Raw genomic sequence first — 115,343 nt, 5'->3', positions numbered from 1 at the left:
CGGATCGTCTGTACTTCGAGCCGCTCACGTTCGAGGACGTGCTCGAGGTATACCTGGCGGAGAAGGAGTCGGGCGAGGGCGGACCCGGTGTCGTCGGTGTCCTCTGCCAGCTCGGTGGGCAGACGCCGCTCGGTCTCGCGCAGCGACTGCAGGACGCCGGTGTGCCGATCGTCGGCACGTCGCCCGAGGCGATCGACCTGGCGGAGGACCGCAAGGAGTTCGGTGAGGTGCTCGTCGCCGCCGGTCTGCCCGCGCCGAAGTTCGGCACGGCCACCACGTTCGACGGCGCGAAGCGCATCGCGAGCGAGATCGGCTACCCCGTGCTCGTGCGTCCGTCGTACGTGCTGGGCGGACGCGGCATGGAGATCGTCTACGACGAGGCGTCGCTGGACGACTACATCTCCCGCGCCACCGAGCTCACGCCGGAGCACCCCGTGCTGGTGGACCGGTTCCTCGAGGACGCGATCGAGATCGACGTCGACGCCCTGTGCGACGGCACCGAGGTCTACCTCGGCGGCGTCATGGAGCACATCGAGGAGGCGGGCATCCACTCCGGCGACTCCGCGTGCGCGCTGCCCCCGATCACGCTCGGCCGCACCGACATCGACGCGGTCCGCCGATCGACGGAGGCGCTCGCGTTCGGGATCGGGGTCCGCGGGCTGCTCAACGTGCAGTACGCCCTCAAGGACGACGTGCTCTACGTGCTCGAGGCCAACCCTCGTGCGAGCCGCACGGTGCCCTTCGTCTCCAAGGCCACGGCGGTGCCGCTCGCGAAGGCCGCGGCCCGGATCGCTCTGGGCGCCACCATCGCGGAGTTGCGGGCGGACGGCGTGTTGCCGCCCACCGGTGACGGCGGGCACGCTGCCTTCGATGCACCGGTCGCGGTCAAGGAGGCCGTGCTGCCCTTCAACCGGTTCCGCAAGGCGGACGGCAGTGGCGTCGACACCCTCCTGAGCCCCGAGATGAAGTCGACCGGCGAGGTCATGGGAATCGACGCGGACTTCGGTACCGCGTTCGCGAAGAGCCAGACCGCCGCGTACGGCTCGCTGCCGACGACGGGGTCGATCTTCGTGTCCATCGCGAACCGCGACAAGCGGTCGATGGTGTTCCCGGTCAAGCGGCTCGCCGATCTGGGCTTCCGCATCCTCGCGACCGAGGGAACGGCGGAGATGCTGCGCCGCAACGGCATCAGCAGCGACGTGGTGCGCAAGCACTCCGACGTGCTCGAGGACGGTGAGCGGACCATCGTGGACCTGATCCGCGAGGGGGAGGTCGACATGGTGTTCAACACACCGTTCGGCAACTCCGGCCCGCGGGTCGACGGGTACGAGATCCGCAGCGCCGCGGTGGCGCGCAACATCCCGTGCATCACCACCGTGCAGGGTGCCGCGGCCGCGGTGCAGGGGATCGAGGCGAGCATCCGCGGCGACATCGGGGTGCAGTCGCTCCAGGATCTGCACAGCTCGCTGACGACGTACCTGCGAGCGGGCACCGGGCCGACGGCCACGACCGACCCGGTCACCCCTCGGTGACCGGTAGTCCGGAGGCCGGGGTGTGGCGCAGGAAGCTGACCGCGGCCGTCCGGTCGCGGGGACGCCTGTGTGTCGGCATCGATCCGCACTCCGCGATCCTCGCGTCGTGGGGCCTCGACGACACCGTGGCGGGCCTCGACCGCTTCGCGCGGCTCTGCGTCGAGGCGTTCGCGTCGGACATCGGGGTGGTCAAGCCGCAGGTGGCGTTCTTCGAGCGCTTCGGGTCCGGTGGACTCGCCGTGCTCGAGCGGACCATCGTCGATCTGCGTGCGGCGGGCGTGCTCGTCGTCGCGGACGCGAAGCGTGGGGACATCGGGTCCACGTCGGAGGCGTACGCCCGGGCGTGGCTGGACCCGTCCTCACCACTCGCCTCGGACGCCGTGACGGTCTCGCCCTACCTCGGGGTGGGTGCGCTGACGCCGTTCGTCGAGCAGGCGACTGAGCACGGTTGCGGCCTGTTCGTGCTCGCACGCACGTCGAATCCCGAGGGCGCGGCGCTGCAACAGGCGGTCACCGCCACCGGTGCGAGTGTCGCGCAGGCCGTGGTCGACGAGGCCGCGGCGGTCAACGCGCGGGCGAACGACGACGTCATGGGTCTCGTGGTGGGTGCGACACGCGGACACGGGCTCGATCTGCGGACGTTCTCGGGGCCGATCCTCGCGCCCGGACTCGGCGCCCAGGGTGCCACCGCGCAGGACCTGCCCTCCCTGTTCCAGGGTTCGTCAGAGTTGTTGCTGCCCAACTCTTCCCGCGACGTCCTACGACACGGACCGGACGTGGCCGCTCTACGGGAGGCGGCGATCGTCGCTCGCGACACCGTCGAGAACGCCCTCGCATAGACCACCATCGCGGCGACACGGCGGCGGGGGGCAAGTTCGCAATCGGCGCCCTGCCCGGGTACGGTCGCTATCGCCGCTGGTCAATCCGGTGGCAGTGACTGGATGTACCAGAACGGCCGGCTCGCGCACATCGCGTGACGCGGGTACGGAATGCACTTCTCGACAGAGATTCACCGATGAGACGGAGGAACCGTGGCCCTTCCCCAGTTGACCGATGAGCAGCGCGCTGCTGCCTTGGAGAAGGCGGCACAAGCTCGTCGTGTCCGGGCTGAGCTCAAGGAACGCCTCAAGCGCGGCGGCACCGACCTCAAGCAGGTCCTCAAGGACGCCGAAGAGGACGAGATCCTCGGCAAGATGAAGGTGTCCGCACTGCTCGAGGCTCTGCCCAAGGTCGGCAAGGTCAAGGCTCAGGAGATCATGACCGAGCTGGAGATCGCACCCACCCGCCGCCTGCGCGGACTGGGCGATCGTCAGCGCAAGGCGCTTCTCGCCAGGTTCGACTTCGAGGCCTGACAGCGACGTGTCGACCGACAACGAGTCGACGGCAGTGTCGAGCGAGGACTCCTCGCTCAGGAAGGGCCGGCTGGTGGTACTGGCCGGCCCTTCCGCCGTCGGTAAGTCCAGTGTGGTCGCGAAGGTGCGTCAGCAGCTTCCCGATCTGTACTTCAGCGTGTCGGCGACGACGCGCGATCCCCGCCCCGGCGAGGTGCACGGACAGGACTACCGGTTCGTGGACGCAGCGGAGTTCGATCGCATGATCGAGGCCGGTGATCTCCTCGAATGGGCGGAGATCCACCGTGGCCTGCACCGCAGCGGTACGCCCGCCGAGCCCGTGCGTCGCGCGCTCGCCTCCGGTGAGCCGGTACTCCTCGAGGTGGATCTGCAGGGTGCGCGCGCGGTCCGTGCCGCCGCCCCGGAGGCTCTGCTCGTGTTTCTCGCGCCGCCCTCCTGGGACGTGCTGGTGGGTCGGCTCACCGGCCGCGGCACCGAACCGCAAGACGTCATCGAGCGTCGGCTCGAGACCGCGCGCGAGGAACTGGCGGCCTCCGACGAGTTCGACACGGTCATCGTGAACGACGATGTCGACCGAGCGTGCGCGGAGTTGGTATCCTTGTTGGTCGGTGGCGTCCCGAACGGTGAGTTCGGGACCGCGTGACCGCACAGGTAACACCAGTTTTCTCTTCCGAGGCATCCGCCCCGGTGAATCTTCAGGAGCATTTGTGAGTAGTCCCTTGGCGAACGTGTCCGATTCCTTCTCCCGTATCGACGTGGCGACGTACGACACCCCGCTGGGCATCACCAACCCGCCCATCGACGAGCTGCTGGACCGGACGTCGTCGAAGTACGCGCTGGTCATCTACGCCGCCAAGCGCGCGCGTCAGATCAACGACTACTACAACCAGCTCGGTGACGGCATCCTCGAGTACGTCGGCCCCCTCGTCGAACCGGGTCTGCAGGAGAAGCCGCTGTCCATCGCCATGCGCGAGATCCACGCCGACCTTCTCGAGCACGTCGAAGGGGAGTGAGTTCCCTGTCTCCCTCGGACACGACGACACGGCGTCACGTCGTGGTCGGTGTCGGGGGAGGGATCGCCGCGTACAAGGCGTGCGGGCTGATCCGCCACTTCACCGAGGCGGGTGACGACGTCCGCGTCGTCCCCACCGAGTCGGCGCTGCAGTTCGTCGGCCGGGCGACCTTCGAGGCGTTGTCGGGCAACCCGGTGCACACCGGAGTGTTCGCCGACGTGCCGGAGGTACCGCACGTCCGCCTCGGTCAGAACGCCGATCTCGTCGTCGTCGCCCCGGCCACGGCCGACCTGCTGTCGCGGGCCGCTGCCGGACGCGCCGACGACCTGTTGACGGCGACGTTGCTCACCGCGCGGTGCCCGATCGTGTTCGCGCCGGCCATGCACACCGAGATGTGGGACCACCCCGCGACCGTCGAGAACGTCGCGACGTTGCGTCGGCGCGGTGTCACGGTGATCGAGCCGGCCTCGGGTCGGCTCACCGGCAAGGACACCGGAGCGGGCCGTCTGCCCGAGCCGGACGAGATCGCCGGCATCGCCGAGCTGCTGCTCGAGCGACCCGATGCGCTGCCTCGTGACCTCGAGGGGCGGCGCGTCGTCGTCTCCGCCGGCGGCACGCGCGAGCCGTTGGACCCGGTGCGGTTCCTCGGCAACCGCAGCTCCGGCAAGCAGGGTTATGCGCTCGCGCGGGTCGCCGCCCAGCGCGGTGCCGACGTGCTGCTGATCTCCGGCTACACCAGCGACCTGTCCGCTCCTGCCGGTGTCCGCGTCGAGACGGTCCGCACCGCCGAGGACATGCGCACCGCGGTCACGGCCGCCGCCGTCGGTGCCGACGCCGTGATCATGGCCGCCGCCGTCGCCGATTTCCGGCCGACGACGCTCGCCACCAGCAAGATCAAGAAGGGTGCCGACGAGCCGGACACCATCCCGCTCACGCGCAACGCCGACATCCTGGCCGGCCTCGTCGCGGCACGCGATGCCGGTGACCTGGCCGCCGACGCCGCGATCGTCGGCTTCGCGGCCGAGACCGGCGACCAGCACGGCGACGTGCTGACGCACGCCCGCGCCAAGCTGGCACGCAAGAAGTGCGACCTCCTGGTTGTGAATGCGGTCGGTGAGGGTAAAGCATTCGAGATGGACGACAACGACGGCTGGATCCTGTCCGCGGACGGGACCGAGCTGGCGCTCGAACACGGATCGAAGGCGCTCATGTCGTCTCGTGTGATCGATGCGTTGGTGCCCCTGTTGCGCGTGCGTCAACCGTCACCGACGTCGCAGGAGTGTACGAGCGCCGACGACTCGCGGTGACCCGCAGTACTCGAGACGTCGGTGGCTCCGTCTATCGTCGACTGGCGTCTCGGGGAGCGGTTCGATCATGTCGACACATTCATGCGTGTACGAGAGGAAACATCTGTGAGCACGTCCGCCAGTCGGCTCTTCACCAGCGAGTCCGTCACCGAGGGTCATCCCGACAAGATCTGTGACGCCATCAGCGACTCCATCCTGGATGCGCTCCTGACCGACGATCCGCGCGCACGCGTCGCCGTCGAGACCCTGGTGACCACCGGGCAGGTTCACGTCGCCGGTGAGGTCAACACCACCGCGTACGCCGACATCCCGCACATCGTGCGCGAGAAGGTACTCGAGATCGGCTACGACTCGTCGGCCAAGGGCTTCGACGGCAACTCCTGTGGGGTCAACGTCGCCATTGGCGCGCAGTCGCCCGAGATCGCCCAGGGCGTCGACAACTCGCACGAGTCCCGCGTCGAGGGTCTGACCGACGACGAGATCGACCGTCAGGGTGCGGGCGACCAGGGCCTGATGTTCGGCTACGCCATCAAGGACACGCCCGAGCTCATGCCGCTGCCGATCGCACTGGCGCACCGGCTGTCGCGTCGCCTCACCGAGGTGCGCAAGACCGAGGTGCTGCCGTACCTGCGTCCCGACGGCAAGACCCAGGTCACCATCGAGTACGAGGGCAACAAGGCCGTTCGCCTCGACACCGTGGTCATCTCCACCCAGCACGCGGCCGACATCGATCTCGACAACATGCTGACCCCGGACATCCGGACCCATGTCCTCGAGGCCGTACTGGCCGAGCTCGGGCACGACTCGCTCGACACCTCGTCGGTACGCCTGCTCGTCAACCCCACCGGCAAGTTCGTCCTCGGCGGGCCGATGGGCGACGCCGGCCTGACCGGTCGCAAGATCATCGTCGACACCTACGGCGGCTGGGCCCGCCACGGCGGCGGCGCGTTCTCGGGCAAGGATCCGTCGAAGGTCGACCGCAGCGCTGCGTACGCGATGCGGTGGGTGGCCAAGAACGTCGTGGCCGCAGACCTCGCAGAACGAGTCGAGGTGCAGGTCGCCTACGCCATCGGCAAGGCCGCTCCCGTCGGTCTCTTCGTCGAGACGTTCGGATCCGAGAACGTGGATCCGCTCAAGATCCAGTCCGCCATCACCGACGTGTTCGACCTGCGTCCCGGCGCGATCATCCGTGATCTGGACCTGCTGCGTCCGATCTACGCGCCCACCGCGGCGTACGGCCACTTCGGCCGCACGGACATCGATCTGCCGTGGGAGAACACCGACCGTGCCGAGAAGTTGCGGTCCGCCGCAGGTCTGTGACGTCTCGCTCCACTTCGTGATCATCGTCTGAAAGGGGTCGGTCGGTGAGTGCCACCGCATCCGGTGTGCGCTCACCGGCCCCCACCCGGCCCATTGCCCGCGTGCTTCCCATGCTCGCGTTGTCCCACCTCGATCGCGATTTCGACTACGTCGTCCCCGCCGAACTCGATGCCGTGGCGCAACCCGGTGTGCGTGTGCGCGTCCGCTTCGCCGGGCGTCTGGTCGACGGGTTCCTGCTCGCCCGCCTCGACACCAGCGACCATCCGGGGAAGCTCGGCTTCCTCGACAAGGTGGTCTCCGCCGAGCCGGTGCTCGGTCCCGAACTGCTCGGTCTCGTCGACGCCGTCGCCACGCGCTACGCCGGCACCCGTCCGGACGTTCTTCGTCTCGCGGTTCCACCCCGACACGCGCGGGTGGAGAACGAATCTCTCGCCTCCGGTGCGCAGTCGATCCCCGTCCTTCGCCGCGACGAGTGGTCCGCGTACCGGCACGGCGCCGAGTTCCTCGACGCGCTCGGCGGCGGTCGGGCGCCGCGGGCGGTCTGGCAGGCGTTGCCGGGGGAGGACTGGGCGGCCCGGCTCGCCGACCTGGCAGCCGTGGCCGTGTCGTCGGGACGGGGAGCCGTTCTCGTCGTCCCGGACCAGCGCGATCTCGATCGCGTGGACACGGCCTGCCGAGCCGTCCTCGACGACGACGCGGTGGTCGCGCTCGCCGCGGGGCTCGGTCCCGCAGAACGCTACCGACGGTGGCTCGCCGCCGCTCGTGGCCGCGCTCGCGTCGTGATCGGCACGCGCAGCGCCGTCTTCGCCCCGGTGCACGACCCGGGACTGATGGTGGTCTGGGACGACGGCGACGACTCGTTGTCGGAGCCGCGTGCGCCGTACCCCCACGCCCGCGAGGTCGCGTTGCTGCGTGCACACCGAGCCGGGTGCGCCGCCGTGGTGGGCGGTTTCTCCCGGACGGCGGAGGCACAGGCTCTGGTCGAGACGGGGTGGGCACACGATCTCGTGGCCACCCGTGACACCGTCCGCGGGCGCGTTCCACGGGTCACCGCTCTCGCGGACAGCGACCACGCGCTCGCCCGCGACCCCGGAGCGCGCGCGGCGCGACTTCCGGCGATCGCCTTCGCGGCGGCCCGAGCGTCGCTCACCGCCGGGCACCCCGTGCTGGTGCAGGTCCCGCGGCGCGGGTACGTGCCCTCCCTCGCCTGCTCCAAGTGCAGGACGCCCGCCCGGTGCCGACGGTGCCACGGACCCCTGGCGCTGCCGTCCGCGCCCGGTGCCGACGGCGCGGGCAGCCCCACGTGCAAGTGGTGCGGCACCGCCGACCCGTCGTACTCGTGCCCCACGTGCGGTTCACGAGCGCTGCGCGCCGTCGTGGTCGGCGCAGGACGGACCGCCGAGGAGCTGGGCCGGGCGTTCAGCGGCGTCCCCGTGCGACAGTCCGGCGGCACCTCGGTGCTCGACACGGTGCCGGCCGGCCCGGCCATCGTCGTGTCCACCGTGGGCGCCGAACCCGTCGCGGACGGCGGCTACGGTGCCGCGCTGCTGCTGGACGGGTGGGCGCTGCTGGGTCGAGCGGATCTGCGCGCCGCAGAGCAGACCCTTCGCCGCTGGATGGCCGCCGCCACCCTCGTGCGCCCGTCGGCCGAGGGCGGTGAGGTGGTCGTGGTCGCCGATTCGGGACTTCCCACCGTGCAGGCATTGGTGCGGTGGGACCCCGTCGGTCACGCGCGCACCGAACTCTCCGAACGCACCGAGGTCGGGTTTCCACCCGCAGTGCACATCGCCGCCGTGGACGGCACCACCGAATCGCTGCGCGCCCTGCTGGACTCGGCGCGGCTCCCGGACGACGCCGTCACGCTGGGACCCGTGGACCTGCCACCCGGCGAGCGGCTGCCGTTCGGCAGCGAGATCGACGCCGACTCGTCCGCGCCCGTCGAGCGGATGCTGGTCCGCGTCCCGCGATCGTCCGGTGCCGCCCTCTCACGCGCACTCGGTGAGGCACGGGCCGTGGTGGGGGCGAAGAAGACCGCGTCGGCGCTGCGAATCCAGGTCGACCCGCTCCGCATAGGGTGAACGGCGTGCGCCTCGTCTTCGCCGGTACTCCCGACCCCGCTCTCCCGTCGCTGCGGCGACTGCTCGACTCCTCCCGTCACGAGGTGGTCGGTGTGCTCACCCGACCCGACACGGTGGCCGGTCGAGGGCGCAAGGTCGTGCGATCGCCCGTTGCGATGCTGGCCGACGAGCACGGCATCCCGGTGCTGCAGCCCGCGAAGCCGTCCGACCCCGAGGCGATGGCCGCGCTCCGCGATCTGGAACCGGACTGCTGTCCCGTCGTCGCCTACGGCGCGCTGCTGCCACAGCCCGTGCTCGACATTCCGCGACACGGCTGGATCAATCTGCACTTCTCCCTGCTGCCGGCCTGGCGTGGGGCCGCGCCGGTGCAGGCCGCGATCGCCGCGGGTGACGAGGTCACCGGCGCGTCGACGTTCCTCCTCGAGCAGGGGCTGGACACCGGTCCGGTGTACGGCGTCGTGACCGAGAGGGTGCGCCCCACGGACACCGCCGGGGATCTGTTGACCCGGCTCGCGGACAGCGGGAGCCAGTTGCTCGCGTCCACCCTCGACGGGATCGACGACGGTGCACTGCAGGCGGTTCCCCAGTCGGGCGACGGCGTGTCACACGCGCCCAAGGTGACCGTGGAATCGGCCCGCATCGACTTCGGTCGCCCGGCGCACCTGATCGACCGGCACGTCCGGAGTGTGACACCGGCACCCGGAGCGTGGACCGAGATCGGCGACGTCCGCGTCAAGATCGGTCCGGTGACGATCACCGACGAGGAGCTCGAACCCGGGCGCGTCGAGGTACGGAAGAAGGCGGTCCTGGTGGGTACCGCGACGGCGGCCGTGTCGCTCGGGCTCGTGCAGCCGCACGGCAAGAAGCAGATGGCAGCGACCGACTGGGCGCGCGGCGCCCGCGATGTGAACGGAGCGACTGCACGATGAGCGGTGAGCAGACACCGGGGTCCGGCGGTCCTCGTAAGCGTGGCGGGAAGGCCGGCGGGAAGGCCGGAGGCCGGCCGAGTGAGAGCGGGAAGGCCGGCGGCCGGCCGGATGGCGGGAAGGCCGGAGGCCGGCCGGCAGTGGCCGGGGGTTCGAGCAAGGCCGGTGGTCGGTCCGGGAATTCGCGTCCGAAGCAGCCGGGTCGCCCCGATCCCGCCGAGGCGGGGTCGGACCCCGCACGGATCGCGGCACGGGACGTCCTGCGCGCGGTGCGGGAACGTGACGCGTACGCGAACCTGGTGCTTCCGGGTCTGCTCCGGGATCGCCGGTTGAACGAGCGTGATGCCGCCCTCGCGACGGAGTTGGCCTACGGCGCGGCCCGCGCGCAGGGGGTGCTGGACGCGGTCGTCGAGCACGCGGCCTCGCGTCCGGTGTCGGACATCGACGGTCGACTGCTGGACGTCATCCGGCTCGGTGCGTACCAGTTGCTGCGCACGCGGGTCGCCCCGCACGCGGCGGTGGCGACGTCGGTCGACCTGGTGCGCAGCGAGGCCGGGCAGGGGCAGGCAGGGTTCGTCAACGCCGTGTTGCGCCGGGTCTCCGAGCGCACGGAAGCAGAGTGGATCGAGTTGCTGGCTCCCGACGCGGAGCGAGATCCGGTGGGTCACTCGGCGTTCCGGCACGCACATCCCGCCTGGATCGCACAGGCGTTCAACGACGCGTTGGGAGCGGATGCTGCGGAGCTGGACGAGGCGCTCGCCGCCGACGACGCCCGCCCGCTGGTGCACCTGGTGGCGCGGCCCGGCGAGATCTCGGCAGACGAGCTCGCGTCGATCACCGGCGGTGAGCCCGGACCGTGGTCGCCCTATGCGGTGCATCTGGACAGTGGCGGCGATCCGGGTCGTCTCGACGCCGTGCGTGAGGGGCTGGCCGGCGTCCAGGACGAGGGCAGTCAGCTGGTCGCTCGGGCTCTCACGCTCGCGGAGCTCGACGGGCCGGACGCAGGTCGGTGGCTGGATCTGTGCGCCGGCCCCGGCGGCAAGGCTGCGCTGCTCGGCGCCATCGCGGCGATCGACGGTGCGACGGTCGATGCCGTGGAACCGTCCGAGCATCGAGCCGACCTGGTGCGCAAGACGGTGCGGGATCTCCCGGTCACCGTGCACGCGGTGGACGGTCGCGCGAGCGGACTGGACGCGGGATACGACCGCGTCCTCGTCGACGCACCCTGCACCGGTCTGGGTGCACTCCGTCGTCGACCCGAGGCGCGGTGGCGTCGTCAGGCGAGCGACGTGGCGGGTCTGGTGACGTTGCAACGCGAGTTGCTCGCGGCAGCAGTGGAGCTGGTGCGGCCGGGCGGAGTCGTCGTCTACTCGACGTGTTCGCCGCATCTGTCCGAGACGGTCGGCGTCGTGGCCGATGCGGTCCGACGTCACGGTCTGACCGCGCTCGACACCGCGACGCTCGCGCCCGGCGTGCCGCGGGCGGCCTCGGGAACGTCTGTGCAGCTGTGGCCGCACCGGCACGGAACGGACGCGATGTTCTTCGCTGCGCTGCGCAAGGATGCCTCCTGACCGCGCTCGTTACCGGTCGGCAACGACTCGCGGGTACAACAGGAACGTGACTCCGCGACTCCTTCGACACCGCACGGCCGGGGCAGCGGTGGCCGCCCTCGCCTCGGTCGCGGTGCTGGGTGGCTGCTCGCTGTCCCCGTCGGTGACGGCAGGGACGGCCTCGGCGCGGACCGCCGACGCGGAGCGGGTGGTCGCGGCAGAGTCGGAGTGGAGCGCGGTCCGTGTGTCGGTGATCGGCGACTCGTTCTCCGCCGGCTCCATGAACGACGTGGTCTGGCCGGACGTCCTGGCGGAGGAACACGGATTCGAGGTGACCAACGCGAGCCTGGGCGGCGCCGGCTACGAGGCGGGCGACGACTATCTCGGCACCTTCGCGGACCAGGTCGCCTATGCCACCGAGGAGAACCCGACGGTCATCCTCGTGGTCGGCAGCGAGAACGACGTCGACGCGGATCCGGCGGACGTGCTCGCCGACGCCACCGACCTGTACGCGTCGCTGCGCGAGCGCTCACCCGAGGCCCGCATCGTCGTCATCGGACCGATCTGGAGCGGGGAGCCGGTGAGCGAGGAGATGTGGGACGTGGACGCCGCGGTCTCCGCTGCCGCGGTGTCGGCCGGGCTGGACTACGTCGACGCGCTGCCGCAGGAGTGGCTGGCCGACCCGCTGATCATCCAGGACGACGGTGATCACCCGACCGACGAGGGTCAGTACCTCCTCGCCGGCCACATCGACGACGCTCTGATGCAGGTGGATCCGGACCTACTAGGCTGATCGCCCGTGGCCCCGACTCCGCAGCACCCGATGATCGCACCGTCTATCCTGTCCGCCGATTTCGCGCGGCTCGCCGACGAGGCCGCGGCCGTCGCGGGCAGCGACTGGCTGCACGTCGACGTGATGGACGCGCACTTCGTCCCGAATCTCACCCTGGGTCTGCCCGTGGTGGAGAGCCTGCTGAAGGCGACCGACATCCCGCTCGACTGCCACCTCATGATCGAGGACCCCGCCCGCTGGGCGCCGCCCTACGCCGAGGCCGGCGCGTACAACGTGACGTTCCACGCCGAGGCCACCGACGATCCGCGCGCCGTCGCCCGCGACATCCGGGCGGCGGGCGCGAAGGCCGGGCTGTCGGTCAAGCCCGGTACCCCGATCGAGCCGTACCTGGAGGTCCTGAAGGACTTCGACACGCTGTTGATCATGAGCGTCGAACCGGGATTCGGCGGCCAGAGCTTCATGCCGGAGGTGCTGGACAAGGCTCGCGCCGTCCGCCGGCTGGTCGATTCGGGTGAACTGACGCTGGTGATCGAGATCGACGGCGGCATCAACGCCGACACCGTGGAGCAGGCCGCTGCCGCGGGCATCGACTGCTTCGTCGCGGGCTCGGCGGTGTACTCGACCAGTGACCCCGCGGGTGCCGTGCGTTCGCTGCGTGAGTCCGCCGCGAGCGCGTCGCCCCACCTGTCCGGCCGGTGACCGGGAGCCTCGACCCGATCGATGCCGCGATGCGGCGGGCGATCGAGGCATCGGTCGCGGCGCGCGGTGTCAGCACTCCCAATCCTCCCGTCGGCGCCGTCGTCCTGGACCGGGACGGGCTGGTGGTCGGAGTCGGCGCCACCGCGGCACCGGGCGGCCCCCACGCGGAGATCGCCGCGCTAGCGCAGGCGGGCGAGCGAGCGCGCGGCGGCACCGCCGTGGTGACGCTGGAGCCGTGCGACCACACGGGACGCACGGGTCCGTGCTCGCAGGCGCTGCTGCGCGCGGGTGTCGTCCGCGTCGTGCACGCGCTCGGCGATCCGAACCCGCTGGCGGCAGGCGGCGCGGAGACTCTGCGCGGTGCCGGCGTCGAGGTACGGTCCGGCGTTCTCGCCGATCTCGCCGAGGCCGGGCCGATGCGTGCCTGGCTGCATCGGCAGCGCACCGGGCGCCCGATGCTCACGTGGAAGTACGCCGCCACGCTCGACGGCCGCACCGCGGCGCCGGACGGCACCAGCCGCTGGATCACGGGGGAGATCGCTCGCGCACACGTCCACGCCGAGCGCGCGCGGATCGATGCGGTGGTGGTCGGTACCGGGACCGTGCTCGCCGACGATCCGGTGTTGACGGCGCGACTGCCCGACGGGTCGCTCGCTGCGCACCAGCCGGTGCGCGTGGTCGTCGGGCTGCGCGACATCCCTGCCGGGTCTCGGATCCTCGACGACTCCGCCCCCACCCGCGTCGTGCGGACCCGCGACCCGTTCGCGGTGATGGAGGCCCTCGCGGATCTGACCGACGTGGTGCTGGAGGGCGGATCGACGCTCACCGGAGCGTTCCTGTCGGCGGGCCTGGTCGACCGCGTCACGGCGTACCTCGCCCCTGTCGCGCTGGGCGAGGGTCCGACCGCCGTGCGGGGGACGGGTGTCGGAACAATTGCCGATGCGATGAGGTTTCGACGAGAGTCGGTGGAGACGCTGGGCGACGATCTGCTCGTCCGACTCGCTCCGCTACGGTCGTCCGACCACTGAGCCGAACAGAGATCACTGCACCAGCTGGTGCCGAGAGGATGACGAGCATGTTCACCGGAATCGTCGAGGAACTGGGCAGCGTCACCGCCAAGGAGGATCTGGCGGACGCGGCTCGCTTCACCGTGCGTGGCCCGCTGGTCACCTCCGATGCGTCGCACGGGGACTCGATCGCCGTGAACGGTGTGTGCCTCACCGTCGTCGAGGTCGCGGACGGCGCGTTCACGGCCGACGTGATGCAGGAGACACTGAACCGTTCGTCACTGCAGTCCCTGGCCGTGGGGTCACCGGTCAACCTCGAGCGTGCCGCCTCGCTCGCGTCGCGGCTCGGTGGGCATCTCGTCCAGGGCCACGTCGACGGGACCGGGGTGGTGCTCTCGCGCACCCCGTCGGACAACTGGACCGTGGTACGCATCTCGCTGCCCCGTGACATCGCGCGATACGTCGTGCACAAGGGGTCCATCACGGTCGACGGAGTGTCGCTGACGGTGTCCGCACTGGGCGGCGAGAAGGACGATCAGTACTTCGAGATCTCCCTGATTCCTACCACCCTGTCGCTCACCACACTGGGCGAGGCGGAGGCGGGAACGCAGGTCAACCTCGAGGTCGACGTGATCGCCAAGTACGTCGAGCGGCTGCAGAAGGTCGACTGAACATCGGCCCCCGCAGCGGGGGTCGTAGTCTTGAGAACACAGGATCTGCCCGACACTGCGGGCAGCAGACGTGGGGAGCGCACGGCGTGACCAGGTTCGACACCATCGAGCGCGCTGTCGCCGACATCGCCGCCGGCAAGGCCGTCGTCGTCGTCGACGACGAGGACCGCGAGAACGAGGGCGATCTCATCTTCGCCGCAGAGAAGGCCACACCCGAGCTGGTGGCCTTCATGGTGCGGTACACCTCGGGATACCTCTGCGTTCCGCTGTCGGGTGAGGACTGCGATCGCCTCGGACTGCCTCCCATGTACTCCACGAACCAGGACAAGCACGGCACCGCGTACACCGTGACCGTCGACGCTCGCGTCGGTATCGGTACGGGCATCTCGGCATCGGACCGCGCGGCGACCATGCGTCTGCTCGCGGACCCCGACACCGGTGCGAACGACTTCACCCGTCCCGGTCACGTCGTCCCGTTGCGGGCGAAGGAAGGTGGCGTGCTGCGCCGCCCCGGCCACACCGAGGCCGCGGTCGACCTCGCCCGGATGGCGGATCTACGCCCGGCCGGCGTCATCTGCGAGATCGTGTCGCAGAAGGACGAGGGCGAGATGGCCCGCACGGACGAGCTCCGTGTCTTCGCCGACGACCACGACCTCGCGCTCATCTCCATCGCCGACCTGATCGCGTGGCGACGCAAGCACGAGAAGCACGTGGTGCGCATCGCCGAAGCGCGCATCCCGACGGCGCACGGCGAGTTCCGTGCGGTGGGCTACCAGAGCGTCTACGAGGACGTCGAACACGTGGCGCTGGTGCGCGGCGACATCGCCGGGCCCGACGGCGACGGCAGCGACGTACTGGTCCGCGTCCACTCCGAGTGTCTGACCGGGGACGTGTTCGGCTCGCTGCGCTGCGACTGCGGTCCGCAGCTGGACGCGGCGCTCGACATGGTGGCGCAGGAGGGTCGCGGAGTGGTGCTCTACATGCGCGGTCACGAGGGCCGTGGCATCGGCCTGCTGCACAAGTTGCAGGCCTACCAGCTGCAGGACGCCGGCACCGACACCGTCGACGCCAACCTCGCGCTCGGCCTGCCCGCCGACGCGCGGGACTACGGCATCGGAGCGCAGATCCTCGTCGACCTGGGCATCTCGTCGATGCGTCTGCTGACCAACAACCCGGCCAAGCGGGTCGGCCTCGACGGCTACGGCCTGCACATCACCGAGCGGGTGCCGATGCCGCTGCGTGCCAACGCAGAGAACCTCACCTACCTGCGTACCAAGCGTGACCGGATGGGCCACGACCTCGTCGGACTGGACGATTTCGAGACGCCGGTGGTCACCCCCGACGCGGGCGGCCTCTGATGAGCGGCGAGGGCGAACCGGTCCTGCAGCTCTCGGGCGCCGAGGACCTCGAGGTCGCGATCGTCGCGGGCCAGTGGCACGAGAAGGTCAGCACGGCACTCGTGGACGGCGCACTCCGCAAGGCCGACGAGGTGGGACTGCGGAACGTGACTCTCGTGCGTGTCGCCGGAGCCATCGAGATCCCCGTGGTCGCACAGCAGCTCGCCCGAACCCACGACGCGGTGGTCGCTCTGGGCGTCGTGATCCGGGGCGGGACACCGCACTTCGAGTACGTGTGCGACGCCGTGACCGCCGGGCTGACCCGAGTGTCGCTGGACGAGTCCACCCCGGTCACCAACGGAGTACTCACCGTGAACGACGAGCAGCAGGCACTCGATCGCGCAGGTCTTCCCGGGTCCAAGGAGGACAAGGGTGCGCAGGCCGTCGCGGCGGCCGTCGACACGGCGCTGACGCTGAAGGGCCTGCGTCACGGGAGTCCGTCGTGACCGACACAGCGAGTCAGCAGTGGGAACTCGAGGCGCGGCCGCGCAAGAGCGCGAAATACGCCGTCGGTGTCGCCGCTCTCCTCGTCATCGTGCACACCACCCTGGGGATTCTGCTGCGGACCGGCAACACCGGCGTGTTCTTCCAGCGCGTGGACCAGTTCGCCATGATCGCCATCGGGTGTGGCATGGCGGCGGGCGTGCTGTTGCTGACTCGTCCGCGGATCAAGGTCGGTGCGCAGGGCGTGCTGGTGCGCAACCTCGTCACCGAGAAACTGATTCCGTGGGACCTCGTGCGCGGCTTGTCCTTCTCGCCCGGATCGAGCTGGGCTCGCGTGGAACTGCCGGACGACGAGTACGTTCCGGTCATGGCGATCCAGTCCAACGATCGCGAGTACGCGGTGCACGCCGCGCGTACGTTCCGGTCTCTCGAGCAGAAGTACGCCGCAGCGAGCTGACCGAGGTCACTCGATCCCGTCTCCCATGACGACACCCTCGCGTCGAGGATCGGCACCGCCGATCCAGCCGTCGGCCGTTCGGACCAGGGCGCTCGAGCCGCTGGACTGATCGGCCACCGACACCTGGTGGCCCATCGCCCGCAGAGCCGACACCAGCAGATCCGCGGCACCGTCGTTCTGCGCGTCGATGTTCGGATGCTCGCCGCCCACGTTCGTCGTCGGCGCGTTGGCCGCACCCACGTTGACGGCGGACACGGCCTGCTGCGGATCGAGACCCCAGTCGAGCATGCCGACGAGGTTCTTCACGACGAACTGGATGATGACCGAACCGCCGGGTGATCCGGTCACCAGCCGCACGTCACCCCGCGCACCGTCGTCCCCACGGTCGAACACGATCGTCGGCGCCATGGAACTGCGGGGACGCTTGCCGGGCTCCACGCGGTTGGCCACGGGTACCCCGTCGGGCCCCTCGGGTGCGGCCGAGAAGTCGGTCAGCTGGTTGTTGAGGAGGAAGCCGTTCGTCATGTGGAAGGAGCCGAACGCCGACTCCACCGTGGTGGTCATCGACGCGACGTTCCCCGCGCTGTCCACGATGCTGAGGTGACTGGTCCCTGCCTCCGGTCCGGCGTAGCTGCTCAGGGGTATCGGACCGAAGTCGCCCGGCTGAGCCGTGCCCATGCTGCGGGCGGGATCGATCACGCGGGCGCGCTGCTCGAGGTAGTCCGGATCGAGTAGCTCGGCGGGGCTGCCACCGGGCAGGGGGATGTAGTCGGGATCGGCGACGTACTTGTCGCGGTCGGCGTACGCGAGGCGCTCCGCCTCGGCGATGAGATGGACGCCCTCCGCGTCGGGGACTCCACCGTCGGCATCGGGGGAGGCGGGTGCGTACTGCCCCATGTCGAAGTGGGACAGGATGCCCATCGTGGACGCGACCGCGATACCGCCCGACGACGGGCCCGGCATGCCGCACACGTCCGTGTCGCGGTACGGCACGCACACCGCGTCCCGCTCCTTCGCCTCGTATCCGGCGAGGTCGTCGAGTGTCAGCCGGCCGGGGGTGCGCCCGCCCGTCGTGTCCGCCGTCGCGTCGACGATGGACTGCGCCAGCGCACCGGTGTAGAACGCGTCGGCACCCTCGGTGGCGATCGCGCCGAGCGTCTTGGCCATCGCGGGGTTCGTCAGCGTCGTCCCCGCCGCCTTCGGGCTGCCGTCCGGCTCGAGGAAGTAGTCACGCGAGGCGGGGTCCAAAGCGAGTTTCGGCGCCGAGTCCGCGATGGACGACGCCATCCGCGGACTGATCTCGAAGCCGTCGTCGGACAGCGCGATGGCCGGATCGAACAGTGACCGCCACTCCTTGCTCCCGTGATCGCGGTGGACGTCGTCCAGCATGCGCACGACGCCGGGAACGCCGATCGCGCGGCCGCTCGATCGGGCATCGGGCTTCGGCACGGACAGATCGGCGGGCGCACCGGGGGCAGCCGTGTCGTCCACGAAGCGCAGATAATTCGCGGAGGCAGAGGCGGGAGCCGTCTCACGGCCGTCGTAGGCACGCAGAGTCCTCGACTCGGCGTCGTAGTAGAGGAGGAAGGCGCCGCCGCCGATACCGGAGCTCTGCGGCTCGACCAGTCCGAGCACCGTCTGCGCCGCGACCAGCGCGTCGGCCGCGGTCCCGCCGTCGCGCAGCACCTCGCACGCCGCCTCCGTCGACACCGGGTTGGCGGTCGACACCGCGTACGTGGCGGTGCGCACCGCGGTCATTCCGGTGCGGTAGCCGGTGGCGACCTCCGGCGCTCCGTCCGGTCCCGTGCCCGCGTCCGCGGTGACGGGGGTGCCGCCTCCGCCCGCGACGCACGAGGGGGTCGAGCCGGAAGCGTCGTCACCGCTGCCCGAGGAGCAGGACACGGCGGTGAGGGCGACGACGGCCGCGAGGGCGAGAGGACGAGTCAGTGATCGGCGGGAAGTCACCGATCCATGACACCGCGTCCTGGCGTGGTTCGCAGCCCGAACGGCGGATTTCGACTGTCGGTCACGACGACTACCGTGGAGCTGTGTCCGACCCCGCTACGTACCGCCCGGCCACCGGAACCATTCCGGTCGAGCCAGGGGTCTACAAATTTCGTGATCCGCACGGCCGCGTCATCTACGTCGGCAAGGCGAAGAGCCTGCGCAGCCGTCTCAATTCCTACTTCGCCGACATCGCCGGCCTGCATCCTCGCACGCGTCAGATGGTCACCACGGCTGCCAGCGTCGAATGGACCGTCGTCACCACCGAGGTGGAGGCGCTCCAACTCGAGTACAACTGGATCAAGGAGTTCGATCCTCGATTCAACGTCCGGTACCGGGACGACAAGAGCTACCCGATGCTCGCGGTCACGCTCAACGAGGAGTACCCGCGGTTGTTCGTCTACCGCGGGCCCCGGCGCAAGGGTGTGCGTTACTTCGGCCCGTACGCGCACGCGTGGGCGATTCGCGAGACGTTGGACCTGCTGTTGCGGGTGTTCCCGGCGCGGACGTGCTCCGCTGGAGTGTTCAAGCGGCACAACCAGATCGGTCGGCCCTGTCTGCTCGGGTACATCGACAAGTGCTCGGCGCCGTGCGTCGGACGCGTGTCGGCGGCCGAACACCGTGCGACCGTCGAGAACTTCTGCGACTTCCTGTCCGGCAAGACCGACAAGCTCGTCCGCGAGCTCGAGAACCGGATGCAGAAGGCGTCGGAGGACCTGGACTTCGAGACGGCGGCCCGGCTGCGCGACGATGTGGGGGCTCTGCGGCGCGCGCTCGAGAAGCAGGCCGTGGTGCTCGGCGACGGCACCGACGCGGACCTCGTCGCCTTCGCGAGCGACGACCTCGAAGCGGCGGTCCAGGTGTTCCACGTCCGGGGCGGTCGCGTGCGCGGCCAGCGCGGGTGGGTCGTGGAGAAGGCAGGCGAGGTGATCGACGCCGCGGTCGCGGCCGAGGCGACGTCCGCCGGGGCCGACGACCGTACCGAGGCGCAGGACGCTCCGGTGGACGCGGAGGCGGCGTCCGATCTGCCGGCGCTCGTCGAGCAGTTCCTCACCCAGTTCTACGGCGAGCAGGCCTCGCTCTCGTCGTCCACCGAGGACGCCGCTGCCAACGCCGTACCCCGCGAGGTGCTCGTCCCGGTGCTGCCGCCGAACGCCGACGAGGTGCAGGCGTGGCTCAGTTCGCTGCGCGGGTCCGCGGTGCAGCTGCGGGTGCCTCGTCGCGGCGACAAGAAGGAGCTCGCGAAGACGGTGTATCGCAACGCCGTCGAAGCGCTTCAGCAGCACAAGATGAAGCGTGCGGGCGACTTCACGTCGCGCTCCGCAGCGTTGCAGGGCATCCAGGAAGCGCTCGACCTCGACAGTGCACCGTTGCGTATCGAGTGCATCGACATCTCGCACGTCCAGGGCACCGACGTGGTCGCGTCGCTGGTGGTGTTCGAGGACGGGTTGCCGCGCAAGAGCGACTACCGCCACTACTCCATCAAGGAGGCTGCGGGAGACGGTCACTCGGACGACGTCGCGAGCATCGCCGAGGTCACACGGCGACGGTTCCTGCGTCACGGCAAGGACTCCGGCGGCGATCTGGCTCCCGAGGCCTCGCTCGACCCGCAGACGGGTCGGCCCCGCCGCTTCGCCTATCCGCCGAACCTCTTCGTCGTCGACGGCGGCGCACCGCAGGTGGCCGCGGCGGCCGAGGTGCTCGACGAGCTGGGTGTCACCGACGTCGCGGTGGTGGGTCTCGCGAAACGGCTCGAGGAGGTGTGGGTGCCGGGGGAGAGCGACCCCGTGATCCTGCCGCGCACCAGCGAGTCGCTGTACCTCCTCCAGCGGGTTCGCGACGAGGCGCACCGCTTCGCCATCACGTTCCACCGCAGCAAGCGGTCCAAGCGCATGACGGCGTCCGCGCTGGACTCGGTGCGCGGGCTCGGTGAGGCGCGTCGCACGGCGTTGGTGACGCACTTCGGCTCGGTGGCCAAGCTCAAGCAGGCCGAGGTGTCCGAGATCGTGAAGGTGCCGGGTATCGGCGAGACGACGGCACGCGCCGTCCTCGAGGCACTGGGAGTTCCACAGGACCAGGACGCGTCGGCTGCCGCGGCCGCGTCGGAACCGACCGCGGTCCCCGACAACGAAGCGGACAGCGCCCCGGTACGACATGATGAACGCACCGACGGCAGCGACCGTGACGAGCTGCCGGCACCGTCCGGTGAGCCGCTGTCGGTGGCCGCGCATCGAGGAACAGGACACCGGGACGAGTGAACGTGCAGCGAGAGCAGGTGGGTGACCCCGTTCGACCGCACTCCGACATCGACGTCGCTCTGGTCACAGGGCTGTCCGGTGCCGGGCTCGGCACGGCGGCGAAGGTCCTCGAGGACCTGGGCTGGTACGTCGCCGACAACATGCCGCCCGAGCTGATCACTCGCATGATCGAGATCGGTCGCACCTCGGACCCCGGCATCGAGCGGCTCGCCCTGGTGGTCGACGTGCGCAGCCGATTGTTCAACGGCGACGTCGGCACCCTGCTCGCCGACCTGGCAGCGGACGGGGTGCGCCCGCGCGTGCTGTTCCTGGACGCGTCCGACGACGTGCTGATCCGGCGATTCGAATCGGTGCGCCGCAGCCACCCGCTGCAGAACTACGGTGTGGACGGCACGCTCACGGAAGGCATCTCGGACGAGCGGGCCCGGTTGGCCACCGTCAAGGAGGCCGCGGACATCGTCATCGACACGAGCTCGCTCTCCGTGCACGGTCTGCGCGATCGTGTCGCCGCGGCGTTCGGCGACGACGTGGTGGGCACCGTGGCCGTCACCGTCGAGTCCTTCGGCTTCAAGTACGGGGTACCGCTCGACGCGGACGTGCTGTGTGACATGCGTTTCCTCCCGAACCCGCACTGGATCCCCGAGCTGCGCCCGCTCACCGGCAAGGACGCCGGCGTGCGGGACTACGTGCTGGGGCAGCCGGACGCGGAGGAGTACCTCGAGCTGTATCACCGCCTGCTGACGATGACGCTCGCCGGCTACCGGCGCGAGGGCAAGCGGTACATGACCGTCGCCGTCGGCTGCACCGGCGGCAAGCATCGCAGCGTCGCCATGACCGAGGCGCTCGCCGAACGGCTGCGTGCCGATGCCGACACCAGTGTCCGCGTCGTGCACCGCGACCTGGGTCGAGAGTGAGCGCGGACGGCGGACGCGGCGGCGACGACGCTCCGCACATCGTCGCGCTCGGCGGCGGGCACGGCCTCTACGCGACCCTGTCCGCCGTACGGTCGCTCTCCACCCGGGTGACGGCGGTGGTCACCGTGGCCGACGACGGCGGGTCGTCCGGCCGATTACGCGCGGAGCTCGGCATGATCCCGCCCGGCGATCTGCGCATGGCGCTCGCGGCGCTGGCCGCGGAGACGCCGCAGGGCAGGCTCTGGGCCGACATCCTGCAGCACCGCTTCGGCGGCAGCGGCGCGCTCGCCGGACACTCCGTGGGCAATCTTCTGCTCGCCGGACTGTCCGAGGTGCTCGGTGACCCGGTGGCCGCACTCGACGAGGCCGCGCGGCTGCTCGGTGTCGACGGGCGGGTGCTGCCGATGTCGCCCATCGCCCTGGACATCGAGGCGGACGTGTCGGGACTCGAGTCCGACCCGCGCGTGAGCCGCGTCATCCGTGGGCAGGTCGCCGTCGCCACCACTCCCGGCAAGGTGCGGCGCGTCCGACTGCGCCCGTCGGATCCGCCGGCCACCGAGCAGGCCGTCACCGCTGTGGGCGCCGCCGATCTGGTCGTTCTCGGACCCGGGTCGTGGTTCTCCAGTGTGTTGCCGCACGTCCTCGTGCCCGAGCTCGCCTCGGCGCTGCGCGCCACCGAGGCCCGCAAGGTGCTGGTGCTCAATCTCGGGCCGGAGCCGGGGGAGACCACGGGATTCTCGGCGGAGCGTCATCTCCACGTACTGTCCCAACACGCGCCGGGTTTTCGGGTGCATCACGTGGTGGTCGACTCGACGTCGGTGCCGCCGGGGTCCGAGCGTGATCACCTCGCGCGGGCCGCCGCGGTGTTCGGCGCCGACGTGATCCACGCCGACGTCGCGGGGGCGACACCACACGCACACGACCCGAGCAAGCTCGCGGCCGTGTTCGCCGCTGTTCTCGAGGGCGCCGACCGGGCCGACCTCGACAGCAGCACCGACAGCAGGAAGGGATCGACGTCGTGGCCATGACAGCCGATGTCAAGGACGAACTGAGCCGCCTCACCATCACGGCGGTCAGCTGCCGCAAGGCGGAGGTCGCCGCGTTGCTGCGCTTCGCCGGGGGGCTGCACATCGTGGCCGGTCGCGTCGTCGTCGAGGCGGAGGTGGACCAGCTGTCCATCGCCCGGCGGCTCAAGCGCGAGGTGTTCGATCTGTTCGGCTACAACGCGGACGTGCACTCCATCGGCGCGGGCGGGTTGCGCAAGTCGACCCGCTACATCGTCCGGGTGGCCAAGGACGGCGAGGCCCTGGCGCGCCAGACCGGGCTCCTCGACATGCGTGGTCGGCCGGTGCGCGGACTTCCCGCCCAGGTGGTGGGCGGCACCGTCGCCGATTCCGAGGCGGCGTGGCGCGGTGCGTTCCTCGCGCACGGCTCGCTCACCGAACCCGGTCGATCGTCGGCGCTCGAGGTCAGCTGCCCCGGACCCGAGGCAGCACTCGCGCTGGTCGGCGCCGCCCGCCGGCTCGGTGTGGCGGCCAAGGCCCGAGAGGTGCGCGGCGCCGATCGCGTGGTCGTACGCGACGGCGAGGCCATCGGTGTCCTCCTCACGAGGATGGGCGCCCAGGACACTCGACTGACGTGGGAGGAGCGCCGGATGCGCCGCGAGGTGCGGGCCACGGCGAACCGTCTCGCGAACTTCGACGACGCCAACCTGCGACGCTCCGCGCGGGCGGCCGTCGCGGCCGCGGCGCGGGTCGAGAGGGCGCTCGCGATTCTCGGCGAGGACGTCCCGGACCATCTCGCCGCGGCGGGTCACCTGCGCGTGCAGCACCGCCAGGCGTCGCTCGAGGAGCTCGGGCAGCTCGCCGATCCGCCCATGACGAAGGACGCGGTGGCGGGCCGGATCCGCCGACTGCTGTCCATGGCCGACCGCAAGGCGAAGGACTCGGGCATCCCGGACACGGAGTCGGCCGTCACGGCCGACCTGCTCGACGAGGCATGAGCGCGGGTGCCTGACCGAGAACTGCACCACCCCGAACCATTAGGGTGATCACAGGTCACGGAGCGGCTCGGTCGCCCGTGACGGACACGTCCGCACCATCACGTGCGGTGGAGGAAACCGATGCACGACCCGTGCATCGACGAGGAACACGAGTTTCAACACAAAGGAGCGAACAGTGACGGTTCGGGTTGGCGTGAACGGCTTCGGTCGTATCGGACGTAACTTCTTCCGGGCGGTCGATGCGCAGAAGGCGCTCGGCACCACCGACATCGAGATCGTTGCGGTGAACGACCTCACCGACAACGCAACTCTCGCTCACCTGCTCAAGTACGACTCCATCCTCGGCCGCCTCCCGCACGACGTCTCGCTCGAGGGCGACGACACCATCGTCGTCGGCGACCGCAAGATCAAGGCTCTCTCGCTGCGCGAGGGTCCCTCCGCCCTGCCGTGGGGAGACCTGGGCGTCGACGTCGTCGTCGAGTCCACCGGCATCTTCACCGACGCGTCGAAGGCTCAGGGCCACATCGACGCCGGTGCCAAGAAGGTCATCATCTCCGCGCCGGCCAAGGGCGAGGACATCACCATCGTCATGGGCGTCAACGACGACAAGTACGACGGCAGCCAGAACATCATCTCGAACGCCTCGTGCACCACCAACTGCCTCGGCCCCATCGCCAAGGTGCTCGACGACGAGTTCGGCATCGTCAAGGGCCTAATGACCACGATCCACGCCTACACGCAGGATCAGAACCTGCAGGACGGTCCGCACTCGGACCTGCGTCGCGCCCGCGCCGCCGCGCTCAACGTCGTGCCCACGGGCACCGGCGCCGCGAAGGCCATCGGCCTGGTGCTCCCGCAGCTGCTCGGCAAGCTCGACGGCTACGCGCTGCGCGTCCCGATCCCCACGGGTTCGGTCACCGACCTCACCGCCCAGGTGCGCAAGACCGCCTCGGTCGAGGAGATCAACGCGGCCATGAAGGCTGCGGCCGAGGGCCCGCTGAAGGGCATCCTGAAGTACACCGACGCACCGATCGTCTCCTCCGACATCGTCACCGACCCGGCGTCGTCGATCTTCGACTCGGGCCTGACCAAGGTCATCGAGGACCAGGTCAAGATCGTCTCCTGGTACGACAACGAGTGGGGTTACTCCAACCGTCTCGTCGACCTCATCGGACTCGTCGGAAAGTCGCTCTGACCCGATGGCCGTCAAGACACTGCAGGATCTCATCGACGAGGGCGTCGACGGACGCGGCGTCCTCGTCCGTGCCGATTTCAACGTTCCGCTCGACGACGGGCAGATCACGGACGCCGGCCGTATCGAGGCGTCGCTCCCGACGCTGACGACGTTGCTCGAGGCGGGTGCCAAGCTCATCGTGACCGCGCACCTCGGCCGGCCGGAGGGCAAGCCGGACGCCGCGTTCTCGTTGGCTCCGGTCGCGGCGAGGCTCGGCGAACTGCTGGGACGCCACGTCCAGCTCGCCGGTGACGTCGTCGGTCAGGACGCCGAGGCTCGCGCCGAGGGTCTGACCGACGGAGACGTTCTCCTGCTCGAGAACATCCGCTTCGATCCGCGCGAGACCAGCAAGGACGACGCCGAGCGGCTGGCGCTGGCGAAGGAACTGGCCACGCTGGCCGGCGACGACGCCGCGTTCGTGTCCGACGGTTTCGGTGTCGTGCATCGCAAGCAGGCGTCGGTCTACGACGTCGCGACGCTGCTCCCGCACTACGCGGGCACGCTGGTCGCGACCGAGGTCGACGTCCTGACGAAGCTGACCGAGACCCCCGAGCGTCCCTACGCCGTGGTGCTCGGCGGCTCCAAGGTGTCCGACAAGATCGGTGTCATCGAGGCGCTGGCGCCGAAGGTCGACACGCTGGTCATCGGCGGCGGCATGGCTTTCACCTTCCTTGCGGCGCAAGGGTATTCCGTGGGCACGTCGCTGCTGCAGGAAGATCGCATCGAGACGTGCAAGGACCTGCTCGAGCGTTTCGGTGACGTCATCCACCTTCCGACGGACTTCGTCGTCGCCGACAGCTTCTCCGCCGACGCGGAGTCGAAGACGGTGAAGGCGTCGGAGATCCCCGACGGCTGGATGGGTCTGGACGTGGGACCCGACTCGGTGGATCGGTTCGAGGCGGTGCTGAGCAACGCCAAGACCATCTTCTGGAACGGTCCCGCCGGAGTCTTCGAGTTCGAGAAGTTCTCGAAGGGCACCGAAGGTATCGCTCGGGCGATCATCGCGGCGACCACGAAGGGCGCGTTCAGTGTCGTGGGCGGTGGCGACTCCGCCGCGGCGGTGCGCACGCTGGGTCTCCCGGACGCCGGTTTCTCGCACATCTCCACCGGTGGCGGTGCCTCCCTCGAGTACCTCGAGGGCAAGCAGCTCCCCGGCCTGTCGGTACTGGAGGGCTGAACCATGACATCTCCACGAGCTTCGCTCGACCGTAAGGCCAGGACCCCGTTCATCGCCGGTAACTGGAAGATGAATCTGAACCACCTCGAGGCCATCGCGCTGGTGCAGAAGATCGCGTTCTCACTGCCCGCGAAGTATTTCGAGAAGGTCGACGTCGCGGTCATCCCGCCGTTCACGGACATCCGCAGCGTCCAGACGCTGATCGAGGGCGACAAGCTCCTGCTCACGTTCGGCGCGCAGGATCTCTCGCCCCACGACTCCGGCGCCTACACCGGCGACATCAGCGGTGCCTTTCTGGCCAAGCTGGGCTGCACGTACGTCGTGGTCGGGCACTCGGAGCGTCGCGCCGGACACGGCGAGACCGACGAGGCGGTGCTCGCCAAGACCAAGGCCGCGCTGAAGCACGGACTCGTGCCGATCGTCTGCATCGGTGAGGGTCTCGAGGTGCGGGAGGCCGGCGAGCACGTGGCGTTCAACGTCGAGCAGCTCCGCGGGTCCCTCGCGGGTCTGAGTGCCGAGGAGATCGGGAAGATCGTCGTTGCCTACGAGCCGGTGTGGGCCATCGGTACCGGCCGCGTGGCCAGTGCCGCGGACGCGCAGGAAGTCTGCGGAGCCATCCGTCAGGAGCTGGCGTCGCTCGCCGACGTCGACACCGCGGCGGCGGTCCGTGTGCTGTACGGCGGATCGGTCAGCTCGAAGAACGTGGGCGAGATCGTCGGCCAGACCGACGTCGACGGTGCACTGGTGGGCGGAGCGTCGCTGAAGGCGGACGAGTTCGCCACCCTGTGTGCCATCGCCGCCGGGGGACCGCTTCCCTGACCCACCGCGCATCACCGATCGAAGGGCACGTCGCACACGCGACGTGCCCTTCGTCGTTCGGCGGCGCGCGGCCTGTAACATTGGCCATCATGCGCACGTTCCTGGACATCCTGCTGGTGGTCACCAGCATCGGCCTGCTCGTCTTCGTCCTGCTGCACCGCGGCAAGGGCGGCGGCCTGTCGAGCCTGTTCGGTGGTGGCGTGCAGTCGTCTCTGTCCGGGTCCAGCGTCGTCGAGAAGAACCTCGACCGTGTCACCGTCTTCACCGGTGTCGTGTGGCTCATCTGCATCCTGGGTATCGGCCTGGAGATCAAGTTCGCCTGATCGGGTGACGTGACCCCTGCCGTGAGCCCCGCGCTGCGGTCCGGGGGTGCGCCGACGATACTGTCCTCATGACAGTCGTGGATCCAGGTCTGCCCGCCACCGAACCTCTGCGAGAGGACATTCGGCTCCTCGGTGGAATACTCGGTTCCGTCGTCCGGGACCACGAGGGCGAGGAGATCTTCGACCTCGTCGAGCAGGCCCGAGTGGAGTCGTTCCGCGTGCGGCGGTCGGAGATCGATCGCGGCGAACTCGCCCGGCTCTTCGACGGCATCGACATCACGCGTGCCATCCCGGTGATCCGGGCGTTCAGTCACTTCTCGCTTCTCGCCAACCTGGCGGAGGACATTCACCGCGAGCGCCGCCGCGCCGTGCACGTGCGTGCCGGGGAGCCGCCCCAGGACAGCAGTCTCGCCTCCACCTACAGCAAGCTCGATGCGGCGCGCCTCGACGCCGCCACGGTGGAGGACCTGCTCCGTGACGCCCTGGTGTCGCCCGTCATCACCGCGCATCCCACCGAGACGCGTCGCCGCACCGTGTCGGAGATCCAGAGCCGCATCACCGATCTGATGCGCTTCCGTGAGCGCACGGAACTGGACGACACCGAGATCGCGGAGACCGACGCGAAGATCGAGCGGCAGATCCTCGCACTGTGGCAGACGGCGCTGATCCGGCTGTCCCGCTTGCGGATCCAGGACGAGATCGAGGTGGGTCTGCGCTACTACGACATGTCGCTCTTCGACGTGATCCCGCGCATCAACACCGAGCTGCGGGCAGCGCTCCGCAGCCGTTGGCCGGATGCCGACCTGCTGACGCAGCCGATGCTGCGACCCGGATCGTGGATCGGCGGCGACCGGGACGGCAACCCCTTCGTCACCGGGGAGATCGTGCACCGCGCGACCAACCGTGCCGCGCAGGTCGCGTTCACCCGGTATCTCGCAGATCTCGTCGGTCTCGAGCACGAGCTGTCCATGTCGGCTCGGTTGATCGACGTGGACGCGGACCTGCAGGCCCTGGCCGATGCGTCGAAGGACGAGTCGGCGTTCCGTGCGGACGAGCCCTTCCGCCGAGCTGTGCGCGGTATCCGCGGGCGACTGTCGGCGACGGCACGCCGCATGCTGGACGTGGTTCCGGACAACACCCTCGACTCGCCGGAACTCGAGCCGTACGGCGCCCCGCAGGAGATGCTCGACGATCTGGACCTGCTGGACCGCTCGTTGCGGCGCACGGCCAACGGCGTCATCGCCGACGACCGACTCGCGACGCTCCGGCAGGCGCTCGAGACCTTCGGGTTCCACCTGTCCGGGCTCGACATGCGGCAGAACTCCGAGATCCACGAACAGGTCGTGGCGGAGTTGCTGGCCTGGGCGGGCGTCCACGCGGACTACGCGTCACTGTCGGAGGACGAGCGCGTCGCGATCCTCGCCGCCGAGCTCGAGACGCGGCGACCCCTCATCGGGCCCCGCGCGGAGTTCAGCGAGCAGACGGCCAAGGAGCTGGCGATCGTCGAGTCCGCCGCGGACGCCGTGCGCACCTTCGGCGGCGGCGCGGTGCCGAACTACATCATCAGCATGTGCACCTCGGTCAGCGACATGCTCGAGGCCGCGGTGCTGCTCAAGGAGGCGGGCATCCTCGATCCCGGCGACGCCGAGACGGGTCCGTCCTCGCCCGTCGGTGTGGTGCCGCTGTTCGAGACGATCGACGATCTCCAGCAGGGCGCGGCGACCCTCACCGCGACGTTGTCCATCCCCGTCTACCGCGCGCTGGTGACGTCCCGCGGGGACAACCAGGAAGTGATGCTGGGGTACTCCGACTCCAACAAGGACGGCGGGTACCTGGCCGCGAACTGGGCGCTCTACCGTGCCGAACTCGACCTCGTCGAGGCTGCACGCGCCGCCGGGATCCGGCTACGACTGTTCCACGGCCGCGGTGGCACCGTGGGCCGCGGCGGTGGCCCGAGCTACGACGCCATCCTCGCTCAGCCGACCGGTGCGGTCACCGGCTCGCTGCGGATCACCGAGCAGGGCGAGGTGATCGCGGCGAAGTACGCGGAACCCCGCCTGGCTCGCCGCAACCTCGAGACGCTGTTGGCGGCGACCATCGAGAGCACGTTGCTCGACGTCGAGGGGCTCGGGGACGACGCCGAGCCGGCCTACGCGCTGCTCGACGATCTGGCGGCACGCGCCCAGGCCGCGTACGGGGCACTGGTCCACGAGACGCCGGGCTTCGTCGAGTACTTCCGGATGTCCACACCGGTCGCCGAGATCGGGGAGCTCAACATCGGCAGCCGGCCGGCGTCGCGGAAGCCCACCAACTCGGTGTACGACCTGCGGGCGATCCCGTGGGTGATGTCGTGGAGTCAGTCGCGGGTGATGTTGCCCGGCTGGTACGGAGTGGGTACCGCGTTCGAGGACTGGGTCGGGGGCGACGCGGACAAGCTGGCCACGTTGACCGATCTGTACCGGCGGTGGCCGTTCTTCCGGACGGTGCTGTCCAACATGGCGCAGGTCATGGCCAAGTCGGATCTGGGGCTCGCCGCCCGGTACTCCGAACTGGTGCCGGACGAGCAGCTCCGCAAGACCGTGTTCGACATGATCTCGACAGAGCATGCCAAGACCGTGTCGATGTACCTGAAGATCACCGGGCACGACGGGCTGCTCGACGACAACCCGGCGCTGGCGCGGTCGGTGTTCAACCGCTTCCCGTACCTCGAGCCGCTGAACCACCTGCAGGTGGAACTACTCGCACAGCTGCGGGCGGGAGACGATCGCGAGCAGGTCAAGCGCGGCATCCTGCTGACCATGAACGGGCTCGCGACCGCGTTGCGCAACAGCGGATAGAGGGAACCGCGAGGACCCTCCCGGCGTCGAACAGAACAGACCCATTCGACGCCGGGAGGACCTCCGTCATGACTCCGCAGAACGAACACCGTTGCACCGCAACCGCATCCGCGTGGCGCAGGGGAGTGCCCCGGCGTCGACCAGCGGCCTCGACACCCGTCCGACCGAAGGACGATCAGCCCGGACGGCCGCCGGCCTGACCGTCGCTCAGAGGCGGGACGCCGACCCCGCGTCGCTCAGAGGCGGGACGCCGACCCCGCGTCCAGGAACCACACGGTCGACTCGAGGCCGTGTGCCCCGGCGGCCGGATGCTCGACCGGGTCCGCGCCCCCGACACAGGCGGCGACGGCATCGGCCTTGCCCTCGCCCGAGACGAGGAACCACACGTGCCGAGACCTGTTCACCGCCGGGAGCGTCAGCGTGATGCGCACGGGAGGCGGCTTGGGGGAGTCGGTCACGGCCACGACCCAGCGTGACTTCTCCTGCACCGCGTCACCGTGGGCGAAGAGGGAGTTGACGTGAGAATCCGGGCCCATGCCGAGCAGGTGGATGTCGAAGGCGGGTCCGTCCTCCGGTGCGAAGGCTGCCACCGACTGCAGGTAGGTCACCGCCGCGGCCTCGACGTCGTCGCCCAGCGGCGAGTCGGACGGGGCCATGACGTGCACGCGGTCGGGATCGACGCCGACGTGATCGAGCAGGGCGTCCCTGGCCTGCACGTAGTTGCGTTCCGGGTCGCCCTCGGGGAGGAAGCGTTCGTCACCGAAGAAGACGTCGACGGCGGACCAGTCGATGTCGCCGCCGAGGTCGCGGACAGCGGCCAGGGTCGCGACGCCGGTGCCGCCACCGGTCAGCACGACGGATGCGGTACCGCGTGCTCGCTGGGCGTCGACGACCACCGACACGAATCGCTCGGCCGCGGCGCGGGCGAGAGCCGCCGTGTCGTCGGAACGGTGGATCTCCGATCGTGTCTCACTCATAGGTCACCTTCGTCAGGCCGGCGAGGGCCTCTTCGTAGATCTCGTCACGGTCGAGTCGACGCAGCTCCTCCGCGAGGCAGTCGCGGGTCTCCCTCCGGGCGAGTGAGACCAGCGTGTCCGGTTGTCCGGTGCGGATGAGCGTGGCCGTGGTGCCGGTCTGCGGCCTGCTGATGGACACGGTGCTGTCGGCCAGCACCATCTCCACACGCAGGTCGCCGACCTTGCGCACCACGGGGACGTCGAGGCGGGCGGCGAACCACCCGGCGAGAATGTCCAGTGCGGGCTCCTCGCGCAGACCCGACACGGTCACCGATCGCACCGGCTCGGCCTGCTGATCGAGCGCCGTGGTGAGCAGCGCACGCCAATAGGTGATGCGCGACCAGGCGAGGTCGGAATCGCCCTCGGCATACGACTCGAGTCGCGACGAGATGGCGGCGCGTGGGTCGGGCGAATTGGTCGCGTCGGTGATCCGTCGGATGGCGAGCCGACCCACCGGGTCCTCCTTCGGGACCGCCGGTGCTCCGCTCGGCCACCAGGCCACCACGGGGGTGTCCGGCAGCAGGAAGGGCAGGACGACGCTCTGCTCGTGTTCCGACAGCTCGCCCCGCAGTCGCAGGAAGACCACCTCGGACGCGCCCGCGTCGCCGCCGACGCGGATCTGCGCATCCAGCACGTCGTCGTCGTCGCGTTCGCCGCGGGCCAACACGATGACGCGACACGGATGCTCCCGGCTGGCCTCGTTGGCCGCCTCGATCGCGGCTTCGAACTTCGCCGGATCACGGATGACGACGACCAGGGTGAGCACCCGACCGAGCGTGACGGCGCCGCCCGATTCGCGGAGCTCCACCAACTTCTTCGAGACGGCACCGGTGGTGGTGGCGGGCAGATCGACGATCACGGCCTTCTCCATTCGCGTCCGGTGCGCTGCATCATCTCGTTGGCCGAGTCGGGGCCCCACGTGCCGGCCTCGTACGGATCGGCCGCGCCGCCGGACGCCCAGTACTCGAGAATGGGATCGAGGATCTTCCACGACAGCTCGACCTCGGCATTGACCGGGAAGAGCGACGGCTCGCCGAGCAGCACGTCGAGGATGAGACGTTCGTACGCCTCGGGCGACGACTCGGTGAAGGCCTGGCCGTAACTGAAGTCCATGCTGACGTCCCGCACCTGCATGCTGGACCCCGGCACCTTCGATCCGAAGCGCAGCGTGACGCCCTCGTCGGGCTGCACGCGGATGACGAGTGCGTTCTGGCCCAGTTCCTCGGTCATCGTGGCGTCGAACGGCAGATGCGGTGCGCGTTTGAAGATCATCGCGATCTCGGTCACGCGCCGTCCGAGCGACTTACCGGTACGGAGGTAGAACGGGACACCGCCCCATCTCCGGGTGTCCACCTCGAGGGTGATGGCCGCGTAGGTCTCGGTGTTCGACTCCGCGTCGAACCCCTCCTCCTCCTTGAGCCCCTTCACCTTCTGGCTGCCCTGCCACCCCGAGGTGTACTGCCCCCGGGCGGCGGTCTGCGCGAAGGGCTCCGCCAACCGCGTCGACGAGAGGACCTTGATCTTCTCGCTCTGCAGCTCGCTGGGGCTGAAGCTGACCGGCTCCTCCATCGCGGTGATGGCGAGTAACTGGAGCAGGTGGTTCTGGATCACGTCGCGCGCGGCGCCGATGCCGTCGTAGTACCCGGCTCGACCCCCCAGGCCGATGTCCTCGGCCATCGTGATCTGCACGTGGTCCACGTAGTGGGCGTTCCAGATCGGATCGAACAGCTGGTTGGCGAAGCGCAGCGCCAGGATGTTCTGGACCGTCTCCTTGCCGAGATAGTGGTCGATGCGGAAGACACGATCCTCCGGGAACACCCGGTTGACGATCGCGTTGAGCTCCTTCGCGCTCTCGAGATCGTGGCCGAAGGGCTTCTCGATCACCACTCGACGCCAGTGCCGCGGCGCCTCGTCCTCGGACTCCGGTCCGGTGGCGAGGCCGGACGCCGACAACTGTTCGAGCACCGTCGGGAACGCGCCCGGCGGGATGGACAGGTAGAACGCGTGATTCCCACCGGTTCCACGCTCGACGTCGAGTTCCGCCAGCGTCGTCGTGAGCTGATCGAACGCAGCGGCATCGTCGAAGGATCCCTGTACGAAGCGGATGCCTTCCGACAACCGTTCCCACACGTCCTCACGGAACGGCGTCCGGGAGTGCTCCCGCACAGCGTCGTGCACGATGGTGCCGAAGTCCTGGTCCGACCAGTCACGCCGGGCGAACCCGACCAGCGCGAACCCTGGCGGCAGGAGCCCCCGGTTCGCGAGGTCGTACACCGCCGGCATCAACTTCTTGCGCGCCAGGTCGCCGGTGACACCGAAGATCACCAGGCTGCAGGGCCCGGCGATCCTCGGGAGACGCTTGTCTCTGCTGTCACGGAGCGGATTCACCCAGGGTGTGGCTGACTCCGTCGCCACGGTTCAGCTCTTCGACGCGGCGGAGAGTTGCTCGGAGGTGGCGTCGAGCAGTTCGCCCCACGACGCCTCGAACTTCTGGACGCCCTCGTTCTCGAGCACGAGGAAGACGTCGGTCAGATCGATGCCCAGTGCGCTGATGGCGTCGAAGACGGCCTGCGACTCCTGGCCCTTGCCCGTGATGGTGTCGCCGGCGACCTCGCCGTGGTCGGCGAAGGCGTCCATCGTCTTCTCGGGCATGGTGTTGACGGTGTTCGGTGCGACCAGCTCGGACACGTACAGCGTGTCGGGCAGGGTCGGGTCCTTCACACCGGTGGAGGCCCAGAGCGGGCGCTGCGGCCGCGCGTTGTCGGTCAGCATGCCCTGGAAGCGCGACCCGATCTCGAACACCTGCTGGTAGGCGACGTACGCGAGACGTGCGTTGGCCAGTGCGGCCTTGCCCTTCAGGTCGGTCGCCTCCGGCGTGCCGATGGCGTCGAGACGCTTGTCGATCTCGGTGTCGACGCGCGAGACGAAGAACGACGCGACCGAGTGGATCGACGACAGATCGTGGCCCGCGGCCTTCGCCGACTCGAGTCCCTCGAGGTAGGCGTTCATGACGGCCTCGTAGCGCTCGACCGAGAAGATGAGCGTGACGTTGACGCTGATGCCCTCGCCGATGACCTTGGCGATCGCGGGGATGCCGGCCTCGGTGGCGGGGATCTTGATCAGCACGTTGGGCCGGTCGACGATCTTCCACAGCTCGACGGCCTGCGCGACCGTCTTGTCGGTGTCGTGGGCCAGGCGGGGATCGACCTCGATGGACACCCGTCCGTCGACTCCGTTGGTCGCCTTGTACACCGGTGCGAGCACGTCGCACGCGTTGCGCACGTCGTCGGTGGTGACCGTGCGGATGACGGAATCGACGTCGGCGCCGCGGGCGGCGAGTTCGTTCACCTGCTCGTCGTACGAGGTGCCCTTCGACAGGGCGGCCTGGAAGATCGACGGGTTCGTGGTGACGCCGACGACCGACTTGGAGTCGATCAGGTCCTTCAGGTTGCCCGAGGAGATCCGGTCACGGGAGAGATCGTCCAGCCAGACCGACACTCCGGCGGCGGACAGGTCTGCGAGATTCTGGTTCTGAGTCATGCTGTCATCCCTTCACGTTGGTGATGGAGCGCTGAGCTGCGGCCACGACGGCCTCGGCCGTGAAGCCGTACTCGCGGAAGAGCGTGGCCGCGTCCGCGGACTCGCCGAAGTGCTCGAGCGAGATGATCTCGCCGTAGCCGCCGACGATCTTGTACCAGGGCATCGCGATGCCGGCCTCGATGGAGACACGGGCCTTCACGGTGGGCGGAAGGACCTGGTCGCGGTAGTTCTGGTCCTGGCTCTCGAACCACTCGACACACGGCATCGAGACGACGCGCGCCGCGATGTCCTGCGCCTCGAGGAGCTTCTGCGCCTCCACGGCGTACTGCACCTCGGAACCGGTCGCGACGATGATCACGTCGGGTGCGGCCTTGGACGACTCGACCAGGACGTACCCGCCCTTGGAGACACCCTCGTAGCTGGTGCCGTCGAGAATCGGGATGCCCTGACGGGTGAGCGCGAGGCCGACGGGGCCGCTGCTCGACGAGCGCGCGAGCACCGCGCGCCAGGCGTGGGCGGTCTCGTTCGCGTCGCCGGGGCGCACGACCGAGAGGTTCGGGATCGCGCGCAGTGCCGCGAGGTGCTCGACAGGCTGGTGCGTCGGGCCGTCCTCGCCGAGACCGACGGAGTCGTGGGTCCAGACGTAGATGGGATCGATGTCCATCAGCGACGCGAGGCGCACCGCGGGGCGCATGTAGTCACTGAACTGCATGAAGGTGCCGCCGTACGCACGGGTCGGTCCGTGCATGACGATGCCGGACAGGATCGCACCCATCGCGTGCTCGCGGATACCGAAGTGCAGTGTGCGGCCGTAGGGCTCGGCGTCCCAGTCGTCGGTGGAGATCGACGTCGGGCCGAAGGACTTGGCGCCCTTCATGGTGGTGTTGTTGCTGCCGGCGAGGTCGGCGGAGCCGCCCCACAGCTCCGGCAGGACCGGGCCGACGACACTGAGGACCTCACCGGACGCGGCGCGCGTCGCGATGGCCTTGCCGCCCGGCTCCCAGATGGGGAGGACGTCGGTCCAACCGTCGGGCAGCGTGCCCTCGGTCAGACGGTCCAGCAGTCGGCGACGGTCGGGCTCGCGCTCGCTCCACGCGTCGAAGTCCTTGCTCCACGCCTCGTGCGCCGCGCGGCCACGCGCCTGCAGACCGCGGGTGTGCTCGATGACCTCGTCGGTGACCTCGAACGTCTTCTCGGGATCGAAGCCGAGCGCCTTCTTCACGGCGGCGACCTCGTCGTCGCCCAGAGCGGCACCGTGGACGGCGCCGGTGTTCATCATCGTGGGGGCAGGGAAGCCGATGATGGTGCGCAGCACGATGATGGAGGGCTTGTCGGTGACGGCCTTGGCCGCCTCGACCGCCTCCTCGATGGCGGTGACGTTCTCGCCGCCCTCGACGACCTGCACGTGCCAGCCGTACGCCTCGTAGCGCTTGGCGGTGTCCTCGGACAGCGCGATGTCGGTGGAGTGCTCGATGGAGATCTTGTTGTCGTCGTAGAACAGGATCAGGTTGCCGAGCTGCTGTGTGCCGGCGAGCGAGGACGCCTCGGAGGTGATGCCCTCCTCGATGTCGCCGTCGGACGCGATGACGTAGATGTAGTGGTCGAACGGGCTGTCGCCCCACGCGGGCTCGGGATCGAAGAGTCCACGCTCACGGCGCGACGCCATGGCCATGCCGACGGCCGAGGCCAGGCCCTGACCGAGCGGGCCGGTGGTGATCTCGACGCCCTTGGTGTGGCGGAACTCCGGGTGGCCGGGGGTCTTCGACTTGAACGTGCGCAGCGCTTCGAGATCGGCGAGCTCGAGGCCGAAGCCGCCCAGGTAGAGCTGGATGTACAGCGTGAGGCTCGAGTGGCCGCACGAGAGCACGAAGCGATCGCGGCCGATCCACGTGGTGTCCGTGGGATCGTGGCGCATCGTGCGCTGGAAGAGCGAGTACGCCAGGGGAGCGAGGCTCATGGCGGTTCCGGGGTGGCCGTTGCCGACCTTCTGCACCGCGTCGGCAGCGAGAACACGCACAGTGTCCACCGCCCGTGTGTCCAGATCGGTCCAGTCGCTCGGATGGTGAGCGCTGGTGAGAACGGTGATGTCGTCTGTGATCGACACGGGTGGAGATCTCCTGACACTGTCGGGGTGGGGTGGCCAGTAGTGCACGGGCGCGGCGCACTCGTCGACGCTCCGCGCGTGATGAGCCTAGTTCCCCGGCGGATCGGTCGGGGATACCCGGTTCACCGGTAGAGCCTAGTTCCGTCGGGGACGCCTCGCTGGTTCCGTGGCGGGTGGTCCGCCGCCGATCCGTCACGCGACGCCCGCACCATCCGACTACCCGCCGATTGGGGTGATGACACAGGCGGCGTCTACCATCGCTTGTAGTAGCACCATTCCGCTCGGTAACTGGGCCGGGTGGTGGAGCGGACGGTGCGAGAGGGAGATTCGAGTGGGTATGCGGCAGAGCCCGAGCGGACACGGGTTCACCGACAGTCCGACCCGGGACGTGTCGACCGCTCCCACGTCGCGACTCGGCCGGCTGACGGCCAAGCCCGCCGCCTACATAGCGCTGACGAAGCCGCGCGTGATCGAGCTCCTCCTGGTCGCGACGATCCCCACGATGCTTCTCGCGGACCGCGGCACGGTGAACCTCCCGCTCCTGTTCGCCACGCTGTTCGGCGGGTGGATGGGTGCTGCCAGCGCCAACACCCTCAACTGCGTGGTCGACGCGGACATCGACAAGGTCATGAAGCGCACGGCGCGGCGGCCACTGGCCCGCGAGGCCGTGCCGACGTCGCACGCCTTCGTCTTCGGCGCGCTCCTCGGAGTCGGATCCTTCCTCTGGCTCTGGTGGGCGGCGAATCTCCTCAGCGGAATCCTGGTCGTCGCGACGATTCTGTTCTACGTCCTCGTCTACACGATGGTGCTCAAGCGCCGGACCTCGCAGAACGTGGTCTGGGGCGGTGCCGCGGGATGCATGCCCGCACTCGTCGGATGGTCCGCCGTGACCGGGACCATCGGGTGGCAGGCGATCGTCCTGTTCCTCGTCATCTTCTTCTGGACTCCGCCCCACACGTGGGCCCTGGCCATGCGGTACAAGGACGACTACAAGGCGGCAGGCGTGCCCATGCTGCCCGTCGTTGCCACCGAGCAGGTCGTCACCCGGCAGATCGTCCTCTACACGTGGGCCACGGTCGCGGCCACGGCTGCGCTGATCCCGGCGGCCGGTGTCGTCTACGCCGCGGTCGCCCTGGCGGCGGGTGCCTGGTTCCTGCTCATGGCGCATCAGCTGTACTCCGGCGTGCGACGCGGTGAGGCCGTGAAGCCGCTGCGCCTGTTCCTGCAGTCGAACAACTACCTCGCGGTGGTGTTCATCGGTCTCGCCGTCGATTCCGTGCTCGGGATGTCCACGGTCTCCGACTTCTTCTCCTGACACCCGCTCCGAGTCAGGGCTCCAGCACGATCGATCCCGCCGTCTTCCGGCTCTCGAGGTCGGTGTGCGCCTGCCGGGCCTGCTCGAGCGGATAGCGATGCTCGACTCTGACCGTCAGGGTTCCGTCCGCCAGCGCGCGCACCACGTCGCCGCCGCGCCATTCCAGCTCTGCCCGGTCGCGGATGTGGTGCGCGAGAGTGGGACGGGTCAGGAACACCGAGCCGGCCTTGTTGAGGCGCTGTGGGTCCACCGGCGGTACCGGCCCGCTCGCGGCACCGAACAGGGCCACGGTCCCGCGGATGCGCACGCTCTCGAGACTCGCGTCGAATGTCGAGGCACCGACGCCGTCGTACACCGCCGCGACGCCGACACCGTCGGTGATGTCGCGCACGCGTGCCGGGATGTCGTCGTCGTAACGGAGAACGTGAGCCGCGCCTGCCTCGCGTGACAACGCCTCCTTCTCGTCGGTGGACACGGTGGTGATCACCGACGCGCCCTTCGCCGTGACGAGCTGCGTGAGGATCAGCCCGACTCCGCCCGCGCCGGCGTGCACCAACACCACGTCGCCGGACTGCACGGGGTACGTCGACTCGATCAGATAGTGCGCCGTCATGCCCTGGAGCAGCACGGACGCTGCCTGTGGGGGATCCACACCCGCCGGCACCGCGATGGCCGAGGCTGCCGGGACCCGCACGAGTTCGGCGTAGCTCCCGGGCGCCGCGGCCCAGGCGACGCGATCACCGACCGAGAACTCGGACACCTCCGAGCCCACCTGCTCGACGACACCGGTGCCCTCGTCGCCCGGGACGTACGGCAGCTCCCGCGGGTAGGACCCGCTACGGAAGTACGTGTCGATGTAGTTGATTCCGGAGGCCTGGACCCGCACCAGCAGATCGGCCGGGCCGGCCACCGGATCGGGGACCTCGGTCACGTCGAGGACGTCGGGTCCGCCGGTTCGGGTCACGAGTACAGCGCGCATGGGAAAAGTCTGCCACTGTGCGCGTGGCAGCGGGGGCAGGACCGACCCGCCGCGGCGTTACCGGCCAGTAGGCCGCGCGAGACGCACCGGGTATTCTCACGACCATGAGCACCGAGAGCATCGAGAACGCACCCAAGGGTGACTCCGGGCAGAGCACCGAGACGGCGGCCCCGCCATCGAACCTGGTGTCCTCGATCGAGTCGTTCGTCGCAGCGCACGGCGGGTCCGCGACGGTGGTGTTGCAGCCGCTCGGCCGCGCCGGTGTCCGCATGACGCTGGTCGGTGCCGACGGGATCCTGGGGGACCGGGTCGCCGGCAATCTCCGCATCGCGCACGCAGTGGTGGACTCGCTCGACTCCGTGACCCTCGGTGACTGGGACCGCGAGCTGACGAGCATCGTCACCCCGCGCAAGGGCCACTTCGCGCAGATGGCGGGATGGGTGGCGCGTCAGTCGCGTTTCCCGAAGGCCCGCAACGGTCTCTGACCGCGTCCGGCTCAGTCCGCGCGGGCCAGCCGCGGCGAGGTCACGTCGGTGTCCTCGGCTGCCGGCACGGTCTCCCGCTCGCGCAGGGACACCCAGAGAGCGGCCGTGGCCGCCGTGGCCGCGGCAGCACCGGCGACGTGGACGGCGACGAGGGCCGCGGGGACATCGGTGAAGTACTGGACGATGCCGACGGACGCCTGGGCGACGACGATCGCGATGACCACCTGCAGGCGCTTCTTGATGGCCGAGGCTCCGGACGGACTGACGGCGTAGACCGCGAACGTGAGCCCCACCAGCAGCGCCAGGTATCCCACCAGCAGTTCGGCATGCAGATGCACGAGGGTGACGATCTCCACCTCGAGCCGGGCCACGTCCGCGTCACCTGCATGCGGTCCCGCGCCGGTGACCATGGTGCCCGCCACCAGAACTCCGGCGAGCAGGACCGCGGACAGCACGGTCAGCCACCGCAGCGGCGCGGGCACGGCGGGGACCGAGACGCCTTCGTCCTTCTCCCCGATCTTGTGGAACAGCAGCGTCGCGAGCCAGACCATCAGCATCGAGATGACGAGGTGCACGGCCACGGTCCACCACAGCAGCCCGGTGAGCACCGTGATGCCGCCGACGCCGGCCTGCAGCACCGTGCCCGCGGGCATGAGCCACGCATAGACGACCACCTCGCGGCGTCGCCGAGCCCGCGTCACCGCCAGCACGATGGCGGCGGCGGTGAGGACCACGGCGAAGGTGAGCATGCGGTTGCCGAATTCGACCGCCTGGTGCAGGACGGGCACCTCGGACACGCCGACGGGCGTGAAACTGCCGGGGAAGCACTGCGGCCACGTGGGGCACCCGAGCCCGGAGCCCGTCACCCGGACCACGGCGCCCGTCACCGAGATACCGCCCTGCGTCAGGATCACGACGAACGCGATGATCCGCTGGACGCGAACGGAGGGGACCGGGAGGCGGTCGACCACGGAGAAGTACGCACGGGAGAGCACACGTCGATGGTAGACGGCATCTCCTACGCTGCGTAGTTGGCCTGCGGCACCGGGTGGTCGGCCTGCGGCACCGGTGTCAGGTGAACGAGAACTTTCGGGTCGCCCAGAAGCCGCAGACCGCTGCCCACACGACGAGGACCAGGATGCCGAACAGATCGGCTCGCCCGACGACGGCCTGCTCCAGCGTCTCCGCCATCGCACCCGACGGGATCAGCCGCGCGATCATGCGGACGCCGCCGGGGAGTGCCTCGTTCGCGAACACCACGCTGCCGATGCCGAGCATCACGAACCACGCGATGTTGGCGAGGGCGAGCACGATCTCGGCCCGCAGCGTCCCGCCGAGCAGGAGGCCCATCGTGGCGAAGGTGACGGTGCCCAATGCGATGACCAGCGCGCCCAGCACGAGTCCGCCGGGGGTCGGACGCCACCCGAGGGCGAGGCCGATGGCACCGAGCAGCACCGACTGCAGCACGACCACGAGGAGGACGGCGATCGACTTCCCCGCGATGGCGCCCCACTTCGGCAGGGCGGTGGCGCCGAGTCTCTTGAGGGCGCCGTAGCGCCGGTCGAAGCCGACGGCGATGGCCTGACCGGTGAACGCGGTCGACATCACCGCGACGGTCATCACGGCGGGCACGACGGTGCCGACGCGCTCGGTGCCGAAGTCGCCGAACGGCAGCAGCGTGAGCCCGATGAGCAAGGTCACCGGGATGAACATCGTCAGCAGCAGCTGCTCCCCGTTGCGCAGCAGGAGAAGCAGTTCGAGGCGGCTCTGTGCCAGCAGCATGCGGCGTCGCGGCGCGGGCCGGGGATCCGGTGTGAACGTCCCCGGTGCGAATCGGTCGGACGCACGTTCGGACCGTGATGTCACGCTCACCCTCTCAGTTCCCGCCCCGTGAGGTCGAGGAAGACGTCCTCGAGGCTGCGCTGTTCCACACGGAGATCGGTGGCCAGCACGTTCAGTCGAGCACACCACGAGGTCACCGTCGCGAGCACCTGGGGGTCGATGGTCCCCTCGAGCAGATACGAGCCCGGGGAACTCTCGACCGGATCGAACCCCTCGGGCAGCACCATCTGCAGCAACGACAGATCGAGGCCGGACGGCGCGGAGAAGCGCAACTGGCCCTCGGCACCCCGTCGCGTGAGCTCGGTGGGCGTACCGGAGGCCACGACCTGACCGTGGTCGATGATCACGAGGTCGTCCGCGAGGTGCTCGGCCTCGTCCATGAGGTGGGTGGTCAGCAGAATGCTCACGCCGTCGCGCCGCAGCGCCTCGACGAGGTCCCACACGAGGAGCCGCGCCTGCGCGTCGAGCCCGGCGGTCGGCTCGTCGAGGAACACCAGCTCGGGCCGGCCGACCAGCGCGCAGGCCAGCGAGAGGCGCTGTTGCTGACCGCCGGAGAGTCGTCGGTACGGCGTGCGGACCGCATCGGTGAGCCCCAACTGTCCGAGGAGCCACGCGGGATCGAGCGGGTCGGCCGAATACGCGGCGACGAGGTCGAGCATCTCGCCGGCACGCGAGCCGGGGTAGGCGCCGCCGCCCTGCAGCATCACTCCGATCCGCGGCTTGAGACGGTCGGAGTCGGCGATGGGATCGAGCCCCAGGACGCGAACCTCACCGGAGTCGGGCGTGTGGAAGCCCTCGCACATCTCGACGGTGGTGGTCTTGCCGGCCCCGTTGGGACCGAGGAGTGCGAGCACCCGGCCGCGCTGCAGCTCGATGTCGAGTCCGTCGACGGCCGCGACGTCACCGAAGTGCTTGACCACACCGCGGAGCGACACCGCCGGAGAGTCCGTCGGCGTCCCGGCATCGGACGCCGTGGGCGGAGGGACAGATCGGGCGGTCACGATGATCCAGCGTAGGCGTCCGAAGGACGGTCGGGCGCCGCCGCCCCGTCGCGTGCCCGCCAGGGCAGCAGTCGCCTCGTCGAGGCGTACAGCACGGCGATCGTCAGGACGGTCGCCACCGCTGCCTGGACGATGACGAAGGGCTGGACCTCACCGCCGGTCGGCATGACGATCAGCGAGACGAACGCGGAGAAGACGATCACCGGCACCCGGAACGCCGGTCGGGTGGCCCAGGCGGCCAGCGGGGTGACGGCCCACAGCAGGTACCAGGGCTGGACGACGGGGAAGAGCAGCACCAGTGCCCCGAGCGACACGCCGAGGGCGCCGATGGGGTGGAGCCGGCCCAGCAGGACCGACACGAGCATCCGCACGATGATCAGCGCGGCCACCAGGGAGGCGATCGGGCGGGTGAGGGACAGCACGGCCGTGGTGTGGTCGCCGATGCCCAGGAGGACGCCGGCGCCTCCCGTGGCGAGGCCGAGCAGTGTGGGCAACGACATCCAGCTGCGCACGGCGTTGGCCGTGTCCAGGGTGTCCAGCCAGCCGAATCCGAGCCCGCTCGCGACGCTGACACCGAGGATCACGGCGACCGTCACCGCGCCGAGCAGTGCGGCGGCGGCCGCGACGTCGCGGGGCCGACCACCCCATCGACGCGCCAACGCCATGCCCACGAATCCGAGCGCGAGCACCGACGGGATCTTGATCGTCGCGGACAGGGCGATGACCGCCGCGCCCGCGAGCAGCAGCACGCCGGTACGGCCCCGCAGTGGTGCCGCGGACTCGACTGCGCGGAACGAGAGTTCGAGCCCCGCGAGCATCAGGCCCAGCATCGCAGCCTCGTTGTGGATCCCGGCGACGAGGTGGAAGAGCAGGAGCGGATTCGCGGCACCGAGCCACAGCGCCGCCACGCTGGACACTCCGCATCGGGCGGCGAGGCGGGGGAGTGCCCACACGATGAGCGCGACCCCGACGAGCGCGACGATGCGATGCAGGAAGATTCCGGCGACGATGTCGTCACCGGTGAGCGCGGTGATGCCCCGACCGATCCACAGGAAGAACGGTCCGTAGGGCGCCGGGGTGTCGCGCCAGATATTCGGCACGGTGCGGGTGAGTACATGGTCGACGCCGAGTGCCGCCTGCGGACCGATGGCGTACGGATCGAGTCCGCGGGCCGTGATCTCGCTCTGCGCCAGGTACGAGTAGACGTCCTTGCTGAACATCGGTGGCGCGACGCACAGCGGCACGATCCACAGCGCGAGCGTGCGGTCCAGCTGGGAGCGAGACATCCGGCGCGGCGACGAGTGCGCGCCGAAGGATCCCACGGCGAGGCGGCCGAGGAGCAGCCACGCGAGCACCACGACGGCGGTGCCGATCATCGTGACGGTGAGTGCGGCGGGGAGCGCGCGAGCGAAGAGTCCGAGCACGCGGACGCCCTGCACCGGGTTCTGGAGAACCGGTTGCGCGCCGGCGCCCAGTGCACCGAGGGCCATCATCGCGGCGCCGATGGCACCGAAGCGACGGATCCGTGTGAGATCGCGCACCTCGGCGGCGTTCAGTTCAGGGCGCTCGGGCTCGTTGTCGTGGAGAAACGCGACGCGATCGCTGCGCGGATACCCTTCGAGCCCCAGCACCCGACGCGTCGCTCCACGTGCCGTCGCCCGCATCCTGGCGGCCGCACCGGGTCGAGTCGGCTCCGTCGCGCCCGCCGTGACCACGTCGTCGGTGCCGCCCGCGGGGGACGCCGAGGCGTCGGTCGGTGTCACCGGCGCGGTGGGCACGGGGTCGTCGGCAGGTGCGGGCACAGAACGGAGCGTATCGACACCGGCGCCGATCACGAACGTCGCCGCAGCATCGGTCCTGCTACCCAGGGTGCCCTTGCTGGAACCTCTCCGGTAATTCGGTCACACTGGTGTTGTGAAAACGACTACCGAACGTTCCGGCGAGCGCATCAGCGCCCGCGCCGACGTCGCGTCGGTCACCGTCACCCCGAATTCGGCGACGTCGGGTTCGGCAACGTCGGGTTCGGCAACGTCGGAGGGCCGCACGCGGTCGTCCGTCGTGACGCTCCTGCTCGAGGAGGGTCCGATCAGTGCCACCGAGGTCGGGTCCCGTCTCGGCATCAGCGCCGCCGGCGTGCGCCGCCACCTCGATGCTCTCATCGACGCGGGCGACGCGCGCGTCACGATGACCTCGCGTCCGGGCGCGCGTACCCGCGGTCGCCCCGCGAAGCTGTTCTCCCTGACCGCGCACGGACGCTCTCGACTCGGCCACTCGTACGACGATCTCGCCGGTGCGGCCATGCGGCACCTGCGGGAGATCGGCGGCGACGACGCGGTGCGCACGTTCGCCCGCCGACGCATCCAGTCGATCGTCGGCGACGTCGAGCCGGCCGACACGTCCTCGCAGCAGTCCGTCTCCGAGACGGCCGACGCCATTGCCGAGGCGCTCACCGAGTCGGGCTTCGCCGCCTCCACCCGCCCGGTCGGCAACGGGGTGCAGATCTGCCAGCACCACTGCCCGGTGTCGCACGTCGCGGCCGAGTTCCCCGAGCTGTGCACCGCCGAGCGCGAGGCGTTCGCCGACCTGCTCGGAACGCACGTACAGCGTCTCGCCACCATCGCCAACGGTGACTGCGCGTGCACCACCCATGTGCCCCTTCGCACACTCTCGACTCCCGAATCAGGCAATACCGACGACGATGTCGGCGTTGCACCGAGTGATGCTGCCGACAGCGGCACGGTCCACCTCGACCGAACAGCTCTCGATTCGGCCCGTACCACCAGCTCCAGCCCGAACAGCCCGCTCGATCGTCTCCGGAAGGAGCCCGCATGACCGTCACACCAGACCAGGTGACCCCCACGGTGCCCGCGACACTCACGCAGGACGAGACCATCGCGTCTCTCGGGACCTACGGATACGGCTGGTCCGACTCCGACGTCGCCGGTGCGAGCGCCAAGCGCGGCATCAGCGATGCGGTCGTCCGCGACATCTCCGACAAGAAGAGCGAGCCCGAGTGGATGCTCGAGGCACGCCTGAAGGCGCTGCGCACGTTCGAGCGCAAGCCCATGCCGAACTGGGGATCGAACCTCGACGGCATCGACTTCGACAACATCAAGTACTTCGTGCGGTCCAGCGAGAAGCAGGCCGCCACGTGGGACGATCTGCCCGCCGACATCAAGAACACGTACGACCGTCTCGGCATCCCGGAGGCGGAGAAGCAGCGCCTCGTGTCGGGTGTCGCCGCTCAGTACGAGTCCGAGGTCGTCTACCACTCGATCCGTGAGGATCTCGAGGAGCAGGGCGTCATCTTCCTGGACACCGACTCGGGTCTGCGTGAGCACCCGGAGCTGTTCCAGGAGTACTTCGGTTCGGTGATCCCGGCCGGTGACAACAAGTTCTCCGCGCTGAACACCGCGGTGTGGTCCGGTGGGTCCTTCATCTACGTGCCGCCGGGCGTCCACGTGGACATCCCGCTGCAGGCGTACTTCCGCATCAACACCGAGAACATGGGCCAGTTCGAGCGGACGCTCATCATCGTCGACGAGGGTGCCTACGTGCACTACGTCGAGGGATGCACCGCGCCCATCTACAAGTCCGACTCGCTGCACTCGGCAGTCGTCGAGATCATCGTCAAGAAGGGTGGTCGGTGCCGCTACACCACCATCCAGAACTGGTCGAACAACGTCTACAACCTCGTCACCAAGCGCGCCAAGGCCGAGGCCGGCGCGACGATGGAGTGGATCGACGGCAACATCGGCTCGAAGGTCACGATGAAGTACCCGGCCGTGTGGATGACCGGTGAGCACGCCAAGGGCGAGGTTCTGTCGGTGGCGTTCGCCGGCGAGGGCCAGCATCAGGACACCGGCTCGAAGATGCTCCACCTCGCGCCGAACACGTCGTCCAACATCGTGAGCAAGTCCGTCGCTCGCGGCGGCGGCCGGGCGTCCTACCGCGGCCTGATCCAGATCAACAAGGGCGCGCACGGGTCGAAGTCGACCGTCAAGTGCGATGCACTCCTGGTCGATCAGATCAGCCGCAGCGACACCTACCCGTACGTCGACATCCGCGAGGACGACGTGACGATGGGCCACGAGGCCACCGTCTCCAAGGTCAGCGACGATCAGCTGTTCTACCTGATGAGCCGCGGCATGACCGAGGACGAGGCCATGGCCATGGTGGTGCGCGGGTTCGTCGAGCCCATCGCGAAGGAACTCCCGATGGAGTACGCCCTCGAGCTCAACCGCCTGATCGAGCTGCAGATGGAGGGATCGGTCGGATGACCCTGCCCCACACCGACACCGGGGTGAAGGCTGCCGTAACCGGCGAGAACCCCGCCACCGAGAACAAGCGCGCGATCGTCGCGAACAAGGGCGCGCAGTTCTCGTCCTACGACGTCGCCGCGTTCGAGGTGCCGTCCGGCCGCGACGAGATCTGGCGCTTCACACCGCTGCGGCGCCTGCGTGGTCTCCACGACGGCACCGCCCTGGCCACGGGCTCCGCGACCGTGACGGTCACCGACGCGCCCGAGTCCGTGCGCGTCGAGACCGTCGGTCGTGACGACGTGCGGCTCGGCACCGCGGGTGCGCCGGCCGATCGCGTCGCCGCACAGGCGTATTCGTCCTTCGACTCGGCCACCGTCGTCACGGTGGCCTCCGAGGCCGAGCTCGCGGATCCGCTGATCGTCACGGTCGACGGTCCCGGAGCGGACTCCGTCGCCTACGGCCACGTCCAGATCCGCGTCGAGGCGTTCGCGAAGGCGACCGTCGTACTCGAGCAGCGCGGCAGCGGAACGTACGCCGAGAACGTCGAGTTCGTCGTCGCGGACAGCGCGCACCTCACGGTCGTGGCTCTGCAGGAGTGGGACGACGACGCGGTGCACGTCGCGTCGCATCACGCGAAGGTGGGCCGCGACAGCGTCCTGCGCTACGTGTCGGTCAGCCTCGGCGGGGACCTGGTGCGCCTGACCCCGACGGTGAACTTCACCGGTCCGGGCGGCGATGCCGAGCTCTTGGGCCTGTATTTCGCGGACGACGGTCAGCATCTCGAGCAGCGCCTGCTGGTCAACCACACCGCGCCGCACTGCAAGTCCAACGTGGTCTACAAGGGCGCCCTGCAGGGCGATCCGGCGTCGAAGAAGCCCGACACCCACACCGTGTGGGTCGGTGACGTCGTCATCGGTGCGAAGGCGGAGGGCACGGACACGTTCGAGCTCAACCGCAACCTGATTCTCACCGACGGCGCGCGTGCGGACTCCGTGCCGAACCTCGAGATCGAGACCGGCGAGATCGTCGGGGCCGGTCACGCGAGTGCGACGGGTCGCTTCGACGACGAGCAGCTGTTCTACCTCCGTGCCCGCGGCATCCCGGAGGACCAGGCACGCAAGCTCGTCGTGCGCGGTTTCTTCCACGACATCATCGCGAAGATCCCGGTGGCGTCGATCCGCGAGCGTCTCTCCGACGCGGTCGAGGCGGAACTCGCCATCACCGGCGTCTGACCCCTCGCGCGACCACCTTCTCCCGATTCACAGACAGGCAAGGAACATCATGTCCACTCTCGAAATCCGCGATCTGCACGTCGACGTCGCGAACACCGACGATGCCGCGCAGCCGATCGAGATCCTGAAGGGCGTCGATCTGACGGTCTCGTCGGGCGAGACGCACGCCATCATGGGCCCCAACGGCTCGGGCAAGTCGACGCTGTCCTACGCGATCGCCGGCCATCCCAAGTACCGCGTCACCTCGGGCACCATCCTGCTCGACGGTGAGGACGTCCAGGAGATGTCCGTGGACGAGCGCGCTCGCGCCGGCCTGTTCCTCGCAATGCAGTACCCCGTCGAGGTGCCCGGTGTGTCCATGTCCAACTTCCTCCGCACCGCGGCCACTGCCGTGCGCGGCGAGGCCCCGAAGCTGCGGCACTGGGTGAAGGAGGCCAAGGAGGCGATGACCGAGCTCGACATCGATCCGGCCTTCGCCGAGCGCAGCGTCAACGAAGGTTTCTCCGGTGGCGAGAAGAAGCGCCACGAGATCCTGCAGTTGGGCCTGCTCAAGCCGAAGATCGCCATCCTCGACGAGACCGACTCGGGCCTCGACGTCGACGCTCTGCGCGTCGTGTCTGAGGGTGTCAACCGCTACAAGGAGCGGGAGAACGGCGGCATTCTCCTGATCACGCACTACACCCGCATCCTGCGCTACATCACGCCCGATCACGTGCACGTGTTCTCCGCGGGCCGCATCGTCGAGTCCGGTGGACCGGAGCTGGCCGACGAGCTCGAGGCCAACGGATACGAGCGCTTCACGAAGACCACCGCGGGCGCATGACGGCCGTCGCGTCGGTCGGCACCCTGGACGTCGCGAGGCTTCGGGAGGACTTCCCGATCCTCGGTCGTACCGTGCGCGACGACAAGCCACTGGTGTACCTCGACTCCGGCGCGACGTCTCAACGTCCGGTGCAGGTGCTCGACGCCGAGCGGCACTTTCTCACCACCTGCAACGCGGCCGTGCACCGCGGGGCGCACCAGCTGGCCGAGGAAGCCACGGACGCCTACGAGGGAGCCCGCGCCGGCATCGCTGCCTTCGTGGGTGCCCGCGCGGACGAGATCGTGTTCACCAAGAACGCCACCGAGTCGCTCAACCTCGTGACGCACGTCCTCGGCGACGACCGCTTCGCGCGCTCGTTGCGTCCCGGTGACGAGATCGTCATCACCGAGCTCGAGCACCACGCCAATCTTGTTCCGTGGCAGGAGCTCTCGCGTCGCACCGGTGCGACGCTCCGGTGGTACGGGGTCACCGACGACGGCCGGATCGATCTCGACTCGCTCGAGCTCACCGACCGCACGCGCGTGGTCGCGTTCACTCATCAGTCCAACGTGACGGGCGCGGTGGCTCCCACCGAGGAACTCGTCCGCCGTGCACGTGCGGTCGACGCACTGGTCGTCCTCGACGCGTGCCAGTCGGTGCCGCACATGCCGGTCGACGTCTCCGCGCTCGACGTCGACTTCGCGGCGTTCTCCGGGCACAAGATGCTCGGACCGTCCGGAGTCGGTGTCCTGTACGGCAAGGCGGCGCTCCTGGCCGAGATGCCTCCCTTCATCACCGGCGGGTCGATGATCGAGACCGTGACGATGGAGCAGACCACCTACGCACCGCCCCCGCAGCGGTTCGAGGCCGGTGTGCCCATGACGTCGCAGGTCGTCGGCCTGGGTGCGGCCGTGCAGTACCTGAACGCGCTGGGGATGGACGCCGTCGCCGCGCACGAACAGACGCTCACGGCTGCCGCACTGTCGGAGCTCGCCACCATCGACGGGCTCCGCATCATCGGGCCGACGGACACGCAGGATCGCGGGGGAGCCGTGTCGTTCGTCGTCGACGGCATCCACGCGCACGATCTGGGACAGATCCTCGACGACGAGGGTGTCGCCATCCGCGTCGGTCACCACTGCGCGTGGCCGCTGCACCGTCGTTTCGGCGTGGCCGCGACGGCCCGTGCCTCGTTCGCCGTCTACAACACGGTGGAGGAAGTGCACGCGCTGCGCGACGCGATCCGCACGGCACAGACGTTCTTCGGCGTCGGCGGTGCCGCGTGAGAATGGAACAGATGTACCAGGAAGTGATCCTCGATCACTACAAGCACCCGCACGGTCGCGGGCTCCGCGAGCCGTTCGGCGCCGAGGTGCACCACGTCAACCCCACCTGCGGTGACGAGGTCACGTTGCGCGTGAACGTCGCCGACGGTGTCGTGGCCGACGTGTCCTACGACGGGCAGGGGTGCTCCATCAGTCAGGCGGCCACCTCGGTCCTGACCGACCAGGTCGTCGGACTCTCCGTCGAGGACGCGCTCCTCACGGTGGACGCCTTCTCGGCGATGGTCGGCAGCCGCGGCACCGTCGAGGGTGACGAGGACGTCATCGGCGACGGCATCGCCTTCGCGGGTGTGGCGAAGTACCCGGCACGCGTGAAGTGCGCGCTGCTCGGATGGATGGCATTCAAGGACGCCGTTGTTCGTACTGTGGAGACGCAGGACGAGCACGCGAACAGTGGAGGACGATCATGACCGATACCGACAACGGCGCAGTGGCGCCCGATTCCGTCATCGAGGACCTCGAGGAGGCCATGCGTGACGTCGTCGACCCCGAGCTCGGCATCAACGTCGTCGACCTCGGACTGGTCTACGGAATCACCATCGACGACGAGGCCGTGGTCACTCTCGACATGACACTCACGTCTGCGGCGTGCCCGTTGACCGACGTGATCGAGGACCAGAGCCGCACCGCCCTGGTGCGCAGTGGTCTCGCCGAGGACCTGAAGATCAACTGGGTCTGGATGCCGCCGTGGGGACCGGACAAGATCACCGACGACGGCCGCGAGCAGCTGCGCGCGCTCGGCTTCACCGTCTAGAGCCGGCTCACCCGATCTCACGCGAGAAGATGCGGTACGTCCTGCTCGGATCCACCGGGTAGGACGCCCGCACCGAGCGGAACCAGCCGCCGTCGGCGAGTACCGGTGCGGCTTCGATGGAGTCGTACCCGCGGTCGTGGATGCGCTGGAACAGCTCGAAGATCAGCAGTGCCGAGGTGCCCTTGTCGGGGCAGCTCGGGTCCACGAACATCATGTCCAGCCGCACGTGCGTGCGGTGTCGGCGTCCGCCGGGCCCACGCCACCGTGCGATCGTGTGGAGATCTCGCACGATGCCGAACCGTGAGCGCACCGCCCCCAGGGCTGCCCTGTTCACATCGGGAATGCCCATGACGAAGCCGACGACCTCGCCGTCGAGTTCGGCGAACAGCACGATCTCGGGGTCGAGAATCGGGCGCATGGTCGCCACGAGCGCATCGAGTTCGTCGGGTTCCACCGGCGTGAATCCCCAGAACGACGCGAATGCGGTGTTGTAGAGCACCCGCAACTTCGCCACGTCCTCGTCGAACGTCGCCGGATTCATCGGCCGGACGACGACCGACGATCGCGCCTTCCACCTCTGGCCCATCGCGTACTTCCGTGCGAACGGCGGCGATTGCACGAGCGTGTGCGGATCGTCGTGATAGAAGCTGTGGAACTCCTTGATGCTGCTCATGCCCCACGACTCGAGGAGATCGGCGTAGTAGGGGGGATTGTGGGGCATGCCGACCAGCGGCGGAATGTCGTTGCCGTGCACCAGTACTCCCGCGCTCCACAGCAATGACGGGCTCATCGGCCCCACCACGGTGCTCAGCGACCGGCCCCGAGCCCAGTCGGCCACGGCGTCGAGCAGAGCGTGCGCGGCCTCCCGGTCGTCGAGGCATTCGAAGTATCCGAAGTACGCGGTCTGCTGCTCGTAGTGCGAGATGAAGACCAGGTCGGCGATGGCCGCGATCCGCCCCACGAGCCGCCGACCGCGATACGCGAGGAAGGCCTGGCTCGTCATCCGGCTCCGCGTCTTCTCCGACGGCCGACGCAGCATCGACCCCACGTCCGCGATGTCGCCGGGAATCCAGTTCGGGTCGTCCCGGTAGACCGTGAACGGCACCTTCGCGAAGGTCGACCAGTCGCGACGGGTGCGTACCGCCGTGACGGTCACGGCATCGGTCGTGGCCGGCCGACTGTCCGTACGCGTGGTCATGAGGGGGCCTCCTCGAGGTCGTCCTGCATCGGGCTCCGGGTCGTCGGTGCCGGCCCCACGACGGACGACCGGGCGAGCACCGACTCACCGGCCCACACGTACTGCCCCGGCCGTACCAGGACGTCGCCGTCGAGCAGAGCGTCGGGAAGGAACACGTCGCACTGCGATCCGAAGCGGATCAGGCCGTACTGCTCGCCGCGAGCGAGGTGCTCACCGACCTCGACGTGGGCGACTATCCGATCCACCCACAGATCGGCGATCTGCGTGACGAAGACGGTGGGGCCGTCGGCGTGCCGGACACCGATGGTGAGTCGCTCGTTGGTCAGGAGGTACTCGCACCCCTCGTCGTACGGCGTGCGGTGCAGAAACAGGTTCGCCGTCATGCGAGCCATCGACCGGTTGAACGGCGCCGCGCCGCGGTGTTCACGCACCACCACCGCTCCCTCGATCGGTGCGCGATTGCGGTGGACCGAGTGCTCGGTCATGTAGGTGCCGACGAGCCACCCGCTCGCGTCGGAGTCGATACCGGCGTACTCGGACAGCCGGATGGTGCGTCTCTTCTTCACGGCGACGGGGATCTGCCCGGACTCGACTCGCTTGACGTAGGTGACGTACCCGTCGGCGGCCGACACGATGGACGACGGGTCCGAGGGCACCGATCGATCCGGATCACGGAGGAAGGCGGCGCTGCGCCAGTACGAGTACCCGCCGACGAGGGCGGCCAGAGCCACGGTTCCGGCGGTGGTGGCTGCTCGGGTCACGACGGCTCCACAACCGTCTCCTTACCGTGGTCGATGCGCTCGACCAGCGCGATGAACGCGTCGTAGAGATGGGTGCGCAGCATGGCATCGACCCCGACGGCGAGCACTCCGAGGGTCGCGCAGGCGACGTAGTAGACGAGTCCGAGGGTGAAGTTCACGAAGTCGCCGAGGAACACCCGGACCCGGTACCTCGCGCCGGATTCCAGGAACATCGGTTGCGGCGGGACGCGACTCATCGTGCACGGCCGAGGACGTCGCGGGTCTGTGCGCTACTGCTCACGCGGTGACCAGTCGGGGTCGGCGAGCCGTCGCATCGCGGAACTGGATGACCGACAGGTACAGCGCGAAGAGCGCATCGTGGTCCCACGAGGATCCGTCGAAGGACGACGGCATGAGCGACGGTGCGTTGGAACGGCGGATGAGGTCGTTGACGTCGGACCCGAGCAGGGACGCCGTCTTCTCCGCCGGGATCGCGCGGTCGACGATCGCCTTGAACTCTGCCCACGGCACCAGGTCCAGGCCGAGAGCCGATGCCAGGACGGCATTGCTGTACGGCACCGGATTGGACGGCACGAGGTGGGGGAGCGTGTCGTCGCCGAGCGCATTGTCCGCCAGCACGCTCGCGAGTACGTCGACGGGAGCGTAGTTCATGCCGGGGCCGTCCCACATCGCACCGACACTGCTCGCCAGCTCGATCGCACGCCAGAAGCTGTAGACGCGGCCGGGGTCCTTGCCGACGGTGGTGCTGCCGAGCACGTACGGCGACTCGACCAGGGTCACGGACGCGACGCCGTCCCGCGCGAGCCACCCGAGGAGCTGACCGTTGATCCACTTCATCTGGCAGTAGCCCGAGTACCACCAGGAATCAGGACGCAGGAAGTCTTCCGGGCTGGTGTAGATGAAGGCGCCGATGGACCCCATGTAGGTGAGGTGCTTGCGGCGATCCTCCAGGGTGAACTGGACCACGCGCAGCAGGGAGACGAACCAGTCCTGTCGGAGCTCGAGGTAGCTCGAGTCGTAGTCCGTGGAGCTGGCCGAGTTGAACACCTGGTCCACCGTGCGGCGGAGCTGCAGGTAGGTGTCCTCGTCGAGACCGAAGTTCGTCCGGGTCGGAACCGCCTCGACGACGACGATCTTCGCGAGATCGATCCCGGTGATCGAGTACTGAGCGACGGTCTCCTCGAAACGCTCGGCGGCCGAGGAGTCACCGGCGGATCGGACACCGGCGTAGACCGTCGTGATTCCGGGCCGCAGAGACAGTTCCGCGACGAGATGCGCTCCGACGAAGCCGTTCGCACCGAACACCAGCGCGACCTCGGCCGCGGGCGGCGCCATGGAGCGCACCTGCTCGGCAGTGCTCGGATCGACGATCGGTCGCAGCAACTCGTGGTCGCCGGCGGACAGCGCCGCGACGTCCGCGTACTTGCGCGAGAACAACAGCGACGGAGCGTCGCCCGTCAGAGCGACGACCGGGCTGACCAGGTGCGCGTCGTTGGCGACAGTGGTGAACGTGTAATCGTCGAACATGTGATCTCCCCCGATGGATGCGGCACCCGTCCCGGGTGTGACCGGGACGACTCGCTGTGTCTCTCCAGAGACCCTAAGAGCATCCGCGGGGTGATCAACCACGTTTGACGTTGTGAGACATACGGTTCCGTGGGCACTTGATTGTGAGGCCCGTGCGCACGCGCACGACGTGGTCGTGAGACCTCACGCCCCCTTGCGCTGCTGGTCCTCGTCCTTCGACGACGTGCCGCTCCCGGCCTTCTTCGCCGCCGTCTTCTTCGCGGCCGACTTCTTGGCGGGGGCCTTCTTCGCGGCCGCTTTCTTGGCCGGCGCCTTCGTCGCGGCTGTCTTCTTCGCCGGAGCCTTCGTCGCGGACTCCTCGTTCTCCGACTCGTCCTTCGTCGACGCCGAGTCGGTGTCGCCGCGACGACCAGGGCCGGACCGGCCTGCCGCCTCGACGCTGCGCTGGAGTGCGGCGACCAGATCGACGACCTCGGCGTCCTCGCCCGAGTCGGTGTCCTCCGCTTCGGCGTGGACCACCTTCTCACCGCCGTTCTCGATCATCTCGTCGAGGACTTTGCGGAGTTCGATCTGGTAGTCGTCGGTGTACTCGGACGGGTCGAAGTCGCCCGACATGCTCTCGACGAGTGCCCCCGCCATCTTCAGTTCGTTGGGGCGGGGCGCGGTGACGTCGTCGAGCGAGGAGAACTCGGCGGCCCGCACCTCGTCGGGCCACAGCAGCGTCTGGATCATCAGCACGTCGTCGTGCACGCGCAGGGCCGCGAGGCGTGTCTTCTGTCGCAGCGTGAAGTGCACCAGTGCGGTGCGATCGGTGGTGGACAAGGTCTCCCGGAGGAGCACGTAGGCCTTCGGGGACGTCGAGTCCGGCTCCAGGTAGTAGCTCTTGTCGAACAGGATCGGATCGATCTGGTCGGTCGGCACGAACTCGAGAACCGGGATCTCGTGCTTCTCGGCGGCGGGCAGCGACGAGAAGTCCTGATCGGTCAGGATCACCCGGTCGCCGTCAGGGGTCTCGTAGGCCTTGTCGATGTCGGCGAACTGCACCGACTCACCGCACACGGAGCACTTCCGGTCGTACTTGATGCGACCGCCGTCCTTGCCGTGGACCTGGTGGAACTTGATGTCGTGGTCCTCGGTGGCCGTGTACACCTTGACCGGGACGTTCACCAGGCCGAAGGCGATGGAGCCTTTCCAGATCGATCGCATGTGTCCAATCTTGGGGCACGCCCGGTCACATTTCCACCACCCGTCACGAACGCGTCCCCACCGCTGCGGAGAACATCGCCCGACGGACCGCTCCGAGGATCACGCGGCGGTCGGACGAACCGATCCGCGAGAACAGCGTCAGCATCGCCCGGGACATGCCGGCGACGTCGTCGTCCGACGACAGATAGGCCCGTTGCAGCGTCGACGGCATCTCGAAGAATCGGTCGAAGAACGGCGCGAGGGCATCGGGCGGGAAGGACAGCAGAGCGTCCGCGCCCACCGACCGCAGCCGGGTGACCGCCCGCGATCCCGCCGAGTCGACGCCGCTGCCGTCCAGCACGGCCGACGCGATCACGTCCGCTCGGCGCAGGGAGGCAGCGACGCTGTACCCGGTCGCGGTGTGCAGAGCCGGACTCCGCGTGCCGGTGGTGACGACCCCGCGGGTCGATCGGGTCGGCGGACGCATCGCGAAGCGCACCCGCTCGACGGGCTCGTCGCCGCGCAGAGTCACACCCCGCGCGGCCAGTCGTGCGACCAGCCGACGCGCGAGCTCGGGTGAGGTGAGGCCGGGCCGACCGACCAGGCAGGTCTCCTCGAGCAAGACCGCGCCGCCGCCGAGCGGCACCACGTACAGGAAGGACGGCACCGCGTCCGCGTCCGCACCGTTGTCCCGCCGCCAGTCCATGATCACAGCGGACTCGCCGCCGCAGGCACGTGCGGCGGTGTCCTCGTCGACCACGACCCCGTGGGCCGTCTGCTCGGGGACTCCGGGGCCCACCGCCGAGCCACGGGCGTCGATCACCGTCCGGCCGGACAGGGTCGTGCCGTTCCGCAGGGTCATCGACGTGGGCGTCACCTCCGCCGCGGACTCCGCGACCACCGACACTCCGTCGAGCGTGAGGCCGTCCTGCAGTCGTCCGGTGTCGAGCACCGAGTACTCACGGTCCACCACGTGTCGGCGTGTGCCGACAACGACGGGGGAGCGGGACGTGGACGCGCGCGTCGACTCCGGCACCCAGTCCGGAATCTCGTCGGTCCACATCCCGTACGTGTTGATCCATCGACGATCCGGACGGGGGTCGACGAGAGTCACCGATGCCCCCGCGGCCGCGCAGCGATGTGCCGCCGCGCGGCCGGACGGGCCGGCGCCGACGACGAGGACGTCGGTCAGAACGTTCCCGTCGCCAGCAGTCCGCCGTCGACGCGCACCGTCTCACCGGTGATCCACGACGCGGCGTCGGACACGAGGAACCCGACGAGCGAGGCCACGTCCTCGGGCGTTCCCAGCCGCTTCATCGGGTAGCCGGCGGCCGCCGCCTCCTCACCATTGGCGACGAGTGCCTCGGCGAACTTGGTCTTGACGACGCCCGGGGCCACCGCGTTCACACGGATCGAGGGTCCGAGCTGCCACGCGAGCTCCTCGGTCAGCCGGATGAGCGCCGCCTTGGACGAGCCGTACGCGGCGATGACTCCGGTGGATCGGATTCCCGCCACGCTGGCGAGGTTCACGACCGAGCCGCCGTGCTCGCCCATCCACGCTCGGTGCGCCTCCTGGATGAAGCCGAGCGTCGCGACGACGTTGACCTCGAAGATCTTGCGGACGCCGGCCAGATCGGCCTCCATCAGCGATCCGTACACCGGATTGATGCCGGTGTTGTTGATCAGGATGTCGAGTGAGCCGAGCTCGGCGACCGTGCGGTCGACCGTCTCGCGGCGGGACTCCTCGTCCCCGGCGTTGCCGGCGATGGCGAGCACGGTGGCCCCCGGTACCGCGGCGCGCAACTCCTCGGCGGTGGCGTCGAGCTGCTCCTTCTTGCGGGCGGTCACCGTCACGGCGGCGCCGCGAGCGAGGAGGTCGGCCGCGATGGCCCGACCGATTCCGCGGCTCGCGCCGGTGACCACGGCGACACGCCCCTGCAGATCCTGTTCCTTCTCCATGCGTCGAACGTTAGCGGAGTCACGTCTGCGTGGACCGTGGGAGCCCGCGGAGGCGTTAAAATGAGGGATTGCTGCGCAGTCGACTTCGCGCTGCGCCCGGTCTGCCACCGGACAACTACGACGATCGAGGAGTTCGCACCGTGATCACCGCCACCGACCTGGAGGTTCGTGCCGGCGTGCGTACTCTTCTGTCCGCTCCCGGGCCCGCCCTGCGCGTGCAGGCCGGCGACCGCATCGGCCTCGTGGGCCGCAACGGCGCCGGAAAGACCACCACTCTTCGCATTCTGGCAGGAGAGGGCGAGCCCTACGCCGGCTCGGTCACCCGCACCGGGGACATCGGTTACCTGCCGCAGGACCCCAAGGAGGGCGACCTCGACCTGCTGGCCAAGGATCGCGTCCTGTCCGCCCGCGGACTCGACACCTTGCTCCACGACATGGAGAAGCAGCAGGCGCTCATGGCCGAGGTGGCCGACGAGGATCGCCTCGACAAGGCCGTCCGCCGATACGGCGAGCTCGAGGAGCGTTTCGCCTCGCTCGGCGGCTACGTGGCCGAGAGCGAAGCGGCGCGCATCTGCAACAGCCTCGGACTTCCCGACCGTGTCCTGGCGCAGCCCCTGCGCACTCTCTCCGGCGGTCAGCGCCGCCGCGTCGAGCTGGCACGCATCCTGTTCGCGGCGTCCGACGGCAGTGGTGGTCGCTCGGCCACCACGCTGCTGCTCGACGAGCCCACCAACCACCTCGACGCCGATTCCATCACCTGGCTCCGCGGCTTCCTGCAGAGCCACGAGGGTGGGCTCATCGTCATCAGTCACGATGTGGAGCTGCTGAACGACGTCGTGAACCGAGTGTGGTTCCTCGATGCCGTCCGCGGCGAGCCGGACGTCTACAACATGAACTGGAAGAAGTACCTCGACGCGCGCTCGACGGACGAGCAGCGTCGTCGCCGCGAGCGTGCCAACGCGGAGAAGAAGGCCGGCGCTCTGCGCGCCCAGGCCGCCAAGATGGGTGCGAAGGCCACCAAGGCCGTGGCCGCCCAGAACATGGCCAAGCGTGCCGACAAGCTGATGGCGAACCTCGACGAGGAACGCGTGTCCGACCGGGTGGCACACATCCGCTTCCCCGAGCCCGCACCGTGCGGCAAGACGCCGCTCATGGCGTCGAACCTCACCAAGATGTACGGGTCCCTGGAGATCTTCGCGGGTGTGGATCTGGCCATCGACCGCGGTTCCCGCGTCGTGGTGCTCGGCCTCAACGGCGCCGGCAAGACGACGCTGCTCCGCATCCTCGCCGGCACGGAGAAGAGCGACTCGGGCCAGATCGAGCCCGGTCACGGTCTACGCATCGGCTACTTCGCCCAGGAACACGACACCCTCGACGACATGGCGTCGGTCTGGGAGAACGTGCGGCACGCGGCACCGGACACCCCGGAGCAGGAGCTGCGGTCGCTGCTCGGTGCGTTCATGTTCACCGGCCCGCAGCTCGAACAGCCGGCCGGCACTCTCTCCGGCGGTGAGAAGACGCGACTCGCGCTCGCCGGCCTGGTCTCGTCGGCGGCCAACGTGCTGCTGCTCGACGAGCCGACCAACAACCTCGACCCGATCTCGCGTGAGCAGGTCCTCGAGGCGCTGCGGAGCTACAAGGGCGCCGTCGTGCTGGTGACGCACGATCCGGGTGCGGCCGAGGCACTGTCTCCCGAACGAGTGATCCTCCTGCCGGACGGCAACGAGGACCACTGGTCGCAGGACTACCTCGACCTGATCACGCTCGCCTGAGTCGGCTCACGGCCGATCGCGACGGACCGACTCCTCGACCAGATCGAGGACGGCCGACAGATTCTCGGTGCCCTGGCCCGACGCGATGCGGGTCACGAGACCGTCCATGACGAGGTCGAGGTATCCCAGCAGTACCGCGGTGGGCACGTCGTCCCGCAGTCGGCCCGCAGACTTCTGACGCTCGAGACGTGACAGGACGGCGTCCTGCAGCTCGACCGAGCGCTCCGACCACCCGGCCCGGAACTCGGCGTCGGTCTTGAGCCGTCGGGCGATCTCCAGACGTGTACCGAGCCAGTCGAACTGGTCGGGAGCGGCCAGCATGTCCCGCATCACCTGGACGAGCCCCTGCTCGGCGGCGACGTCCGCCATGCGGCGCGCGTCGTCGCGGGCGAGCGCGAGGAACAGCCCGTCCTTGTCCTTGAAGTGGTGGAAGATCGCTCCTCGCGAGAGCGAGGTGGCCTCCTCGAGTCGCCGCACCGTGGCGCCCTCGTAACCGTATTCGGCGAAACAGCGGCGCGCGCCGTCGAGGATCTGACTTCGGCGCGCCGCGAGATGGTCGTCACTGACCTTCGGCACTCGGTGCTCCTGTCGTGTGCTGGGGACATCGTGCTGATCGCAGAACGCGCACGACCGAACCGGCGATACACGCGGTATCGCGGCGCGGTCGTGCGCGTTCTGCTCCCCTCACGGGGCAGTGATCACTGCGGTGATCAGCCGATCATGTTGCGCAGCACGTACTGCAGGATGCCGCCGTTGCGGTAGTACTCCGCCTCGCCGGGGGTGTCGATGCGGACCACGGCGTCGAACTCGACGGCAGAGCCGTCTTCCTTCGTCGCGGTGACGTGCATCGTCTTCGGCGTGCGGCCCTCGTTCAGCTCGGTGATGCCCGAGATGTCGAAGGTCTCGGTGCCGTCGAGCTTCAGCGACGCCGCCGACTCGCCGGCGGGGAACTGCAGCGGGACGACGCCCATGCCGATGAGGTTGGAGCGGTGGATGCGCTCGAACGACTCGGTGATGACGGCCTTGACGCCGAGCAGGCGGGTGCCCTTGGCAGCCCAGTCACGCGAGGATCCGGAGCCGTACTCCTTGCCGCCCAGGACGACCAGCGGGATGCCGGCGTTCTGGTAGTTCTGCGACGCGTCGTAGATGAAGGCCTGCGGGCCACCGTCCTGCGTGAAGTCGCGGGTGTAGCCACCCGAGACGTCGTCGAGGAGCTGGTTGCGCAGCCGGATGTTCGCGAACGTTCCGCGGATCATGACCTCGTGGTTGCCGCGACGCGAGCCGAAGGAGTTGTAGTCCTTGCGCTCGACACCGTGCTCGTCGAGGTACTGCGCAGCAGGCGTTCCTGCCTTGATGTTGCCGGCGGGGGAGATGTGGTCGGTGGTGACCGAGTCTCCGAGGTACGCCAGCACGCGCGCACCGGAGATGTCCGTGACGGCTTCCGGATCCTTGGGCATGCCGTCGAAGTACGGGGGCTTCCGCACGTAGGTCGACTGCGGGTCCCACTCGAACGTCTTGCCGTCCGGGGTGGGCAGTCCGCGCCAGCGCTCGTCGCCCTTGAAGACGTCGGCGTAGCCCTTGGTGTACATCTCCTTGGAGATGGACGAGTCGATCGTGTCCTGGATCTCCTTGGGCGAGGGCCAGATGTCCTTCAGGAAAACGTCGTTGCCCTCGTTGTCCTGACCGAGAGCGTCGTGCTCGAAGTCGAAGTCCATCGTGCCGGCCAGCGCGTAGGCGATGACGAGCGGCGGGGACGCCAGGTAGTTCATCTTCACGTCGGGGGAGATGCGACCCTCGAAGTTGCGGTTACCGGACAGGACAGCGGTGACCGTGAGGTCGTTGTCCTGGATTGCCTCGGAAATCTTGGGATCGAGCGGTCCCGAGTTTCCGATGCAGGTGGCGCAGCCGTATCCGACGAGGAAGAAGCCGAGCTTCTCCAGGTACGGCCACATGCCGGCCTTGTCGTAGTAGTCGGTGACCACCTGTGAGCCCGGCGCCATCGAGGTCTTGACCCACGGCTTGCTGGTCAGGCCCTTGTCGACAGCCTTCTTGGCGAGCAGTGCCGCACCGAGCATGACCGACGGGTTCGAGGTGTTGGTGCACGAGGTGATCGACGCGATGGCGACGGCGCCGTGGTCGAGGACGAACGAGCCCTGCTCGTCCGAGTCGACGCGCACCGGGTTGGTCGGGCGACCCTCGGCGTTGCCGGCGGCGGAATGCAGCGGAGCCGCATCGTCGTCGGCGAAGGACAGGGTGGCGGGATCGGAACCGGGGAAGGTCTCGTCGAGCGCCTCGTCCAGCTTCGACGGGGTGGCGTCGACGTCCTCGCCGCCCACGTAGTTGTGGATGTCCTTACGGAACGCGATCTTCGACTCCGACAACAGGATTCGGTCCTGCGGGCGCTTCGGTCCGGCGATGGACGGCACCACGTCGCCGAGGTCGAGCTCGAGGTACTCGGAGTACGTCGCCTCGTTCTCGGGGTCGTGCCACATGCCCTGTTCCTTGGCATACGCCTCGACGAGAGCGAGCTGCTCGTCGGAGCGCCCGGTCAGGCGCAGGTAGTCGACGGTCTCCGAGTCGATCGGGAAGATCGCCGCGGTGGAACCGAACTCGGGGCTCATGTTGCCGAGCGTCGCGCGGTTGGCCAGGGGGACCTCGGCCACACCCTCGCCGTAGAACTCGACGAACTTGCCGACGACGCCGTGCTTGCGCAGCATGTCGGTGACGGTGAGCACGACGTCGGTCGCGGTGACACCGGGCTTGATCTCGCCGCTGAGCTTGAAGCCCACGACACGGGGGATGAGCATGGAGACGGGCTGGCCGAGCATGGCCGCCTCGGCCTCGATGCCGCCGACGCCCCAGCCGAGCACACCGAGGCCGTTGACCATGGTGGTGTGCGAGTCGGTGCCGACACACGTGTCGGGGTAGGCCTGACCGCCCCGCACCATGACGGTGCGGGCGAGGTGCTCGATGTTGACCTGGTGCACGATGCCGGTGCCCGGGGGGACGACCTTGAAGTCGTCGAACGCGCCCTGGCCCCAGCGCAGGAACTGGTAGCGCTCGCCGTTGCGCTGGTACTCGATGTCGACGTTGCGCTCGAACGCGTCCGCGCGGCCGAACACGTCGATGATGACGGAGTGGTCGATGACCATCTCGGCCGGAGCGAGCGGGTTGACCTTCTCCGGGTCGCCGCCGAGAGCGGTGACGGCCTCGCGCATGGTCGCGAGGTCCACGATGCAGGGGACACCGGTGAAGTCCTGCATGATCACGCGGGCCGGCGTGAACTGGATCTCGATGCTCGGATCGGCGGACGGGTCCCACGCGGCGATCGCGTCGATGTGGTCCTTGGTGATGTTCGCGCCGTCCTCGGTACGCAGGAGATTCTCCGCGAGGACCTTGAGGGCATAGGGCAACTTCTCGGTGCCGGGGACGGCCTTCAGGCGGAAGATCTCGTACGAGTTCTCTCCGACCTCCAGCGTTCCCTTGGCGCCGAACGAATCGATACTTGCGGTCACGTCAGCTCCACTCGTCTTCTGGGCTGCCGTCGACGGGGCTGTGTCGACGGCGTGGCGAGAGCGGGCGGACATCGCCGTGGGTGAGGGTGCACCCGGGTGGCGTCGAGGCCGCCGCAGTCTCGGTGTTTCGATTCTAACAGTACGCTTGTCCTGTGAGAACGAGTGGCCGAATCGCCGTGTCGTTCTCACCGTGTTGCGCACTCATCGTTCCCCGGCAACGTTCCGGGCGCAACGAAGGGCTGCCTCCGTGCACCTCGGTGCGCCTCGGGCTCGGCAACGGTCCCGTCCCGTAGGGTCCGGCTCGACGGCGCACACATTTCGACCATCATCGCCTCGCGATCCACCGCATCGCCTCGCGATCGACGACAACGGACGGACGATGTCTCTCTCTCCTCTCCCGGCCCTACCGCTGAGTGATCAGCCGCTGTTCGCCCTCCCGATGATCAGTGAGGTGCCGACGTTCGTCGACCTGCAGGCGACTCTCGCCGACGTCGCGGACGACGGGGTGGCCGCGCCGGGGCAGGACGTCGTCGGGCTCGAGGGTGTCGTGGCGCGCGCCGACGAACACGGGATCGACCTGAGCATCGTCGTGCTCGACGCGCCGGCGCCGCTCGATTCGCAGCTCCGCGATCTCGCCACCTCGGTCGGTGCCACCGACGGTGGAACGGTCCTCGTGATCGGTCCGGGACAGGTCGGGACATTCAGCGACTCGATCGATCGCGTGACGCTCGAAGCGGGTCAGGACCAGGCGTACACCGGCAACGCGGTGCAGTCCGCGGGCAATTTTGTCGACGTGCTCGTGGAGCCCGGCCCGCCGTGGACCGGCATCACTCTCGGCCTGGTTCTCGTGGTCGTCGCCGTGCTCGGCGGCACGTGGTGGGTGAACGAACGCCGTCATCGTTCGGGAGAAGTCACCGATCGAGAGGCCGTCACGCCCGACGGGCAGTGACCGCTCCCAAAAAAGTCCGAATGATTTTTTCTCGGACAACGTCCTGATCAGCGCCGATGCAGTCTGCGGAATGACACATGTGTCATTTGTGACTGGAGTTCCTTAAGCGTTCGAAGTGTCGTACGGTTCGCATGGCACTGCTTGGGGAAGAAGTGTCGCAGAGGGGCTGATCATTGCTCCCGGGTCGGCCGTTGTCGGCTGTGATCCGGGATCCTGTCACGCTGCGTCGTGTCCTCCCCACGCGTGTGGTGGGTGAATCCGCACTGCGGACGTGAGGGAGACGAACAGGTGAAGCGATACTCCGGAGGTCGACGGCACATCGGTCGACCGCGGGCTCTGCGTCGCACGATCGGGGGCGCCGTCGTCGCGACGACGCTGCTGCTGTCCGGGACGGGGTTCCTCGCACCGAGTCTCGCGTCCGCCGTGCCGCCACCCCCTCCCAATCCCTCCGACTCCGACATCGCCGCCGCCGGTGCACGCGTGGGGGACCAACTCGGCCGAGTCGGCCAACTCATCGACCAGGTCGCCTCGGCCAACCAGCAGCTCGCCGCGATCGACGCGCAGGTGGCCGTCAAGCGCGAGGACGTCAACAAGGCCCTCGTCGACCTGCAGAACGCCCGCACCGTCGCCGACGCCGCCGCCGCGGCCGTCGGCATCGCGCAGCAGGCCCTTCGCGACGCCGGCCAGATGATCTCCGACGCGCAGAAGAAGTTCGACGCCTTCGCCGTCACCGACTACGTCAAGGGCACCGGGTCCGCCGGTGTCTCCTCCCTGCTGGACGCGCAGGGGCCGCAGGACGTGCTCGATCGAGCGCAGATCCTGCGGATGCTGTCCGCCAAGCAGAACGCCACCCTGGACAGCCTGCAGCGGGAGCGTACCGAGGAGGCCAACCGAGACTCCACCGCACGCCAGAGCAAGATCGAGGCCGATCGTGCCTCCGCGGAAGCGGACGCGAAGAAGGACGAGGCGGAGCAGGCCATCGCCGCGGCCGTGGCCGCACAGCAGGAGCAGGCAGCACAGAAGGCGGCCGTCGAGGCGCAGCGAGACAGCGCCTCCGCCGAACTCGAGCAGGCGCGCAACGACGCCGCGGGACTCGAGGGACAGCGCGACGCGTACTCGCAGTGGGACCAGCAGCGTCAGGCGGAGGAAGCCGCCGCCGCGGCAGCCGCGCAGGCAGCGCAGGAGGCAGCGGTGGCCGCGGCCGCCCGGGTGGCCGCGAACCAGGCCGCCGCCGATCGCGCCGCAGCGTTGGTGGACGGGGAGCGCGACCACACCGACCTGACCGGATCGACGTCGAGCGGCACCTCGTCGGGCGGCACGTCGTCCGGTACCTCGTCCTCGGGCGGCGCGTCGTCCGGTACCTCGTCCTCGGGCGGCGCGTCGTCCGGTACCTCGTCCTCGGGCGGCACGTCCTCGGGTACCTCGTCGTCGGGCAGCACGTCGTCCGGCGGCGGTCGCGGGACCGCCACCAAGGATCCATCGCTCACCGGGTCCGCAGCCATCGAACTCGTCATCGACCGTGGCATGTCCGTGTTGGGCACCCCCTACTCGTGGGGTGGCGGCAACGAGAACGGGCCGACCAAGGGCATCCGCGACGGCGGTGTCGCCGACAGCTACGGCGACTACAACAAGGTGGGCTTCGACTGCTCCGGCCTCATGATGTACGCCTTCGGTGGTCTCGGGATCTCGCTCCCGCACTACACCGGCTACCAGTACACGGCCGGCAAGCAGGTGCCGTCGTCCCAGATGCGCCGCGGCGACATGATCTTCTACGGTCCGGGCGCCTCGCAGCACGTCGCCCTCTACCTCGGTGACGGCAAGATGCTCGAGGCTCCGCAGTCGGGATCGGTGGTGAAGGTGTCGCCCGTCCGTTTCGACGGCATGACGCCGTACGCCGTCCGCATGGTGGAGTGACACCCCGTCCGAGCAGGTAGAACGTCATGTGTCCTCGCCACCTGCAATAGTGGTGCTCGGCAGCAGAGTCCGGGTAGAAAGCGGTGGTTCCACAGGTGACGTCACGAGAGACCGACACGACCGACATCTCTCGGGACGTGCAGACGCTCGAGAAGGCCGTCTACGAGGTCAAACGCGTCATCGTCGGTCAGGACCGACTGGTCGAACGCATCCTCGTCGGGCTTCTCGCACGGGGGCACGTCCTGCTCGAGGGTGTTCCCGGTGTGGCGAAGACGTTGGCGGTGGAGACGTTCGCGACGGTGGTCGGGGGCTCGTTCTCCCGCGTGCAGTTCACGCCCGACCTGGTGCCCACCGACCTCATCGGTACGCGCATCTACCGTCAGGGCAAAGAAGAATTCGACACCGAGCTCGGCCCGGTGGTCGCGAATTTCGTGCTCGCGGACGAGATCAACCGAGCTCCGGCCAAGGTGCAGTCGGCTCTCCTCGAGGTCATGGCCGAGCGCCACGTCTCCATCGGTGGTCACACGTACCCCATGCCGGATCCGTTCCTGGTCATGGCGACGCAGAACCCCATCGAGAACGAGGGCGTGTACCCCCTTCCCGAGGCGCAGCGCGACCGCTTCCTGTTCAAGATCGTCGTGGACTACCCGACGGTCGAAGAGGAGCGCGAGATCGTCTACCGCATGGGCGTCGCGGCACCGAAGCCCAAGCAGATCCTCGACCCGGTCGAGTTGGTGCGCCTCCAGAACGTCGCGGCATCCGTGTTCGTCCATCACGCTCTGGTCGACTACGTCGTGCGCGTCATCGCCGCCACCCGTACTCCGCGCGACGTGGGCCTCGACGACGTGGCCGGCTGGATCGCCTACGGCGCGTCACCCCGAGCGACCCTCGGCATCATCAGTGCCTCCCGGGCGCTGGCGTTCCTGCGTGGACGGGACTACGTCGTGCCGCAGGACGTCCTCGACGTGGTGCCGGACGTGCTGCGGCACCGTCTCGTGCTCTCGTACGACGCCCTGGCCGACGAGATCACGCCCGAGCAGATCATCACGCGCATCCTGCAGACCGTGGGTCTGCCGCAGGTCGGCGCCCAGCCGGTCCAGCAGCAGGCGTCGGCTCCCCAGCACAACGGACCCTTGCAGAACGGACCCCAGCAGCAGGGACCGGGCGGACCGCAGCAGTTCCAGCCCGGACCCCCGCAGCCCGGTCCCGACGGACCGTCGCAGCAGGGTGGCCCCCAGCAGAACGGTCCCCAGCAGGGTGGCCCGGCGCCGTGGATGCAGAAGCAGACTCCCGCGACCGATCCCACGCGGTGACCATGGCGTCACCCACGGGTGGCCGGCCCGGTGATCCGGTGTTCGGCGCGCCCGCCGTGCAGCAGTCGTTGCGCGGTGCGCCCCCGTCCTTCGCCTCGGGATCGCTGGAGGACCCTCGGTTGTCGGCTGCGCTGCGCACCCTCGAGCTGACCGTTCGTCGGCGCCTCGACGGCGTGCTGCACGGCGATCATCTGGGTCTCATCCCGGGCCCGGGTTCCGAGCCGGGCGATGCACGCGAGTATCAGCCGGGCGACGACGTACGTCAGATGGACTGGTCCGTCACCGCCCGGACGACGCACCCCCACGTCCGGCAGAGCGTCGCGGACCGCGAACTCGAGACGTGGATGGCGATCGACCTGTCGGCCTCCCTCGACTTCGGCACCGCGGGGTGCGAGAAGCGGGACCTCGCCGTCGCGGCCACATCGGCCATCGCGCATCTGACCAGTGGCGGCGGCAACCGCATCGGCGCCGTCGTCGCGACGGGCGAACGTGTCGTCCGGGTCCCCGCACGGGGCGGTCGGGCGCACATCCAGTCCCTGCTCCGCACCGTGGCCACCACACCGCACGCACCCGACGGCACCCGCGGCGACTTCGTCGGCGCCATCGACGCTCTGCGACGGCCCGAACGTCGACGCGGCATGGTGGTCGTCGTCAGCGACTTCCTCGGTCCGACGGACTGGGAGCGTCCGCTCCGCGCCCTGGCGGCGCGCCACGACGTGCTGGCCGTGGAGGTCGTCGACCCCCGCGACCTCGAGCTGCCGGATGTCGGTGACGTGGTGTTGCACGACCCGGAGACGGGACGGACGCGGGAGTTCAGCACGACACCCCGGTTGCGGGAGGACTTCGCGGCCGCCGCTGCGGCGCACCGCGCGAACGTCGAGAAGATCCTGCGTGGCTGCAGCGCGCCTCGGCTCACCCTGCGGACGGACGGCGACTGGATCGCCGACGTCGTCCGCTTCGTGTCCCGGCGACGCCACGGCGCGAGCATGGGAGCGAGTACGCGGTGAGCCTGCCCGATTTCTCGTCACCCTGGTGGCTGCTCTTCCTCCTCGTGGTCGCGGGCCTGGTGGTGGCCTACGTGCTCGCGCAGCGCCGCCGTCAGCGCAACACCATGCGCTTCACCAACATGGAGTTGCTCGAACGCGTCGCACCGCAACGCCCCGGGCTGGTGCGCCACGTCCCCACGGCGCTCGTGCTCGTGGGGCTGCTCTTCCTGACCGTCGCGCTGGCCGGACCGACGTCCGATCAACGGGTTCCGCGTAATCGGGCGACGGTCATGCTGGTCATCGACGTGTCGTTGTCGATGGAAGCCACCGACGTCCAACCGACGCGACTGGCAGCGGCGCAGGAGGCCGGCAAGCAGTTCGCCGACGGCCTGACTCCCGGCATCAACCTCGGACTCGTCGCGTTCGCGGGCACGGCATCGGTGCTGGTCTCACCGACCACCGATCGTGAGGCGACGAAATCGGCCATCGATCGGCTGCAGCTGGCCGAGCGGACCGCCACGGGCGAGTCCATCTTCACGGCGATGCAGTCGATCGAGACACTCGGCGCGGTGCTCGGTGGATCGGACGCGGCGCCGCCGGCACGGATCGTGCTGCTGTCCGACGGCAAGCAGACCGTTCCCGAGAACCCGGACGACCCGCGCGGTGGGTACACGGCGGCCCGCGAGGCGGAGACGAAGGGGATCCCGGTCTCCACCATCTCGTTCGGCACCAGTTACGGCACGGTGGACATCACCGACGAGCAGGGCGACACCCAGCGCGTCGCGGTGCCCGTCGACGACCCGTCGCTCGAGGAGATCGCACGCCTGTCGGGTGGCAACTTCTTCACGGCGTCGAGTCTCGAGGAACTCACCGAGGTGTACGACACGCTCGAGGAGCAGATCGGCTACGAGACCACCCGCGGTGACGCGAGTCGGCCCTGGTTGATCGCCGGAGTGCTGTTCGTGTCGGCGGGACTTGTCACAGCATTGTCACTACGCCAGCGAGTCCCCTGACACGCATCGGTAAAGTACGCGCGGGTCGAGGCGATCGACGACGTCCGTGATCGCCCACCGACTGGCCGTTGCTGCGAGCAGCACCCCCGAGAGAGAAGGTTCATCCGTATGTCCTCTGCGCCCGAGTCCGCGACACCCGACGCGACGGCCGGCGGGGGATTCGTCTCCCGGTCCGTGCTCGTCACCGGCGGTAATCGGGGCATCGGCCTGGCCGTGGCCCGCCGACTCGCCGCGGACGGCCACAAGGTCGCGGTCACGCACCGCAGCTCGGGTGCACCGGACGGACTGTTCGGGGTGCAGTGCGACGTCACCGACACCGCGTCCGTCGATGCCGCGTTCACCGAGGTGGAGAAGCATCAGGGCCCCGTCGAGGTGCTCGTCGCCAACGCGGGCATCACGGACGACACCCTGCTGATGCGGATGACCGAGGAGCAGTTCACCTCCGTCATCGACGCCAATCTCACCGGCGCGTTCCGGGTGGCCAAGCGAGCGAGCCGCTCGATGCTGCGGGCACGCTTCGGACGGTTCGTCTTCCTCGGTTCCGTCGTCGGTCAGGCCGGCGGACCCGGCCAGATCAACTACGCGTCCTCCAAGGCGGGTGTCGTCGGCATGGCGCGCTCGCTCACCCGTGAGCTGGGCTCGCGTTCGATCACCGCGAACGTCGTGGCACCCGGGTTCATCGAGACCGACATGACGGCCGAGCTCGACGACAAACTCCGGGACACCGCGCGCGAGTACATCCCGCTCAAGCGACTCGGTACTCCCGAGGACGTCGCCGCGGTGGTGAGCTTCCTCGCGTCACCCGATTCGAGCTACGTCTCCGGCGCGATCATCCCGGTCGACGGCGGTATGGGCATGGGGCACTAGCCCACCTCGTCCCGACTCACGCCCGATCGACTCGGGCACACCAGACTTCACACGAAAGGCACACGCACATGGGCGGACTGCTCGAAGGCAAGACCATCCTGATCACCGGGATCATCACCGACGCGTCCATCGCGTTCCACGCGGCCAAGGTCGCGCAGGAGCAGGGCGCCAAGGTCGTCATCACCGGGTTCGACCGGCTGCGACTGATCGACAGGATCGCCCAGCGACTGCCGGAGCCCGTGCCGCCGGCGATCGAGCTGGACGCGACGAACGAGGAGCATCTCGCCGCACTCGCCGGTCGCATCTCCGAGGTCGCTCCGGAGGGCATCGACGGCGTTCTGCACTCCATCGCGTTCGCTCCGCGCACCCTGATGGGCCCGGGGTCCAAGCCGTTCCTGGAGGGACCGGGTCCCGACGCCGCCGCCGCGTTCCAGATCTCTGCCTGGTCCTACGCCTCGCTCGCACGCGCCGTGCTCCCCGTCATGAACGAGGGTGGATCGATCGTCGGCATGGATTTCGATCCGCGCACGGCGATGCCGTTCTACAACTGGATGGGCGTGGCGAAGGCTGCGCTCGAGTCGGTCAACCGCTACGTCGCCCGCGAGGTCGGCGAGGCCAAGAAGGTCCGTTCCAACCTGGTCGCCGCGGGCCCGATCAAGACGCTCGCCGCCAAGGCCATCGCGGGTACCGCGACGGGTGACGCGGACAAGATGAACCAGCTCAACGAGTACTGGAACGGTGCGTCCCCGATCGGCTGGAACTTCAACGACCCGACGGCCGTGGCCAAGTCGATCTGCGCGCTGCTGTCGGACTGGCTGCCGGCGACCACCGGGTCGATCGTCTACGTCGACGGCGGCGCGAGCCACAACACCTGGCTGCCCGAGAATCTCTGACATCTCGCCTCGATCCGAGCATCCTCTCGGGTCCACCGAAACGGGTTCCGGCACAATGGCGTCATGACCTACGACGCGCTTCTGCTGCTCTCCTTCGGTGGGCCCGAGGGGCCGGACGAGGTGCGGCCGTTCCTGGAGAACGTCACCCGTGGCCGCGGAATCCCGCCCGAGCGCCTCGATGCCGTCGCCGAGCACTACCACCACTTCGGTGGGGTGTCGCCGATCAACCGACTCAACCGCGAGATCATCGCCGCGGTCGAGACCGAGTTCGCGCTCACGGGCATCGACCTGCCCGTGTACTTCGGTAACCGCAACTGGCACCCCATGGCGGAGGACACCGTCGCCGCGATGCAGGCCGACGGCGTGCGCAACGCGCTGGTGTTCCCCACCTCGGCTTGGGGCGGGTACTCGGGCTGTCGGCAATACCACGAAGACATCGCCCGCGCCCGTGCCGCCGTGGGGGAGGGTGCTCCGCAGCTCACCAAACTGCGGCAGTACTACGACCATCCGCTCATGGTGGATGCCTTCGCCGACGCGATCCGCGCGGCGATCGGCAGGCTTCCGGCGGATCGCCGGGCCGGTGCTCGCGTGGTCTTCACGGCGCACTCGGTGCCCGTCTCGGCGGACGAGGCCGCGGGTCCGCCGTCGGCGGGCGGCCACCTCTACAGCCGTCAGGTCACCGAGGCGTCCCGATTGTGCGCCGCCGCAGCAGGTGTCGACGAGTTCGACGTCGTGTGGCAGTCCCGGTCGGGACCGCCGCAGATCCCGTGGCTGGATCCCGACATCTGCGATCACCTCGAAGCCCTGGCGGAGACGGGCGTCGACGCCGTGGTGATCTGCCCGGTCGGGTTCGTCTCGGATCACCTCGAGGTGGTGTGGGACCTGGACACCGAGGCGGTCGAGAAGGCGCAGGAACTCGGCATCGCTCTCGAGCGTGCCGGCACCCCGGGTGCGGACCCTCGATTCGCCCGGCTCGTGCGCACGCTGGTCGAGGAACGCACCGTGGGCACCGCGCCGCTGCGTCTGGGTTCCGAGCCCGCCTTCGGGACCACCGTCGACGGAACGCCGTGCAATCCCGGCTGCTGTGAGCCCCCGGTGCGTCGCCGCCCGGCCTGACAGCTCGAACATCCCGGGAACCACCCACCCGCGAGTACGCCGAAAGTGTCGTGATCCGGGCATGGATCGCGACACTACGGACGTACTCGCGCGAGGGGGGTACCGCTAGCGGCGATCGGGCGACAGGTACCCGTCCACGGCGGCGCGCACGGCGGCACGTCGCGCGGCGCGCACGGCGCGACGCAACGGTCGGAGCACGGCCTCGCGGGCCTCGGCACCGCTGCTGCTGGGTGCCTCCGAGGGCGCCGACGTCTGCGCGGCCGCGAGGATGGCGTCCACCCGGTCGGCCGTGTCGAGAACTCGGGTGGTGCGTTCGGGGAGCGGCGGGTAGCGATGGCGGCTCGCGATGGCGAGGCGCTCGGCGATCATCGTGTGCGGGTCGCCGCCGGAACGGCCGGTGTCGACCGTCTGCACCGCGGTGAGGGCCTCGGCCGCACTCCGGACGGTGTCCCGCATCGAGTACTCGATCTCCCCGAGCGCCAGCTCCTGGTAGGTGACCGGCACGGTGACGGTGAACACCGTCCACCGCATGACGTCGGGGCCCTCGTCGGTGGGGACGAGTCCGACACCCGGCTGCCCCGGCACTCCGATGACGACGCCTTCGCCCGCGAGCACGGCGGCTGCCGAGAACGCGGAGTCGGTCGGCAGCCCGGCGACGTCACCGGGGGCGGGAAGAACCATGTCGACGGTCACCTCGCGGTCGCCGACGGGTGCCGCGGCGCGGACGACTCGGAGCAACTGGGCGATGCCGACGTCACGAGGAGTGGGCCACGGGAGGTCGTGCCGCTCGGCTGTCTCGGGATCGGCGGCGACGACGAGGGCCAACGGTGCCCACTCGGTGAGGGCATCGATCACGTCGTCGGGCGGCGCGGCTCCGGCGAGCCAGGCGCCGCACCAGATGGCGAGGCTCGAGGATGGGGACGACACCGTCCGATCATAGGCGGCGTCGGAGGCGACCGGCGTGGCTGCGGTCGGGGAGTGCGCGGCGCCGATACCGTGGGACGGCCCGGTGACCCGACAGTCCTGTCCCGGGAGTGAGCGCGGAGGGCGAGGGAAGACGATGACAGCGGACAACCGGTACGGCGGCGACATCTTCGCCGGGCACGCGAGGCGAGCGCGACGCGTGGTCCCGACGATGGCGGCCGAACGGGACGTGGTGGTCGAGGACGCGGCGACCGGATTCTGCGGCGCCGTGGTGGGTTTCGAGCGCACGTACGACGGTGACTTCGTCCGGCTCGAGGACGGCCGAGGCGTACGGAGGCTCTTCGCGATGCGCGAGGCCGCCTTCCTCGTCGACGGAAGCCCGGTGACGCTGACGCGTCCGGCGCCGACCCGTGCCGTCGCTCCGACCCGCTCGGCCTCCGGGTCGACGCGGGTGGAGAACGTACGAGCGAAAGTGGCTCTGCCCAGCCGTATCTGGGTGGAGGGCATTCACGACGCCGCCATCGTCGAACGGGTCTGGGGCCACGACCTGCGGGTCGAGGGTGTGGTCGTCGAGCATCTCGAGGGACTGGACAACCTGGCAGAGCGGTTGCAGGAGTTCGCGCCCGGGCCGGGACGCAGGGTGGGGGTTCTCGTCGACCACCTCGTCGACGGTTCGAAGGAGGACCGCCTGACGCGGTCGCTCGGCCCGTACGTGACGGTCACGGGACACCCCTACATCGATGTGTGGGAGGCGGTGAAGCCCGCCGCGGTGGGCATCGAGGCATGGCCACGGATCCCGCGCGGCACCGACTGGAAGACCGGCATCTGCCGCGAGTTGGGTTGGGGCACACCGCAGGACGGGTGGCGCCGGGTCTACGGTGCGGTGTCCAGTTTTCGCGATCTCGAGGCGCCGCTCATCGGCGCGGTGGAGCGCCTCGTCGACTTCGTCACCCTGGGTGACGAGAACGGGGAGACAGGTCGGTAACGATCTCCCCACGACGGTCGCGCGCACCCCACCGGCTCGTCGTTCGTCGCTACTGTGGAGTTCGTGGTTGCACTTCTGTGGCTCGTCGGAGCGGTGATTCTCGCTGCGGGTGAAGCGCTGTCCGGAGATTTCTTCCTTCTCATGCTGGCCGGCGGGGCCCTGGGTACCGCGGGCATCTCGGCGCTGACCGACTTCCCCGTGTGGGGCGACGCGATCGTGTTCGCGATCCTGTCCGGAGCCCTGATCCTGGGTGTCCGGCCGGTGCTGACCCGCCGGTTCTCGACGCCCCCGCCGACCCCCACCGGGATCGCCGCGCTCACCGGGCGATCCGCGCAGGTGCTCGATGCCATCGATCAGCATTCCGGCACGGTGCGGCTGGACGGTGACGTGTGGACGGCTCGTCCGCTCGATCCCACCGAGGTGTACGCGGCCGGAACGACCGTGACCGTGATGAAGATCGACGGCGCCACGGCCGTCGTGTGGAAAGGACCCTAGATGGGTGACTATGCCGCCTTGATCGCCCTTGCCGTGGTGGTGCTGTTCGTCGCCGTGGTGGTGGCGAAGTCGGTGACGCTCGTGCCGCAGGCCGAGGCCGCGGTGATCGAGCGTCTGGGCCGATACTCCAAGACGGTCTCCGGGCAGCTCACGTTCCTCGTGCCGTTCGTCGACCGTGTCCGAGCGAAGGTCGACCTGCGTGAGCGCGTCGTGTCCTTCCCACCGCAGCCGGTGATCACGCAGGACAACCTGACGGTGTCCATCGACACCGTCGTGTACTTCCAGGTCACCACCCCGCAGGCCGCGGTCTACGAGATCAGCAACTACATCGTCGGTGTCGAGCAGCTCACCACGACGACGCTTCGCAACGTGGTCGGCGGTATGACCCTGGAGGAGACGCTCACCTCGCGTGACTCCATCAACGGCCAGCTCCGCGGAGTGTTGGACGAGGCCACCGGGCGATGGGGCCTGCGTGTCGCCCGAGTGGAGCTCAAGAGCATCGATCCGCCGCCCTCCATCCAGGAGTCGATGGAGAAGCAGATGAAGGCGGACCGCGAGAAGCGCGCCACCATCCTCACGGCCGAGGGACACCGTGAGTCGTCCATCAAGACGGCCGAGGGTGACAAGCAGTCGCAGATCCTGTCCGCGGAGGGCGCCAAGCAGGCCGCCATTCTCTCCGCCGAGGGTGAGCGTCAGTCCCGCATCCTCCGTGCGCAGGGTGAGCGGGCGGCCAAGTACCTCAACGCACAGGGTGAGGCGAAGGCCATCGAGAAGGTGTTCGAGGCTATCAAGGCCGGCAAGCCGACGCCCGAGTTGCTCGCGTACCAGTACCTGCAGACGCTGCCGAAGATGGCGCAGGGTGATGCGAACAAGATGTGGGTGGTGCCGTCCGACTTCGGTGATGCCCTGAAGGGCTTTGCCAAGAATCTCGGTGCGCCGGGCGACGACGGCGTCTTCCGTTTCGAGCCCAGCGACCAGGGCGAGACGCACTCCAAGCCGGAGGACGACTCCGCGGAGGTGGCCGACTGGTTCGACACGAAGACGGACCCGGCCATCGCTCGGGCGGTGGCCGACGCCGAGGCCGTGGCACGCAAGCCTGTCGACACGTCGTTGGCCGCCGCACCCAACCCGGCGCGGGACTCGGCTCCGGAGCCCGCGAAGGCCGTCGAGGCCTCCACGCCGGACGGGTCCGGGTCGGGCGACGACGCACCGCGCGAACTGGACCGCTGACGGTCAGGCAGCCAGACCCGCGCCGATGCCGCCCGCGGCGAGTGCCCAGAGCACGCTGGTGAAGGTGCCGATGATGAAGTACTCGGACGCCCGCGGGTCGCGGAGTTCGGGGTAGCGCGCGAGTCCCTTCACCGCGAGCACGACGGCGATGCCCTCGGGCCACCCCGTGAGCACTGCGACCACGACGGCGATGCGTTCGAGTGTGCCGATGACGAGCCCCCCACGCAGGACGGGGCGCTCGTCGTCGGCATCGCCGTCTCCGGGCTCGGGCCGTCGGCGCGCGAGATGGAAGACCGCGGGAACGACGACGGTGCCGCCGGTGACGGCGACCGCGACGACCAGGACCATCGCGACGACGAGTGGTGGCCCGGTGACCGGTGCGCCGGCGATCGCGGCGGCGAGACCCGCCAGTGCGAGCATCCCGGCGGACAGGAGTGCCGGAATCCACCAGCGCAGCGGCGGCAGCCACCGGACGCGGCGTCCCGGCGCAGCCGTCGGTGGGATCGTCGGCACCGGTCGGGCGGGAAGCAGTGCTGCTCCGGCGGAGAGCGCGAGTGCGAGCAGCGCGAGGGTGGTCGCCATCAGGCGTCCGTTCCGCGTGCGCGCAGATCGGCGAGCGCGAGCATCCGCGCCACGACCGGTCGTGCTGCACGCTCGGCCTGCCACCCCGCGACGGCCAGTCGTTGGGACACTGCCTGCGGTGTGATGGACAGTTCCTCGGCGACGGCGGTCTGCGATCCGAGCCTGCGGACACTGTCGACCGCGGCGCGGCCCTGCTCGGTGCGCCGGACCAGGAGCAGTGCCAGCAGTGCCACCACGGCGTCGGCATCGCCGGCGGACTCGGCGTCACCGCCGCGGACCGCGATGTGGGCGACGGCGTTCTTGGCGCTGTCGACGGCGTCCCGCGCGGCTTCGAACGCCGGGCCCCGACCCGCTCTGGTGGAGCGTGGCAACGGATCCTCCACGGCCCCCACCCCGATCCCGACGCTCCAGTGCCCGTCCTCGAGGAAGTCGAGGGCGAGGTCGAGTGCCACCGACGCGTCGTCCGCCACACCCTGGACCTCGTCGCCGGCCGTGCGTTCGAACGGGCGCACCAGGTCGGTGGCTCGGTCGAGGATGTCGGCGACGCGATCGATGTCGCGTCGACTTCCGCGTTGGTCCACGGTCAGAACGAACATCGATCAACCCTAGAAGCTTGATCAGCCAGAATCAAGCCTCGAGTCTTGATGCGTTGCGACGCACAAAGTTCATCGTCGACCTTGATCCGGCCACATCAAGCCCGTGACCTTGACCTCATCGATCGCCGGCCACCGGCATCCGCGCGTCCAGGATCAGTCCCACGACGCCCACGGCAATGCAGACCCCCGAGATCGCGAGCAGGACCGGATCGCCGTGACCGGCCAGAGCGTCGCCGAGCAACACGATGCCGACCGTTCCCGGGATCACCCCGACCACCGTCGCCAGCGCGAACGGCACCACGGCCACCGAGGACAGGCCGGCGGAGTAATTGACCACCGAGAACGGCACCGGCGCGATGAGTCGAAGACTCCCCACCGCCAACCATCCCCGTCGCGCGAGACGGGAATCGACGGCCCGGATCACCGGATGGTCCCAGCGTGCGGTCACCACGTCGCGGCCGAGTGCTCGGACCAGCAGGAACGCGAGCACTGCACTCACGGTCGTCGCTGCGACCGCCACACCGACCCCCGTCACGGGTCCGAACAGCACACCCGCCGACACCGTGAACAGGGTGCGGGGGATCGGCGCCACCGTGATGATCGCGTGCGCCGCGAAGAAGACGAGGGGGAAGGCCGGCCCGACGGCGACGGCCCACTCCCGCACGCGGTCGATGGTGGGGAGGGGTACGAGCAGTGCCACGACGATCAGGGCGGCGAGCACGGTGACGGTCGCGGCCACGCGCAGCACGAGCGCGCGGCGGCCTCCGACGACGATCGACTCCTCCGACGGCACTGTGTCGTGCGGGTCGATGTCGGGGGTCGTCACGTCTGCTCACGCTACCGAAGCGCGATGCGGGCGGTGCTCGTCGACGCGGTCGGAACGGTCACTAGGAGGACCGATGCTCGGACGCCCTACTAGTGTGAAGTTTGTCTCAGGCCACTGTGATGGGACTCGGGATAGCGTGCCCGGAGTGCGGTTAACATCACAGCATCCGCAGGCGCGAAAGGGACACATGGCCACGTCACACACCGGGACACCGAATTCCGTCGCTGCCGAGGACGTCGGCGCGGCCGTACCGGTGAGCAGCGCCGAGGAGGGTTTCGCGACCTGGCGCCGCGGCGTGGCCGGGGTGCTGGCCAAGGCTCGTCGGGTGGACGTCTCGGAGCTCCCCGAGCATCCGGAGACGCTGCTCGAGGTGACCACGTACGACGGGGTCACGGTGCGGCCCCTGTACGGGCCGCTGGACGAGACTGCCGAGGCTCCGCTGCCCGGCACCTTCCCCTTCACGCGTGGCACGGACGCGCATCGCGACGTCAACGTCGGGTGGCTGGTCGCCGGTCGGTTCGGCCGTCCCGCCGGTGCGGACTCGGACGCGGCGACGCTCAACGACCAGCTCCTCGACGCGCTGCAGAACGGCACGAGCGCCCTGTGGCTCGACACGGCGTCCGTGGGTGCCGAGGGCCTGGCCCGCGCACTCGACGGGGTCCTGCTCGACCTCGCGCCCCTGACGCTGGACGCGGGTGCGGACGTCACAGCGGTGGCCGACGCGTTGTTCGCGCTCCTGGACGAGCGCGGTGCCGCCGCCGACGTCCGACTGGGGGCGTCACCGCTGACCGATCGATTCGCCGACCTCCCGGGTGCGAGCGAGCAGGACGCGATCGATCTCGCGGTGCGGGCAGTGGCGCGCACCGAGCGGGTGCGCGCGATCACGTTGGACGGCACCGTGTTCCACGCTGCCGGGTCGGCAGACGCGCAGGAGGTCGGTCTGACCGTCGCGGCCGGACTCGAGTATCTGCGCGCGCTCACGGCGGCGGGACTGTCCACTGTCGAGGCATTGGGACAGGTGGAGTTCCGGCTCGCGGCCACCGACGAGCAGTTCGAGACCATCGCCAAGTTCCGTGCGGCCCGGCGGGTCTGGGCCCGGGTGGCCGAGGTGCTCGGAGCGCCGGAGCACGGCGGGGCCCCACAGCACGCCGTCACCTCGGCGGCGATGATGACGCAGCGCGATCCCTGGGTGAACATGCTGCGCACGACGCTGGCCGCGTTCGGCGCCGGTGTGGGCGGAGCCGACGCGGTGACCGTCCTGCCGTTCGACGCCGCGATTCCCGGCGGCGCCGCGGACGTCTCGCAGACCTTCGCCGCACGGATCGCGCGCAACACCCAGCTGCTCCTGCTCGAGGAGTCCCACCTGGGGCGGGTGGTCGATCCGGCCGGTGGTTCCTGGTACGTCGAGTCGCTCACCGACGCGCTCGCGGACTCGGCGTGGTCGGTTCTGCAGGCGGTCGAGGCCGCCGGCGGTTACCGCGCCGCGCTGGAATCCGGTGAGATCGCGCGCCGGGTCGACGAGACCCGAGCCGCCCGTGCGAGCGACATCGCCCACCGCCGCACCGCGGTCACCGGTGTCAACGAGTTCCCGAACCTGCAGGAGCCGACGCCCGCGGCCTCGGGGAACGGCACCGTCGCCGGACGTCCCGCGACGCGGTACGCCGCCGAGTTCGAGGCGCTGCGTGATCGCAGCGACGCGGTGCTGGCGGACAAGGGCAGTCGCCCGGTGGTGCTGCTGGCGCCGTTGGGCAGCGTCGCGGAACACAACGGACGCACCACGTTCGCGGCGAACCTCATGGCGTCGGGCGGGATCGAGGCGGTGAACCCCGGTGCGGGAGCCGATCTCGCCGCGGTGGCACGCGAGACCGTCTCGCCGATCGCCGTGCTGTGCGGCACCGACAAGCGGTACGCCGCCGAGGGACCGGACGCCGTCGCCGATCTGCGGTCGGCGGGGGTGCGGACGGTGCTCGTCGCCGGCGGTGCCTCGGCCTTCGCGGACGCGTCGCCGGAACAGACCCCGGACGGACATCTCACGCTCACCATCGATGCCGTCGCCGAACTGAGTGCTCTTCTCGATGCACTCACCGGCGAGGCTCGTACGGAAGGACACACCGCATGACCGACGACGCTGGTGACATGGGCCCCGTGGGCAGTTTCGCGGACGTTCCGCTCGTCGACCCCCGCGGCGCGGACGCGGCAGCGCCGGCGGCCGACGATGCGCGCGCCCACGTCGAGGCGGCCGCGGCGGCCCACGGCTACTCGCCCGAGCAGGTGGTGTGGTCCACCCCCGAGGGCATCGACGTCCGACCCCTGTACACCGGCGCCGACCGGGCGGAGGCGGCCGAGGCCGGGTACCCGCTCGACTCCTACCCGGGCACGGCTCCGTTCCTGCGCGGTCCGTACCCGACGATGTACGTCAACCAGCCGTGGACGATTCGTCAGTACGCCGGATTCTCGACGGCGTCGGAGTCCAACGCGTTCTACCGTCGCAACCTCGCTGCCGGTCAGAAGGGGCTGTCGGTCGCGTTCGACCTCGCGACGCACCGCGGCTACGACAGTGACCACCCGCGCGTGCAGGGCGATGTCGGCATGGCGGGTGTCGCGATCGACTCGATCTACGACATGCGCCAACTCTTCGACGGGATCGACCTGGGGTCGGTGTCGGTGTCGATGACCATGAACGGCGCCGTGCTGCCGATCCTGGCGCTGTACGTCGTCGCGGCGGAGGAGCAGGGCGTCGGACCGGAGAAGCTCGCCGGCACCATCCAGAACGACATCCTCAAAGAGTTCATGGTGCGCAACACCTACATCTATCCGCCCGAGCCGTCGATGCGGATCATCTCCGACATCTTCGCGTACACCTCGACGCACATGCCGAAGTTCAACTCGATCTCCATCTCCGGCTACCACATCCAGGAAGCCGGCGCGACGGCCGATCTGGAGCTCGCGTACACCCTCGCCGACGGGGTGGAGTACATCCGCGCCGGGCTGGCCGCGGGCATGGACATCGACACGTTCGCCCCGCGGCTGTCCTTCTTCTGGGCCATCGGCATGAACTTCTTCATGGAGGTCGCCAAGCTGCGCGCGGGCCGGTTGCTGTGGGCGGAGCTGGTGCAGAAGTTCGATCCGTCCAGCGCGAAATCACTGTCGCTGCGCACACATTCGCAGACGTCCGGCTGGTCGCTGACGGCGCAGGACGTCTTCAACAACGTCTCCCGCACGTGTATCGAGGCGATGGCCGCGACGCAGGGACACACGCAGTCACTGCACACCAACGCGCTCGACGAAGCGCTCGCGCTGCCCACCGACTTCTCCGCCCGGATCGCCCGCAACACCCAGCTGCTGCTGCAGCAGGAGTCCGGCACGACGCGGCCCATCGATCCGTGGGGCGGCTCGTACTACGTGGAGTGGCTGACCCACCAGCTCGCCGATCGGGCCCGCGCGCACATCGCCGAGGTCGAGGAGGCCGGCGGAATGGCCAAGGCCATCGGCGAGGGCATCCCGAAGCTCCGCATCGAGGAGGCGGCGGCGCGGACGCAGGCGCGCATCGACTCCGGTCGGCAGCCGCTGGTGGGTGTCAACAAGTACGTGCCCGACGAGCCCGACGCCATCGAGGTGCTCAAGGTCGAGAACTCGCGGGTGCGCACCGAGCAGATCGAGAAGCTCGAGCGGCTGCGAGAGGAGCGCGACCCCGGCCGCGTCGAGGCGGCGCTGTCCGCCCTCACCGCGGCGGCCGCGTCCACCGACGGCGGGATGGAGAACAACCTGCTCGCCCTCGCCGTCGACGCGGCGCGGGCCATGGCGACGGTGGGCGAGATCTCCGACGCTCTCGAGAAGGTCTACGGACGGCACCGCGCCGAGATCCGCACGATCAGCGGTGTCTACCGGGACGAGGCGGGGAAGGCCACGAACATGGTGCATGCAGGCGAGCTGGCGACGGCGTTCGCGAAGGCGGAGGGCCGCCGACCCCGCATCCTGGTGGCGAAGATGGGGCAGGACGGACACGATCGCGGGCAGAAGGTCATCGCGACGGCGTTCGCCGACATCGGCTTCGACGTCGATGTCGGCCCCCTGTTCCAGACCCCCGAGGAGGTGGCGAACCAGGCCGCCGACAACGACGTCCACGTCATCGGGGTGTCGTCGCTCGCCGCCGGTCACCTGACGCTGGTTCCGGCGCTGCGGGAAGCACTCGCCGCCGTCGGCCGGTCCGACATCATGGTCGTGGTCGGCGGCGTCATCCCGCCGGGCGACTTCGACGCGCTGCGTGAGGCCGGGGCGGCCGCGATCTTCCCGCCCGGCACGGTGATCGCCGACGCCGCGGTCGATCTCATCGGCCAGCTCGCGGAGAGCCTGGGTCACGGCGCGGCCGTCTCGGACGCAGGAGCGAACGCCTGAGCATGTCCGACGCGACCGCAGCACGTCCCACGCGTCCGGCGATCGATCTCGACGCGCTCGTGGCCTCGGTGCGGGCCGGTGAGCGTGCCGGGCTGGCGCGTGCCATCACCCTCGTCGAGTCCACCCGCGACGACCATCGCGACCTCGCCCAACGGATGCTGCTCGAGCTCCTTCCGCACGCCGGGGGGTCGCATCGGGTGGGCATCACGGGCGTACCGGGAGTCGGCAAGTCGACGTTCATCGATGCCCTGGGCATGACGCTCATCGAGAAGGGCCACCGCGTCGCGGTTCTCGCGGTGGATCCGTCGTCGACCCGTACCGGGGGCTCCATCCTCGGGGACAAGACACGGATGGCACGGCTCACGGTCGCGCCCGAGGCGTACATCCGGCCGTCCCCGACGTCGGGAACCCTCGGCGGTGTCGCGAAGGCGACCCGCGAGACGATCGTGCTGCTCGAGGCGGCCAACTACGACGTCGTGCTGGTGGAGACCGTCGGGGTCGGGCAGTCCGAGATCACGGTCGCGGGCATGGTGGACACCTTCTGCTTCCTGACGCTCGCGCGCACGGGAGATCAGCTGCAGGGCATCAAGAAGGGTGTCCTCGAACTCGCCGACGTGGTCGCCGTCAACAAGGCCGACGGGAACCATCTCCGCGACGCCAAGGGTGCCGCGCGCGAACTCGCCGGAGCGCTCCGACTGATCTACCCGCACGACGCCCTGTGGACGCCGCCCGTGCTGACGATGAGCGCGATCGAGGAGACCGGACTCACGGAGTTCTGGGACACTGTGTGCCGCCATCGCGACGTCCTCACCGCGGCAGGCGACTTCGACGCCCGCCGCCGCGACCAGCAGGTCCAGTGGGTGTGGACCATGGTGCAGGACCAGCTGATGCGCCGACTGTCGTCGAGTCCCGCGGTGACCGCCGTCCGCGCCGACGTGGAGAGGCGCGTGGCCGACGGATCGCTCACGGCCGCACTGGGTGCGCAGGAGATCCTGACCGCCTTCGACGGCTGAACTCAGGTCCCGGCGGCGAACGCCCCGACCGTCGCGAGCAGGTGATCGAAGAAGGCGTCCGGATCGGTCGACACGGCGATCGCGGCATTGGGGCGACGTCCCCAGAACCCGCGCCGGTCGGCCACGGTCGTTCCCCGCGTGAGGGTCCCGACGAGTTCGACGTCGACGGTGGCCAGCGCGTACTCGGCGATCTTCGGGTGCAGTGCGACGGCCGCCGCGAACGGGTCGTGCATGTGCGCCAGGTATCCCTCACCCTGCGCGTGGTGGAACTCCATGTAGAACCGCACCGCGTCGGTCAGGTACCGCACGACGGGCACCGACGCCGTCGAGCGTGCTCCCACCTCGTCGATCGAGAGGTGCTCCACCGGAACGGATCCGGCGATCTCTGCCAGACGTGCCACGTGCGACGGATGCATCTCGATCCGTTCCGTCAGGCCCAGGGCGCACACGATCGGCTCCCGGCCCGAGGGCACCGCGTCGAAGGCGTCGAACACCTCCTTCGCAGCTTCCGGGTCGACCGCCACGTTCCATTCGGAGGTGGGCGTCGTGTTCCCCGGGTGATCGATGCTGCCGCCCATGATCACCAGACGCTTCAGCAGCACGGGTAGTGCGGGCTCGAGCCGCAGTGCCAGAGCCAAATTCGTCATCGGACCGGTCACCAGCCCGACCAGCTCGCCCGGGTTCTCGCGCGCAAGGTCCACCCACGCCTGCGCCGCCGTCCGATCGGAGACGGTCATGGTGGGCGCCGGCAGATTCGCGTAGCCCACTCCCAGCGGACCGTGCGTGTCCTCCGTCGTCATCAGCGGGGCGACCAGCGGTGCGTCGACGCCGACCGCCACCTCCACGTCGGTCAGACCACAGATCTCCAACCAGGACAGCGTGTTCCGTGTCACCTGCGCGGTGGGCACGTTGCCCGCCGTGCAGCACACGGCCACGATCTCGGCCTCCGGACTCGCAGCCAGATAGACCAGAGCGAGGGAATCGTCGATTCCGGTGTCGACGTCGACGAGGAGTCGAGTGCGGGCGGGGGAGTCGACGTCGGTCATGCCGCCATCCTGTCAGGACGGGAAGCGTGGCTCGTCGCGTCCCCACGGGCGGGCCGGGAAGGGGTGATCGTCGTACTCCGCGAGCGCCGGTCGGGCCGTGCGGACGTCGTCGTGGAGGACGGTGTGCTCGTCCGTCGGCAGCACGGGGTCGGATGGAGTGTCGACCCTGCCGTCGGCATCGAGCAGCCAGGCGGCAGTGCGTGCCAACGAGACCGACACCGTCCTACCGATGCCACCGTCGAGGCGCTGGGTCAGAGCGTCGACGATTCCCGCCGCCAGCAGGTGGCCGGACGCGTGATCGAGCGCCTGCACCGGCAGCGCCCCCGGAACCCCGGCCGTCCCGCCGTCATCCGACCGGCCTCCGGCCTTCCCGCCGTCATCCGACCGGCCTCCGGCCTTCCCGCCGTCATCCGACCGGCCTCCGGCCTTCCCGCCGCACATGTTCGCGATGCCGGACGCCGCCTGCACCAGGCTGTCGAATCCGCGCCGCCGTGCCCACGGCCCCCGGCCGCCCCACGCACTCACCGTCCCGATGATCGCTCCGCTCGGCCGGTGCGCGCGGAGGTGGTCGTCGATGTAGGAGCCCGGCCGGTAGCCGCCGACCACCACGTCCACCGACGACATCAGCGCCGTCAGTCGCTCGTCGTCGTCGTCGACGAGCACGTCCAGGAGTGTCGAGTACTTGCCGGCGCCGGTGTCGAGGTGCTGGGCTTCGATCTCCGGCAGCAGTGGGGAGTCGACCCGCAGTACCGATGCACCGAGGAGGGCCAGATCGCGCGTGGCGACCGGGCCGGCGATGACCCGCGTGAGATCCAGTACGCGCACCCCGGCCAGCGGTCGCATCGGGTCGGTCGGTGGTTCGGGAAGCGACGGCAGACCGTCGGGACGCACGGTGGACGAGACGATGGGGCCGGAACGCGTGAAACGGCCGGGCGCCGAGCCGAACCACTCGTCCGGGGTCCGCACCGCCACGACGATCGCGCCGAGTTCTGCTGCACGCTCCTCCACGTCCAGAGCCTCGTGGCGGAGCAGAGCCGCCGCGACGGCGGTGTGGTCGGCGTCGTCGGCGAGCTCGAGTAGCGAGAGCAGTCGCGCCCGGTGGTGCGGGTAGTTGGCGTGGGTGCGCACCCACCCGTCCGCGGTGCGGAAGAAGCCGGACAGGGCGGCGAACCCTGCGACCGGCCGCCCGTCGATGCGCAACAGTCTGTCTCCCGCGAACGACGCGGCGACCCGATCGCCGACCACCACGCGCGGTGACGGTGCGGTCAGCCCCGAGGCGACGCGGAACCGGTCGACCGCGGAACCGAGTGCAGCGACCGCACCGACGGCCAGCGCGGCCACCGGCAGGGTCGACGACAACACGCCCTCGGACACGGGTCGCACGGTGATGTCGGCGGCCTGAGCGAGACCCAGGTCGGCCTGGTACCGGTGCAGCAGGTCGGTCATACCTTGCGCGCGGAGATCTCCATGCCGGCGCCGCGGAGTCGGTGGATCAGCGCGTCACCGATTCCGGAGGCCGGGGTGAGCACGCCGCCGCCGACGGAGGGGAGTGCGTCACGGTCGAGCGCGAGCGCCAGTGCCGATTCGCCCAGCATCATGGCGGTGGCCGCGTAGCCGGGATCTCCCTTCGCCTTCACGCGCGAGACGTACCGGTCACCGGTGCTGGTGGTGGTGTAGACGTCGATCGTGAAATGCCCCTTCTGCCGGGTCTTCTCGCTGGGACCGTCGCCCGGCTTGGGCAGGATCTTGTCGAGGAGGAAACGGGTGGGCTTGAAGGCCATGCCCGCGACGAAGGCGCCCAGTCCGGCGAGCACGGCACCGGCGATCACCGGGGAGGCGGGCGACGAGCCGACGCTCATGACCTCGCTGTAGCGGAAGTTCTTGCCGTACGGGTATCCGAGCAGCGCGTTCGTGCGGCGCACGACCCGAGTGTTGTACGAGGACATCACGAACGGTGCCTTCCACCCCTTGAGATCGGGGTGGATGTCGGCGCCCTTGACGATGGGGGTGTCGCTCTGGCGTCCCAGATCCGGCTCGATCGAGCGGTCGGGGCTGAGCGAGTAGGGGCTCGCCGCCATCTTCGCCGCGGCGCGGTCCTTCGTGATCTCGTCGATCTGGCCGCGCAGCGAGTCGATGGTGCCGCCGCTGACTCCGCCGCTCATCGACGTCACGACGAGGGTGGTGTCTGTCAGGTCGCCTGCTCCGTCCTCGTGGACCTTGGAGTAGAGCGCGTGCACGCCGATGTCGGACGGCACCGAGTCGAAGCCGCAGGAGTGCACGATCCGAGCGCCGGTGGAGTGTGCGAGATCGTGGTTCTGGTCGGCACTGAGACGAGCGAACAGCACTTCGCCGGTGAGGTCGACGTAGTCCGTGCCCTGCGCCGCGCAGACGTGCGCGAGCGTGCGTCCGAACTTCGCGTACGGCCCGACCGTGGTGATGACGACCTGTGTGCGAGAAGCGATGTCGGTGAGCGCGGCCTCGTCGTCCGCGTCCGCGACGAGCAGTGGCCAGTCGGCGGCGCGGGACGGCAGACCGCGACGGGTCGACTCCAGCTTGGATCGGGACCGGCCCGCGAGAGCGATCGACGTGCCCTGCGGGGCATGATTCGCCAGGTACTCGGCGGTGAGCGCGCCCACGAAACCGGTGGCGCCGTAGACGACGACGTCCAACTCGCGATCCCCTGCCGTGTCGAGATCGGACGCAGTGTCGAGTTCGGATGGGTCAGGTGCGGAAGTCTCGGCCATCACCCGAGCCTACAAGCGCTCCTGTGACCCACCACCACTCACCACGACCACGTGTGGACGGCCTCGCCCTCGTGCATGAGCTGCAGGTAGTCGGACAACATGCCCGCCACGGCGCGCTCGCGCGACTCCCCGGCACGCTCGCGTGCGACGACGGCATTGCGTTGCCACACCGATCCGGACTGACGGCGCAGGCATCGACCCTCGATGACCCGGAGGTAGCGGTCGCGCACCTCGGTGTCCACGCCGTACGACGCGAGACCCGCCTCGGCCATGGGCAGCAGTCGGCGCAGGACCAGCTCCTGCGGCGAGATCCAGCCGACCTCCGGCCAGTAGAGCCGCGAGTCGAACCCGCCGCGGGCCGCCGAGTGCAGGTTCTCCACGGCGGCGTCGAACGACATCTGCGTCCACACCGGCCTGTCCGCGTCGACGAGCGACCGCAGGGTGCCGTAGTACAGCGCCGCGTCGGCGAGGACGTCGAGCACGGTCGGCCCTGCGGGAAGAACGCGGTTCTCGAGGCGGATGTGCTGCTCGCCGTTCGAGGTGTCGTAGATCGGACGGTTCCATCGGTAGACGGTGCCGTTGTGCATCTTCAGCTCGGTCAGGCCGGGCGCTCGGCCCGCCGCGAGTTCGGCCATCGGATCCTCGTCGGACACGACCGGCAGCAGCGCGGGGAAATACCGCGAGTTCTCCTCGAACAGATCGAAGATCGACGTGATCCAGCGCTCGCCGAACCACACGCGGGGTCGTACTCCCTGGTTCTTGAGTTCCTGTGGGCGCGTGTCCGTCGCCTGTTCGAACAGGGGGATCCGGGTCTCGTGCCACAGTGCCTTGCCGGCGAGGAAGGGGGAGTTGGCGGCCAGTGCCACCTGCACTCCCGCCAGCGCCTGCGCGGCGTTCCAGTGCGCGGGGAACTCCGTCGGCGAGACCTGCAGGTGTAGTTGCACGGAGGTGCACGCGGCCTCGGGGAGGATCGTGTCGGAGATCTCGTTCAACGACTCGATGTCGTGGCTGCCGGGCAGAGGGACCCCGGTGATCGACAGTTCGATGTCCTCGCCGCGCGCCGCGAAGATCTGTTGGTTGAGCAGGTCGTATCGCGGATTGCTGGACAACCACTGGTGGGCGAAGTGATCCTTGCCCAGCGTGGGCAGCATCCCGATCATCGCCAGGGCGCATCCCTGCTCACGAGCACGGGCGTCCGCGGTGTCCAGGGAGGTGCGTAATCCGTTCTCCAGGATGCGCATCCGGTCGCCCGCCAGCGGTTCCGGGGCCACGTTGATCTCGATGTTGAACTGGCCCAGCTCGGTCTGGAAGTCCGGATCGGCGATCGCCTCGAGCACGGCCGCGTTGGCCATGGCCGGCTGCATCGACTCGTCCACCAGGTTGAGCTCGATCTCCATGCCCAGGCGTGGCTCGTCCACCCGGAAGGTGTCGTCCGCCAACATCGCCGCCAGGGCGTCCAGACACTCCTGCACCTTGTGCCGGAACATCTGCCGGTCCTTACGGCTGAACGTGCGCTGCTCGACCTCGTCGCCCATCACGACATTGCACCACGTGGGCGGCCGCCAGGCGCACGACACGGGGTTCGGCGGTGTCACCAGGGCGAGGCCGCGTAGTCCTTGAGGAACTTCCCGTGCAGATCGACACCGAGCTCACCCTGGACGATGGGGTCGTAGACACGAGCCGCGCCGTCCACCAGATCCAGGGGCGCGTGGAAGCCCTCGTCGGCGAGGCGGATCTTCGTCGGGTGCGGGCGTTCGTCGGTGATCCAGCCGGTGTCCACCGCGCTCATCGAGATGCCGTCGTCGAGCATCTCGTTCGCACTGGTGCGCGTCAGCATGTTCAGTGCGGCCTTGGCCATGTTGGTGTGCGGATGCCCCGGTCCCTTGTAGCCGCGGCCGAACTGGCCCTCCATCGCGGAGACGTTGACGACGTAGGACCGGCGATGCGGCGACGCCGCCAGGGCGGCGCGCAGGCGCGAGACGAGGATGAACGGCGCCACCGAGTTGCACAGCTGCACCTCGAGCAGCTCGACGGGATCCACCTGGTCGACGGTGTGCACCCAGCTGTTGGTCGGCGCCTCGTCGGGTACCAGCCCACCCGCGTCGATCGCCGTTCCGGCAGCCATGCGCTGCAGGGACGCCGAACCGGCGACGAGGGCCATGGAGGTCACCTGCGACGGCCCCATGTTCGCCATGACGGCGGTGTCGAGAGCGACGGTGTCGCCGTCGGTCTCGCCGAACGCTCCCACCAGCGCTGCCGGGTGGGCATCGCTCGTCGCGCCGAACGTGCGCACCCCGAGCGCTGCCAGATCGACGCCGTGCTCACCGTCCTCGAGGGCGGTGTACGAGCCGGCGGACCGCTTGACGGTCTGAGCGGCGTTGTTGATCAGGATGTCGAGCGGGCCCTCCGCCGCGACGGAGTCCGCGAACGCGACCACCTGCGCGGGATCACGCAGGTCGATGCCGACGACGGACAGCCGATGCATCCAGTCGTGGCTGTCGGACATCGAGGAGAACCGGCGCACCGCGTCCGCGGGGAAGCGCGTCGTGATGGTCAGGTGAGCACCGTCGCGCAGCAGGCGCAACGCGATGTACATGCCGATCTTCGCGCGCCCGCCGGTGAGCACGGCGCGGCGGCCGGTGAGATCGGTCCGGGCGTCCCGCTTCGCGTGGTTCAGGGCGGCGCACTCGGGGCAGAGCTGGTGATAGAACGCGTCCACCGTCGTGTACCGCTGCTTGCAGATGTAGCAGGGACGCGCACGCTGCAGTGTGCCCGCGGTCTCGGTGGTGGTGGCCGACGTCAGCGCCAGCCCGGCGGTCTCGTCGTCGATGCGGTCGGGTGATCCGGTCGCCGTGGCGGCGACGACGGCGCGGTCGGCGTCGGCGACGCGGGCGCGCGACTCCAGGCGGCGACGCTTCTTCGCGGCCTTGAACATGCCGGCCGTGGCACGCTGCACGGTCACGGCGTCGGGGTGATCGTCGTCCAGGGCCGCCGCGCGGTCGAGCACGCGCAGGCACGCGGCGAGTTCGTCGGGGTCGATGCCCGTCACGCTGTGCTCCGTCATCGCCGCCTCCACGCTCCCGTGTCATGACGAAAGCCCCGATTCCGTGAGGAATCGGGGCTTTCGTCGGTCTGTCTTCGGTGTCCGAGGGGGGACTTGAACCCCCACGTCCGTTAATAGGACACTAGCACCTCAAGCTAGCGCGTCTGCCATTCCGCCACTCGGACAACCCGCGTCACACCCTGCTGGTCACACACAGTTCACGATCGCGTCGCACCCGTGTTCTCGGTGCGGTCGCTAAATCTAGCCGATACCGCGCCCTGGACCAAAACCGCACGTCGGAGCACCTGCCGAGGCACCTGGAGTGGTAGGAACGAGCTGTGTCCGCAACAGGAGAGAACGACCACCAGACCGAGAAGCAGACCGTGGCCGTGGACGAGGTGGTCGACCTCGTCTCGTCGCTGATCCGCTTCGACACCTCCAACACCGGTGAGCTCGAGACCACCGCCGGCGAGAAGGAGTGCGCCGAGTGGGTGGCGCGCCAGCTCGAGGCCGTGGGGTACGAGACCGAGTACGTCGAGTCGGGTGCGCCCGGCCGCGGCAACGTCTTCGCCCGACTGGCCGGCGCCGACAGCTCACGCGGCGCGTTGCTCGTGCACGGCCACCTCGACGTCGTTCCGGCCGAGCCCGCCGACTGGAGCGTGCATCCCTTCTCGGGTGCCGTCGAGGACGGCTACCTGTGGGGACGCGGCGCCGTCGACATGAAGGACATGGTCGGCATGGCCCTGGCGCTGGCCCGACAGTTCAAGTCGGCCGGCACCGTCCCGCCCCGCGACCTGGTCTTCGCGTTCCTGGCCGACGAGGAGGCCGGCGGCAGGTACGGGTCGCACTGGCTCGTCGAGCACCGACCCGATCTGTTCGAGGGTGTCACCGAGGCCGTCGGCGAGGTCGGCGGCTTCTCGCTGACGGTGTCCACCCCCGAGGGCGACGAGCGTCGCCTCTACCTCGTCGAGACGGCGGAGAAGGGGCTCGCCTGGATGCGTCTGACGGCCAAGGCTCGCGCCGGTCACGGATCGTTCCTGCACGAGGACAACGCCGTGACGTACCTCGCCGAAGCCGTTGCAGCACTGGGTAACCACCAGTTCCCGCTGGTGATGACGGACTCGGTGACCGAGTTCCTCGCCGCCGTGAGCTCGGAGACCGGCCTGGCCTTCGACCCCGAGTCGCCCGACATCGACGGCACCCTCGCCAAGCTCGGCAGCATCGCCCGCATCGTCGGCGCGACACTGCGCGACACGGCAAACCCCACGATGCTCTCGGCCGGGTACAAGGCCAACGTCATCCCGCAGACGGCCTCCGCCACCATCGACTGCCGCGTCCTGCCGGGACGCAAGGCGCAGTTCGAGCGCGAGGTCGACGCGCTCATCGGTCCGCACGTCGAACGGTCCTGGATCACCGACCTGGAGCCGTACGAGACCACGTTCGACGGGCACCTCGTCGACGCGATGAACGACGCGATACTGGCGTTCGACGAGAACGGTCGCACGGTGCCCTACATGCTGTCCGGCGGCACCGACGCCAAGGCGTTCGCCAAGCTGGGCATCCGCTGCTTCGGCTTCGCGCCGCTCAAGCTGCCGCCCGAGCTCGACTTCGCGGCGTTGTTCCACGGCGTGGACGAACGGGTACCCGTCGAGTCGTTGATCTTCGGTACCAAGGTCTTCGAGCACTTCCTTCTGCACAGCTGACAACCCCCGAACCCATATCTCCCGAGAGGACCTCATGTCACACGATCCCTACGCCGCACTGCCGTCGCTGCCGTCGTTCGAGCTCACGTCGGACAACGTCACCGACGGTCAGCCGCTCCACGAGGACCAGGTCAGCGGCATCATGGGCGCGGGCGGCCACGACAACTCGCCGCAGCTCTCGTGGTCGGGTTTCCCGGAGGAGACCAAGAGCTTCGCCGTCACCGTCTACGACCCCGATGCGCCGACGGCGTCCGGTTTCTGGCACTGGGCGGTGGCGAACATCCCCGTCTCGACCACCACCCTGGTCACCGGAGCGGGCGACGACAGCTCCACCGGGTTGCCGAACGACGCGATCACGCTGCGCAACGACGCGGGCCTGGCCCGGTTCATCGGTGCCGCACCCCCGCAGGGGCACGGACCGCACCGCTACTTCGTGGCGGTACACGCCGTCGACGTCGAGAAGCTCGAGATCGACGAGAGTGCGTCACCGGCGTACCTCGGATTCAACCTCTTCAGTCACGCCATCGCGCGTGCCGTCATCGTGGGCACGTACGAGCAGAGCTGACGAGAACCGAGTCAGCGCGGCCCGGGCCGCGGGACAGTCTCCGTGCCGACCGCGTCGGCCACCGAGGCGAATCCCGCGGCCCGGGCTCGTCGAGCCAGGCCGACGGCGACGCGACGCGCCCAGAACGGACCGCCGTAGACGAAGCCGGTGTACCCCTGCACGAGGGTGGCACCGGCGAGGATGCGTTCCCACGCGTCGTCGGCGGTCTCGACACCGCCGACCGAGATCAGCGTCATCGAGTCCCCGACGCGTGCACGCAGTCGGCGCAGCACCTCGAGTGATCGGTCCGCGACGTACGGGCCGGAGACGCCACCCGTTCCGAGATCCGCGGCCCCGGCCGTCCGCAGCCCGTCGCGCCCGATGGTCGTGTTGGTCGCCACGATGCCGGCGGATCCCAGCTCCATGGCCAGGTCTGCCACCGCGTCGACGTCGTCGTCCGACAGGTCGGGCGCGATCTTCACCAGGACGGGCACCGTCACGACGCTCGCCACGGCGGCCAGCAGAGGCCGCAGCGATTCCACCGCCTGCAGATCCCGCAGTCCGGGGGTGTTCGGCGAACTCACGTTGACCACGACGAAGTCCGACAGCGGGCCGAGCAGCCGCGCACTCTCCGTGTAGTCGATCGCGGCGTCCGCCGCGGGAACCACCTTCGTCTTGCCGATGTTGGCGCCGACCGGGATGTCCCCGCGTCGTCCGCGCAGACGCTCGGCCACCGCCGCAGCACCCGGATTGTTGAAACCCATGCGGTTGAGCAGGCCTTGGTCGGCGGGAAGCCGGAAGAGTCGAGGCTGTGGGTTTCCGGGTTGCGCCTGCGCGGTCACGGTGCCGACCTCCGCGAAACCGAACCCCAGCGGACCCCACGCGTCGACACCCTCACCGGTCTTGTCGAAACCGGCGGCCAGCCCGACCGGGGTGGGGAACGTCACGCCGAAGGCGGTCGTCCGCAGTGCCGGATCTCGGACCGAGAGCACGCGCGAGACCAGCGCACGCAGGGGCGCGAATCGAGTCACCGCGACCATCGCCGCGAATGCGAGGTGATGAATGCGTTCCGGAGGGAGCAGGAACATCGCGCGGAGCAGCAGCCGGTACGGGCTCACAGCCTGGAAACCTCTCGTCGGGGAATCTCGTCGGTGGTGCGGCGCCGCCACTCGGTCAGAGACCGGGATCGGGCACGTGGTGCGCGGTCTTGCGTCGTTTGAGAAGTACTCGCCTGCTGCCGTCGGTGTACAGCCGGACCCGGGAGAGCTCCCATCCACCGAACTCGGCGGAGATGGCCAGCCGCATCGAGGCCGTCACTCGGGTGACGTCCGGCGGCAGCTTGATGGGCACGTACTCCCAGTCGTCCGACTGGGTCTCCCAGCCGACGGGCATCGCACGGTTGTTCCGGTTCACGGATCTCGCTCTCGTCCTCGCGGGCACTCACGCCCGGGTCGGGATCACCTGGACCCCGGCGCCACTGTTCGAGCCTACGAAAAGTTCGCCGGACTGCGAGTCCACGGCGAGCGAGTCGGGCTGGCGCACTGTGGGGAACCGTGCCGACTCGACAGGAATTCCGGAGGTGATGTCGAATCCCACCACCTCGTTCAGTGCGGTCACGGTCACCCACACCGTGCCGTCGTCCTCGCACGCGACGGCGAACGGGGAACCGGCGACGGGGTAGCGCTGTCGCATGATCAGATCGGGGTCGCCCGTGAAGACGAGCAGTTCGTCGTCGGTCGTGTCGGCGACCACGACGGCACCGTCGGCGCATCCGGTCATGCGGGTGGCCCCGTCGCCTGCGCGCAGCGCGGCGCCGAGACGTTCGGCACCGACGTTCACGGACGTCACCGACGTCTGCCGGGTGTCCAGGGACACCAGATCGTCTCCGGTGCGTACGAGACCGTCGACCGACGCCTGACCGGGGATGGTGCTCTCGACCGCGCCGTCGGCTCCCGTGATCACGACGGTTCCGGTCGGCGTCCCGACGGCGTACCCGTCGTCCCACGGCGTCACCGAGGCGGCGCCGCCGTCGACCGCGACGTCCGTCGCCTCACCGGACTGCGCGTCCACCCGGCTGATGCCCGACGACGTCGTGACCAGCAGTTCGCCGTCCCTGCCGGCGGAGACGGACGTGCCGGGTGCGGAGAGTCGCACCGAGCGCGGATTCTCCTCCGAGTCGAGCGGGGTCAGCAGCAGCGTCGTACCGTCGTCGGTGAGGATCCCGGCGATCCGGTCGCGAGGCTCGATCGCGAGGCCGTCGACGGTGGCCGGACCGCCGAAGCGCGGGTCGGCCGTGACGCCCGCCGGCGTGACGGTCGTGTCGGGGGACACCGCGGCGACCTCCGGCTCACGCGTGTTCAGCTGCTCCGGATCGTCGGAGTTCGCGCATCCTGCTGTGACCGTCGTCACCAGGGCGAGGCCGAGAAGGACGAAACGGGTACTGCTGCGTCGTGCCGAGTGGGCACTGGTCGGTCGGGGTGCCATGGGGGTGATTCTCCTTCAGGTCTTCTCTCATCCGATCATCTCGCCGTGCCGGCGCGAGCACAGGGGAGGAATGTGGCCACCATGACGCGTCTGTACGTTTCGACGAGTGCCTGTCGACGAGAGAGAGCGAGGGAGGGCGCATGACGGGGCCGAGCAATGCGGAGTTCTCGGTGGAGGACGTGTCGGTGGGGGCGCACGCCCACGGGTTCGGGTCCACTCCGGACGGGCGGAGCTTCGCCTTCCGGGTACGCGGTAAGTCGTTGCGCGTGGAGGTCTACCGCTCCGACCTGGCGCAGGCCGTTCCCGACGATCTCGACGTCGACGCGGTCGCGGAGCGCGATGTCACGGACGTCGACCTCTCGGACGAGCGCTCGATCGTCGCCGCGGTCCGGGACGCGGTCGCCGACGTCCGTCCGCTCGACTCGCCGCAGCCGCCCGACACCACACTCCTGCGATCGCTGCTCGGGCGGCTGGGCAACGCGATCGACCCGAAGTGACGGTCAGGAACTGACGTCGTCCAGCGCGGAGGTGATGGCCGACGGAAGCGCGACCTCCTCGGCGGCCAACACACCCGTCAGCTGACCGATGTCCCGCGTCCCGACCACGACCGACGCGACACCGGGGCGATCTCGGGCCCACGCCAGAGCCACCGCGAGTGGCGACGTGCCCAGACCGTCGGCCGCCGTGAGGACAGCCTCGACCACCTTCCCGCCGTCCTCACCGAGGAAGGGTGCGAGCGCGTGGCGTCGGTGATCGTCCGCGCCGCGTGAATCCGCGGGCACACCGTCCCGGTACTTGCCCGTGAGCACGCCGCCCGCCAGAGCCGACACCGCGAGAACGCCCACGCCGTGGTGATCGGCCGCGGGGAACAGCTCGTCCTCGGCGCCGCGCGCGAGCAAGGAGTACTCCGCCTGCGCCGCGGTGATGTCGACGGACGCCGACACGGTGGCCAGCTGCCACGCCGTGAAGCCGCGAACACCCGCGTAGCGGACCCGCCCGGACGAGACCGCGTGCTCCAGAGTCGCCGCCACCTCACCGAGAGGGGTCTGCGGATCCCACGCGCCGACGCTCCACAGATCGAGGTGATCGGTGCCGAGCTCGCGCAGTGTCCTGTCCAGGTCTGCGAGGAGCGCGCGCCGCGAGCAGTCGACGGTCCAGTGCCCCGAGGTGTCCGGACGCGAGACGCCGGAATCGATGCTGAGAACCAGCTCACCGCGCGGAACCACGTCGTCGACGATTTCGGCCAACACCCGCAGCGCGCGTCCGTCTCCATACGAGGCGGACGCGTCGACGAGGGTCCCGCCCGCGTCGACGAACGCCGTCACCTGCGCCGCGGCGTCGTCACCGTCGACTCCGCGTCCCCATTCACCCGTTCCGAGCCCCAGGCGTGACACCCGCAGCCCGCTGCTCCCGACCGTTCTGTGCTTCATGAAGGCAGTGCATCCGTTTCGCCGTGTTCCGTCCGTGTCTCGTCCTGCCGACACGGTGGTCGAGGCACGACCCTAGTACGGTCGTGCCTCGTGACTTCGACAGGAAACCTCGTCGGTGGCGTCTGCGCGCCGCGGAATCGGACGGCAGGAGAGCAGCGATGATCGCGGAATCGATGTCCTGGGTGCAGGCCCTCGTGCTCGGCGCCGTGCAGGGGTTGACCGAGTTCCTCCCCATCTCCTCCTCTGCACACCTGCGCATCGTCTCCGAGGTCTTCTTCGGTGACGACGCCGGCGCGTCGTTCACCGCGGTGACGCAGCTCGGTACCGAGGCCGCGGTCCTGCTCTACTTCGCCCGCGACATCGGGCGCATCGTCGCGGCGTGGTTCCGCGGTATCGCCGACAAGTCCCAGCGCGACACGCTGGACTACCGCATGGGGTGGTACGTCATCTTCGCCACCATCCCGATCGGGGTGCTCGGCTTCGTCTTCAAGGACGCGATCCGGACGGGTGCGCGCAACCTGTGGATCATCGCGACGCTGCTCATCGTGTTCGCCGTGGTCATCGCCGTCGCGGAGAAGGTCGGCCGACAGACGCGACCGATCGAGAAGCTCACCACCCGCGACGGCCTCGTCATGGGCGCCGCGCAGTGTCTCGCGCTCATCCCGGGCGTGTCCCGATCCGGCGCCACCACGAGTGCCGGTCTGTTCATGGGCCTGACGCGTGCCGCCGCGGTCCGCTTCTCGTTCCTGCTCGCGATCCCGGCCGTCACTGCGTCCGGACTCTTCTCGTTGCCGGATGCCTTCGAACCGGCGGGCGAAGGTCTGCAGGCGTCGGGATCCCAGCTCGTCGTGGCGACGCTCGTGGCCTTCGTACTGGGGTACGCCTCCATCGCCTGGTTGCTGCGCTTCGTCCAGAACCACTCGCTGTACTGGTTCGTCGGGTACCGCATCGTCGTCGGCGTCGCGGTTCTCGGCCTCCTCGCCACGGGTGTCGTCGCAGCGAACTGACGCCACCGCGACGCCGGGCGCCCCTCGCGTCTCACTAGGCTGAGGTCATGACGGTCATACTTCTGCGCCACGGACGCTCGACGTCCAACACGGCCGGCACGCTCGCGGGCAGGTCGGACGGCGTGGAACTCGACGATCTCGGTCGGGAGCAGGCGGAGCGTGTCGTCGCCCGTCTCGAGGTGCTTCCGCTCGCAGCGATCGTGCGATCACCGTTGCTCCGGTGCGAACAGACGGTCGCGCCCCTCGCTGCGGCGCGCGAGCTCGAACCCGTCGTGGAGGATCGGCTGCTCGAGGTCGACTACGGCGAGTGGACCGGCAAGCCGATCAAGGATCTCGTGGGGGAGCCGCTGTGGAAGGTGGTGCAGCAGCACCCGTCCGCTGCCGTCTTCCCGGGGGGTGAGGGCCTCGCCGACGTGCAGATCAGGGCGGTGCGTGCGATCCGCGAGATCGACGCGCGGCTCGCCGCCGAGCACGGCGCCGACGTGCTGTGGGTGGCCTGTTCGCACGGCGACGTCATCAAGTCCGTCCTGGCCGATGCTCTGGGGTCGCACCTGGACCAGTTCCAGCGCATCGTGGTGGACCCGGCGTCGATCAGTGTCGTCCGGTACACCGAGACGCGGCCGTTCGTCCATCGTCTCGGCGATCTGGGTGGGGATCTGACGCAGTTCGTTCCGACGCCGCCCGCCGAGACGGACGCCACTGCGGAGGCCCCGTCCGACCAGGCTCCGACCGCGTCGGAATCGGACGCTGTCCCCGGTGGTTCCACCGGACAGTGACAACACGCGGATAATGGAGTCACAGCCGCGGCAGTTCGGCGGCGCAATCTTTGGAGGTGCAGATATGCCACGCGCGATTCACGTCTTTCGCACCCCCGACCGGTTCGTCGCCGGAACGGTGGGTGAGCCCGGCGATCGATCCTTCTACCTCCAGGCAGTGCACGACGCCCGAGTGGTGTCGGTGGCACTCGAGAAGCAGCAGGTTCAGGTGTTGGCCGACCGTGTCGGGCTTCTGCTCGACGAGGTGGCGAGGCGTTTCGGCACCGAGGTGCCGCCCGAGGAAGCCGATCCGAGCGACGTCGACCCACTGGTGATGCCCGTGGACGCCGAGTTCCGGGTCGGGACCATGGGTCTGGGCTGGGACGCCGACGCCGGCGCCGTCGTGGTGGAGCTGCTCGCCATCACCGAGACCGAGATCGACGAGTCGGTGGTGCTCGACGACACGGACGAGGGTCCGGACGCCGTGCGGGTGTTCCTGAGTCCGGAGCAGGCCCGTGAGTTCGCCGCGCGCAGTGAGCGCGTCATCGCTGCCGGTCGGCCCCCGTGCCCGCTCTGCGGTGAGCCCCTCGCGCCCGGTGGTCACATGTGCGTGCGGACCAACGGGTACCGGCGCGGCACCGTGCTGGGAAGCGACACCACCGAGTTCGGGGACGAGTCCTGACCTCCGCCGGCGACGCCACCGCGCCCTGGACCGACGACGACACGGACCTGCTCGCGCACGGCGAGATGACCATCGTCGGTCGCGTGGTGCAGGCGTCCAACGCGACGCTCGTGTGCGAGATCGAGCGTGAGGATCCGGCGCCGGCACTGCGATGTGTCTACAAGCCGGTGCGCGGGGAACAGCCGTTGTGGGACTTCCCCGACGGCACGCTGGCGGGCCGCGAGATCTCGTCCTACCTGATCTCCGACGCACTGGGCTGGGGCGTCGTGCCCACGACCGTGCTACGGGACGGTCCGCTCGGTGTCGGCATGGTGCAGCGGTGGATCGACACCGTCGAGCGCCTCCCCGAGAAGGGCGAGGGCTACGACATGGTGGACCTCTGCCGCCCCGACCTCGTGCCCTCGTCCTACATCCCCGTGCTCCGGGCCTACGACGATGCCGGCGACGAGGTGGCACTGGTGCACGCGGACGATCCGCGGCTGCACCGGATGGCTGTTCTCGACGTCGTCATCAACAACGCCGACCGCAAGGGCGGACACGTGCTCGAGGCACTCGACGGCTCCGTGTACGGCGTGGACCACGGCATCGCCCTGCACCGGCAGAACAAGCTGCGGACCGTGCTGTGGGGGTGGGCCGGTCGACCCGTCGACGCCGCTCTGTTGGCCGACCTCGTCGACTTCTCCCGCGACCTGCGCGGTGCCTTCGGGGACACCCTCGCGCCACACATCACCGACGAGGAGATCGAGGCGCTGGCCGGTCGCGTGTCGCGGTTGCTCGCGGAACCGGTCATGCCGGCGCCCGACTCCAGCAGGCCCATTCCCTGGCCCGCGTTCTAGACCGGGCACGCGGCGGCGGCTCCGGCCCGACCGGATAGTCTTCACCCATGCAGTCGTGGCCCGAAGTGGACGTTCCCAGCGTGCCGGGCGAGGGCCCGCCGCTCCGTTTGTACGACACGGCCGATCGCGCCGTGCGTCCCGTCGCGCCCGGTTCGACCGCCACCATGTACGTCTGCGGCATCACCCCGTACGACGCGACGCACCTGGGCCATGCGGCCACCTACCTGACGTTCGACCTCGTCAACCGGGTCTGGCGCGACGCCGGCCACGACGTGCACTACGTCCAGAACGTCACCGACGTCGACGACCCGCTCTTCGAGCGCGCGGCACGCGACGGCGACGACTGGGTGTCGCTCGGACAGCGCGAGACCGACCTCTTCCGGTCGGACATGACCGCGCTCCGCGTCATCCCGCCGCGCGACTACATCGGCGCGGTCGAGTCCGTGACCGAGGTCGTGGAGCTCGTCGAGAAGCTCGTCGCCTCGGGCGCCGCCTACGTGGTGGACGACGCCGAGTACCCCGACGTGTACTTCCGCGCGGACGCCACCGAGCAGTTCGGCTACGAGTCCGGGTACGACCGGGCGACGATGGACACCTTCTTCGCCGAGCGCGGCGGAGATCCCGACCGCCCCGGCAAGCGCGACCCTCTCGACGCCCTCGTCTGGAAGGCCGAGCGTCCGGGCGAGCCGTCGTGGCCCTCGCCGTTCGGTCCGGGGCGCCCCGGCTGGCACATCGAGTGCGCGGCGATCGCGTTGAACCGCATCGGATCCGGCTTCGACGTGCAGGGCGGCGGCAGTGACCTCATCTTCCCGCACCACGAGTTCTCCGCGGCCCACGCCGAATCGCTCACGGGCGCAGACCGTTTCGCGCGACACTACGTGCACACCGGCATGATCGGCCTCGACGGCGAGAAGATGTCCAAGTCGCTGGGCAATCTCGTCCTGGTCTCGAAGCTCACCGCTGCGGGTGTCGATCCCGGTGCCATCCGCCTCGGTCTCCTCGCCGGCCACTACCGGCAGGACCGCACCTGGACCGATGAGATCCTCGCCGCTGCGCAGGACCGACTCGCGTTGTGGCGCAAGGCCGTGGCGCTCGAGTCGGCACAGTCCGCCGAGGACACCGTCGCCCGCGTGCGCCAGCACCTGGCCGACGATCTCGACTCCGCCAAGGCACTCGACGCGATCGATGCGTGGGCACACGACGCCGTGACGCTCGGCGGCTCCGACCCCGCGGCGCCGGGGCTGGTGTCGCTGGCGGTGGACGCGCTGCTGGGTGTGAAGCTCTAGCTCGTCGGGAGTGGTGTTCCACTCGTGGTTCGTGATCGCGGTTCTCCGCGCTGTGACCGATCGAGTGGAACACCACGCCCACGTCGTCCACAGGGTCGCTCGATCCACAGCGTCTCTGTCGACCCTGGTCGGCTGCGCTGACGATCGCACACACTCGTCGACGATCTCGGACATGACCACGTATGGCCTGGCGACACGTCGGCAACTGTTGGCGGCAGGAGTCTCCAGCAGTTCCCTCTCTCGCGACTATCACCGCGTGTTACCGCAGATCTACTCTCGCACCGAACCGAGCTGGACCGGACGGTGCGCCGCCGTCCTGCTGTGGAGATCGGACGCCGTCCTCAGTCATCGGACGGCGGCCCGCTTGTACGGGTGGCTCGCCGAACCGGCCATCATCGAGGCCACGGTTCCCCGGGCGAGAAAGGGCCGTACTCCGTCGTGGCTCGTCCTTCATCGACGCGACCTGGCCAGTGATGCCGTCACTCGGGTCGACGACCTCTCCGCCGTCACGGAGGCGCAGGCACTGCTCGACTGCGTCGCGATCATGGAACCTCGTGCGGCGGGTCGACTCGTCGATCATCGGCTGGCCGCGGGCATGACACGGGATTCCGTGCGGCGACTCGTCGCGTCGGCACCGGGGCGCTCGGGGAACGCTCGCCTGACCGAGCAACTCAGATCTGCCTCGACGAGGTTCGCATCCGAGCCCGAACGGGTTCTGGACCGCGCCCTCATCGCCATCGGGCTGCGCCTGAAGGTCAACGCGCGGGTCGGGGCGTTCATCGTCGACTTCTACGACGAGGCGTCGCGGGTGATCATCGAGGTGGACGGCCGGGAGTTCCACATCGACGGAGATGTCTTCCGACGAGATCGCGTGCGCCAGAACATTTTGGTCCTGGCAGAATTCCGTGTGCTCCGCTACGCGGCATTCGATGTGCTGCGTGATCCGGACAGCATCGCTCGACAGATCGCCCACGAGGTCAGAAGGCGACGGCACGCTCGTCGCTGAGGGAGTGTTGTGCCAGTGTCAGCCCGAGAGAGCGGATTCCCGCCGCGAACACCCGGTAGTGGAGCACCACACCCACCATCACACCTCGGCGAAGTCCAGCCCACCCTCCGCGGGGAGGTCGACGCGGCGGCTCAACGGCGAGCCCAGTGCCGCCGCCAGGTCCGACCCGTCGTGCTCCGCGAGCAACTCCCCGTTCTCCCACACGAGAAGCGCCGCGCTGACGGTGTTCTCGACCGTCGAGTGCGCGAGGTCGTAGTGGGCGCACCCGGGCACGTCGCGGTACGTGATCCAGAGGTCGTAGCCCGTCATGAAGAGGTCCAGGTCGAACTGCACACTGAGACCGAGGAGTTCGCTGCGACCGTTGTCGTCGACACCCGCGAACGCCTCGTCCAGTGCGAGCAACCGCGGTGAGTGCGGGTCCGCGGACGACAGCATCACGTGCGCCGCCGCGAAGAGCGGGAGGTGCAGCGACACCGACTGCTCGCCGCCCGAGAGCGCACTGTGGCGTGCGACGGTGAGCCTGTCCTCGGAGCCGTCACCGGAGATGAGCGTGAACGCGAAGACGCGCCACTGCCGGTAGTCCAGTGCGGCACTGAGGATCTCGGGGTACGAGCGCTCAGGATGCTGCGCCCGCGCCGTCCGGATCTGTGCCGCGAAGTGCACACGCATCTCGGCCAGTTCCTCGGGTCCGAGCGCGGAGGCGTCCCGCTCGAGCAGCTTCGACACGGCACGGGTGCTGTCGTCGAGGTTGTCCGCGAGCACCCAGTGCACGCCGATGGTGTTGCCCGACGACATGCGGCGCTGCTTCATCTCCGATCCCATACGGGCGATCAGTTCGCGGGCGTCGACCGTGCGCTCGTGGATCTGCTGCGCCAGGCCGGTGAGCAGAGCGTCCTCGAGGATGCGGCGCTCGGCATCGGTGAGCAGCGTCTCCTGGTCGCGTCGTGCCGCGTCGATGCGATCCGCGAAGTCCGCGATGGTGGAGTGGCCCTGCTCGTCCTGCACCCGCACCACCGTGACCCCGTCGGCCGCGTCCCAACTGAGCCGGAAATCCTGACCCGACGCGGCCAGCTGAGCGTCGAACTCCTGCAACGCCGCCGTCAGCGCGCTGCGTGTGGAGCGGCGGCTCGCATCGCTGACCTTGACCTGCGCCGTCGCCTCGGTGAGCTCGGTGTGCAGTCGGTGCACTTCCGGGGGCAGTACGTCCGGGGCCTCGTCGGGCCCGGCAGCCGTGTCGGTTCGGTAGAGCAGTTGCTCGACCGTCGACCAGGCCGCGTCGCTCGCCGGCCAGGAGCAGTCGCGCGCCGCACCGAGCACCGCCAGCAGATCGCGGTGCGCGTAGGGAGCCAGTCGCGCGGCGTCGCTGAGCGCTTCGGTCAACGCGGTCGTCAGTCCGGCGACGGCTGTCTCGTGCGCGCCCTCCGCCTTGCCGATGGCCTCGCCCGATTCACGGTCCGCCTTCGTGGCGGCGCGCTGCTCGGTCTTGCACGCCTCGATGCGCATCCTGATCGCGTCGAGTTCGGCATCGATCTTCTCGGCGCTCGCACCGAGCGAGTCCCGCAGCATCTCCAACTTGGCGTGCTGTTGCTCGTAGTCGGATTCGGCGATGGCCGCTTCCTCCGCGTACTCCTCGGCCAGAATCATGGCCTCGTCGAGGCGCCCGGCAGCTTCCCGGTCGCGCTCGGCGGACCGGTCCGCGTCGCCGCGGTGGCGCAGGATGGCGGAACCGGTGTTCTCGAAGTGGCGGATCGCCGCCGCGAGCGCGTCGAGGTCTCGCGGCGTGAACGGAGCCCGCCGCACGACGGCGTCCGTCCGCAGACGTCGTTCGGCGGCAGACAGTTCGGCGATCGCGTGGTCCAGTTCTCGGTCGGCGGACGCGACCGACTCGGTCGTCGATCGCAGAGCGCCGGCGGCCGACGTGACCGCCCGGAGCGCCGCGGTGACCTCCGACGTACGAGGAACCGTCGAGACGGCGGCGCGGATCGAGTCGAGACGTTCTCGACACTGCTCGGCGACTCGATCGGCCTCGTCGCGCCGCGCGGTGGCCACCTCGAGGGCCTCGTCGATCTCCGCGATGCGGGACGTGCGCCGTGCAGCTCGTGCCGTCGCGCCGATGTACTCGGCGGCGTCCTTGTGGTGCGCGCCGCGCACGAGACCGTGCGCGAAGCTCCCGTCCCGTCCGACCCCCACAGAACTGCCCACGTCGTCCAGAGCGATCGAGTCGAGGATCGCCCGCACGGTGCTGTGCTGCACGGGGATGTCGTCCTCGACGACGAGGACGTCGGCCAGCGATCGCCCGCTCACCGGTGTGGTGGCGGTCAGGTACTGATCCGAGACGAGCCCCGTCGGAGCCGTGTCGGCGACCCACGCGTCCAGCAGGGTGGCCGCGTCGAGCGCGGCCTCGAGGGCCGCGGCATCGTCGGCGCTGACGTCGTCGGCGAAGCGGACGAGTGTCCAGAACGGTGCGCCGTCGAGACTCGCACGGTCGCCGGTACGGGTGCGCAGTGCCGGGGGAGCGTCGTCGTGCTCGGCGGCGACCGACGCGCGCTCGGCCGTCGACTCGGTGATGATGCGCGCCGCGTCGTCCCGGTCCTGCAGTGCAGCACTCCGTCGGTCCCGCACCGTGTCGAGCAGCTCGCGAACTCCGTCGCCGAGTACCTCGCCGAGCGTGGGTGCGTCGTCCTCGCCGATGCGTGCGAGCGCGGTGTGCAACGACTCGAGGATCTCGCCGTCGTCCAGCACCGAGGCGTGCGTGGCCCACCACGCGCGCAGCGATTCCGTCGTCGCGGCACGGGACGACTCGACGGCGGCCTCGGCCTCGCGGACGGAGGCCACCGCGGCGTCGTGCAGTGTGTGGGCGCGGTCGGCGGCCCGTTCGGTACGGGCACGCTCGGTGGTGGCACGGTCGACGACGGCTAGCGCGGCACGCACGGCCCGGACGTCCCCGTCCCGCTCCTCGGCATGACCGCGTACCGCTGCCGTGATCTGGTCGGTACGGGCGTCGCGGGGGAGTGGCGTCCAGGCGATGCCGGCGTCCTCGGCGGCCGCGAGGAGCTCGTCCTCGGCGCGGACGATCGACGCGGTCGACTCCCGCAGCGCCACTGCGGCCTCGTCTGCCTCTCGTCGCCGGACGTCGACGGCCTCCGTCGCCTTGCGAGCCTTGTCGCGCTGCTGCACGGTGGACACCTCGAGCTTGCGGACCGCATCCGCGAGATCGTCGAGCTGCTGCTTGCCCTCGTAGGCGGTGGACCGTTGCAAGGTCTGCTGGTCGGCGACGGCGAGATCGAGTGCGCGCTCGGCTGCCTCGTACCGCTTCTCCGCCTCGACGCGCTCGACCCGTCGTCGTTCACGCAAGCCCTTGGCGGCGAAGAGGGCGACGGTGGCGTGGTCGACGGCCTCGAGACGTCGACCGACCTGATCGACGTCGGTGCGCGCCTGGACGGCAAGGTACTTCGAGTAGACCTCGACGAACCTCTTCGACGCGTGGTCGGCCTGCACCAGTCCCTCGAGGGCGCGGCCCACCTCCTCCATGTCGCTGAAGGAGCGCGCCGCCTCGAGGACGAGGTGCTCGTCGAGGGGGCGCAGTCCGTCGGACAGCGCACGGGACAAGCCCTTCGGGTCGAGGTTCTTCGCCAACTGCGGGCGTCGCAGCGTGAGAATCAGGGTGATGAGCTGGTCGTACCGCTCGGCGCCGAGACCGAACAGTCGCGCGTCGATGGCGGCGCGGTAGTCCACCGGCCGATCGACGATGGCGTCGGTCCCGATCTGCTCGGCCAGTTGCTTCTTCGTCAGCGGCCTGTCGTCGGTGCCCAGCAGCGAGAAGTCGACGCCCACGCGGCCGTCGGCGACGAAGTACCAGCGCGTCACCTTGTCCGCCGACCGTGTCGCACGCATGCCGATGCCGACGGTCACCGCTTCGGGCTCGTCCCGATCGCCACGTGCGAACTCCATCCACACGTACGAGTGCGCCGAATCCTGGCCGCGGTAGAGCAGATTGGACTTCATGGTGCGTTCCTCACCCGCGAACGGGTTGAGGCGACGCGGCTCGATCCGGCCGTCGAACACGAACGGGAACAGCACCTCGAGTGCCTTGGTCTTGCCGGATCCGTTGGGGCCACGCAACACCAGCCGACCGTCGGCGAACGAGAACTCCTGATCGCGGTAGTCCCAGAGGTTGATGATGCCGGCGCGCGTGGGCCGGAATCGGGTGCTGCGCGTCACGGGGTGTGCTCCTCGAGGGTGCTCGTGTGATCGGTAGGAAAGAGGCCGGCGGACGCCTGTTCTCGGACGGTGACGACCACTCCCCGATAGCGCGCCAGGGCCGGCAACGCGACGATGCCCCCGCGTACCGGTGCCACCAGAGTGAGGTTCGTCAGGAGTGCGACAGCGGCCGCGCGAACCCCGGCACGGTCCGCCTGCCACTGAGCGGCGAAGGTGCGGCCGTAGGCGTCGACGAGGGCGCCGACGGTCTCGTCGAGCCAGGAGTCCGCGACGAACGGGTGCCGGATCGTCTCGTCCGACGCCTCCACCGTGTCCGGGGCGACCGAGTCGTCGACCAGGTCGTCCACGACGCCGCCGTCCGGGATCGCGCTGTCGAGGGCCGCGAGCAGCGTGTCGGTGGGGTCGATGTCCGCCTCGAGCGTGGTCCGATCGTCGGCATCGGGATCGAGTACCCGCTCCGCGATCTCACCGGCGAGGAGAAGGGCGACCTGCGCGACCGTGCCGGTGGACGGAAACCTGATGTCCGACAGGCGTCCCGACGTGTCGATGAGCGCGATGCCCTCCGCCCGGCGTTCGACGGACAGTCCGGTCAGCAGCCGGACATCCTCGACGGACCGGTTGTCCGGCACCGAGTCGGGGCCGTGGACCACGGGCTGCTCGACGAGCGCACGGCGGGCACGGCGAGCGCGATCGGCCGGGTCGTCCGTGGTGCTGTGCAGCAGGTGTGCCGTGCTGCGCAGATGCTGGAGCGCGCGCGGTGGACGAAACAGGGCCACGACGACGGAGCGGTCGATGTCGTACAAGGCCTCTCCCGCGTCGGGGTTGTGCGCCCACCCGCCGGCATCGCCGTCGGCCAGGGTGATCGCACCGCGAACGGACAACCAGCCGACGGCGTCGACGAAGGCGTCCCGGTCGGTCGCGCGTTCGGTGTCGAGGTCGACCCCGACCACCCGTCCGGCATCGGAGGCGACCTGAACCGCCAACTCGGACAACGTGATCTGGTCACCCGCGCGACCGAGTGCCGCCAGGGTGAGCGCCAGGAATGCGTAGCGGCGACGGTCGAAGACGCGGTCGGAGGTCGTGCGGGCCGGTCGACTCGCGTCCAACCGGTCGAGTACGGGGTAGAGCCGGGCCGTGGTCTCCGTGACCTCGAGTCGGTATCCGAAGAGATCGAGCATGTCCTCGCGCAGTTCCGTGGCCCATCGGCGAACCAGGGGCAGGGCGATGCGGTCCGGGTAGGTGCGGGTGATCAGGTGGTGGGACAACACGACTCGGGCGGCGCGCTGGTACGAGTCGAGTGCCAGGCTCGGAATGGTGCGTGCTCTCATCGCCGCGCGCCGATGGTGAGTGACAGCCGTTCGAGGTGCAGTAGACCGCGTTCGGTGCGCACCACGGTGGACTGCTCGTGCGGTGCCAGTGTCAGGGTGACGCCACCCTCGGAGCCGGTCGAGCTGCCCACGCGGCCGCTGACCGGGACGCGTGCGGTGAGGGCGGCGTTGAGCAGCCCGAGCAGCACGTCGGTCTCCTCGTTGGTCAGATCCCGTTCGTACACCCCGTGTTCGGCGAGTGATCGCGCGGCCTGAGCGCGGCGACGCTGCACGCTCAGCTGTTCCTCGCGCAGACGCCGGACACCGGCGTCGTTGCGGTGGACCCTGGCAGGAGCACCGGCGGCGGGGGGCCGACCGGTCTCGGCGAGCGTGCGCGAGATCTCGACAGGCGGAGCGTCCCACCACGATCGCGTGGTGGGAATGATGTCGTCGTCGGGGTGGACCATCGACAGGTGACGAGGCCGGCCGAGGCCGAACACGGCACCGAACAGGGCGTGGGCGGACTCCTCGGAGGGAGCGGACGCGAACCACCCGGCGAGATGTCGCAGCTGGGACTCGCGACTGACTCCGCCCCTGCGGGTCTCGGTGACGCGGCGCAGCAGCGACAGCACGGCGGCGATGGCGCTCATGGTGCCCTCCCGCAGACGATCCGACTCGGTGAGCTCGCCGTCGGTGGAGGTGAACCAGTGCACGAGACCGGTCCACCGGCCCGCCCAGTCGGCGCGGCGCTCCTCGCGGCTGAGGAAGACGCGTTCGTCACTGGCTGCCACCCGGTCGAGCAGCGAGTCGAGTCCGGTGGCATCCACCCGCTCGATGGCGGCGCTGAGCTTGGGGCCGAAGCGGGCGAGGTCGAGGGAGAACTCCCGCATGTGGGAGAGCAATGCGTCCTTGTGTGCCAGGAACGACTCGGGTGTGACGTCCGTGGTGCGGACGAGGTCGCCCAGCGACAGGTAGAAGTGCGCGGCGCGGGTGGCCATGTCGTTGAGAGCGGTGTCGAGCCGATCGAGTTTGCGGTACACCAGGTCGGCGTCCCCGGCGAGGTTCGCCGCCGCGAGATCCTCCAGGTCGGCGAGCAGCTCGGGCAGCACCAGACGCGAGAGCGAGGCGTCCTCGGGGCGGGCGGCCAGGACGTCCTCGACGGCGCGGTATGCCTGGTAGCCGACCTGACCGAACTGGTAGACGTAGTGGCGATTGCGGTACTCGGCGAGCGTGGCCGCGCGGGTGCCGTCGTAGCTGCGTTCGAGAACGCCCCACGTGTGCAACTGTTCGAGCAGCGGGCCGATCTCGAGGCCGGTCAGAGTGTCGCCGCCGTCGGTGCGGGCCAGGATCTCGGCCACCTCGCCGGCGTGCAGCAGAACGACGTAGCCGGTACGGGCATGTTCGAAAGCGCGCAGAACCCGCAGGTAGTCGGCCCGTTTCTCGGCTGTCGCGAACGAGAAGAGCCGGAGCCTGTCGTCCACCACGAAGGAGTCGGCGGATTCGGTCACTGCAACAGGGTAGGCGGTCAGGACAGTCGGACAGCCACCTGCCCGTCGACGACGTCGGCACGGTGGGTCGCGACCGTTCCGATGCCGTCGGTGGTGCACCGGCCGGTGTCCAGGGAGAACTGGTACTGGTGCAGGGGACACACGACGACGGCCCCGTCGATCTGCCCGTCCGCCAGCGGCCCGCCGCGATGGGGGCACACCGCGTCCATGGCGCGGACCGTCCCGTCGGTCAGGAGGAAGACGGCGATCTGTCGTCCGTCGACCACGTAGGTCCGGCCCTCGCCGGGGGTGAGATCGTCGACGGTTCCCACCACGGTCGCCTGTGCCGTCGTCATCGAACCGGCACCTGAGGCAGCGGGAGAAGCGGGAGGGAGGGCGCGAACTGCGCCGGTGACCGCGGCGCCGCGCGTTCCTTCCACGGATCGGTGTAGCCGTCGATGGATATCTGGATGCGCTCGTCGAGTCCTGCACAGAGACCCTCGGCGTCGTCGACGAGCAGTCGCTGCAACGTCTCGAGGCCGACCCGCGGGACGAAGGCGTAGGTTCGCTCGAGCCACTTCGCCTCCTCTCGGTAGTACTGGATGAACCGGCCCGCGAGGGTCAGGACCTCCTCGGGGGAGTCGACCGTGGCGAGGACGTCGCCCTTGCGGATGTGTGCGCCGGCCGCGCCGCCGATGTAGATCTCCCAGCGGCCGTCGCCGACGGCCACCACACCGAAGTCCTTGCAGAGCGCCTCGGAGCAGTTGCGGGGGCATCCGGCCACGGCCAGCTTGAGCTTTGCGGGAGTTTCGAGACCCTGGAACCGTTCCTCGATCGCGATGCCGAGTGCGGTGGAGTCACCGAGCCCGAAACGGCAGAAATCGCTGCCGACACAGGTCTTCACGGTGCGCATGCTCTTGCCGTACGCGTACCCGGACGGCATGTCGAGATCGCCCCACACCTTCGGCAGGTCCTCCTTCTTGATGCCGAGAAGATCGATGCGCTGGCCACCGGTGACCTTGACCAGCGGGACGCCGTACTTGTCGGCCACATCGGCGATGCGCCGCAACTGGTCCGGGGTGGTCACGCCGCCCTTCATCTGCGGCACGACGGAGAAGGTGCCGTCGCGCTGGATGTTGGCGTGAACGCGGTCGTTGATGAACAGCGCGCCTCGCTCGTCGACCCAGTCGGGTCCCCAGACCACGCGCAGCAGCGAGGCCAGCGGCATCTTCGCGGTCGCGTCCTCGGCGTCGGCCAACGCATCGAAGACTGCGGAGACGGACCGGAGGTTCTGCGAGCGGACGGCCTCGATCAGCTCGGGCTTGGACATCGGGATACAGGGGACGTACCAGTCCGCCGCGGGATCGACCGCGAGCGCTCCACCGGCGGCGCAGGCGACGATGTCGGCGACCAGGCCCTTGCAGGATCCGCATCCCTTGCCCGCACGGGTCTTTCCCACGACCTCGGAGACGGTGGTGGCCCCGCCGTGCACGCAGGCGACGATGTCGCCCTTCGTGACCCCGTTGCAGTTGCACACCTGGACATCGTCGGACAGTTCGGCGGCGCCGGTCTCCGCGCTCGGCGTGCCCATGTCGAACAGCATGCTGATGCGCTCGTCGGGAAGCGGTACCTTCTCGTCGAACGCCTGAGTCAGGAAGCTCACCTTGCTGATGTCGCCCAGCAGCATCGCGCCGATCAGCTTGTTGTCGCGCACGACCACCGACTTGTAGGTGCCGCTGCGGGGTTCGTAGAACTGCACGAACTCGTCGGTGTCCCGCTCGGGACCCTTGACGCCCATCGCCGCAACGTCGACGCCCGCGACCTTGAGCTTCGTCGTCAGTCGCGAACCATGATAAGCCGCAGCCGGATTCGCACCGGTCAGCACGTCGGCCAGGACCGACGCCTGCTCCCACAAGGGAGCCACGAGGCCGTACACCTCACCGCGATGCTGGCAGCATTCTCCGACTGCGTGGATCGCTCCCTCGTCCTCGCACCGCATCTGATCGTCGACGACGATGCCGCGCTCGATCACCAGTCCGGCACGCCGCGCGAGGTCTACGTTGGGGCGGATACCGGCCGTCACGACGATCATGTCCGCGGGCAGGGTGGAACCGTCGTTGAACGCGACCCCGGTGACGGCACCGCTCTCGTCCCGCAACACAGCCGTGGTGCGCTTGGACGTGTACACGCCGACGCCGAGGTCCTCGATCTTGTTGCGCAGCACGCGTCCACCACGTTCGTCCAGCTGCTGGTTCATCAGGTGTCCGGGGGAGTGCACGACGTCCACGTCGATGCCCTGCGTGCGCAGACCGTAGGCGGCTTCGAGGCCCAGCAGTCCGCCACCGATGACGACGGCGCGGATGCCGTCGCGGGAGGACGCCATCTGCAGCATGCCGTTGGTGTCCTCGATCGTCCGGAAACCGAAGACGCCGCGCGCCAGTCTGCCGTCGGCCTCCCGCAGTCCGTCCATGTTGGGAAAGAACGTCGTGCTCCCGGTCGCGATGATCACGGTGTCGTAGGGGACGACGCGTCCGCTCTCGCACGTCACGTTCTTGGCGAAGCGGTCCAACGCCACCGCCCGGTCTCCGACGTGGAGGGTGACGCCGTTCTCCCGGTACCAGGCCATCGGGTTGAGCATCAGATCGTCGTCGTCGATGGACGACTCGCCCGAGAGCACGTGCGAGAGCATGATGCGGTTGTAGTTGCCGTACGGCTCGTCGCCGATCATCGTGACGTCGAACTTCGCACGGTCGCGGCCGAGGATCTCCTCGACGGTGCGGGCCCCCGCCATTCCGTTGCCGACGACGAGCAGGCGATGCCGTTCTCCTGCAGCCGGCATCAGAAGATCATCATCCCGAAATCGACGACGACCTCGCCGCTGCAGCCGTCGGGCGCCGCGACGGTGAGCTCGAGAACCGAGTCGGGATCGACGTCCTCGACGACGCGCAGCGGAACGTTGACGCTCGCCTTCGCGCCCATCGGGAACACGCGCATCGACTGTCCGTCGCGCGTGAGCGTGACGACGACCAGTTCGTCGGAGGAGTTACCGCCGCGGAAGTAGAGCGGCTGTGCGGTCAGGCCCGACGGAACGGTGTACGCCGTGGCGGCGTCGAGAAGCTCGGACTTGCCCAGGCCGTGCCCGACGAAGGGAAAGACGCCTTGGATGAACTTCGGAGTGCTGGCCATGGGACGACTGTCCGTGCACGCGGTGACGGCACTGCTGCGCCCGTGTTACGGCGGCGTCATCATTCACTCTCGAGCGCGGCCGCCGCAGTGTCAGGTCTTCCGCCCGGTCATCACCAGCGGCGCGACCACTGCCAGCAGGACGGCGGGAATGAGGAAGGCCGACGTCGGGTGCACCCCGTACAGCGGGGTGAGCGCGAGAGGAGCGAAGGCCGCCCCGGAGAACCGGAACGACTGGACGACCGACACGGCGCCGCCGCGGTTCGCCCCCGACGAGCCGAGGACAGCGGCGTTGACGCCGACGAGGATGAACTGGCTGGCGACACCCGCTGCCGACCAGACGAGGCCGACGACCACCAGGCTGGGCATGGTGCCGGCGAGGGCGATGAGGACCGCGCCAACAGGAGCGGCACCCACGATCGCTCGGCGTGGCCCGATGCGGTCGATCAGTCCACCGACGCGTCGCGCCACCAGGATTCCGGCGACCCCGAACACGGTCAGCAGCAGTCCGCGCTGTGTGGAGGACAGACCGAACGTGTCCTCCGCGCGGAAGGCGACGAGGAAGTTGAGTCCCCCGAGGGCGCCCCAGCCGAGGAGCGCGACCACTGCCACGCGGAGGACCGGGACGGTGAGAGCGTCGCGCAACCGTTCGGGACGACCGCCGGGGGTGGACGGCGCGGTGGCCGCGGGGAGCCCGACCAGCCCGAGGATCGCGGCGACGACGGCCAGCACGACGAACGCGTACCGCCAGTCGAACTCGGCGGCGAGGCCACCGACCAGCGGCGCACTGGTCTGACCCGCCGCCTGCAGGGCGCCGAAGGTACCCAGCACCCGTCCCAGGCGCTCGCGGGGAGTGACGGCCGCCAGTGACGCGAGGAGCAGCGGCGTCGTGAAGGAATTGCCGATGCCCTGCAGTGCGCGCGCACCCAGCAACAGGTCGAGCGTGGGCGCGACCGCACACAGGAGCGAGGAGACGACGTAGAGCAGGTAGGCGAGGCGCACGGTGCGCACCCGGCCCCATCGCGCGCCGAGAGTGCCCGACACCAGCATGGCCAGAGCGAACGGAAACAGGTACGCGCTGAGAGTCGATGCCGCCGACCCGGTGGACACCCCCAGATCCGCGCCCATCTCGGGCAGCATCGAGGACACCACTCCGCCGCCGAACGGGCCGAGGAAGCCACCGGCGTACAGAGCGCCGATGCGAAGCCGTGCGAGTCGCGCGCTCACCGGTGACGAGCGCGCGTCACAGCCCGAAGCTGCCCGGCCCGCGTCGGCGCAGGTAGCGCTCGAACTCGGCGGCCAGCGCATCGCCGTCCACCTTGGAGACGGCCTCCGACATGTCGACCTCGGCGTCGCCGCGCTCCTCGAGGGTGCGGACGTACTCGGCGATCTCGTCGTCGTCCTTGGTCATCTCGGTGACCGACTCCTCCCAGTCCTCCGCCTGGGACGGCAGCTCGCCGAGCGGCACCTCGATGTCGAGGACGTCCTCGACACGCTGGAGCAGGGCGACGGTGGCCTTGGGGTTCGGCGGCTGGGACACGTAGTGCGGGACCGCCGCCCACAGGGACACTGCCGGAATCCCCGCTTTGACGCACTCGTCCTGCAGAACACCGGTGATGCCGGTCGGGCCCTCGTACCGGGTCTGCTCGAGGTTGAACTGCTCCGCCGACTCGGTGCTGTACGCGGTGCCGGTCACGGGAACGGGCCGGGTGTGGGGCGTGTCGGCGAGCAGTGCGCCGAGAATCACGACCGTCTCGACCCCGAGCTGGTCGATGAACTCGAGCAGGTCGTCGCAGAAGCTCCGCCACCGCATGTTGGGCTCGATACCGCGCAGCAGCACGACGTCGCGGTCGCTGCCGGGAGGCGAACACACCGACAACCTCGTCGACGGCCACTCGATCTCGCGCGTCACACCGTCCACCTGTCGGACCGTCGGGCGGTTGACCTGGTAGTCGTAGTAGTCCTCGGAGTCGAGCTCGGCCAGGGGCGTCGCGTCCCAGATCAGTTCGAGATGCTCCACCGCGCCGCTCGCGGCGTCGCCCGCGTCGTTCCATCCCTCGAACGCCGCGACGAGAATCGGGGTGCGCAGGGTCGGCAGGATCTCGTCCAGCTCGGACTCGTCCGTCGCAGAGTCCTGATCGTCCGCTCCGACACCGGCCACCAGCTCGGCAGCGACGCCGGCGGCGAGGTCTGTCGGGGGGTCCTGGACCACGGGGAGATCGCCCTCGGGCGTTTCTGGCGCACTCACCCGCCCAGCCTACGACCAGAGCTGTCGGGACAGACCACTACGCTTGGGGGCATGCCTGTCGAATTCCGATCACGCCTGCTCGATGCGCTGTCCCAGCGTGTTGTCATCGGCGACGGTGCCATGGGAACGATGCTGCAGGCCGCAGACCTGACGCTGGACGATTTCCGCGGCCTCGAAGGCTGTAACGAGATCCTCAACGACACGCGTCCCGACGTGCTCCGCCAGATCCACCGGGAGTACTTCGAGGCGGGCGCGGACGCCGTCGAGACCAACACCTTCGGGTGCAACCTCCCCAACCTCGCCGACTACGACATCTCGGACCGCATCCGCGAGCTGTCCTACAAGGGAACGATCCTGGCCCGCGAGGTCGCCGACGAGATGGGTACCGGGCGAGACGGCATGGGCCGCTTCGTGCTCGGGTCCATGGGGCCGGGCACCAAACTGCCCACCCTCGGCCACGCCCCGTTCCGGGCGCTGCGCGACGCCTACGCCGAAGCTGCGCTGGGAATGATCGACGGTGGCGCCGACGCCGTCCTGATCGAGACGTGCCAGGACCTGCTCCAGGTGAAGGCCGCCATCCTCGGCAGTCAGGCCGCGATGGAGCAGCTGGGCATCCGCATCCCGATCATCACGCACGTGACGGTCGAGACCACCGGCACGATGTTGCTGGGCAGCGAGATCGGCGCGGCACTGACCGCGATCGAGCCGCTCGGGGTCGACCTGATCGGCCTCAACTGCGCCACGGGCCCCGCCGAGATGAGCGAGCACCTGCGTCACCTCAGCAGGCATGCCACCGTGCCGGTCTCGGTCATGCCCAACGCCGGCCTTCCGCAGCTCGGCCCCAAGGGTGCCGAGTACCCGCTCGGTCCCGACGAGCTGGCCGAGGCGCTCAGCGGCTTCGTCACCGAGTTCGGCCTCTCCCTGGTGGGTGGCTGCTGTGGAACCACCCCGGAGCACATCCGCCAGGTCGCCGACGCGGTGCACGACGCGCGCCGCGGAGTGCGGGACCCGAAGCCCGAGAAGGGTGTCTCGTCTCTCTACGCAGCGGTGCCGTTCGAGCAGGACGCCAGCATCCTCATGATCGGCGAACGCACCAACTCCAACGGTTCGAAGGCGTTCCGTGACGCGATGCTGGCCGAGGACTACCAGAAGTGCCTCGACATCGCGAAGGACCAGACGCGCGACGGCGCGCACATGCTCGATCTCAACGTCGACTACGTCGGCCGCGACGGTGCTGCCGACATGTCGGCTCTGGCCTCGCGCCTGGCCACCTCCTCGACGCTGCCGATCATGCTCGACTCCACCGAGCCCGCAGTCCTGGAGGCCGGGCTCGAGCACCTCGGTGGGCGCAGCGCGGTCAACTCTGTCAACTACGAGGACGGCGACGGGCCCGACTCGCGCTTCCAGCGCATCATGACGCTGGTCAAGCGTCACGGAGCGGCGGTCGTCGCGCTGACGATCGACGAGGAGGGTCAGGCCCGGACAGCGGACTGGAAGATCCGCATCGCGGAGCGGCTCATCGCCGACA

At 69.4% G+C, this 115,343-nt stretch carries 101 protein-coding genes and 1 tRNA gene (2 of these 102 running past the window's edge); 60 read left to right on the top strand and 42 right to left on the bottom strand.

All coding sequences use genetic code 11. The features are described 5' to 3' along the window. From carB to HQ314_RS01205, 17 genes are all read left to right on the top strand, one after another. Positions 1-1,532, top strand: partial view of a carbamoyl-phosphate synthase large subunit gene (carB, locus tag HQ314_RS01285; protein WP_051613218.1) — the 3' end only. The gene continues 1,873 nt to the left of window position 1, outside the view; the window shows 1,532 of its 3,405 coding nt (coding positions 1,874-3,405); its start codon lies beyond the left edge, outside the window; its stop codon occupies positions 1,530-1,532. After that, the gene (gene pyrF, locus HQ314_RS01280; protein WP_308119182.1) at positions 1,529-2,371 is read left to right on the top strand and encodes an orotidine-5'-phosphate decarboxylase; all 843 of its coding nucleotides are present in this window, start codon (positions 1,529-1,531) and stop codon (positions 2,369-2,371) included. Before carB ends, pyrF begins: the two co-directional genes overlap by 4 nt. Before the next feature lie 192 nt (positions 2,372-2,563). Further along, a complete protein-coding gene (gene mihF, locus HQ314_RS01275; RefSeq protein WP_027505261.1) occupies positions 2,564-2,884 on the top strand; it encodes an integration host factor, actinobacterial type in 321 nt (106 codons plus the stop codon). 73 nt (positions 2,885-2,957) lie between these two features. Further along, positions 2,958-3,527: a guanylate kinase gene (gmk, locus tag HQ314_RS01270; protein WP_222649491.1), complete on the top strand. Its 570-nt coding sequence runs from the start codon at positions 2,958-2,960 to the stop codon at positions 3,525-3,527. A 64-nt stretch (positions 3,528-3,591) separates the two neighbouring features. Beyond that, positions 3,592-3,897 carry a DNA-directed RNA polymerase subunit omega gene (gene rpoZ / locus HQ314_RS01265; protein ID WP_027505263.1) on the top strand — a complete coding sequence of 102 codons (306 nt, stop codon included), beginning with the start codon at positions 3,592-3,594 and terminating at the stop codon, positions 3,895-3,897. Beyond that, entirely contained in the window at positions 3,894-5,204 is a 1,311-nt protein-coding gene (gene coaBC, locus HQ314_RS01260) for a bifunctional phosphopantothenoylcysteine decarboxylase/phosphopantothenate--cysteine ligase CoaBC (protein WP_056444715.1), read from the top strand. The genes rpoZ and coaBC overlap by 4 nt, the downstream gene beginning before the upstream one ends. A 105-nt stretch (positions 5,205-5,309) precedes the next feature. Continuing rightward, positions 5,310-6,524, top strand: a complete 1,215-nt coding sequence (metK, locus tag HQ314_RS01255) for a methionine adenosyltransferase (protein WP_027505264.1) — start codon at positions 5,310-5,312, stop codon at positions 6,522-6,524. 110 nt (positions 6,525-6,634) lie between these two features. Then, a complete protein-coding gene (locus HQ314_RS01250) occupies positions 6,635-8,602 on the top strand; it encodes a primosomal protein N' (protein ID WP_222649490.1) in 1,968 nt (655 codons plus the stop codon). Between the two features lie 5 nt (positions 8,603-8,607). Continuing rightward, on the top strand, positions 8,608-9,531 hold the full coding sequence (gene fmt / locus HQ314_RS01245) for a methionyl-tRNA formyltransferase (RefSeq protein ID WP_222649036.1): 924 nt from the start codon (positions 8,608-8,610) through the stop codon (positions 9,529-9,531). Next, positions 9,528-11,099, top strand: a complete 1,572-nt coding sequence (locus HQ314_RS01240; protein WP_222649035.1) for an RsmB/NOP family class I SAM-dependent RNA methyltransferase — start codon at positions 9,528-9,530, stop codon at positions 11,097-11,099. The genes fmt and HQ314_RS01240 overlap by 4 nt, the downstream gene beginning before the upstream one ends. Before the next feature lie 46 nt (positions 11,100-11,145). Beyond that, positions 11,146-11,871, top strand: a complete 726-nt coding sequence (locus HQ314_RS01235) for an SGNH/GDSL hydrolase family protein (protein WP_162246764.1) — start codon at positions 11,146-11,148, stop codon at positions 11,869-11,871. 30 nt (positions 11,872-11,901) lie between these two features. Next, positions 11,902-12,570 (top strand): ribulose-phosphate 3-epimerase, encoded by a 669-nt coding sequence (rpe, locus tag HQ314_RS01230; RefSeq protein WP_056444707.1) that lies wholly within the window; start codon positions 11,902-11,904, stop codon positions 12,568-12,570. Positions 12,571-12,599: 29 nt separating this feature from the next. Further along, the gene (ribD, locus tag HQ314_RS01225) at positions 12,600-13,598 is read left to right on the top strand and encodes a bifunctional diaminohydroxyphosphoribosylaminopyrimidine deaminase/5-amino-6-(5-phosphoribosylamino)uracil reductase RibD (RefSeq protein WP_222649489.1); all 999 of its coding nucleotides are present in this window, start codon (positions 12,600-12,602) and stop codon (positions 13,596-13,598) included. Positions 13,599-13,645: 47 nt separating this feature from the next. Beyond that, positions 13,646-14,248, top strand: coding sequence for a riboflavin synthase (locus HQ314_RS01220; RefSeq protein WP_027505271.1), 603 nt, complete (start codon positions 13,646-13,648; stop codon positions 14,246-14,248). A gap of 86 nt (positions 14,249-14,334) precedes the next feature. Further along, positions 14,335-15,606 (top strand): bifunctional 3,4-dihydroxy-2-butanone-4-phosphate synthase/GTP cyclohydrolase II, encoded by a 1,272-nt coding sequence (locus tag HQ314_RS01215; protein ID WP_051613220.1) that lies wholly within the window; start codon positions 14,335-14,337, stop codon positions 15,604-15,606. After that, on the top strand, positions 15,606-16,091 hold the full coding sequence (gene ribH / locus HQ314_RS01210) for a 6,7-dimethyl-8-ribityllumazine synthase (protein WP_027505272.1): 486 nt from the start codon (positions 15,606-15,608) through the stop codon (positions 16,089-16,091). The genes HQ314_RS01215 and ribH overlap by 1 nt, the downstream gene beginning before the upstream one ends. Beyond that, entirely contained in the window at positions 16,088-16,546 is a 459-nt protein-coding gene (locus HQ314_RS01205) for a PH domain-containing protein (RefSeq protein WP_027505273.1), read from the top strand. Before ribH ends, HQ314_RS01205 begins: the two co-directional genes overlap by 4 nt. Positions 16,547-16,552: 6 nt before the next feature. Here the strand turns inward: HQ314_RS01205 and HQ314_RS01200 are convergent, their stop codons facing one another. Continuing rightward, positions 16,553-18,511, bottom strand: coding sequence for a gamma-glutamyltransferase family protein (locus HQ314_RS01200; protein WP_308119181.1), 1,959 nt, complete (start codon positions 18,509-18,511; stop codon positions 16,553-16,555). Between the two features lie 83 nt (positions 18,512-18,594). On the opposite strand from HQ314_RS01200, the gene uvrC reads away from it, so the two are divergent. From uvrC to ppc, 9 genes are all read left to right on the top strand, one after another. After that, positions 18,595-20,808 (top strand): excinuclease ABC subunit UvrC, encoded by a 2,214-nt coding sequence (gene uvrC, locus HQ314_RS01195; protein ID WP_051613221.1) that lies wholly within the window; start codon positions 18,595-18,597, stop codon positions 20,806-20,808. Further along, complete coding sequence (gene rapZ / locus HQ314_RS01190) at positions 20,805-21,722, top strand: RNase adapter RapZ (RefSeq protein ID WP_051613222.1); 918 nt, start codon at positions 20,805-20,807, stop codon at positions 21,720-21,722. The genes uvrC and rapZ overlap by 4 nt, the downstream gene beginning before the upstream one ends. Further along, positions 21,719-22,750 (top strand): uridine diphosphate-N-acetylglucosamine-binding protein YvcK, encoded by a 1,032-nt coding sequence (gene yvcK / locus HQ314_RS01185; protein WP_308119180.1) that lies wholly within the window; start codon positions 21,719-21,721, stop codon positions 22,748-22,750. The genes rapZ and yvcK overlap by 4 nt, the downstream gene beginning before the upstream one ends. Continuing rightward, positions 22,747-23,724, top strand: a complete 978-nt coding sequence (gene whiA / locus HQ314_RS01180) for a DNA-binding protein WhiA (protein WP_197027771.1) — start codon at positions 22,747-22,749, stop codon at positions 23,722-23,724. The genes yvcK and whiA overlap by 4 nt, the downstream gene beginning before the upstream one ends. Positions 23,725-23,899: 175 nt before the next feature. Continuing rightward, positions 23,900-24,919 carry a type I glyceraldehyde-3-phosphate dehydrogenase gene (gap, locus tag HQ314_RS01175; RefSeq protein ID WP_027505278.1) on the top strand — a complete coding sequence of 340 codons (1,020 nt, stop codon included), beginning with the start codon at positions 23,900-23,902 and terminating at the stop codon, positions 24,917-24,919. A gap of 4 nt (positions 24,920-24,923) precedes the next feature. Continuing rightward, entirely contained in the window at positions 24,924-26,135 is a 1,212-nt protein-coding gene (pgk, locus tag HQ314_RS01170; protein ID WP_222649033.1) for a phosphoglycerate kinase, read from the top strand. Positions 26,136-26,138: 3 nt separating this feature from the next. Then, positions 26,139-26,954, top strand: a complete 816-nt coding sequence (gene tpiA / locus HQ314_RS01165; protein WP_222637593.1) for a triose-phosphate isomerase — start codon at positions 26,139-26,141, stop codon at positions 26,952-26,954. 89 nt (positions 26,955-27,043) lie between these two features. Further along, positions 27,044-27,277 carry a preprotein translocase subunit SecG gene (secG, locus tag HQ314_RS01160; RefSeq protein WP_027505281.1) on the top strand — a complete coding sequence of 78 codons (234 nt, stop codon included), beginning with the start codon at positions 27,044-27,046 and terminating at the stop codon, positions 27,275-27,277. 68 nt (positions 27,278-27,345) lie between these two features. Next, positions 27,346-30,114, top strand: a complete 2,769-nt coding sequence (gene ppc, locus HQ314_RS01155; protein ID WP_222649032.1) for a phosphoenolpyruvate carboxylase — start codon at positions 27,346-27,348, stop codon at positions 30,112-30,114. Between the two features lie 236 nt (positions 30,115-30,350). Here the strand turns inward: ppc and pgl are convergent, their stop codons facing one another. The 5 genes from pgl to tkt are packed head-to-tail and all read right to left on the bottom strand — an operon-like array spanning position 30,351 to position 36,774. Continuing rightward, entirely contained in the window at positions 30,351-31,091 is a 741-nt protein-coding gene (gene pgl, locus HQ314_RS01150; RefSeq protein WP_222649030.1) for a 6-phosphogluconolactonase, read from the bottom strand. Next, positions 31,084-31,989 carry a glucose-6-phosphate dehydrogenase assembly protein OpcA gene (opcA, locus tag HQ314_RS01145; RefSeq protein WP_204867520.1) on the bottom strand — a complete coding sequence of 302 codons (906 nt, stop codon included), beginning with the start codon at positions 31,987-31,989 and terminating at the stop codon, positions 31,084-31,086. Before opcA ends, pgl begins: the two co-directional genes overlap by 8 nt. Next, positions 31,986-33,545 carry a glucose-6-phosphate dehydrogenase gene (zwf, locus tag HQ314_RS01140; RefSeq protein ID WP_222649029.1) on the bottom strand — a complete coding sequence of 520 codons (1,560 nt, stop codon included), beginning with the start codon at positions 33,543-33,545 and terminating at the stop codon, positions 31,986-31,988. The genes opcA and zwf overlap by 4 nt, the downstream gene beginning before the upstream one ends. Positions 33,546-33,548: 3 nt before the next feature. After that, on the bottom strand, positions 33,549-34,670 hold the full coding sequence (tal, locus tag HQ314_RS01135; RefSeq protein WP_222649027.1) for a transaldolase: 1,122 nt from the start codon (positions 34,668-34,670) through the stop codon (positions 33,549-33,551). Positions 34,671-34,674: 4 nt separating this feature from the next. Next, positions 34,675-36,774, bottom strand: coding sequence for a transketolase (gene tkt, locus HQ314_RS01130; RefSeq protein WP_222649025.1), 2,100 nt, complete (start codon positions 36,772-36,774; stop codon positions 34,675-34,677). Between the two features lie 337 nt (positions 36,775-37,111). Here tkt and HQ314_RS01125 point away from each other — a divergent pair, with 337 nt between their 5' ends. After that, the gene (locus tag HQ314_RS01125) at positions 37,112-38,089 is read left to right on the top strand and encodes a heme o synthase (RefSeq protein WP_204870419.1); all 978 of its coding nucleotides are present in this window, start codon (positions 37,112-37,114) and stop codon (positions 38,087-38,089) included. A gap of 13 nt (positions 38,090-38,102) precedes the next feature. Here the strand turns inward: HQ314_RS01125 and HQ314_RS01120 are convergent, their stop codons facing one another. Then, positions 38,103-39,068: a quinone oxidoreductase gene (locus HQ314_RS01120; protein ID WP_222649023.1), complete on the bottom strand. Its 966-nt coding sequence runs from the start codon at positions 39,066-39,068 to the stop codon at positions 38,103-38,105. Between the two features lie 104 nt (positions 39,069-39,172). Here HQ314_RS01120 and HQ314_RS01115 point away from each other — a divergent pair, with 104 nt between their 5' ends. Next, positions 39,173-39,553, top strand: a complete 381-nt coding sequence (locus HQ314_RS01115; RefSeq protein WP_027505290.1) for a hypothetical protein — start codon at positions 39,173-39,175, stop codon at positions 39,551-39,553. Between the two features lie 11 nt (positions 39,554-39,564). Here HQ314_RS01115 and HQ314_RS01110 read toward each other — a convergent pair whose 3' ends face one another. The 4 genes from HQ314_RS01110 to mptB all read right to left on the bottom strand — a co-directional run bounded on the left by HQ314_RS01110 (position 39,565) and on the right by mptB (position 44,060). Next, positions 39,565-40,548, bottom strand: a complete 984-nt coding sequence (locus HQ314_RS01110) for a heme A synthase (protein WP_204867508.1) — start codon at positions 40,546-40,548, stop codon at positions 39,565-39,567. 76 nt (positions 40,549-40,624) lie between these two features. After that, the gene (locus HQ314_RS01105) at positions 40,625-41,425 is read right to left on the bottom strand and encodes an ABC transporter permease (RefSeq protein ID WP_371831676.1); all 801 of its coding nucleotides are present in this window, start codon (positions 41,423-41,425) and stop codon (positions 40,625-40,627) included. Beyond that, positions 41,422-42,396 (bottom strand): ABC transporter ATP-binding protein, encoded by a 975-nt coding sequence (locus HQ314_RS01100; RefSeq protein WP_308119178.1) that lies wholly within the window; start codon positions 42,394-42,396, stop codon positions 41,422-41,424. Before HQ314_RS01100 ends, HQ314_RS01105 begins: the two co-directional genes overlap by 4 nt. Then, positions 42,393-44,060: a polyprenol phosphomannose-dependent alpha 1,6 mannosyltransferase MptB gene (gene mptB / locus HQ314_RS01095; RefSeq protein ID WP_222649486.1), complete on the bottom strand. Its 1,668-nt coding sequence runs from the start codon at positions 44,058-44,060 to the stop codon at positions 42,393-42,395. The genes HQ314_RS01100 and mptB overlap by 4 nt, the downstream gene beginning before the upstream one ends. A 283-nt stretch (positions 44,061-44,343) precedes the next feature. Here mptB and HQ314_RS01090 point away from each other — a divergent pair, with 283 nt between their 5' ends. Genes HQ314_RS01090 through HQ314_RS01060 form a run of 7 tightly spaced genes read left to right on the top strand, consistent with a single transcriptional unit; the run spans position 44,344 to position 50,789 of the window. Next, on the top strand, positions 44,344-45,228 hold the full coding sequence (locus HQ314_RS01090) for a metalloregulator ArsR/SmtB family transcription factor (protein ID WP_222649484.1): 885 nt from the start codon (positions 44,344-44,346) through the stop codon (positions 45,226-45,228). Next, positions 45,225-46,676 (top strand): Fe-S cluster assembly protein SufB, encoded by a 1,452-nt coding sequence (sufB, locus tag HQ314_RS01085; protein ID WP_027505295.1) that lies wholly within the window; start codon positions 45,225-45,227, stop codon positions 46,674-46,676. The genes HQ314_RS01090 and sufB overlap by 4 nt, the downstream gene beginning before the upstream one ends. Then, positions 46,673-47,890 carry a Fe-S cluster assembly protein SufD gene (sufD, locus tag HQ314_RS01080; protein ID WP_222649021.1) on the top strand — a complete coding sequence of 406 codons (1,218 nt, stop codon included), beginning with the start codon at positions 46,673-46,675 and terminating at the stop codon, positions 47,888-47,890. Before sufB ends, sufD begins: the two co-directional genes overlap by 4 nt. Positions 47,891-47,939: 49 nt before the next feature. Continuing rightward, complete coding sequence (gene sufC / locus HQ314_RS01075; RefSeq protein ID WP_027505297.1) at positions 47,940-48,713, top strand: Fe-S cluster assembly ATPase SufC; 774 nt, start codon at positions 47,940-47,942, stop codon at positions 48,711-48,713. Then, the gene (locus tag HQ314_RS01070; RefSeq protein ID WP_222649019.1) at positions 48,710-49,978 is read left to right on the top strand and encodes a cysteine desulfurase; all 1,269 of its coding nucleotides are present in this window, start codon (positions 48,710-48,712) and stop codon (positions 49,976-49,978) included. The genes sufC and HQ314_RS01070 overlap by 4 nt, the downstream gene beginning before the upstream one ends. Continuing rightward, complete coding sequence (sufU, locus tag HQ314_RS01065) at positions 49,975-50,445, top strand: Fe-S cluster assembly sulfur transfer protein SufU (protein ID WP_027505299.1); 471 nt, start codon at positions 49,975-49,977, stop codon at positions 50,443-50,445. The genes HQ314_RS01070 and sufU overlap by 4 nt, the downstream gene beginning before the upstream one ends. After that, positions 50,442-50,789 carry a metal-sulfur cluster assembly factor gene (locus HQ314_RS01060; protein WP_027505300.1) on the top strand — a complete coding sequence of 116 codons (348 nt, stop codon included), beginning with the start codon at positions 50,442-50,444 and terminating at the stop codon, positions 50,787-50,789. Before sufU ends, HQ314_RS01060 begins: the two co-directional genes overlap by 4 nt. 7 nt (positions 50,790-50,796) lie before the next feature. Here HQ314_RS01060 and HQ314_RS01055 read toward each other — a convergent pair whose 3' ends face one another. The 7 genes from HQ314_RS01055 to HQ314_RS01025 form a co-directional block, all read right to left on the bottom strand. Continuing rightward, complete coding sequence (locus tag HQ314_RS01055) at positions 50,797-51,987, bottom strand: GNAT family N-acetyltransferase (RefSeq protein ID WP_222649017.1); 1,191 nt, start codon at positions 51,985-51,987, stop codon at positions 50,797-50,799. Beyond that, positions 51,984-52,748 carry a phosphatidylserine decarboxylase gene (locus HQ314_RS01050; RefSeq protein WP_222649016.1) on the bottom strand — a complete coding sequence of 255 codons (765 nt, stop codon included), beginning with the start codon at positions 52,746-52,748 and terminating at the stop codon, positions 51,984-51,986. Before HQ314_RS01050 ends, HQ314_RS01055 begins: the two co-directional genes overlap by 4 nt. After that, a complete protein-coding gene (locus HQ314_RS01045; protein WP_222649014.1) occupies positions 52,745-52,984 on the bottom strand; it encodes a hypothetical protein in 240 nt (79 codons plus the stop codon). The genes HQ314_RS01050 and HQ314_RS01045 overlap by 4 nt, the downstream gene beginning before the upstream one ends. A 40-nt stretch (positions 52,985-53,024) precedes the next feature. Continuing rightward, positions 53,025-54,275 (bottom strand): SDR family oxidoreductase, encoded by a 1,251-nt coding sequence (locus tag HQ314_RS01040; RefSeq protein ID WP_261781323.1) that lies wholly within the window; start codon positions 54,273-54,275, stop codon positions 53,025-53,027. Between the two features lie 183 nt (positions 54,276-54,458). After that, complete coding sequence (locus tag HQ314_RS01035; RefSeq protein WP_222649012.1) at positions 54,459-55,481, bottom strand: Ku protein; 1,023 nt, start codon at positions 55,479-55,481, stop codon at positions 54,459-54,461. A gap of 43 nt (positions 55,482-55,524) precedes the next feature. Continuing rightward, positions 55,525-56,652, bottom strand: a complete 1,128-nt coding sequence (locus HQ314_RS01030; RefSeq protein WP_222649482.1) for a lycopene cyclase family protein — start codon at positions 56,650-56,652, stop codon at positions 55,525-55,527. Beyond that, positions 56,649-57,419 carry an SDR family oxidoreductase gene (locus tag HQ314_RS01025; protein ID WP_027505304.1) on the bottom strand — a complete coding sequence of 257 codons (771 nt, stop codon included), beginning with the start codon at positions 57,417-57,419 and terminating at the stop codon, positions 56,649-56,651. The genes HQ314_RS01030 and HQ314_RS01025 overlap by 4 nt, the downstream gene beginning before the upstream one ends. A 140-nt stretch (positions 57,420-57,559) precedes the next feature. On the opposite strand from HQ314_RS01025, the gene HQ314_RS01020 reads away from it, so the two are divergent. After that, the gene (locus tag HQ314_RS01020) at positions 57,560-59,191 is read left to right on the top strand and encodes an ABC-F family ATP-binding cassette domain-containing protein (protein ID WP_027505305.1); all 1,632 of its coding nucleotides are present in this window, start codon (positions 57,560-57,562) and stop codon (positions 59,189-59,191) included. Between the two features lie 6 nt (positions 59,192-59,197). On the opposite strand, the gene HQ314_RS01015 is transcribed toward HQ314_RS01020, so the two are convergent. Beyond that, complete coding sequence (locus HQ314_RS01015; RefSeq protein ID WP_027505306.1) at positions 59,198-59,767, bottom strand: TetR/AcrR family transcriptional regulator; 570 nt, start codon at positions 59,765-59,767, stop codon at positions 59,198-59,200. 134 nt (positions 59,768-59,901) lie between these two features. Then, a complete protein-coding gene (locus HQ314_RS01010; protein ID WP_056445197.1) occupies positions 59,902-62,706 on the bottom strand; it encodes an aconitate hydratase in 2,805 nt (934 codons plus the stop codon). 379 nt (positions 62,707-63,085) lie between these two features. On the opposite strand from HQ314_RS01010, the gene HQ314_RS01005 reads away from it, so the two are divergent. The 8 genes from HQ314_RS01005 (at position 63,086) to HQ314_RS00970 (ending at position 71,757) form a co-directional block, all read left to right on the top strand. After that, positions 63,086-63,655, top strand: coding sequence for a DUF6676 family protein (locus HQ314_RS01005; RefSeq protein ID WP_261781322.1), 570 nt, complete (start codon positions 63,086-63,088; stop codon positions 63,653-63,655). A 288-nt stretch (positions 63,656-63,943) separates the two neighbouring features. Further along, positions 63,944-65,569, top strand: coding sequence for an NlpC/P60 family protein (locus tag HQ314_RS01000; RefSeq protein WP_374197806.1), 1,626 nt, complete (start codon positions 63,944-63,946; stop codon positions 65,567-65,569). Positions 65,570-65,664: 95 nt separating this feature from the next. Continuing rightward, positions 65,665-66,882 carry a MoxR family ATPase gene (locus tag HQ314_RS00995; protein ID WP_222649010.1) on the top strand — a complete coding sequence of 406 codons (1,218 nt, stop codon included), beginning with the start codon at positions 65,665-65,667 and terminating at the stop codon, positions 66,880-66,882. Next, complete coding sequence (locus HQ314_RS00990; RefSeq protein ID WP_374197736.1) at positions 66,879-67,889, top strand: DUF58 domain-containing protein; 1,011 nt, start codon at positions 66,879-66,881, stop codon at positions 67,887-67,889. Before HQ314_RS00995 ends, HQ314_RS00990 begins: the two co-directional genes overlap by 4 nt. Further along, entirely contained in the window at positions 67,886-68,881 is a 996-nt protein-coding gene (locus HQ314_RS00985; protein ID WP_222649009.1) for a VWA domain-containing protein, read from the top strand. Before HQ314_RS00990 ends, HQ314_RS00985 begins: the two co-directional genes overlap by 4 nt. Before the next feature lie 108 nt (positions 68,882-68,989). Further along, entirely contained in the window at positions 68,990-69,748 is a 759-nt protein-coding gene (gene fabG1, locus HQ314_RS00980; protein WP_037185384.1) for a 3-oxoacyl-ACP reductase FabG1, read from the top strand. Positions 69,749-69,816: 68 nt separating this feature from the next. Continuing rightward, positions 69,817-70,641 (top strand): NADH-dependent enoyl-ACP reductase InhA, encoded by an 825-nt coding sequence (gene inhA / locus HQ314_RS00975; protein ID WP_027505312.1) that lies wholly within the window; start codon positions 69,817-69,819, stop codon positions 70,639-70,641. A 63-nt stretch (positions 70,642-70,704) separates the two neighbouring features. Next, positions 70,705-71,757, top strand: a complete 1,053-nt coding sequence (locus tag HQ314_RS00970; RefSeq protein WP_222649006.1) for a ferrochelatase — start codon at positions 70,705-70,707, stop codon at positions 71,755-71,757. A 105-nt stretch (positions 71,758-71,862) separates the two neighbouring features. Here HQ314_RS00970 and HQ314_RS00965 read toward each other — a convergent pair whose 3' ends face one another. Beyond that, positions 71,863-72,684 (bottom strand): hypothetical protein, encoded by an 822-nt coding sequence (locus HQ314_RS00965; RefSeq protein ID WP_222649005.1) that lies wholly within the window; start codon positions 72,682-72,684, stop codon positions 71,863-71,865. Positions 72,685-72,817: 133 nt separating this feature from the next. Between HQ314_RS00965 and HQ314_RS00960 the strand changes: the two genes are divergently transcribed. From HQ314_RS00960 to HQ314_RS00950, 3 genes are all read left to right on the top strand, one after another. Beyond that, complete coding sequence (locus HQ314_RS00960; RefSeq protein ID WP_222649003.1) at positions 72,818-73,666, top strand: DUF3097 domain-containing protein; 849 nt, start codon at positions 72,818-72,820, stop codon at positions 73,664-73,666. A gap of 63 nt (positions 73,667-73,729) precedes the next feature. After that, positions 73,730-74,161, top strand: a complete 432-nt coding sequence (locus HQ314_RS00955; protein WP_027505316.1) for an NfeD family protein — start codon at positions 73,730-73,732, stop codon at positions 74,159-74,161. After that, positions 74,162-75,391: an SPFH domain-containing protein gene (locus tag HQ314_RS00950; protein ID WP_051613228.1), complete on the top strand. Its 1,230-nt coding sequence runs from the start codon at positions 74,162-74,164 to the stop codon at positions 75,389-75,391. 3 nt (positions 75,392-75,394) lie between these two features. Here the strand turns inward: HQ314_RS00950 and HQ314_RS00945 are convergent, their stop codons facing one another. The 3 genes from HQ314_RS00945 to HQ314_RS00935 form a co-directional block, all read right to left on the bottom strand. Beyond that, complete coding sequence (locus HQ314_RS00945; protein WP_037185388.1) at positions 75,395-75,973, bottom strand: hypothetical protein; 579 nt, start codon at positions 75,971-75,973, stop codon at positions 75,395-75,397. Beyond that, positions 75,973-76,569: a hypothetical protein gene (locus HQ314_RS00940; RefSeq protein ID WP_027505318.1), complete on the bottom strand. Its 597-nt coding sequence runs from the start codon at positions 76,567-76,569 to the stop codon at positions 75,973-75,975. The genes HQ314_RS00945 and HQ314_RS00940 overlap by 1 nt, the downstream gene beginning before the upstream one ends. 115 nt (positions 76,570-76,684) lie before the next feature. Continuing rightward, positions 76,685-77,308, bottom strand: a complete 624-nt coding sequence (locus tag HQ314_RS00935) for a TVP38/TMEM64 family protein (RefSeq protein ID WP_285186007.1) — start codon at positions 77,306-77,308, stop codon at positions 76,685-76,687. Between the two features lie 274 nt (positions 77,309-77,582). On the opposite strand from HQ314_RS00935, the gene HQ314_RS00930 reads away from it, so the two are divergent. The 3 genes from HQ314_RS00930 to meaB are packed head-to-tail and all read left to right on the top strand — an operon-like array spanning position 77,583 to position 82,803. Continuing rightward, complete coding sequence (locus tag HQ314_RS00930; protein ID WP_222649001.1) at positions 77,583-79,514, top strand: methylmalonyl-CoA mutase family protein; 1,932 nt, start codon at positions 77,583-77,585, stop codon at positions 79,512-79,514. After that, complete coding sequence (scpA, locus tag HQ314_RS00925; protein WP_235578919.1) at positions 79,511-81,790, top strand: methylmalonyl-CoA mutase; 2,280 nt, start codon at positions 79,511-79,513, stop codon at positions 81,788-81,790. The genes HQ314_RS00930 and scpA overlap by 4 nt, the downstream gene beginning before the upstream one ends. A gap of 2 nt (positions 81,791-81,792) precedes the next feature. Beyond that, positions 81,793-82,803, top strand: coding sequence for a methylmalonyl Co-A mutase-associated GTPase MeaB (gene meaB / locus HQ314_RS00920; protein ID WP_222649000.1), 1,011 nt, complete (start codon positions 81,793-81,795; stop codon positions 82,801-82,803). A gap of 2 nt (positions 82,804-82,805) precedes the next feature. Here meaB and HQ314_RS00915 read toward each other — a convergent pair whose 3' ends face one another. From HQ314_RS00915 to HQ314_RS00890, 6 genes are all read right to left on the bottom strand, one after another. After that, positions 82,806-83,849, bottom strand: coding sequence for a nucleoside hydrolase (locus tag HQ314_RS00915; RefSeq protein WP_222648998.1), 1,044 nt, complete (start codon positions 83,847-83,849; stop codon positions 82,806-82,808). 12 nt (positions 83,850-83,861) lie between these two features. After that, the gene (locus HQ314_RS00910; protein WP_222648996.1) at positions 83,862-85,295 is read right to left on the bottom strand and encodes a CoA transferase; all 1,434 of its coding nucleotides are present in this window, start codon (positions 85,293-85,295) and stop codon (positions 83,862-83,864) included. Continuing rightward, positions 85,292-86,593, bottom strand: coding sequence for a trans-acting enoyl reductase family protein (locus HQ314_RS00905; RefSeq protein ID WP_222648994.1), 1,302 nt, complete (start codon positions 86,591-86,593; stop codon positions 85,292-85,294). The genes HQ314_RS00910 and HQ314_RS00905 overlap by 4 nt, the downstream gene beginning before the upstream one ends. 38 nt (positions 86,594-86,631) lie before the next feature. After that, a complete protein-coding gene (locus tag HQ314_RS00900) occupies positions 86,632-88,128 on the bottom strand; it encodes a glutamate-cysteine ligase family protein (protein ID WP_027505325.1) in 1,497 nt (498 codons plus the stop codon). A 56-nt stretch (positions 88,129-88,184) separates the two neighbouring features. Beyond that, complete coding sequence (locus HQ314_RS00895; RefSeq protein WP_037185609.1) at positions 88,185-89,657, bottom strand: SDR family NAD(P)-dependent oxidoreductase; 1,473 nt, start codon at positions 89,655-89,657, stop codon at positions 88,185-88,187. A gap of 78 nt (positions 89,658-89,735) precedes the next feature. Then, positions 89,736-89,821, bottom strand: a tRNA-Leu gene (locus tag HQ314_RS00890). Positions 89,822-89,974: 153 nt separating this feature from the next. Here HQ314_RS00890 and HQ314_RS00885 point away from each other — a divergent pair. Both HQ314_RS00885 and HQ314_RS00880 read left to right on the top strand, forming a co-directional pair. Then, positions 89,975-91,339 (top strand): M20/M25/M40 family metallo-hydrolase, encoded by a 1,365-nt coding sequence (locus HQ314_RS00885; RefSeq protein ID WP_081821196.1) that lies wholly within the window; start codon positions 89,975-89,977, stop codon positions 91,337-91,339. A 34-nt stretch (positions 91,340-91,373) separates the two neighbouring features. After that, on the top strand, positions 91,374-91,904 hold the full coding sequence (locus tag HQ314_RS00880; protein ID WP_027505328.1) for a YbhB/YbcL family Raf kinase inhibitor-like protein: 531 nt from the start codon (positions 91,374-91,376) through the stop codon (positions 91,902-91,904). A gap of 11 nt (positions 91,905-91,915) precedes the next feature. On the opposite strand, the gene HQ314_RS00875 is transcribed toward HQ314_RS00880, so the two are convergent. The 3 genes from HQ314_RS00875 to HQ314_RS00865 are packed head-to-tail and all read right to left on the bottom strand — an operon-like array spanning position 91,916 to position 94,367. Next, positions 91,916-93,001 carry a quinone-dependent dihydroorotate dehydrogenase gene (locus tag HQ314_RS00875; protein WP_308119174.1) on the bottom strand — a complete coding sequence of 362 codons (1,086 nt, stop codon included), beginning with the start codon at positions 92,999-93,001 and terminating at the stop codon, positions 91,916-91,918. 55 nt (positions 93,002-93,056) lie between these two features. Next, positions 93,057-93,275 carry a DUF5703 family protein gene (locus tag HQ314_RS00870; RefSeq protein WP_037185612.1) on the bottom strand — a complete coding sequence of 73 codons (219 nt, stop codon included), beginning with the start codon at positions 93,273-93,275 and terminating at the stop codon, positions 93,057-93,059. 48 nt (positions 93,276-93,323) lie between these two features. After that, on the bottom strand, positions 93,324-94,367 hold the full coding sequence (locus HQ314_RS00865; RefSeq protein WP_222648992.1) for a hypothetical protein: 1,044 nt from the start codon (positions 94,365-94,367) through the stop codon (positions 93,324-93,326). A 140-nt stretch (positions 94,368-94,507) separates the two neighbouring features. Here HQ314_RS00865 and HQ314_RS00860 point away from each other — a divergent pair, with 140 nt between their 5' ends. Further along, on the top strand, positions 94,508-94,864 hold the full coding sequence (locus HQ314_RS00860; protein ID WP_027505331.1) for a hypothetical protein: 357 nt from the start codon (positions 94,508-94,510) through the stop codon (positions 94,862-94,864). A gap of 3 nt (positions 94,865-94,867) precedes the next feature. On the opposite strand, the gene HQ314_RS00855 is transcribed toward HQ314_RS00860, so the two are convergent. Further along, positions 94,868-95,797: an aldo/keto reductase gene (locus HQ314_RS00855; RefSeq protein ID WP_222648991.1), complete on the bottom strand. Its 930-nt coding sequence runs from the start codon at positions 95,795-95,797 to the stop codon at positions 94,868-94,870. A 161-nt stretch (positions 95,798-95,958) separates the two neighbouring features. Here HQ314_RS00855 and HQ314_RS00850 point away from each other — a divergent pair, with 161 nt between their 5' ends. The 6 genes from HQ314_RS00850 to HQ314_RS00825 all read left to right on the top strand — a co-directional run bounded on the left by HQ314_RS00850 (position 95,959) and on the right by HQ314_RS00825 (position 101,369). Beyond that, a complete protein-coding gene (locus HQ314_RS00850; protein WP_222649478.1) occupies positions 95,959-96,804 on the top strand; it encodes an undecaprenyl-diphosphate phosphatase in 846 nt (281 codons plus the stop codon). A gap of 47 nt (positions 96,805-96,851) precedes the next feature. Next, positions 96,852-97,580, top strand: a complete 729-nt coding sequence (locus HQ314_RS00845; protein WP_222648989.1) for a histidine phosphatase family protein — start codon at positions 96,852-96,854, stop codon at positions 97,578-97,580. Between the two features lie 64 nt (positions 97,581-97,644). Beyond that, positions 97,645-98,241: a DUF3090 domain-containing protein gene (locus tag HQ314_RS00840; protein ID WP_222632324.1), complete on the top strand. Its 597-nt coding sequence runs from the start codon at positions 97,645-97,647 to the stop codon at positions 98,239-98,241. Further along, positions 98,238-99,077: an SCO1664 family protein gene (locus HQ314_RS00835; protein ID WP_374197815.1), complete on the top strand. Its 840-nt coding sequence runs from the start codon at positions 98,238-98,240 to the stop codon at positions 99,075-99,077. Before HQ314_RS00840 ends, HQ314_RS00835 begins: the two co-directional genes overlap by 4 nt. Before the next feature lie 47 nt (positions 99,078-99,124). Continuing rightward, a complete protein-coding gene (mshC, locus tag HQ314_RS00830; protein ID WP_027505337.1) occupies positions 99,125-100,363 on the top strand; it encodes a cysteine--1-D-myo-inosityl 2-amino-2-deoxy-alpha-D-glucopyranoside ligase in 1,239 nt (412 codons plus the stop codon). A gap of 172 nt (positions 100,364-100,535) precedes the next feature. Then, on the top strand, positions 100,536-101,369 hold the full coding sequence (locus HQ314_RS00825; RefSeq protein WP_222648985.1) for an endonuclease domain-containing protein: 834 nt from the start codon (positions 100,536-100,538) through the stop codon (positions 101,367-101,369). Between the two features lie 78 nt (positions 101,370-101,447). On the opposite strand, the gene HQ314_RS00820 is transcribed toward HQ314_RS00825, so the two are convergent. The 8 genes from HQ314_RS00820 to HQ314_RS00785 form a co-directional block, all read right to left on the bottom strand. Beyond that, positions 101,448-105,590, bottom strand: a complete 4,143-nt coding sequence (locus HQ314_RS00820; RefSeq protein ID WP_222648983.1) for a TIGR02680 family protein — start codon at positions 105,588-105,590, stop codon at positions 101,448-101,450. Then, positions 105,587-106,918 (bottom strand): DUF2398 family protein, encoded by a 1,332-nt coding sequence (locus HQ314_RS00815; protein WP_222648982.1) that lies wholly within the window; start codon positions 106,916-106,918, stop codon positions 105,587-105,589. Before HQ314_RS00815 ends, HQ314_RS00820 begins: the two co-directional genes overlap by 4 nt. Next, the gene (locus tag HQ314_RS00810) at positions 106,915-108,405 is read right to left on the bottom strand and encodes a TIGR02677 family protein (protein WP_308119173.1); all 1,491 of its coding nucleotides are present in this window, start codon (positions 108,403-108,405) and stop codon (positions 106,915-106,917) included. The genes HQ314_RS00815 and HQ314_RS00810 overlap by 4 nt, the downstream gene beginning before the upstream one ends. A gap of 17 nt (positions 108,406-108,422) precedes the next feature. Beyond that, entirely contained in the window at positions 108,423-108,740 is a 318-nt protein-coding gene (locus HQ314_RS00805) for a Rieske 2Fe-2S domain-containing protein (protein ID WP_056444601.1), read from the bottom strand. Beyond that, positions 108,737-111,223, bottom strand: coding sequence for a nitrite reductase large subunit NirB (gene nirB, locus HQ314_RS00800; RefSeq protein WP_222648981.1), 2,487 nt, complete (start codon positions 111,221-111,223; stop codon positions 108,737-108,739). The genes HQ314_RS00805 and nirB overlap by 4 nt, the downstream gene beginning before the upstream one ends. After that, positions 111,223-111,570 carry a molybdopterin oxidoreductase gene (locus tag HQ314_RS00795; protein WP_222648979.1) on the bottom strand — a complete coding sequence of 116 codons (348 nt, stop codon included), beginning with the start codon at positions 111,568-111,570 and terminating at the stop codon, positions 111,223-111,225. The genes nirB and HQ314_RS00795 overlap by 1 nt, the downstream gene beginning before the upstream one ends. Before the next feature lie 90 nt (positions 111,571-111,660). Next, positions 111,661-112,794, bottom strand: coding sequence for an MFS transporter (locus HQ314_RS00790; protein WP_308119171.1), 1,134 nt, complete (start codon positions 112,792-112,794; stop codon positions 111,661-111,663). Positions 112,795-112,810: 16 nt separating this feature from the next. Then, positions 112,811-113,677, bottom strand: a complete 867-nt coding sequence (locus HQ314_RS00785) for a PAC2 family protein (protein ID WP_222649476.1) — start codon at positions 113,675-113,677, stop codon at positions 112,811-112,813. A gap of 189 nt (positions 113,678-113,866) precedes the next feature. Between HQ314_RS00785 and metH the strand changes: the two genes are divergently transcribed. Beyond that, positions 113,867-115,343 carry the 5' portion of a methionine synthase gene (metH, locus tag HQ314_RS00780; RefSeq protein WP_027505346.1) on the top strand. Its footprint extends 2,093 nt past the window's final position, so 1,477 of the gene's 3,570 nt are visible here — the first part of the coding sequence; its start codon is at positions 113,867-113,869; the stop codon falls past the right edge of the window.

Source organism: Rhodococcus sp. BP-332 (assembly GCF_019836065.1).
Classification (GTDB): Bacteria; Actinomycetota; Actinomycetes; order Mycobacteriales; family Mycobacteriaceae; genus Rhodococcoides.
The sequence above is the reverse complement of the archived record's forward strand: the minus strand, read 5'-3'. Positions and strand labels throughout refer to the sequence as shown.

Coding starts and splice junctions, on each gene's coding strand:
- HQ314_RS01005 (WP_261781322.1), top strand. CDS start 63,086: ATGTCTCTCTCTCCTCTCCCGGCCCTACCGCTGAGTGATCAGCCGCTG.
- HQ314_RS01115 (WP_027505290.1), top strand. CDS start 39,173: ATGAGCACCGAGAGCATCGAGAACGCACCCAAGGGTGACTCCGGGCAG.
- scpA (WP_235578919.1), top strand. CDS start 79,511: ATGACCGACGACGCTGGTGACATGGGCCCCGTGGGCAGTTTCGCGGAC.
- pgk (WP_222649033.1), top strand. CDS start 24,924: ATGGCCGTCAAGACACTGCAGGATCTCATCGACGAGGGCGTCGACGGA.
- fabG1 (WP_037185384.1), top strand. CDS start 68,990: ATGTCCTCTGCGCCCGAGTCCGCGACACCCGACGCGACGGCCGGCGGG.
- HQ314_RS00870 (WP_037185612.1), bottom strand. CDS start 93,275: ATGCCCGTCGGCTGGGAGACCCAGTCGGACGACTGGGAGTACGTGCCC.
- rpe (WP_056444707.1), top strand. CDS start 11,902: ATGATCGCACCGTCTATCCTGTCCGCCGATTTCGCGCGGCTCGCCGAC.
- pgl (WP_222649030.1), bottom strand. CDS start 31,091: ATGAGTGAGACACGATCGGAGATCCACCGTTCCGACGACACGGCGGCT.
- HQ314_RS00805 (WP_056444601.1), bottom strand. CDS start 108,740: ATGACGACGGCACAGGCGACCGTGGTGGGAACCGTCGACGATCTCACC.
- HQ314_RS01060 (WP_027505300.1), top strand. CDS start 50,442: ATGACCGATACCGACAACGGCGCAGTGGCGCCCGATTCCGTCATCGAG.
- HQ314_RS00900 (WP_027505325.1), bottom strand. CDS start 88,128: ATGGGCGACGAGGTCGAGCAGCGCACGTTCAGCCGTAAGGACCGGCAG.
- HQ314_RS00930 (WP_222649001.1), top strand. CDS start 77,583: ATGGCCACGTCACACACCGGGACACCGAATTCCGTCGCTGCCGAGGAC.
- ppc (WP_222649032.1), top strand. CDS start 27,346: ATGACAGTCGTGGATCCAGGTCTGCCCGCCACCGAACCTCTGCGAGAG.
- mshC (WP_027505337.1), top strand. CDS start 99,125: ATGCAGTCGTGGCCCGAAGTGGACGTTCCCAGCGTGCCGGGCGAGGGC.
- HQ314_RS00950 (WP_051613228.1), top strand. CDS start 74,162: ATGGGTGACTATGCCGCCTTGATCGCCCTTGCCGTGGTGGTGCTGTTC.
- HQ314_RS00815 (WP_222648982.1), bottom strand. CDS start 106,918: ATGAGAGCACGCACCATTCCGAGCCTGGCACTCGACTCGTACCAGCGC.
- tal (WP_222649027.1), bottom strand. CDS start 34,670: ATGACTCAGAACCAGAATCTCGCAGACCTGTCCGCCGCCGGAGTGTCG.
- inhA (WP_027505312.1), top strand. CDS start 69,817: ATGGGCGGACTGCTCGAAGGCAAGACCATCCTGATCACCGGGATCATC.
- ribD (WP_222649489.1), top strand. CDS start 12,600: ATGCGGCGGGCGATCGAGGCATCGGTCGCGGCGCGCGGTGTCAGCACT.
- HQ314_RS00845 (WP_222648989.1), top strand. CDS start 96,852: ATGACGGTCATACTTCTGCGCCACGGACGCTCGACGTCCAACACGGCC.
- ribH (WP_027505272.1), top strand. CDS start 15,606: ATGAGCGGCGAGGGCGAACCGGTCCTGCAGCTCTCGGGCGCCGAGGAC.
- HQ314_RS01125 (WP_204870419.1), top strand. CDS start 37,112: ATGCGGCAGAGCCCGAGCGGACACGGGTTCACCGACAGTCCGACCCGG.
- meaB (WP_222649000.1), top strand. CDS start 81,793: ATGTCCGACGCGACCGCAGCACGTCCCACGCGTCCGGCGATCGATCTC.
- HQ314_RS01220 (WP_027505271.1), top strand. CDS start 13,646: ATGTTCACCGGAATCGTCGAGGAACTGGGCAGCGTCACCGCCAAGGAG.
- HQ314_RS01055 (WP_222649017.1), bottom strand. CDS start 51,987: ATGACCACGCGTACGGACAGTCGGCCGGCCACGACCGATGCCGTGACC.
- HQ314_RS00960 (WP_222649003.1), top strand. CDS start 72,818: ATGACAGCGGACAACCGGTACGGCGGCGACATCTTCGCCGGGCACGCG.
- nirB (WP_222648981.1), bottom strand. CDS start 111,223: ATGCCGGCTGCAGGAGAACGGCATCGCCTGCTCGTCGTCGGCAACGGA.
- HQ314_RS00895 (WP_037185609.1), bottom strand. CDS start 89,657: ATGACGGAGCACAGCGTGACGGGCATCGACCCCGACGAACTCGCCGCG.
- HQ314_RS01045 (WP_222649014.1), bottom strand. CDS start 52,984: ATGAGTCGCGTCCCGCCGCAACCGATGTTCCTGGAATCCGGCGCGAGG.
- HQ314_RS01240 (WP_222649035.1), top strand. CDS start 9,528: ATGAGCGGTGAGCAGACACCGGGGTCCGGCGGTCCTCGTAAGCGTGGC.
- HQ314_RS00945 (WP_037185388.1), bottom strand. CDS start 75,973: ATGGCGACCACCCTCGCGCTGCTCGCACTCGCGCTCTCCGCCGGAGCA.
- HQ314_RS00905 (WP_222648994.1), bottom strand. CDS start 86,593: ATGGCCGAGACTTCCGCACCTGACCCATCCGAACTCGACACTGCGTCC.
- sufD (WP_222649021.1), top strand. CDS start 46,673: ATGACCCTGCCCCACACCGACACCGGGGTGAAGGCTGCCGTAACCGGC.
- HQ314_RS01025 (WP_027505304.1), bottom strand. CDS start 57,419: ATGGAGAAGGAACAGGATCTGCAGGGGCGTGTCGCCGTGGTCACCGGC.
- HQ314_RS00825 (WP_222648985.1), top strand. CDS start 100,536: ATGACCACGTATGGCCTGGCGACACGTCGGCAACTGTTGGCGGCAGGA.
- tpiA (WP_222637593.1), top strand. CDS start 26,139: ATGACATCTCCACGAGCTTCGCTCGACCGTAAGGCCAGGACCCCGTTC.
- HQ314_RS00840 (WP_222632324.1), top strand. CDS start 97,645: ATGCCACGCGCGATTCACGTCTTTCGCACCCCCGACCGGTTCGTCGCC.
- mptB (WP_222649486.1), bottom strand. CDS start 44,060: ATGCGGGCGACGGCACGTGGAGCGACGCGTCGGGTGCTGGGGCTCGAA.
- HQ314_RS01250 (WP_222649490.1), top strand. CDS start 6,635: ATGCTCGCGTTGTCCCACCTCGATCGCGATTTCGACTACGTCGTCCCC.
- HQ314_RS00940 (WP_027505318.1), bottom strand. CDS start 76,569: ATGTTCGTTCTGACCGTGGACCAACGCGGAAGTCGACGCGACATCGAT.
- HQ314_RS00970 (WP_222649006.1), top strand. CDS start 70,705: ATGACCTACGACGCGCTTCTGCTGCTCTCCTTCGGTGGGCCCGAGGGG.
- HQ314_RS01070 (WP_222649019.1), top strand. CDS start 48,710: ATGACGGCCGTCGCGTCGGTCGGCACCCTGGACGTCGCGAGGCTTCGG.
- HQ314_RS00860 (WP_027505331.1), top strand. CDS start 94,508: ATGACGGGGCCGAGCAATGCGGAGTTCTCGGTGGAGGACGTGTCGGTG.
- HQ314_RS01120 (WP_222649023.1), bottom strand. CDS start 39,068: ATGCGCGCTGTACTCGTGACCCGAACCGGCGGACCCGACGTCCTCGAC.
- whiA (WP_197027771.1), top strand. CDS start 22,747: ATGACAGCCGATGTCAAGGACGAACTGAGCCGCCTCACCATCACGGCG.
- HQ314_RS00795 (WP_222648979.1), bottom strand. CDS start 111,570: ATGGCCAGCACTCCGAAGTTCATCCAAGGCGTCTTTCCCTTCGTCGGG.
- HQ314_RS01035 (WP_222649012.1), bottom strand. CDS start 55,481: ATGCGATCGATCTGGAAAGGCTCCATCGCCTTCGGCCTGGTGAACGTC.
- HQ314_RS01040 (WP_261781323.1), bottom strand. CDS start 54,275: ATGTTCGACGATTACACGTTCACCACTGTCGCCAACGACGCGCACCTG.
- HQ314_RS00915 (WP_222648998.1), bottom strand. CDS start 83,849: ATGACCGACGTCGACTCCCCCGCCCGCACTCGACTCCTCGTCGACGTC.
- HQ314_RS00880 (WP_027505328.1), top strand. CDS start 91,374: ATGTCACACGATCCCTACGCCGCACTGCCGTCGCTGCCGTCGTTCGAG.
- sufB (WP_027505295.1), top strand. CDS start 45,225: ATGACCGTCACACCAGACCAGGTGACCCCCACGGTGCCCGCGACACTC.
- HQ314_RS00865 (WP_222648992.1), bottom strand. CDS start 94,367: ATGGCACCCCGACCGACCAGTGCCCACTCGGCACGACGCAGCAGTACC.
- HQ314_RS00910 (WP_222648996.1), bottom strand. CDS start 85,295: ATGACCGACCTGCTGCACCGGTACCAGGCCGACCTGGGTCTCGCTCAG.
- HQ314_RS00855 (WP_222648991.1), bottom strand. CDS start 95,797: ATGAAGCACAGAACGGTCGGGAGCAGCGGGCTGCGGGTGTCACGCCTG.
- sufC (WP_027505297.1), top strand. CDS start 47,940: ATGTCCACTCTCGAAATCCGCGATCTGCACGTCGACGTCGCGAACACC.
- secG (WP_027505281.1), top strand. CDS start 27,044: ATGCGCACGTTCCTGGACATCCTGCTGGTGGTCACCAGCATCGGCCTG.